This is a genomic window from Guyparkeria hydrothermalis (assembly GCF_023555375.1).
Lineage (GTDB): Bacteria > Pseudomonadota > Gammaproteobacteria > Halothiobacillales > Halothiobacillaceae > Guyparkeria > Guyparkeria hydrothermalis.
Genome location: NZ_JAJSEE010000006.1, coordinates 57672 through 173014, shown reverse-complemented (window position 1 = coordinate 173014; position 115343 = coordinate 57672). Strand labels below are relative to the sequence as shown.

Annotated in this window: 82 protein-coding genes and 2 tRNA genes (2 of these 84 cut by a window edge); 43 read left to right on the top strand and 41 right to left on the bottom strand. The window is 65.5% G+C overall.

The features are described from left to right. Together LV475_RS09380 and LV475_RS09375 are read left to right on the top strand one after the other, a co-directional pair. Positions 1-174, top strand: the 3' end of a protein-coding gene (locus LV475_RS09380) for a cation efflux transmembrane domain-containing protein (protein WP_250106187.1). It extends 723 nt beyond the left edge of the window; only the last 174 of its 897 coding nucleotides appear in the window; its start codon lies off the left edge, out of view; the stop codon is at positions 172-174. Between the two features lie 285 nt (positions 175-459). Next, positions 460-1320 (top strand): cation diffusion facilitator family transporter, encoded by an 861-nt coding sequence (locus LV475_RS09375; protein WP_250106186.1) that lies wholly within the window; start codon positions 460-462, stop codon positions 1318-1320. Between the two features lie 172 nt (positions 1321-1492). Here LV475_RS09375 and LV475_RS09370 read toward each other — a convergent pair whose 3' ends face one another. The 7 genes from LV475_RS09370 to LV475_RS09340 all read right to left on the bottom strand — a co-directional run bounded on the left by LV475_RS09370 (position 1493) and on the right by LV475_RS09340 (position 13471). Continuing rightward, complete coding sequence (locus LV475_RS09370) at positions 1493-2455, bottom strand: arsenic resistance protein (RefSeq protein ID WP_250106185.1); 963 nt, start codon at positions 2453-2455, stop codon at positions 1493-1495. A gap of 483 nt (positions 2456-2938) precedes the next feature. Continuing rightward, positions 2939-5425 carry a TniQ family protein gene (locus tag LV475_RS09365; RefSeq protein ID WP_284047288.1) on the bottom strand — a complete coding sequence of 829 codons (2487 nt, stop codon included), beginning with the start codon at positions 5423-5425 and terminating at the stop codon, positions 2939-2941. Between the two features lie 19 nt (positions 5426-5444). Continuing rightward, positions 5445-6461, bottom strand: coding sequence for a TniB family NTP-binding protein (locus LV475_RS09360; protein ID WP_204742156.1), 1017 nt, complete (start codon positions 6459-6461; stop codon positions 5445-5447). After that, positions 6454-8523, bottom strand: a complete 2070-nt coding sequence (locus LV475_RS09355; RefSeq protein ID WP_125198995.1) for a Mu transposase C-terminal domain-containing protein — start codon at positions 8521-8523, stop codon at positions 6454-6456. The genes LV475_RS09360 and LV475_RS09355 overlap by 8 nt, the downstream gene beginning before the upstream one ends. Continuing rightward, positions 8520-9101: a TnsA endonuclease N-terminal domain-containing protein gene (locus LV475_RS09350; RefSeq protein WP_204742155.1), complete on the bottom strand. Its 582-nt coding sequence runs from the start codon at positions 9099-9101 to the stop codon at positions 8520-8522. The genes LV475_RS09355 and LV475_RS09350 overlap by 4 nt, the downstream gene beginning before the upstream one ends. A 217-nt stretch (positions 9102-9318) precedes the next feature. Then, positions 9319-10503: a ribonucleotide-diphosphate reductase subunit beta gene (locus LV475_RS09345; RefSeq protein ID WP_136867207.1), complete on the bottom strand. Its 1185-nt coding sequence runs from the start codon at positions 10501-10503 to the stop codon at positions 9319-9321. Between the two features lie 91 nt (positions 10504-10594). Further along, on the bottom strand, positions 10595-13471 hold the full coding sequence (locus LV475_RS09340) for a ribonucleoside-diphosphate reductase subunit alpha (protein WP_136867208.1): 2877 nt from the start codon (positions 13469-13471) through the stop codon (positions 10595-10597). Between the two features lie 675 nt (positions 13472-14146). Between LV475_RS09340 and LV475_RS09335 the strand changes: the two genes are divergently transcribed. The 3 genes from LV475_RS09335 to LV475_RS09325 all read left to right on the top strand — a co-directional run bounded on the left by LV475_RS09335 (position 14147) and on the right by LV475_RS09325 (position 17829). Further along, on the top strand, positions 14147-15154 hold the full coding sequence (locus tag LV475_RS09335; RefSeq protein WP_250106183.1) for an NAD-dependent epimerase: 1008 nt from the start codon (positions 14147-14149) through the stop codon (positions 15152-15154). Between the two features lie 67 nt (positions 15155-15221). Further along, positions 15222-17108 (top strand): DUF294 nucleotidyltransferase-like domain-containing protein, encoded by a 1887-nt coding sequence (locus LV475_RS09330; protein ID WP_136867210.1) that lies wholly within the window; start codon positions 15222-15224, stop codon positions 17106-17108. Between the two features lies 1 nt (position 17109). Continuing rightward, the gene (locus tag LV475_RS09325; RefSeq protein ID WP_169303627.1) at positions 17110-17829 is read left to right on the top strand and encodes a 3'-5' exonuclease; all 720 of its coding nucleotides are present in this window, start codon (positions 17110-17112) and stop codon (positions 17827-17829) included. Positions 17830-17915: 86 nt separating this feature from the next. Here LV475_RS09325 and LV475_RS09320 read toward each other — a convergent pair whose 3' ends face one another. The 9 genes from LV475_RS09320 to glgB form a co-directional block, all read right to left on the bottom strand. After that, the gene (locus LV475_RS09320) at positions 17916-21053 is read right to left on the bottom strand and encodes an efflux RND transporter permease subunit (protein ID WP_247709514.1); all 3138 of its coding nucleotides are present in this window, start codon (positions 21051-21053) and stop codon (positions 17916-17918) included. After that, positions 21050-22393 carry an efflux RND transporter periplasmic adaptor subunit gene (locus LV475_RS09315; RefSeq protein WP_136867213.1) on the bottom strand — a complete coding sequence of 448 codons (1344 nt, stop codon included), beginning with the start codon at positions 22391-22393 and terminating at the stop codon, positions 21050-21052. Before LV475_RS09315 ends, LV475_RS09320 begins: the two co-directional genes overlap by 4 nt. Before the next feature lie 136 nt (positions 22394-22529). Then, entirely contained in the window at positions 22530-24551 is a 2022-nt protein-coding gene (locus tag LV475_RS09310; protein ID WP_136867214.1) for a UvrD-helicase domain-containing protein, read from the bottom strand. Further along, positions 24539-25459 (bottom strand): DMT family transporter, encoded by a 921-nt coding sequence (locus LV475_RS09305; protein ID WP_250106182.1) that lies wholly within the window; start codon positions 25457-25459, stop codon positions 24539-24541. Before LV475_RS09305 ends, LV475_RS09310 begins: the two co-directional genes overlap by 13 nt. Before the next feature lie 48 nt (positions 25460-25507). After that, positions 25508-29437 carry a phosphoribosylformylglycinamidine synthase gene (gene purL / locus LV475_RS09300; RefSeq protein WP_250106181.1) on the bottom strand — a complete coding sequence of 1310 codons (3930 nt, stop codon included), beginning with the start codon at positions 29435-29437 and terminating at the stop codon, positions 25508-25510. A gap of 231 nt (positions 29438-29668) precedes the next feature. Continuing rightward, complete coding sequence (locus LV475_RS09295; RefSeq protein WP_136867217.1) at positions 29669-30064, bottom strand: PilZ domain-containing protein; 396 nt, start codon at positions 30062-30064, stop codon at positions 29669-29671. Continuing rightward, the gene (locus tag LV475_RS09290) at positions 30054-32267 is read right to left on the bottom strand and encodes a DUF1631 family protein (protein WP_136867218.1); all 2214 of its coding nucleotides are present in this window, start codon (positions 32265-32267) and stop codon (positions 30054-30056) included. Before LV475_RS09290 ends, LV475_RS09295 begins: the two co-directional genes overlap by 11 nt. After that, positions 32264-33712, bottom strand: a complete 1449-nt coding sequence (gene glgA / locus LV475_RS09285; protein ID WP_136867231.1) for a glycogen synthase GlgA — start codon at positions 33710-33712, stop codon at positions 32264-32266. The genes LV475_RS09290 and glgA overlap by 4 nt, the downstream gene beginning before the upstream one ends. Positions 33713-33891: 179 nt before the next feature. Then, entirely contained in the window at positions 33892-36063 is a 2172-nt protein-coding gene (gene glgB, locus LV475_RS09280) for a 1,4-alpha-glucan branching protein GlgB (RefSeq protein WP_136867219.1), read from the bottom strand. Between the two features lie 283 nt (positions 36064-36346). On the opposite strand from glgB, the gene glgC reads away from it, so the two are divergent. The 3 genes from glgC (at position 36347) to malQ (ending at position 41043) form a co-directional block, all read left to right on the top strand. Then, the gene (glgC, locus tag LV475_RS09275; protein ID WP_284047287.1) at positions 36347-37618 is read left to right on the top strand and encodes a glucose-1-phosphate adenylyltransferase; all 1272 of its coding nucleotides are present in this window, start codon (positions 36347-36349) and stop codon (positions 37616-37618) included. Positions 37619-37864: 246 nt separating this feature from the next. After that, positions 37865-39583, top strand: a complete 1719-nt coding sequence (locus LV475_RS09270; protein WP_250106180.1) for a glycoside hydrolase family 57 protein — start codon at positions 37865-37867, stop codon at positions 39581-39583. Positions 39584-39594: 11 nt separating this feature from the next. Beyond that, positions 39595-41043, top strand: coding sequence for a 4-alpha-glucanotransferase (malQ, locus tag LV475_RS09265; RefSeq protein ID WP_136867221.1), 1449 nt, complete (start codon positions 39595-39597; stop codon positions 41041-41043). A 91-nt stretch (positions 41044-41134) separates the two neighbouring features. Here malQ and ppc read toward each other — a convergent pair whose 3' ends face one another. Further along, positions 41135-43954 carry a phosphoenolpyruvate carboxylase gene (gene ppc, locus LV475_RS09260; RefSeq protein ID WP_136867222.1) on the bottom strand — a complete coding sequence of 940 codons (2820 nt, stop codon included), beginning with the start codon at positions 43952-43954 and terminating at the stop codon, positions 41135-41137. A 435-nt stretch (positions 43955-44389) separates the two neighbouring features. On the opposite strand from ppc, the gene gnd reads away from it, so the two are divergent. The 4 genes from gnd to tsaB all read left to right on the top strand — a co-directional run bounded on the left by gnd (position 44390) and on the right by tsaB (position 49547). Beyond that, positions 44390-45475 carry a phosphogluconate dehydrogenase (NAD(+)-dependent, decarboxylating) gene (gene gnd / locus LV475_RS09255; protein ID WP_331281107.1) on the top strand — a complete coding sequence of 362 codons (1086 nt, stop codon included), beginning with the start codon at positions 44390-44392 and terminating at the stop codon, positions 45473-45475. Between the two features lie 42 nt (positions 45476-45517). After that, positions 45518-47035, top strand: coding sequence for a glucose-6-phosphate dehydrogenase (zwf, locus tag LV475_RS09250; protein WP_136867224.1), 1518 nt, complete (start codon positions 45518-45520; stop codon positions 47033-47035). After that, positions 47035-48717: a glucose-6-phosphate isomerase gene (gene pgi, locus LV475_RS09245; RefSeq protein ID WP_247709515.1), complete on the top strand. Its 1683-nt coding sequence runs from the start codon at positions 47035-47037 to the stop codon at positions 48715-48717. Before zwf ends, pgi begins: the two co-directional genes overlap by 1 nt. A gap of 149 nt (positions 48718-48866) precedes the next feature. Next, entirely contained in the window at positions 48867-49547 is a 681-nt protein-coding gene (gene tsaB / locus LV475_RS09240; RefSeq protein WP_169303629.1) for a tRNA (adenosine(37)-N6)-threonylcarbamoyltransferase complex dimerization subunit type 1 TsaB, read from the top strand. Between the two features lie 84 nt (positions 49548-49631). Here the strand turns inward: tsaB and LV475_RS09235 are convergent, their stop codons facing one another. Beyond that, positions 49632-50057 (bottom strand): hypothetical protein, encoded by a 426-nt coding sequence (locus tag LV475_RS09235; protein ID WP_136867226.1) that lies wholly within the window; start codon positions 50055-50057, stop codon positions 49632-49634. A gap of 318 nt (positions 50058-50375) precedes the next feature. Between LV475_RS09235 and crcB the strand changes: the two genes are divergently transcribed. After that, positions 50376-50756, top strand: coding sequence for a fluoride efflux transporter CrcB (gene crcB, locus LV475_RS09230; RefSeq protein ID WP_250106179.1), 381 nt, complete (start codon positions 50376-50378; stop codon positions 50754-50756). Continuing rightward, on the top strand, positions 50756-51823 hold the full coding sequence (gene queG / locus LV475_RS09225) for a tRNA epoxyqueuosine(34) reductase QueG (RefSeq protein ID WP_250106189.1): 1068 nt from the start codon (positions 50756-50758) through the stop codon (positions 51821-51823). The genes crcB and queG overlap by 1 nt, the downstream gene beginning before the upstream one ends. 18 nt (positions 51824-51841) lie before the next feature. Here queG and LV475_RS09220 read toward each other — a convergent pair whose 3' ends face one another. From LV475_RS09220 to rdgC, 3 genes are all read right to left on the bottom strand, one after another. Then, positions 51842-53251 carry an HDOD domain-containing protein gene (locus LV475_RS09220; RefSeq protein WP_250106178.1) on the bottom strand — a complete coding sequence of 470 codons (1410 nt, stop codon included), beginning with the start codon at positions 53249-53251 and terminating at the stop codon, positions 51842-51844. A 162-nt stretch (positions 53252-53413) separates the two neighbouring features. Next, positions 53414-54799: an adenylosuccinate lyase gene (gene purB / locus LV475_RS09215; RefSeq protein ID WP_136867229.1), complete on the bottom strand. Its 1386-nt coding sequence runs from the start codon at positions 54797-54799 to the stop codon at positions 53414-53416. 470 nt (positions 54800-55269) lie between these two features. Beyond that, positions 55270-56160, bottom strand: a complete 891-nt coding sequence (gene rdgC, locus LV475_RS09210; protein ID WP_250106177.1) for a recombination-associated protein RdgC — start codon at positions 56158-56160, stop codon at positions 55270-55272. Positions 56161-56362: 202 nt separating this feature from the next. Here rdgC and pepN point away from each other — a divergent pair, with 202 nt between their 5' ends. The 4 genes from pepN to LV475_RS11155 are packed head-to-tail and all read left to right on the top strand — an operon-like array spanning position 56363 to position 61770. Beyond that, positions 56363-59020: an aminopeptidase N gene (gene pepN / locus LV475_RS09205; RefSeq protein ID WP_250106176.1), complete on the top strand. Its 2658-nt coding sequence runs from the start codon at positions 56363-56365 to the stop codon at positions 59018-59020. A 41-nt stretch (positions 59021-59061) separates the two neighbouring features. Next, on the top strand, positions 59062-59916 hold the full coding sequence (motA, locus tag LV475_RS09200; RefSeq protein ID WP_136866166.1) for a flagellar motor stator protein MotA: 855 nt from the start codon (positions 59062-59064) through the stop codon (positions 59914-59916). A gap of 27 nt (positions 59917-59943) precedes the next feature. After that, on the top strand, positions 59944-60966 hold the full coding sequence (motB, locus tag LV475_RS09195; RefSeq protein ID WP_136866165.1) for a flagellar motor protein MotB: 1023 nt from the start codon (positions 59944-59946) through the stop codon (positions 60964-60966). 18 nt (positions 60967-60984) lie between these two features. Beyond that, positions 60985-61770: a class I SAM-dependent methyltransferase gene (locus tag LV475_RS11155; RefSeq protein WP_136866164.1), complete on the top strand. Its 786-nt coding sequence runs from the start codon at positions 60985-60987 to the stop codon at positions 61768-61770. A gap of 84 nt (positions 61771-61854) precedes the next feature. Here LV475_RS11155 and rbp read toward each other — a convergent pair whose 3' ends face one another. Then, positions 61855-62136, bottom strand: coding sequence for an RNA-binding regulator (gene rbp / locus LV475_RS09185; RefSeq protein WP_197039285.1), 282 nt, complete (start codon positions 62134-62136; stop codon positions 61855-61857). Between the two features lie 298 nt (positions 62137-62434). On the opposite strand from rbp, the gene LV475_RS09180 reads away from it, so the two are divergent. The 5 genes from LV475_RS09180 to LV475_RS09160 all read left to right on the top strand — a co-directional run bounded on the left by LV475_RS09180 (position 62435) and on the right by LV475_RS09160 (position 67789). Beyond that, complete coding sequence (locus tag LV475_RS09180; RefSeq protein WP_156574014.1) at positions 62435-62611, top strand: hypothetical protein; 177 nt, start codon at positions 62435-62437, stop codon at positions 62609-62611. A 59-nt stretch (positions 62612-62670) separates the two neighbouring features. After that, a complete protein-coding gene (locus LV475_RS09175; RefSeq protein WP_250106175.1) occupies positions 62671-63591 on the top strand; it encodes a ChaN family lipoprotein in 921 nt (306 codons plus the stop codon). 143 nt (positions 63592-63734) lie between these two features. Next, a complete protein-coding gene (locus tag LV475_RS09170) occupies positions 63735-65039 on the top strand; it encodes a carbohydrate porin (protein ID WP_211238770.1) in 1305 nt (434 codons plus the stop codon). Between the two features lie 129 nt (positions 65040-65168). Next, complete coding sequence (locus tag LV475_RS09165) at positions 65169-67067, top strand: DUF294 nucleotidyltransferase-like domain-containing protein (RefSeq protein WP_136866161.1); 1899 nt, start codon at positions 65169-65171, stop codon at positions 67065-67067. Then, positions 67064-67789 (top strand): 3'-5' exonuclease, encoded by a 726-nt coding sequence (locus LV475_RS09160; RefSeq protein ID WP_136866160.1) that lies wholly within the window; start codon positions 67064-67066, stop codon positions 67787-67789. Before LV475_RS09165 ends, LV475_RS09160 begins: the two co-directional genes overlap by 4 nt. A 120-nt stretch (positions 67790-67909) precedes the next feature. On the opposite strand, the gene LV475_RS09155 is transcribed toward LV475_RS09160, so the two are convergent. The 5 genes from LV475_RS09155 to prlC all read right to left on the bottom strand — a co-directional run bounded on the left by LV475_RS09155 (position 67910) and on the right by prlC (position 74254). After that, on the bottom strand, positions 67910-69574 hold the full coding sequence (locus LV475_RS09155; protein ID WP_250106174.1) for a BCCT family transporter: 1665 nt from the start codon (positions 69572-69574) through the stop codon (positions 67910-67912). Between the two features lie 57 nt (positions 69575-69631). Next, positions 69632-70048 (bottom strand): universal stress protein, encoded by a 417-nt coding sequence (locus tag LV475_RS09150; protein WP_136866158.1) that lies wholly within the window; start codon positions 70046-70048, stop codon positions 69632-69634. A gap of 363 nt (positions 70049-70411) precedes the next feature. Further along, complete coding sequence (trmB, locus tag LV475_RS09145) at positions 70412-71128, bottom strand: tRNA (guanine(46)-N(7))-methyltransferase TrmB (protein WP_250106173.1); 717 nt, start codon at positions 71126-71128, stop codon at positions 70412-70414. Next, a complete protein-coding gene (locus LV475_RS09140) occupies positions 71121-72197 on the bottom strand; it encodes an AI-2E family transporter (protein ID WP_250106172.1) in 1077 nt (358 codons plus the stop codon). The genes trmB and LV475_RS09140 overlap by 8 nt, the downstream gene beginning before the upstream one ends. After that, positions 72194-74254 carry an oligopeptidase A gene (gene prlC, locus LV475_RS09135; RefSeq protein ID WP_250106171.1) on the bottom strand — a complete coding sequence of 687 codons (2061 nt, stop codon included), beginning with the start codon at positions 74252-74254 and terminating at the stop codon, positions 72194-72196. The genes LV475_RS09140 and prlC overlap by 4 nt, the downstream gene beginning before the upstream one ends. Positions 74255-74417: 163 nt before the next feature. Between prlC and LV475_RS09130 the strand changes: the two genes are divergently transcribed. Continuing rightward, positions 74418-75539, top strand: a complete 1122-nt coding sequence (locus tag LV475_RS09130; protein WP_136866155.1) for an efflux RND transporter periplasmic adaptor subunit — start codon at positions 74418-74420, stop codon at positions 75537-75539. After that, positions 75539-78682, top strand: a complete 3144-nt coding sequence (locus LV475_RS09125) for an efflux RND transporter permease subunit (RefSeq protein WP_250106170.1) — start codon at positions 75539-75541, stop codon at positions 78680-78682. The genes LV475_RS09130 and LV475_RS09125 overlap by 1 nt, the downstream gene beginning before the upstream one ends. 52 nt (positions 78683-78734) lie before the next feature. Here the strand turns inward: LV475_RS09125 and LV475_RS09120 are convergent. The 3 genes from LV475_RS09120 to metG form a co-directional block, all read right to left on the bottom strand. Next, positions 78735-78811 (bottom strand) — tRNA-Met (locus LV475_RS09120). Between the two features lie 394 nt (positions 78812-79205). Beyond that, a tRNA-Met gene (locus LV475_RS09115) sits at positions 79206-79282 on the bottom strand. Positions 79283-79340: 58 nt separating this feature from the next. After that, positions 79341-81392 carry a methionine--tRNA ligase gene (gene metG / locus LV475_RS09110; protein WP_250106169.1) on the bottom strand — a complete coding sequence of 684 codons (2052 nt, stop codon included), beginning with the start codon at positions 81390-81392 and terminating at the stop codon, positions 79341-79343. 252 nt (positions 81393-81644) lie between these two features. Between metG and LV475_RS09105 the strand changes: the two genes are divergently transcribed. The 3 genes from LV475_RS09105 (at position 81645) to LV475_RS09095 (ending at position 84539) form a co-directional block, all read left to right on the top strand. Then, positions 81645-82658, top strand: a complete 1014-nt coding sequence (locus tag LV475_RS09105; RefSeq protein WP_250106168.1) for a glycosyltransferase family 9 protein — start codon at positions 81645-81647, stop codon at positions 82656-82658. 59 nt (positions 82659-82717) lie between these two features. Then, entirely contained in the window at positions 82718-83746 is a 1029-nt protein-coding gene (gene murB / locus LV475_RS09100) for a UDP-N-acetylmuramate dehydrogenase (RefSeq protein ID WP_250106167.1), read from the top strand. A gap of 130 nt (positions 83747-83876) precedes the next feature. After that, entirely contained in the window at positions 83877-84539 is a 663-nt protein-coding gene (locus LV475_RS09095) for a peroxiredoxin (protein ID WP_250106166.1), read from the top strand. 105 nt (positions 84540-84644) lie between these two features. Here LV475_RS09095 and LV475_RS09090 read toward each other — a convergent pair whose 3' ends face one another. Together LV475_RS09090 and LV475_RS09085 are read right to left on the bottom strand one after the other, a co-directional pair. Continuing rightward, positions 84645-86120, bottom strand: a complete 1476-nt coding sequence (locus LV475_RS09090; protein ID WP_250106165.1) for a prolipoprotein diacylglyceryl transferase — start codon at positions 86118-86120, stop codon at positions 84645-84647. 46 nt (positions 86121-86166) lie between these two features. Then, entirely contained in the window at positions 86167-87894 is a 1728-nt protein-coding gene (locus LV475_RS09085) for a VWA domain-containing protein (protein WP_250106164.1), read from the bottom strand. A gap of 280 nt (positions 87895-88174) precedes the next feature. Here LV475_RS09085 and ettA point away from each other — a divergent pair, with 280 nt between their 5' ends. The 3 genes from ettA to LV475_RS09070 all read left to right on the top strand — a co-directional run bounded on the left by ettA (position 88175) and on the right by LV475_RS09070 (position 91864). Beyond that, positions 88175-89842, top strand: coding sequence for an energy-dependent translational throttle protein EttA (ettA, locus tag LV475_RS09080; RefSeq protein WP_136866148.1), 1668 nt, complete (start codon positions 88175-88177; stop codon positions 89840-89842). Between the two features lie 55 nt (positions 89843-89897). Beyond that, complete coding sequence (locus tag LV475_RS09075) at positions 89898-90707, top strand: HDOD domain-containing protein (protein WP_136866147.1); 810 nt, start codon at positions 89898-89900, stop codon at positions 90705-90707. Positions 90708-91072: 365 nt separating this feature from the next. Continuing rightward, entirely contained in the window at positions 91073-91864 is a 792-nt protein-coding gene (locus LV475_RS09070) for a M48 family metallopeptidase (RefSeq protein WP_136866146.1), read from the top strand. 8 nt (positions 91865-91872) lie between these two features. On the opposite strand, the gene LV475_RS09065 is transcribed toward LV475_RS09070, so the two are convergent. Together LV475_RS09065 and lexA are read right to left on the bottom strand one after the other, a co-directional pair. Continuing rightward, a complete protein-coding gene (locus tag LV475_RS09065; RefSeq protein WP_136866145.1) occupies positions 91873-92673 on the bottom strand; it encodes a hypothetical protein in 801 nt (266 codons plus the stop codon). Positions 92674-92723: 50 nt separating this feature from the next. Beyond that, entirely contained in the window at positions 92724-93347 is a 624-nt protein-coding gene (gene lexA, locus LV475_RS09060) for a transcriptional repressor LexA (protein WP_136866144.1), read from the bottom strand. 304 nt (positions 93348-93651) lie between these two features. On the opposite strand from lexA, the gene LV475_RS09055 reads away from it, so the two are divergent. Then, positions 93652-95202 carry a Y-family DNA polymerase gene (locus LV475_RS09055; RefSeq protein ID WP_250106163.1) on the top strand — a complete coding sequence of 517 codons (1551 nt, stop codon included), beginning with the start codon at positions 93652-93654 and terminating at the stop codon, positions 95200-95202. A gap of 8 nt (positions 95203-95210) precedes the next feature. Here LV475_RS09055 and LV475_RS09050 read toward each other — a convergent pair whose 3' ends face one another. Further along, on the bottom strand, positions 95211-96476 hold the full coding sequence (locus LV475_RS09050; protein ID WP_250106162.1) for an MFS transporter: 1266 nt from the start codon (positions 96474-96476) through the stop codon (positions 95211-95213). A gap of 152 nt (positions 96477-96628) precedes the next feature. Between LV475_RS09050 and LV475_RS09045 the strand changes: the two genes are divergently transcribed. From LV475_RS09045 to LV475_RS09020, 6 genes are all read left to right on the top strand, one after another. Continuing rightward, complete coding sequence (locus LV475_RS09045) at positions 96629-97387, top strand: Nif3-like dinuclear metal center hexameric protein (RefSeq protein ID WP_156573976.1); 759 nt, start codon at positions 96629-96631, stop codon at positions 97385-97387. A 283-nt stretch (positions 97388-97670) separates the two neighbouring features. Then, positions 97671-98276 carry a ubiquinol-cytochrome c reductase iron-sulfur subunit gene (gene petA / locus LV475_RS09040; protein WP_156573974.1) on the top strand — a complete coding sequence of 202 codons (606 nt, stop codon included), beginning with the start codon at positions 97671-97673 and terminating at the stop codon, positions 98274-98276. After that, complete coding sequence (locus LV475_RS09035; protein WP_250106161.1) at positions 98273-99484, top strand: cytochrome b; 1212 nt, start codon at positions 98273-98275, stop codon at positions 99482-99484. The genes petA and LV475_RS09035 overlap by 4 nt, the downstream gene beginning before the upstream one ends. Continuing rightward, positions 99481-100230 (top strand): cytochrome c1, encoded by a 750-nt coding sequence (locus LV475_RS09030; protein WP_136866138.1) that lies wholly within the window; start codon positions 99481-99483, stop codon positions 100228-100230. The genes LV475_RS09035 and LV475_RS09030 overlap by 4 nt, the downstream gene beginning before the upstream one ends. A gap of 110 nt (positions 100231-100340) precedes the next feature. After that, positions 100341-100967 carry a glutathione S-transferase N-terminal domain-containing protein gene (locus LV475_RS09025; RefSeq protein ID WP_136866137.1) on the top strand — a complete coding sequence of 209 codons (627 nt, stop codon included), beginning with the start codon at positions 100341-100343 and terminating at the stop codon, positions 100965-100967. A gap of 2 nt (positions 100968-100969) precedes the next feature. After that, positions 100970-101515, top strand: a complete 546-nt coding sequence (locus LV475_RS09020; protein WP_156573968.1) for a stringent starvation protein B — start codon at positions 100970-100972, stop codon at positions 101513-101515. Here the strand turns inward: LV475_RS09020 and msrB are convergent. Beyond that, on the bottom strand, positions 101508-101909 hold the full coding sequence (gene msrB, locus LV475_RS09015) for a peptide-methionine (R)-S-oxide reductase MsrB (protein WP_197039043.1): 402 nt from the start codon (positions 101907-101909) through the stop codon (positions 101508-101510). The two genes, LV475_RS09020 and msrB, sit on opposite strands and share 8 nt — an antisense overlap. Before the next feature lie 238 nt (positions 101910-102147). On the opposite strand from msrB, the gene LV475_RS09010 reads away from it, so the two are divergent. From LV475_RS09010 to LV475_RS09000, 3 genes are all read left to right on the top strand, one after another. Next, positions 102148-104484 (top strand): DNA translocase FtsK, encoded by a 2337-nt coding sequence (locus tag LV475_RS09010; protein WP_136866134.1) that lies wholly within the window; start codon positions 102148-102150, stop codon positions 104482-104484. Positions 104485-104571: 87 nt separating this feature from the next. Further along, on the top strand, positions 104572-105240 hold the full coding sequence (lolA, locus tag LV475_RS09005; protein WP_488592953.1) for an outer membrane lipoprotein periplasmic chaperone LolA: 669 nt from the start codon (positions 104572-104574) through the stop codon (positions 105238-105240). A 28-nt stretch (positions 105241-105268) separates the two neighbouring features. Further along, positions 105269-106714: a replication-associated recombination protein A gene (locus LV475_RS09000; protein WP_250106159.1), complete on the top strand. Its 1446-nt coding sequence runs from the start codon at positions 105269-105271 to the stop codon at positions 106712-106714. Positions 106715-106730: 16 nt separating this feature from the next. Here the strand turns inward: LV475_RS09000 and LV475_RS08995 are convergent, their stop codons facing one another. From LV475_RS08995 to LV475_RS08985, 3 genes are all read right to left on the bottom strand, one after another. Then, positions 106731-107249, bottom strand: coding sequence for a methylated-DNA--[protein]-cysteine S-methyltransferase (locus tag LV475_RS08995; protein ID WP_250106158.1), 519 nt, complete (start codon positions 107247-107249; stop codon positions 106731-106733). Positions 107250-107265: 16 nt separating this feature from the next. Beyond that, the gene (locus LV475_RS08990; RefSeq protein ID WP_136866132.1) at positions 107266-110397 is read right to left on the bottom strand and encodes an efflux RND transporter permease subunit; all 3132 of its coding nucleotides are present in this window, start codon (positions 110395-110397) and stop codon (positions 107266-107268) included. A gap of 74 nt (positions 110398-110471) precedes the next feature. Continuing rightward, the gene (locus LV475_RS08985) at positions 110472-111578 is read right to left on the bottom strand and encodes an efflux RND transporter periplasmic adaptor subunit (protein ID WP_250106157.1); all 1107 of its coding nucleotides are present in this window, start codon (positions 111576-111578) and stop codon (positions 110472-110474) included. Positions 111579-111913: 335 nt separating this feature from the next. On the opposite strand from LV475_RS08985, the gene LV475_RS08980 reads away from it, so the two are divergent. After that, the gene (locus LV475_RS08980) at positions 111914-112258 is read left to right on the top strand and encodes a histidine triad nucleotide-binding protein (RefSeq protein ID WP_136866130.1); all 345 of its coding nucleotides are present in this window, start codon (positions 111914-111916) and stop codon (positions 112256-112258) included. 28 nt (positions 112259-112286) lie between these two features. On the opposite strand, the gene rsgA is transcribed toward LV475_RS08980, so the two are convergent. Both rsgA and mgtE read right to left on the bottom strand, forming a co-directional pair. Further along, complete coding sequence (gene rsgA / locus LV475_RS08975; RefSeq protein WP_136866129.1) at positions 112287-113264, bottom strand: ribosome small subunit-dependent GTPase A; 978 nt, start codon at positions 113262-113264, stop codon at positions 112287-112289. Between the two features lie 10 nt (positions 113265-113274). Beyond that, positions 113275-114708 carry a magnesium transporter gene (gene mgtE, locus LV475_RS08970; RefSeq protein WP_250106156.1) on the bottom strand — a complete coding sequence of 478 codons (1434 nt, stop codon included), beginning with the start codon at positions 114706-114708 and terminating at the stop codon, positions 113275-113277. Positions 114709-114990: 282 nt separating this feature from the next. Here mgtE and orn point away from each other — a divergent pair, with 282 nt between their 5' ends. Then, positions 114991-115343: the 5' portion of an oligoribonuclease gene (gene orn, locus LV475_RS08965; protein WP_136866127.1), read on the top strand. The gene runs 193 nt beyond the window's last position; only the first 353 of its 546 coding nucleotides appear in the window; its start codon is at positions 114991-114993; its stop codon lies beyond the right edge, outside the window.

Here is a 115343-nt window from a genome sequence, read left to right as displayed (position 1 = left end):
ATGAAGGCGAGCTGGATATTTTCGGCGAATGACGTAGTGATCAACGTGGGCGTCATTACCGCCGGAGCCCTGGTCGCTTGGACTGGGTCGAATTATCCGGACCTGATTATCGGCACCATTGCGGGGATAGTTGTGCTTAACGGTGCAAGACGTATTCTGGCGCTCAAGGCTTGACTACGGTGCTTTGCATCTATTGCGTTTGGCGGGGACTTTCTCGTTCCTCAACCTCCCCACGTTCAACGAGTCTTCAATGCCCTCCAGTCATTGGGGTGCGATTCAAAGATGGCGGCCATCCACAATGGCGGCGAGGTGAGTGCAAGGGGGCGCATGCGCCGACAGACCGGGTTTTCTGATTCAACGGGGTCAATAGTGTTGGGTCATTAGATGAGAGCAAAAGGAGGACACATGGGACATCATCACGATCATCCCCACCTTGACCCCAGTTCTGGCGATCGTCGAGTGAGCATCGCCATCTGGGCCAACGGCATACTCACCGTTGCCCAGATAGTCGGGGGCATTCTCGCGGGGAGCCTCGCGCTGATCGCGGATGCTCTGCATAATTTCTCCGACATGGCAGCGCTTGTCATTGCCTACGCTGCCCGCAAGATCGCGCGACGCCCGCCAGACGCGACGATGACGTTTGGCTACGCCCGAATCGAGATCGTCGCCGCCCTGATCAACTACACCACCCTGATTCTGGTTGGCGCCTATCTGATTTACGAAGGCACGATGCGTCTGATCGACCCGCCCGAGATTCAGGGCTGGATCATCGTGATCATCGGCATGGTCGCTCTTCTCGTCGATGCGCTAACGGCCTTGCTCACCTGGTCGATGCAGAAACATAGCGTCAACATTCGCGCGCTTTTCCTGCATAACCTCTCCGATGCGCTTGCATCCATTGCCGTGATCGTCGGCGGGGCACTGATCCTGCTGTACGACATGCGCTGGGTAGACCCCGCGATCACGATCGGTATCGCGCTCTATATTCTTTATCTCGCCTTCAGCGAGATCGGGGGACCGATCCGGACGCTGATGCTGGGTTCGCCGCCCGATATCGACGGTCAGTCAGTCATTGAAACCCTGCGTGGCGTCGACGGTGTCCATGATGTCCACCACGTTCACTTGTGGCAGATGCAGGAAAACGCCGCCGCGCTCGACTGCCATGTGGTTGTCAAGGAAGCCGATTGGTCGCGACTCGAGGCAATCAAGGCGGATATCAAGGATCGGTTGAAGACACGCTTCGACATCGGCCATTCCAGCCTGGAATTCGAGCACATCGATCACGCCCACCAGGGTGCCAACCTTTATGGGCATGAGTGACCGGCCCATGAGCGCTCGAGTCGCCGGAATCGTCCCGGGGGCTCATCCATTCCGGGGGCGGATGGGCCCGGGGTAATGCGCTGTCGTTACCCCGAATTCCGCAGGAAATCGTGTTCGAAACGGTCGACCGGGCGGCCGGGCAAGGTTCGGTGGTGAGCCGTCTTGCTTTCTATTAATCGGTTGCGTCGGGGATCAGGCGGTTGGGAATCCAGTGCAGGTAGGCGGCCATGCCGAACAGCTCGATAAGCGACTGGAAAACGATCACCACGATCGCTGCTTGCCAGGCCTCGGGCAAGGCCAGGGCGATCGGCAGCATGACGAACGAGTTTCGTGTGCCGAAGCTGAAGGCCAACGTCCGGGTGGACCGGTCGCGAAGACCGAAGAGCCGGCCGAGGCCTTTGCCCAGAAAGGCGGCGGCGACCAGGTAGACGATGAAAATGAGGGCCACCTGGAAAAGCACCCCGGTGAGATCAGAGACCGTCGCGACCTGTGAGGCGGCAATGACGAAGACGACCATTGCCAGCAGCGGCACGGGCAGCAGGCCCAGCCCATCGACCAACGTCTTGGCCCTGGGGCGACGCTCGGCCAATTGCTCGGTGATCCAGGCGAGAACCAGGGGGGTAAGTATCAACCCGGCGAACGCGGTCAGCAGGTGGGTGCTGAGTGCCGCCTCGACCAGGTCGCTGCCGAGAAACAGCCACAGGTAGATCGGAAGCGCCAGCAACTGCATCAGCAGCAAGACCGGCGTGGAGGCGATCGCCCGGGCGGTGTCACCCCGACCGAGGTGGGTGAAGCTGATGAACCAGTCGGTGCAGGGAACGAGGAGTACCAGCATCACGCCGAGCTGGACGGCCGGCGACAGCGGCAAGGTAGACACCAATCCGCCGACCAGCAACGGGATTACCACGAAATTGCCGACCAGCAGGGCTCCCAGAAAGCGCAAGTCGGCCAGCCCCTGACCGACGTGAACCAGAGGCACTTGCGTGAACGTGGCATACAAGAGGGCGCCGAGTAGCGGCCAGAGCAGCGGGTCGAGCCGGGCGGCGGTCTCGGGTTGGCCAAGGCCCAGCCCCAGGCCCGCCGAGATGGCGATGAGGTAGACCCATACCTGGTGGCGTTCCATCCAGTCGCGCATTGCAATCGATCGTCCAAATAGCGGCATGATATCCCTGTGAAAGACATCGAGGCCGGTGTTTTCGTATGGGGCGCCGGTTACCCGTCGTTCGGGTGGTGTCGGCCACGGCAAACCGTAATATCCTCCGGGCATGAGTGATGCCGATCTTCCCCTGGTGATTGCCGGCCCAATGCTGCGCCGGCTTGGCCGGCGACAGTTGATCCTGACACTGGTGATCTCCGTCCTTGCAAACTTCCGGGGATGCGGTGTTCTGTCCAGAGCGATGCTCCTGGCTGATTGTCCCAGTAGTTCGGCTGATGCTTCCTGCGAGTGCCAGTCTGTTGGTACGGTCGCTCGTGCGGAGGTATTGGTAATGCCTACCTGTCGACTCATTCAGACAGGCGTGGGCGGCCTGTTTTGCACTGACAGGTTGAGTGAGTATGGCAAGTTTGGGAGTTGGCGTCTGGATCCTTAATTCCACAGATTTTGGAAATAACGAGTAGCCTAGTCATTTTGTGGAAGGATCGCCTGAACTCCAATCTCGTGGTCGAACATGTAATTGCTGAATTCATCCACCCCCGGGCCGGAAATTGGAGAAAGCTTGCCAAGACGTATGGCGTTGCCGATATCTTGCCGCGTCTTCCCAGTCAGGTTTGCTAATTCCTGTGTGCTGACTGCAAAACCCCGTAACGCTTTGATGCGTTCCAGATCTCCTCGCTTGGCATAGCGACCACCGAGACCATCGTCAACAAGTACAAGGCGTTTGGGCTTGAGCCAGTCGATTTCAAGGCGACGCTTGGCAATCCCTAGCCACTTCGTCACATGCTCTAGTCCGACGAGTTCTTTGTTATCCTGGTACGCTTCTAGATAGGCTGTTACTGTTTCTCGAGAGAAGAAACGCTTATTGCCGAGCGCGCCGCCATGCTCCAACGGTTTTAGGAATCCGCCCTTCACAAGGCGGGCGACTTTCTGGACGCTTATATTGCCCAACAACTTAGCCACATCTTCGGAATCCATATAACGGGTCTCAGCTTCAGCACGAAGACTTCGCTCACCTTTTTTTGGCCGGCCTGCGCGAGTTCTATATATCGTATTGCGCTTGATTTCGGACATGTCTAGTTGGTCAACCTGGCGCCGGGGGAATACATAGATTAGGCCACTGTCTATTCCAGGGCCAGATACTGGCGTCGCACCCGCATTCATGAGGCGTTCAGCTAAGTTTGTGACATTAAATCCATGTTTTGTGGCAATCTCCCGGGCCAAAACATACTGCTTTCGGAAGTGAATTAATTCCAATTTTGTGATGTAGCGCTGGGGGGTTCGATGATTGATCTTACGCCTCTGGAATTGGATCAATCCGTTCGCCATGAGTTGGTAAACAGCACTCTTGTAGAGGTTGAGTTTTCTGGTTAAGTCATCCACCGTGAGCAAATTATCCCGATCAGGATCATTTATCCCGATAAAACGTAGTAGGGAGGCCTTGTCGAGATATATCCCTAAGAGACCTAGCTCCTTGTCGAATCCGACAACATTTATAATTCCGTCTAATGTTGCTTGAATTATTTGTGAAAATTTCTTGGTGGACGAGTTCTTGTGCGTTTTAAGGTACTCAGAAACTGCTACACTGCCTCGACGATCCTCGTTGCTTAATAGGACGTTTCGTTCGTCAATCTTGGCCAACATCTGGTTGAGGGTCATAGCATCGATTAGAATGTCTCGGTAGCCGTCGATCTGAGGTCCGCGAAAAGCTTTGATGACTTCGGCACTAAGCAGGAGTTTGGCATTATGAGGCGAAATGCCAAGGATGTGCGCGGCTTCCTTTAGGGTAACGAGTTGATCTAAAGTGTTCTTTAAACCTATGACGTCTTTGAAAAAGTAACAACCATCCTCTTGGGGGTCTGGCAAATGGTGCTTAGCAAGTGATGCAAAACTCGGAGCTGTTACATCGAGTAGCCCGATTGTTGATTTCGACCCTATCAGACCGAGAGTTTCAGGTTTTCTAGGTGGGTCGAGGGGGGAGATTGCTCGGGCCTCATCCGAGGCAATAAAATCGTGGAACTTGTCCATTATTGTGTTATAGACCGCCGGTTGCTCATCTTTATAGGGGAAGCGGTCTAGGGTCATGCTCACACGGTGCATGAGTGCAGAAGTGCTAAAAAAAGGGAATTTGGCGCGCTCAACTTTAATGACGTCTCTCAAGAATATTTCGAAGCTTAGAGGCCATTGAGAGAAGGGCGCGAAGGCTGTAGCCACATCGTTACGGCGCTCCTCGACCGGACAGTCCCTAATGCCAAGCGTGGCGCCTGACCAAGGCCGTTTCTTGGTGAGCATGTAACCTATATGGAGTAGCGCTCCAAGTGAGGCCATGTCTCTGACAAGGGGGTGATCAGTTATCGTCCCCGTTTCAATGCACTCGGCCACCATGCGCGATACGAGGAGCTTCTCCTCATCTGCACTGACGGGCTTGACAGCCGTGAGATCCGCGTTGCACCGGCACTTGGACACACTTGGTCTCGCCCAGTTGATATACTCTCCGCATGCCGTGCATAAACTGGTCAGCTCAATCCCATGCGCGTGACAGGCGGTATAGGGTGCGAGGTCCCATAGTTGCCGGTGATATTCACTCTCTGTAAGGCACTTAACGCAAACAGCGGGTTTTCGGAATGAGAGCAGGTTGCTTGGGACCTGGGCTAGGCCGACTCTCAGCCGAAGTTCGGAGTCTGTTGAAACTGGTTGATAGCTCAGTCCCTCAAGGCTTTCACTCGTCTTGTCGACGATCGCGGCCAAGGGTTTGAGGTTAGCCTGGCCTTTGGCGATGGGTGGGATGCGTGAAAGCCAGCTATTGCTATTAGCCAAACCGGTCAGCCCAAGGATCACACTGGGCGAGTCATACGCATTGGCTTCAGTTAGGCGTACTAGGTAACCCGGCAGACTTTCGTCCGACATCGGGGCTGGTCGGATTAGCAGTTTTCGTCTGGCCGTCTGCGTCATTGTGTATACCCCATGGCAATCAACTGCGATTTAGCACCTCGGAGGCAGTCAGTTTTTTCTGTTTGGGGCGAATCCTGTTGCTGGTACCAAGCGGATTTTCGAACTCTTTCTGTACCATCGGCCACGTTTTGATGGCTTCCAGGTCCACTTGAAACGGGTTCTGAGGGAACTCGTCGCCTTGGATGCTTCTCCGCTCGTACGCCCGGGCAAAATGACCAGCATCCCATTTGTGATCACCATCCTGAATGGCGAATCGGGCCGCCTGCTTGATCAAGGTCATGACATTGGCCGCTGTGCCATGACTGGCGATGTAGAGAGGAAACGCGAGATCTATTTCAGCCAAGTGAGATGCAGCTTGCAAAGGAAGCTTCTTTTCGACCTCGGCTAGGAATTTTCGGAATTCAACCTGTCCCTGATCTGTTTTCCATGAAAACGGGGCGAGGCGTCTTCGCACCATGAAACGGCGTTTAAGTTGAGGACTCGTTTCAAGGATAGCCTCTGACTCTGGCATCCCGATCAATATCATCGGCACCTTCGTGCTATTGATCAATGACTTAATCCAGTCAGAAACGTCCTGAACAACACGTTGGGTCTTGTTGTCGATCAAGTGCTGGAACTCGTCCAGCAGAATGAGTTCAACGCCGCAATGTTCGATCAGATGGGCTAGGCGCTGACCTTGGGTGACAGTGGTTCCGCGATCAGGAGCTGGGTCACCAAGAGAGTCCAGTAGGGCCGTGGCGACACCCTTGATAGTTGCTTTGGCAGGGATCTCTGCGTGAAATACAGGTACATGGGTTCGATCCGTCTCATCGATGGGCGGGTACTGTTCCAGGTATTGCTGTATCAAACTGGTCTTTCCGACACCAGAACTACCGGTTAGGAACATACATTGGGGTTCTGCCGTGATTTTCGAGGCCTCGTGGCACTCCCCAATGAGTTCTACCAGTTCCCTGATGCGCGGGTACATGACATAAATCTGTTCGATCCAGCGAATGCGATCGAGCTCATCGTTCGCAAGCTCTCCAAATTTACTCACCCCTCTCCTCCTCTCCTTTGCGTTTCAGCGTATATCCTGCCTCCCAGCCATCGGTGTCTTCGTACAACGACGCAAGGAGTTCATCCTCGCTGGGCTTGGCGCTTTGTGGTGTCGCATCAGCAACAGTTTCTTCCTGATTAGTTTCATTCTCTTGAATGAGGTCATCTCTTGAGATGCTTTCCTCTGAAATCGGTCCCGTGCGCGAATCTTTGGTCTTCTGGGAAACATTGTTGAATCGTGCCAGCTTCTGGGTTCCCTTGCGTTTTTTAATTAGGCCGCGGTCGTTTTCGATGACCTTCTGGATTCGCTCTTGGGCTTCGAATAAGGCCGCCATATTGACGGTGGACTGGGCGTGTTCGCGTGCGTTGTTTTTAATGACTTGGTGTTGGAACAGCGTCTTGCCTGCGGTGTACTCCTGATTCACGGCCGGAATCCGGATGTATTCCTGTTTGATCGGGTCCAGAACATAGATATGCGAGATATCCGAGGGATCGATTTTGATGTCGACCACAGGTTTGTCCACCAAGCGGCGACGTAGGTGAGCGAGGCTGGGTGAGTTATAGCGCAGTCCTTCGAACTGGACGCCAGTGGGTTGAATCTTTCGCGTCTCTTGCAAGCCGAGCACTACTTCAAGTTCGCTCTTGCTTCTGGGGAGGATCGGGGGGAATTTTTCAACCGCCTTGCGCCATTTGGCAGACGGGGTGTCTTCGATGCGTTCATTGAACGTCTGCTGATAAATATCGACAACCCACATATGCATGATCTCCACCAAAGACGAGAACATGATGACCGCGTCCTTGGCTGGATTGTACTCAGCCAACTGAACCAGCTCCTTCATGCTTTTGCCGGGATTGCTGTCGATCAACTTCCTGTTTACGGTACCGAAGTAGCGTTCGATCGATGATTTGTACCAAGGTTGCCGGGGCGGTGAATACTGGATGTTTATACCTAGTTGAAGGCAAGCCTCCTCAAATGCTGTGCTGTAAAATTCCTTGCCATTGTCGACTACAAGTGTCTCGAATACGCCGTAAACATCCCAAGTATTCCTTATCTTGGGGTAACTCGCGTGTAGCGCCACCTTCGGCAAAATGGCATGTTTCAAGCATTCCATGACGCTAATCGCACTGGGCGGCGTGAAGCTGATGTAAAAGCCTACGACCGATCGCGTGAAGTGATCCAAGGCAACGGTCAGATAAGGCCGCCCTAGGGGCAGGTGGCTCTCATCATCAATTACGAACATGTCTAGTTGGGTGTGGTCTATCTCCACACGCTCCAAGGGGCGCGTTGTGACCACGCCTTGGCCATAGGCACGAAACTCGCGTTCGGCCGCACGCTTGCCCCTACGCTTTTCCGTGATCAGCATAGGGTCAAGCTTGCGCACCTGTCTGAGCACTGTTCGATAGGAAGGAGCTACCAAGGCATCATCTGGGTTGCGCATCCGATTCTCTTTGTGAATACGCAACAGAATGTCCTCGTAGACCGACGCAACACTCGGAGCGCTCAGACGGAAGAAAACCGAGTCAATCGACTGCTTAATGATTGACGTCACTCCTTGACTAAGACGGTTGCGACGATTGCCTTTGCTCGCATTGTCGTCCAAGAGGGCTCGGATATCTGATCCAGCCTGCTTGTGGGCACGGATCCATCGATACAATGAAATCCAAGAGGGCGGTTTGGGATCGCCAATCTCTTTAGCCACATTGGCAATGACGGGCGTCAAGGTTTTTTCCGTGAAGGATTCCAAATTAAGTTCATTGACCGCTTGAACGTATTTAAGGCGTCGCAATCCTTTTTTCTTTTGCTCTGCAGGTTTGGAGGCAAAGTCTGCCAAGACCCAATGGCTCACATTCGGAGTGGTTGTCGTTGCCTCTTCGTAGCTGACAAATTCGATTGCCTCTCGAACCAACAGTTCAACAGCTTCCTTCATGGGCATAGAGATGACTTGGCCATCACTTAGCCTGCGAAGCCTCAATACTTGAGTATTAGGGTCTGAGCTGTCGATGTGCCAGATGCCGCCGCGGTAGGCGATGTGGTGGCCAGGAGTAAACTGGTAACGGCTCATGATGATTCCTCCTGAGCAGACCAGGCCGCTTTGACCGACATGTCAGGCCGAATCGGCTTGTCCAGGTCAAACACTATTTGACCTTGGTACATCAGGGCGTAGCAGACCGACCGGTCGGCACCATAGTCGGCACACTGGGCAATCAACTCTTCCATGGAAAGCTCGGAATGTGTGGGCACGTTGTGGTGCAGTCCAGCCACCACCAAAGGGTCGAGTGGTGTTTGTGCATAACGGTAGAGCAGCTTGATGTTGTTGAGTCGGTGTCCTTCCCGAATCTGGCTACCGGTGCGGAGGAGGTATTCGCACCCCCGCGCGTGGAAGAAGGCGCTGCGAGCCTGATGCAGGCGAATGAACTCGTCCTTCATAGCCTTCTCGTCCGGCTTGATCTCGACGTACTGCGGAAGGTCCAATCCTCGGCGTATGATCTCGAAGTCCGGGGTATGTTTGAGGATCTTGTCCTCGAAGCTGTATGAAATCGTGATTGGCTGGGATCGGTAGGCGATGACATCCTGGTCATGCTCCAAAATGTAACAGTAGTCCCTTTCCAGTTGGGATTCCCACCAGACTGCTTTCTTCATCTTTACGCTCATGAACTGGCCAATGACGCGATCGCGTCGGCCTCGGTTCGTGATCTTGCGTGCTCCATGCTTTGCCACTGAAAACCTCATAAAAAAAGGGCGCCCTACGGACACCCCTTTAGGTCAAGCTCTTTCCGTTTTCAAGTTATTCGTCACTTTATTTCACTTTATGTGTCTCAGTTTTCACCTTATTCGTCACTTCACAGTTTGTTCTGGCTTACCAGGTGAGGGCGCCCCCAGTCTGATAGTCGGTAACCCGAGTCTCGAAAAAGTTCTTCTCCTTCTTCAGGTCGACCACCTCACTCATCCACGGGAACGGGTTGGTCGCGCCCGGGTACAGCTCGGCCAGGCCGATCTGGCTGCAGCGGCGGTTGGTGATGAAGTGCATGTACTCCTCGCACATCTCGGCGTTCAGGCCGAGCAGGCCGTTGGGGATGGTGTCGCGGGCGTAGTCGATCTCGAGTTCGCAGGCCTCGCGCAGCATCTCGTGCACTTCGTGCTGGAAGGCTTCGCCCCACAGTTCCGGGTTCTCGATCTTGATCTGGTTGATCAGGTCGATGCCGAAGTTCAGGTGGATGGACTCGTCGCGCATGATGTACTGGTACTGCTCGGCGATGCCGGTCATCTTGTTGCGACGGCCCAGTGACAGGATCTGCGCGAAGCCGGTGTAGAACCACATGCCCTCGAACACCACGTAGAAGGCGACCAGGTCACGCAGGAAGTTCTGGGCGCCGTCCTGCGTGGAGGTGTTGAAGGTGCCGTCGGAGAGGTTCTGGGTGTACTTCAGGGCCCAGGAGTCCTTGGCGGTGATCGACGGGACTTCGCGGTACATGTTGAACAGCTCGCCCTCGGCCAGGCCCAGGCTGTCGACGATGTACTGGAAGGTGTGGGTGTGGACCGCTTCCTCGAAGGCCTGGCGCAGCAGGTACTGGCGGCACTCGGGGTTGGTGACCTGCTCGTAGACGGCAAGCACGATGTTGTTGGCGACCAGGCTCTCGGCGGTGGCGAAGAAGCCGAGGTTGCGCATCACCATGTTGCGCTCGTCCTGGGTCAGGCCGTCCTTGGACTTCCACAGGGCCAGATCCGCCTGCATGGAGACCTCGGTGGGCATCCAGTGGTTGTTGCAGCCGGCGAGGTACTTTTCCCAGGCCCACTGGTACTTGAGCGGCAGCAGCTGGTTGACGTCGGCCTTGGCGTTGATGATGCGCTTTTCGGAGACGTCGACGCGCCCGGCGTTGGCCTCGATACCACCCAGACCGGTCTGGTCGGCGCCTTCGGCGGCGGTCGGGTCGAAGTGATGCTCTTGGCCATCGTCGTAGGAGGCCGGCATCACGCTGGCCGCGTTCGGGGCGTGGGCGGGTTCGTCGTTGCCTTTCTTCAGCGGGTCATTCCAATCGAGCATGGTTCTCTCCTTTTTCTTCCGGTTCTCACCGGGCCGGGCAGGGCGGCTGCCCGGCGGTATTCACGTCAATTCGGTAGTGCCTTCGCGGGCCTTACTGGCAGGCCTCGCACTCGGGATCGTCGATGGAGCAGGCCTTCGGGCCGGCGGCGGCCGCCGGATCGGCGGAGACGCCGCGTAGCTTGCCGTCCAGCTTGTTCATCGTGGTCTTCTCGATACGCGTCTTGGAGGCGGCGCGCAGGTAGTAGGTGGTCTTGAGGCCACGCACCCACGCGAGCTTGTACATGTTGTCGATCTTCGGACCCGACGGCTCGGCCATGTAGAGGTTGAGCGACTGGGCCTGGTCGATCCACTTCTGGCGGCGCGAACCGGCCTCGATCAGCCAGCGCGGGTCGATCTCGAAGGCGGTGGCGTACAGCGCCTTGAGCTCGTCCGGCACGCGGTCGATCGCCTGTACGGAACCGTCGAAGTACTTGAGATCGTTGACCATGACCTCGTCCCACAGGCCGCGGTCCTTGAGATCGCGGACCAGGTACGGGTTGACCACGGTGAACTCGCCCGAGAGGTTGGACTTCACGAACAGGTTCTCGAAGGTCGGCTCGATCGACTGCGAGACGCCGCAGATGTTCGAGATGGTCGCCGTCGGCGCGATCGCCATGGTGTTGGAGTTGCGCATGCCCTGTTTCTTGATCTTCTTGCGCAGGGCGTTCCAGTCCAGGGTCTGGTCGCGGTTCATGTCGAGATACTCGCCACGCGACTCGGCCAGGAGCTCGATCGAGTCGATCGGCAGGATGCCGCGGCTCCACAGCGAGCCCTCGTAGCTCGCGTAGCGACCGCGCTCGGCGGCCAGATCACTGGAGGCGGAGATGGCGTGGTAGCTGACCGTCTCCATGGAGCGGTCGGCGAACTCGACCGCCGCATCCGAGCCGTACGGGATCTTCTGCTTGTAGAGCGCATCCTGGAAACCCATGATCCCCAGGCCCACCGGGCGGTGGCGCAGGTTGGAATTGCGCGCCTGCGGCACCGAGTAGTAGTTGTACTCGATCACGTTGTCGAGCATGCGCATCGCGGTCCTGATGGTGCGCTCGACCTTCTCCTCGTCGATGCCGTTCTCGGTGGTGTGCTGCGCGAGGTTGACCGAGCCGAGGTTGCACACGGCGATCTCGGAGTCGTTGGTGTGCAGGGTGATCTCGGTGCAGAGGTTCGAGCTGTGGACCACGCCGGCGTGCTGGTTGGTGTAGCGCAGGTTGCAGGGGTCCTTGAAGGTCACCCACGGGTGGCCGGTCTCGAACAGCATCGAGAGCATGCGGCGCCACAGGTTGACCGCCGGAATCTTGCGGAAGTTCTTGATCTCGCCGCGCTCGGCCTTGGCCTCGTACTCGACGTAGGCCTTCTCGAAGGCCGTGCCGGAGAGGTCGTGCAGGTCCGGGCACTCGGCCGGCGAGAACAGCGTCCACTCGGCTTCCTCGGCGACGCGCTTCATGAAGAGATCCGGCACCCAGTTGGCGGTGTTCATGTCGTGGGTGCGGCGGCGGTCGTCACCGGTGTTCTTGCGCAGGTCCAGGAATTCCTCGATGTCCAGGTGCCAGGTCTCGAGGTACGCACAGACCGCGCCCTTGCGCTTGCCGCCCTGGTTGACCGCCACGGCGGTGTCGTTGGCCACCTTGAGGAACGGCACGACGCCCTGGCTCTTGCCGTTGGTGCCCTTGATGTGGCTGCCCAGCGCCCGGACGCGGGTCCAGTCGTTGCCCAGGCCCCCGGCGAACTTGGACAGCAGCGCGTTGTCGCGGATCGAGCCGTAGATGCCGTCGAGGTGGTCCGGCACGGTGGTGAGATAGCAGCTCGACAGCTGCGGGCGCAGGGTGCCGGAGTTGAACAGCGTCGGGGTCGAGGACATGAAGTCGAACGACGACAGCAGGCGGTAGAACTCGATCGCACGCTCCTCGCGGTCGATCTCGTTGATCGCCAGACCCATCGCCACGCGCATGAAGAACGCCTGCGGCAGCTCGAAGCGCACGTCGTCCTGGTGCAGGAAGTAGCGGTCGTAGAGGGTCTGCAGACCGAGGTAGGTGAACTGCAGGTCACGCTCGTGATCCAGTGCCTGGCCCAGTCGCTCGAGGTCGTACTGCTGCAGGGTCGGGTCGAGCAGCTCGTGCTCGACGCCCACCTTGATGTATTCCTTGAAGTAGTCCGGGTAGATGGTCGCCATCTCCGCCTGGGTGCAGGCGGTCACCGGGTTGTGCACGAAGCGCAGCGCCTCGGTGCGCATGGAGTCGAGCAGCAGGCGGGCGGCGACCTGGGAGTAGGCCGGGTCGATCTCGATCAGGGTGCGCGCGCTCATCACCAACGCGGTGCTGACCTCGTGCTCGGCGACGCCGTCGTAGAGGTTGCGGATGGTCTCGTCGACGATGCGCTGGTTGTCGACGCTTTCGAGATCGGCACAAGCCTCGTCGACCAGGCGCGACAGACGCACGGTGTCCAGCGGCTCGGTGGTGCCGTCGTAGCGGGTGACGCGGATCGCCGGCTTCTCGCTGGTGGTCTCGCTCTCTTCCTCCATCTCCGCGGCGCGCTTCTGGGCCTGCTGCTCGCGGTAGAGGACGTAGGCGCGGGCGACCTTGTGGTGGCCCTCGCGCATCAGGGCCAGCTCGACCTGGTCCTGGATGTCCTCGATGTGGACGGTGCCGCCGCCGGGCAGGCGACGCTTCAAGGCCTGGTCGATCAGCGAGACCAGGGCCTCGACCGACTCGTGGACGCGGGCGGAGGCCGCCGCGCCACCGCCCTCGACGGCCAGGAAGGCCTTGGTCATGGCGACCTTGATCTTGGACGGATCGTAGGCGGTCAGCTTGCCGTTACGGCGGATGACGCGTACCTGGCCCGGGGTGGCCGCGGCGTTCTCGATGCCGCTGGCCGCGTTGCCGGTCTGCTCGTGGTACGCCTGGGTCGGGGTTTCTACTGTCTGACTGGTGCTCATGCCGCTGATCCGTCCTCTGTGGTCTGGTTCGAAGGCCCGCTCGCGCGGGACGCCGATTCCCTGTTCGTGAATTGTCCTTGCCACGCCCCGCATGCCGGGGCGTGGATGGGCCGCGTCTGGCGTCGCCAGCGCGACGGCCCGAGTCTGGTCGCACGGCCGGTCCCGGTGTCGCCGCCTGGGGGATCACCGGGCGACTCGCCGTGCGATGTCGGGGCTGACGATCGAGTCGATCGCGGCCCCCTCGAGAGCCTTGATTGTGGTCGCTGGCCAAGCAAAGTCAACTGGGGAAATCGCAAATACTGTGCTCTGATGGAGTCAATACCACTATATGCTGTGTATTAATCGGTGCGGGACTTGTTGGAAGCATCTGGGCAAGCCGTGCACAGCCTGTGGATAAACGCGGTGGAAAAACCGCTAACCCCGCGTCCTGACACGGCTGTCCGTCGACCGGCCGTTGCCGCCATCAATAAAACCCGCGGGCAGGAAAAAAATTTTTGTCTTCCAGCCTTGGGGGTGGGGTCGGACGCGGGGTGGGAACCGGGTGGTCCGCCCGGGATGGCTGGCCCATCCCGACCCGCGTCGTGGGCCCGGTTGGAGGGGGGTGTCGCGGCAGGCATAATCAAGGCCACACGGCCCCGCCACCTGGGGCGCACCACCATTGTCACGGGAGCAGGCATGCGGATTCTGGTCACCGGCGCCGCCGGTTTCATTGGCTCGACGTTATCGGCGCGGTTGCTCGACCGCGGCGACACGGTCATCGGGCTGGACAACCTCAACGACTACTACGACGTGAGCCTCAAGGAGGCCCGCCTGGCCCGGCTGACCGACCGCGAGGGCTTTTCCTTCGAGAAACTCGACGTCGCCGATCGCGCCGGCATGGCCGGCCTGTTCGAGCGCGTCAAACCCGAGCGCGTGGTGCATCTGGCCGCCCAGGCGGGGGTGCGCTATTCGCTGGAGAATCCGCACGCCTACATCGACGCCAACCTGGTGGGCTTTACCAATATCCTCGAGGGCTGCCGCCACAACGACGTGGGTCACCTGGTCTACGCCTCGTCGAGCTCGGTCTACGGCGCGAACACCGAGATGCCGTTCTCGGTGCACCACAACGTCGACCATCCGCTGTCGCTGTACGCCGCGACCAAGAAGGCCAACGAGCTGATGGCGCATACCTACGCCTCGCTCTACGACCTGCCCACCACCGGCCTGCGGTTCTTCACTGTCTACGGCCCTTGGGGGCGCCCGGACATGGCGCTGTTCAAGTTCACCAAGAACATCCTCGCGGGCAAGCCGATCGACGTGTTCAACCACGGCCATCACCGCCGCGACTTCACCTACATCGACGACATCGTCGAAGGGGTGATCCGCACGCTCGATCACGTCGCCACCGCGAATCCCGACTGGAGCGCGGCGACCCCCGACTCCGGCACCTCGTTCGCCCCCTGGCGCGTCTACAACATCGGCAGCCACCGACCGGTGGAACTGCTGCGCTACATCGAGCTGATCGAGGAGGCCACCGGCAAGAAGGCCGAACTGAATCTCCTGCCGATGCAGCCGGGCGACGTGCCGGACACCTACGCTGACGTCGAGGACCTCAAGAACGACGTCGGCTACGCGCCCAGCACGCCGGTCGAGGAGGGCGTGGCCCGCTTCGTCGAGTGGTATCGCGGCTACTATGGGGTCTGAGGGCCGATCCGCTGATTGAATCGCCACGCCGGGCCCGTCGGCCTGGCCCGACCGGCAAGGAGCCAAGATGGCCGCGGAACTCTGGGAAATACGCGATTTCATCGCCGAGGTGCCGGCCTTCGCCGAGCTGCCGGGCAAGGTGCTGGACGCCCTGCCACGGCGGTTGACGGTGCGCTACCTGCGCCGCGGTCGCCCGTTCCCGCCACCCGATGCCGAGCCCGGCCTGTGGATCGTGCGCAGCGGCGCGCTGGCCGTGCGCGAGCCCGACGGGCGCCTGCGCGAGAAACTCGGCGAGACCGATCTCTACCTCGACGCCCCCCAGCCGACCGAGCCGGAGGCCCGGGGGGAGGACACTGCCGAGACGCCCGCCGTGGCGGTGGTCGAGGACAGCCTGCTCTACCAGTTGCCGCTGCCGGCGTTCGAGGATCTGCTCGAGGCGCATCCGGTGTTTGCCTGGCGCTTCGAGCGCAGCCGTCGCGAGCGGCTCGAGCGCGCCCTGAGCGAGCTGGGCCAGGGCGGTCGCCCGGAGGCACTGATGGCGGCAACGGTCGAGGCGTTGCGGCGACGCGAGCCGATCACCGCCTCGCCGGACATCCCCATCCGCCAGGGCGCCGAGATCATGACCGAGGCACAGGTCTCGGCGCTGTTGCTGGTCGAGGACGAACGATTAGTGGGACTGGTCACCGATCGAGACCTGCGCCGGCGCTGCCTGGCCGCGGGCGTGTCGGTCGATTCGCCGTTGCGCGAGATCATGACCGAGTCCTTGATCACGGTCGCCCCGACGAGTTCGGCATTCGAGGCCTCGCTTCTGTTCTCGCGGCACAATATCCACCACCTGCCGGTGGTCGCCGAGGACGGCGCGCTGGTGGGTATCCTGTCGACCTCCGACCTGTTGCGCCACCAGGGCACCCATTCGATTCACCTGGTCCGCGATGCGATGGCCGCCCCGGACCTCGAGGCGATCGCCCGGGTCGGGTCGCGCCTGCCGGATCTCGAGGCGCAACTGGTCGCGATCGGCGCGGAGGCCGAGCCGCTGGGTGAGGCGATGGTTACGGTCACCGACGCCATGACCCGCCGGCTGACCGAACTGGCCGAGCAGGCGCTTGGCCCGGCGCCGGTCGACTGGGCCTGGGCGGCGCTGGGTAGCCAGGGTCGACGCGAGCAGACCGCGTTCACCGACCAGGACAACGCCCTGATCCTCGATGAGGCCTTCGACCCGGCGCAGCACGGAGAGTGGTTCGAGCGCTTCGCCCAGTTTGTCACCGAGGGCCTCGCCGCGGCGGGCTTGGAGCCGTGCCCGGGCGAGACCATGGCGACTACCCCGGACTGGCGCCAGTCGGTGGCCGGCTGGGCCCGCATCTTCCGCGACTGGATCGAGCAGCCCGAGCCGCACTCGATCATGCTGGCGACCAACTTCTTCGACATGCGCGTGGTCGCCGGAAACGACTCGCTGCTCGATGCCCTCTGGGACACGGTGCGCCCGCTGGCGGTATCGAACACCATCTTCCAGCGCCGCCTGGCCAACAACGCGCTGGCCATCCGCATGCCGCTGGGCTTTTTCCGCCGGCTGGTGGTGGTCGACGACGAGCAACACGACGATCGGCTCGATCTCAAGCGCTACGGCTTGATGCCGATTGCCGACCTTGCTCGCCTGCACGCGGTCAGCCTGGGGCTGCCGGAGCTGCACACCGTGCGTCGCCTGCAGGCCGCGTCGGCGGCCGGTGGCCTCTCGGCCTCGGCCGCGGCCGGGCTGGTCGATGCCTGGCGCCTGTTCTACGTGCTGCGCGCCCGCCACCAGGCCGCCCAGGCCCGGCGGGGCGAACCGCTGGATAACCGGCTCGACCCGGACCGGCTCTCGGGCCTGGAGCGTGATCACCTGCGCGATGCCTTCCGGGTGGTCGATGACCACCAGCGCTGGGTGCGTGCCCACTTCGACGTCAGCGGCACCCGCTGAGATGGCCCGCCTGCGCCTGTCCTGGTTTCCGCATGCCAGCTGGCTCGCGTTGCGCCGGCGCTATCACCGCCGCCGGGCCAAGCCCGACTCGGCATTGGTCCACTTTCTCGATACGCCCGTGGCCGACATCGATGCCGACTGGCGCCAGGGCGAGTACCTGGTGCTCGATTTCGAGACCACCGGGCTCGACCCGCGCCAGGATCGCCTGCTGAGCGTGGGCTGGGTGGTGATGCGCGGCCCGACCATCGATCTGGGTACCGCGCACCACGAGGTGATCAACCCGCGGATCGGCATCCCCGAGCAGAGCGCGGTGATCCACTGCATCACCGACGATGCCGCCGCCGAGGGCCTGCCCGAGCGCGTCGCCCTGGAGCAGGTGCTCGAGGCGCTGACCGGCCGCGTGCTGGTCGCGCACAACGCGCGCTTCGAGATCGCCTTTCTCAATGCCGCCTGCCGGCGGCACTTCGGCGCGGGGCTAGCCATTCCGGTGATCGACACCCTGCTACTGGCTCGACAGGGCTTCGAGCGCCGCCACCTGCACCACGGCCCGGGCGAGCTGCGCCTGGATGCCCTGCGCGGGCGCTACCACCTGCCGCGCTACCACGCCCACCACGCCCTGATCGACGCCCTGGCCACCGCCGAGCTGCACTCGGCCCTGTGCCAGGATCGCGTCTCGCCCACCGGGCGCTTGGCGGTGCGGAACCTGTTGTCGGTGTTGTGAAGCGTGGGTCGGGGCATCGCGGCTAAAGCCGCCCCTACGCTCGAATCGATCTCGTAGGAGCGCCTTCAGGCGCGATGCCCGATCGCCTACGCCGCCTCGGCATTTGCCGGCATCACCCGCTGGCTGATGCTCTCGCGCAGGGAGAGCAGGGCGGGGATGACGAACAGCACCAGCAGGGTGGAGTAGCCCAGGCCGAAGGCGATCGAGGTGGCCATCGGGATCAGGAACTGCGCCTGCAGCGAGGTCTCGAACAGCAGCGGGGTCAGGCCGCCGATGGTGGTCAGCGAGGTCAGCATCACCGCGCGCAGGCGCTGGACGGCGGCCTGCTCGAGGGCCTCGTCGACCGACAGCCCGGCGGCGAGCTGATCGCGGTAGAAGGCGACCAGGATGATGGCGTTGTTGACCACGATCCCGGACAGGCCGAACAGGCCGAACAGCGACAGGATGGTCAGCTCGATGCCCATCGCCCAGTGGCCGAAGATCGCCCCGACCAGCCCCAGCGGGATGACCGTGAGCACGATCAGGGGCAGGGTCCAGGCCGAGAACACCCAGACCAGCACGATGTACATCAGGGCCAGGCCCAGGTAGAGGCCGAACTTCATGTCGGCCATGGTCTCGCGCTGGTCGGCCTGTCGACCCTCGAAGCTGTAGCCGATGCCGTGGCGGCTGGCCAGTTCCGGCAGGGTGTCGCGCTCGAGGGCGGCACGCAGGTTCTCGGCGTTGGCCAGCTCGCGGTTGATCTCCGCGGATACCTCGACGGCGCGCACGCCCTCGGCGTGGCGGATGGCCTCGAAACCGCGCTGCGAGCCGAGGTCCACCACCTGGCGTACCGGCACGAAGCTGCCGTCGTCGGTGCGGATGCTGATGTCGTCGAGCGAGGCGATCTGCCGGCGTTCGGCGCGCGGCAACAGCACCCGGACCTCGACCTCGTCGGGACCGGACTGGTAGATCTGGCTCAACGCGCCATCGTAGGCCGCGCGCAGCTGGTTGCCCACGTCGATGGTGGTCAGCCCGAGTGCCCGGCCCTGGGCATTGACCGAGAACGTGATCTGCTGGCGCCCGTAGGGTAGGTCGTCGCTGACGTCGACCACGCCCGGCACGCCCTTGAGGGTCTCGGCGAGCGAGACGGCCGCGTTTTTCAGATCGTCGGTGGTGCCGCCCTTGAGGCGCACGGTCAGGTCGGCGCCCGGCGGTCCGCCCTGGCGCGAGCTGATCGAGAAGTTTTCCATGCCCGGCGGCACGCGGGTGTTCTCCCGCCAGGTACGGATGAACTCGGCGTTGCGGGTGCTGCGGGCGTCCGGTTCGACCAGCTCGATCAGCATCGACCCGAGTTGGTCGCCCTGGGTGCCGCTTTCCGCCCCGATGGTCCCGCCCAACCGGACGATGGCGGTCTGCACCAGTGGCTCGCCCAGCTCGTCCTCGGTCTGCTCGAGGCTGCGCTCGAGCTCGTCCATGAACGCGCTCATGCGCTCGCGGTCGGTGCCGGCAACGAAGGTGGCGTTGGCGTAGACGATCTGCGACTCGGGGGTGGGGAAGAAGGTAAAGCCCAAACGCCCGCCCGCGAGCAGGCCGACGGCGAGGATGACCGTGGCGACCGCCGTGGCCAGCGTCACGCCGCGATGGCCGATGGCGAACCGCACCGCCGGCCGGAAATGCTGCTGACGAAAGTGATCGAAGCGGCGATCGAAACCCGCCCGGAGGCGCGCCAGTCGGCCGGGTTGGCGTTGGCCGAGCCGGTCATCGCGATGTCGGCCACTGAAGGCCCCGCGCAGGTGGCCAGGCAGCACCAGGAAGGCCTCCACCAGCGAGGCGGCGATCACGCAGATCATCACCACCGGGATGTCGCGCAGGATCTGGCCGATGGTGCCGCCGACCACCAGCAGCGGCATGAAGGCGGCGATGGTGGTCAGCGACGAGGCCATCACCGGCCAGAACATCCGCCGCGCCGCCCCCTGCGAGGCGAGCAGGGGCGCCTCGCCGTGACGGAAGTGGGCATCGGCGTCCTCGCCGACCACGATGGCGTCGTCGACGATCACCCCGAGCGCCATGATCAGGGCGAACAGCGAGATCATGTTGATCGACCCCCCGATCAGCCAGAGGATCGCCAGCGCGGCGAGGAAGGCGGCCGGGATACCGGCGGCGACCCAGAAGGCCACCCGACCGGGCAGGAACAGGTAGAGCAGCACCAGGACCAGGATCAGGCCGCCGGCGCCGTTGGTGACTAGCAGGTTGATGCGGTCGCGGATCAGCTGCCAGGACTGGTCGTAGGCCTTGACGTGCATGCCGGGCGGCAGGGTCGGGGCCGTCTCGTCGACCCATCGCTGCAGCGCCCGCGCCGACTCCAGGCTGTCGCCGTGCTCGGCGCGTTGGAGCACCAGTTCGGCCGCCGGCATGCCCTCATGGCGCAGCAGCAGCGAATCGCGCCGCGGCTCCTGGATGATGCGTGCGATCTGGTCGAGGTCGAGGCGCGCCTGCGGGCTGCTGATGACCGAAAGGTTGGCGAATTCCAGGGGGCGGCGGCGCTGTTCGACCGCGCGCAGCTCCCGGCCGCCGTCGGCGCTGCCGAACTCGCCGGCCGGCACGTCGCGCGAGAGGGCATCGACCGTCTCCGACAGTTGCGGCAACGACTGGCCGAGTGCGGCCAACGAGGCGGAAGGCACCTCGATCGCGATCTGCTGTTCGGGCACCCCGTTGACGGTGACCCGGTCGATGCCCCGGTCGATCAGCTCGCGCTCGAAGCGATCGACCCACTGGCGCAGCGCGCCGCGCTCGACGTCGCCGTAGACCAGCAGGCGGGCGACCGGGTCGAACTTGGGCGCCCGGCTGATTTGCGGGTTTTCGGCATCGGCGGGGAAGTTGCGGAAGGTGTCGACCTGCTCGCGCACGTCGTTGAGCGCGAGCACCGGATCGGTGCCCTGCAGGAACTCCAGCGTGATGGTGGAGATGCCCTGGGCCGAGGTGGAGGTCATGGTGTCCACGTCGGGCACGGCCCGCAGGCGTTCCTCGAGCGGGTTGGTGATGCCGCGTTCGACGTCCTCGGCCGAGGCGCCGGTCCAGACCACCGAGACCGTGACGATGTCCACGGCGAAATTGGGGAAGAACTGGATGTTCATCCGCGAGAGGGCGAACAGCCCGCCGAGGACCATCAGCAGCATCACCAGGTGCGGGGCGACCCGGTGACGGGCAAAACGCTCCAGCACGCCGCGCGGCTGCCCGTCGGTCATTCGTCGGCCCCGGCCGTGGAGGGACTGCCTGGGCTGGCCGCCTTGTCCTCCCAGCGCACCTTCAGGCCGTCGACGGCGTTGGGCAGCTGGGTGGTCGCCAGGCGATCGCCGGCCGCGAGGGTCGGCGCGCGCACCAGGAGGGCGCCTTGCTCGCCGGTCGCGTCATCGCCGCGGTATTCGCCCAGCCGCTCGACCCGGGCGCGTTCCAGTCGTCCGTCGCGGATACGGTAGACGTGATCGTTGCCGTACAGCGCGCTGTGCGGGATGGCGACGGCATTATCGACCGCCGGCATCTTAAGCTCGATCGTCACGACCTGGCCGGCGCGCAGCGACGGGTCGGGCTCGACATAACGGAACCGTCCGGTTGCGCCCTGACCGCTGGCCTCGGCGGCGATGCGTTCGAGTTCGAGTGCTGCGCCGGACTCCCGCGTGCGGGCCCGGGGCGGATCGCCGGCCCGTAACGCCTCGAGCATCGAGGCAACCCGTTTCGAGGGAATCAGGGCCCGTGCCTCGAAGCCGTCCCAGGGGTAGAAGGTCAGCAGGGTGGCATTGGCGGCGACCTGGTCGCCCGCCGTGACCTCGACGTTGCCGACCAGGCCGTCGGCCGGGGCTTCGGCGCGGGCACGCTCGAGATCGCGTTCGGCGGCCAGCACGTCGGCCTTGGCGGCCTCGCGGCGGGCCTCGAGCCCGGCGAGCCGGGCATCGAACGTGGCCAGGCGTTCGCGGCGGGTATTGAGGGCCAGTCGCGCCTGACTCAGGGCATCCCGGGCGTTGTCGACGTCGGCCTGCGAGGCGAGGTTGCGACCCCGCAGGTCACGACTGCGCGACAGGGCCGTCTCGGCGTTCTGCACGATTTCCTGTTCCAGGGCCAGTGCCTGGCGATCGGATTCGTGCTGCGCCCGCGCCTCGCGGATCTGTGCCTCGAGATCGGCAAGGTTGGCCCTGGCGCGCGTCAGGGCGGGCTGGAAGTCGCGGGAATCGAGTTCGATCAGGCGCTCCCCTCGGGTCACGGACTGGCCATCCTCGACCGGGACGGCGGCGACCCGCGCGGACAGCGGGGCGTTGATCGAGAGTCGGTCGGGGTTGGCGACTTCGCCGTAGAGCGTCAGTACCGGGTGGCGCGTGGCCGGTTCGACGATCATGGTCTCGACCAGCCAGGCACGCTCCTCGGGCTGAGCCTGGGGAGCGTCGGGCTTACTTGCCTTCAGAGCGAGGAAGGCGACGATCGCCACGCCGAGGATCAGCAGGGGAAGCAGGAACCGAAACAGCCAGCGTCGCGGTCGGGACGGGGGTGCCGAGTCATCGGACCGGGTATCGGACGGGGTATCGGATGGCTGCATGGTGTTCCGCGGGTCCTTCGTGCAGGCAACTGGACGGGCGATCACGGGATCGGGCGTGGAGCATAGCAAATCGGCACGGGCATTGCGCCGACAAACTAATGCATCATTAGTACAAATGATTACCAGTGAGTTCGAGTCACGATTTCCCCAGCATGGCACGGATTGCGCTCATTGCCTCGGCGGCGGTCGCGCGGTTCTCCTCTTCGCTCTTCTGCACACCGATGCCCTCCCAGCGCAGCAGGTCGGCCTCGACCTCCTCGAGGAAACGGCTGGGCCGGACGTCTCGCCACTGGCCGTAGCGCCGGCGCCGGCGGGTCAGGGTGAACGTCAGGCTGCGCTGGGCACGGGTGATGCCGACGAAGCACAGGCGTCGCTCCTCGGCCAGCCGATCGTCTTCCTGGCAGTCCTGGTGGGGCAGGAGATCCTCTTCCATGCCCGAGAGGTAGACGTGCGGGAATTCCAGGCCCTTGGCGGCGTGCAGGGTCAACAGGCGCACGGCGTTGTCGTCCTGGTCGCGGGTCTTCTGCTCGAGGATGCCGAGCAGGCTCATCTTCTGCACCAGTTCGGTCAGCGAGAGCGACTCGCCGGAGTCGTTGTCCACCGCGATCCGCTCGGTCCATTCCAGCCAGTCCTGCAGGTTGGTCCAGCGCCGCTCGGCGGCCTTGGCGCTGTTCTCCTGCTCGCGCAGGTAGCCGAAATAGTCGACTTCCTCGAGCAGGCCGCGCATCGCCTCGGCGGCGGGTTGTTCGTCCATGCGCGACCGGGTGGCATCCAGCCAGTCGAGGAACTGGGTCAACTGGTGATGCACGCGACTGTCGAGTCGTTGCGCGGCGGTCACCGACCGGGCGGCGGCCGCCAGGTGGACGTGACGCTCGCGGGCGATCTGGCCCAGTCGTTCGAGCGTGGTCGGCCCGATGCCGCGCCGCGGGGTATTGATGATGCGCAGCAGCGCGGCGTCGTCGGACGGGTTGGCCATCAGGCGCAGGTAGGCCATGGCGTCCTTGACCTCGGCCCGCTCGAAGAACGACTGGCCGCCGGTGAGGATGTAGGGGATCGAGAGCTTGCGCAGCTGCTGCTCGATCAGGCGCGCCTGGTGGTTGCCGCGGAACAGGATCGCGAAGTTGCGATAGGGCGAGTCGTCCTTGAAGTGCCGGTGCAGGATGTCGGTGGCGATGCGCTCGGCCTCGTCCTCGGCGGTGTCGCAGACCAGCACGCGGTGCGCCTCGCCCGGACCGACCGCGCTCCAGAGGGTCTTGGGCTGGGTGGTCGGGTCGTTGGCGATCAACTGGTTGGCCGCGGTGAGCACGGTATTCACCGAGCGGTAGTTCTGTTCGAGCTTGACGGTGGTGAGGTTGGGAAAGTCCCGCGCCAGGTGCGAGAGGTTTTCCGGACGTGCCCCGCGCCAGGCGTAGATCGACTGGTGGTCGTCACCCACGGCGGTGAGCCGGCCGAGCTTGCCGACCAGCAGGCGCACCAGTTCGTACTGGCTGGCGTTGGTGTCCTGGTATTCGTCGACCAGCAGGTAGCGCACGCGGTTCTGCCAGCGCTCGCGTGCCTCGGCATCGTCGCGCAGCAGCTCGACCGGGCGCTTGATCAGGTCGTCGAAGTCCAGCGCGTTGCAGGCGGTCAGTTGCCGGGCGTAGTCGTCGTAGAGCGAGGCGCAGGCGGCCTCGACCTCGTCGGCACTGGTTTGCATGGCCTGGCTCGGGGTGAGCAGGTCGTTCTTCCACTGCGAGATCTGCCACTGGGCCTCCTTGGGCTCGATCATCCCCGCCGCCGACTCGTTCTGCTGCAGCAGCGACTTGATCAGGTTGAGGCTGTCCTCGGCGTCGAGCACGGTGAAGCCCGGGCGCAGGCCGAGGGTGCGGATCTCGCGGCGGATGAGGTTGAGCCCGAGGGTGTGGAAGGTCGAGATATTGAGCCCGCGCCGGCGCTCGGCGGGCAGGCGCTGGCCGATGCGCTCGGCCATCTCGCGCGCGGCCTTGTTGGTGAAGGTCACCGCCCAGATGCCGCGCGCGGGCGTGCCCTTGGACTCGATCAGGTGGACGATCTTCTCGACGATCACGCGCGTCTTGCCCGATCCCGCGCCAGCGAGCACCAGCAGCGGGGTGTCGATGTGCCGCACGGCGGCCTGCTGTTGCGGGTTCAGCCCTTGCATGGCGCAACCGGGGGGCGGTGGTGACGGGCGGTGGCCGCCTCGAGCAGGGCGGCGGCGAGGATCAGCGCGCCGCCGGTCCAGATGTGCGCGCCGTGGATGCGATCGCCCAGCCAGGTCGCCGAGGCAACGGCGACCAGCAACTCGAGGGTCATCAGGATGGCGGTGCGCGAGGCGGGCAGGCGCTCGACGGCGTATTGCGTCGCGAGCACGGCCGCCAGCAGCATGGTCGCCCCGTAGAGCGCGCTGCTCCCGACCGCGGCGAGCGTCGGCGTCACGCCGAACTCGCCGGAGACCGCCCAGGCGATCAGGCCGAGCACCACGGTCGATCCCTGCATCAGCGAGAGCTTGATCGGGATGGGCTGCTCGTGGAGAAAGCGGAACAGGGCGTTGGCACCGGCGAGCGAGAAGCCGGCGATCAGCGCGAACCAGTCGGCCGGATGCAGGCCGTCGCCAAAATCGGGACCCAGGATCAGGAAGGCGCCCGCCAGTGCGCTGACCACCGCGAGGATGCGCGCCGGACTCAGCGGTTCCTTGAGAAAGAACCGGCCGAACAGCACGCCCCAGGCGGGGATCAGGAAGAACAGCATCATCGCCCGGACGACGTCGCCGTAGACCATCGCCATGGTAAAGCCCACCCCCGAGACGCCCGCGGCGAAGGCCAGCAGGGCCAGCCACTCCCAGTTCAGCCGCGTGATCGGCGGTCGGGTCGGCTCGTGCCACGCGCGCCAGGCAAACGGCAGGATGATCAGCCATTGCGCGGCGTAGGCGATGACGGTCAGCAGGATCGGGCCGATGCCGAGCGAATGGGCGTACTTGAGCCAGATCCAGGTCAGGCCCCACAAGGTGGAGCCCGACATCAGGATCAGCGTGGGCGGCACGCGCTCGCCCGCTGTGATCGCGGGCGTCACGTCAGGCGCGCCGTGTCGACCGGCAGGTCGGGGAAAACAGGCCCTCGATCACGAGCCGTCGACCCAGACCCGCGCGTTCTCGAACAGGCGCAGCCACGGGCCGCGGTCGGTGGCCGGGTCCTGCTGGTCGGCCGACCAGCGGTCCGGGCGCCAGGAGAGCTGGCTCGCGCGCCAGACCCGCTCGGGGTGCGGCATCATGATGGTGAAGCGCCCGTCCTCGGTGGTGAAACCGGTCTCGCCGCCGGCCGAGCCGTTGGGGTTGGCCGGGTAGTTTTCGGTGGCGATGCCGTGGCCGTCGACGTAGCGCAGGGCGGTGAAGGCCTGCTCGGCGTCCTCGGGGCGGCGGTAGGCGACGCGGCCCTCGCCGTGGGCGACGGTGATCGGCAGGCGCGAACCGGCCATGCCCGCGAGCAGGACCGACGGCGACTGCGGGATCTCCACCAGCGAGAGCCGCGCCTCGAACTGCTCGGAGCGATTGCGCAGGAAACGCGGCCAGTGACCGGCCCCCGGGATCAGGTCGGCCAGCTGCGAGAACATCTGGCAGCCGTTGCACACGCCCAGGCCGAAGGTGTCCTCGCGCTCGAAGAACGCCTGCATGGCGTCGCTGGCCCGGGCGTTGTAGCGGATGGCGTGCGCCCAGCCCGACCCGGCGCCGAGCACGTCGCCGAAGGAGAAGCCGCCACAGGCGACCAGCCCCTTCATGTCGGTCAGGTCGTGGTGGCCGGCGATCAGGTCGGCCATGTGCACGTCCACGGCCTCGAAGCCGGCGGCGGTGAAGGCCGCGGCCATCTCCACCTCGCCATTGACGCCCTGTTCGCGCAGCACCGCGATCCGCGGACGGCTGCCGCTGGCAATCATGGGCGCGGCGACCGACTCGCTGACATCGAAGCTGGCCTGACTGCCGGCCAGCTGCGGATCGTCGAAGTCGGTGGCGGCGGCATAGGCCTGCTCGGCGGTGGCCGGGTTGTCACGCAGGGCGCTCATGTGGAAGGAGGTCGCCGACCAGATCGCCTTGAGCTCGGTGAGCGGGCGATCGATCACGGTCTTGCCGCGCCAGTCGACCTGCACCTGGCGTTCGGTGGTGGCCCGGCCCAGCTCGATCAGGGCCTCGCCCAGACCGGCGGCCTCGAACTGTTCGCGCACGAAGGCGGCATCGCCGGCCTTGACCTGGAAGGCCGCGCCAACTTCCTCGGCGAACAGCCCGGCCATGGGGTCGCCACCCAGGTCGTCAATCGACAGATCCAGCCCGCAGCGCCCGGCGAAGGCCATTTCGAGCAAGGTGGTGATCGCCCCGCCGTCACTACGGTCGTGGTAGGCGGTCAGATAGCCCAGGCGGTTTAGCTCCTGGACCAGGTCGAAGAAGGCCTTGAGGGGGGCGGCGGCGATGTCCGGCGTGGTCGAGCCGGTGGCGTTGTAGACCTGGGCCAGTGCCGAGCCGCCCAGGCGGTTCTGACCGAGGCCCAGGTCGACCAGGAACAGGCGGTTGTCGACGTCCGAGACCAGCTCCGGGGTCAGGGTGCGGCGCACGTCGCTGACCGGGGCGAAGCCCGTGACTACCAGCGAGACCGGCGAGGTGACGGTCTTTTCGGACGTGCCGTCCTGCCAGCGGGTCTTCATCGACAGCGAGTCCTTGCCCACCGGGATGCTGATCCCCAGCGCCGGGCAGAATTCCATGCCGACGGTGCGCACGGTGTCGAACAGGCGGGCGTCCTCGCCCTCGTGGCCGCAGGCGGCCATCCAGTTCGCCGAGAGCTTGATGCGGTCGGTGCCCTCGATGGCGGTGCCGGCGAGATTGGTGACCACCTCGGCCACCGCCAGGCGTGCGGAGGCCGGCGCGTCGAGCAGCGCGACCGGGGCCCGTTCGCCCATGGCCATCGCCTCGCCGTGATGGTGATAGAAATCTGTGGCGGTCACCGCGCTGTCGGCCACCGGCACCTGGGCCGGACCGACCATCTGGTCGCGGGCGACCAGGCCACCGACCGAGCGGTCGCCGATGGTGATCAAAAAGCTCTTGTCACCGACGCCGGGCAGGGCGAGCACGCGATCGAGCGCGTCGTTGAGCTCGATGCCGTCCAGGTCCAGGTCACGCCCGACGCTGGGGGTGTGCTTCACGTTCCGGTGCATCTTCGGCGGGTGACCGAACAGGGTCTGCATCGGCAGGTCGACCGGGTTGTCGCCAAAGTGCGGGTCGGCGACGCGCAGGTGCTGCTCGGCCGTGGCGGTGCCGACCACGGCGAACGGGGCGCGCTCCCGCTCGCACAGGGCGGCGAAGCGTTCGAGGTCACCCGGCTGGATCGCGAGCACGTAGCGCTCCTGCGATTCGTTGCACCAGATGGCCAGCGGCGACATGCCCGGCTCGTCGTTGGGAATCTGGCGGAGATCGAAGCTGCCGCCCATGCCGGCGTCGTTGATCAGCTCGGGCAGGGCGTTGGACAGGCCGCCGGCGCCAACGTCGTGGATCGAGACGATCGGGTTGGTGTCCCCGAGCGAGATGCAGCGGTCGATTACCTCCTGGACGCGGCGTTCCATCTCCGGGTTGGCGCGCTGGACCGAGGCGAAATCGAGCTCGGCGTGGCCGGCGCCGGAATCCTGCGAGGAGGCCGCGCCCCCGCCCAGACCGATCTGCATGGCCGGGCCGCCCAGCACGATCAGCAGGTGGCCCGGGGCGATCGGTTCCTTTTCGATCAGGTTGGGGCGGATCACGCCGACGCCGCCGGCAATCATGATCGGCTTGTGGTAGCCCCAGGCGTGGCGCTGGTGCGCGCCCTCGTCGTCGCCGGTGTTCATCTCGAGCGTGCGGAAATAGCCGCCCAGGGCGGGACGGCCGAACTCGTTGTTGAAGGCCGCCGCGCCGATCGGGCCGTCGAGCATGATCTCCAGCGGGCTGACGATACGGTCCGGGCGACCGATGTCCGCGGTGGCCGCCTCCCAGGGCTGGGGCAGCTCGGGGATGCGCAGGTTGGAGACCGAAAAGCCGGTCAGGCCCGCCTTGGGCTTGCCGCCCCGGCCGGTCGCACCCTCGTCACGAATCTCGCCGCCGGCGCCGGTGGCCGCCCCCGGGTCGGGCGAGATCGCGGTGGGGTGGTTATGGGTCTCGACTTTGGCGAGGAAGTCGATGCGTTCGTCGACCATCTCGTAGGTGCCGGTGACGGGATTGACGGCAAAGCGGGTGCCGTCCTGGCCCTGGAGGACCGCGGCGTTGTCCTTGTAGGCCGACAGCGTGCCCTCGGGATGGCGCTGGTGGGTGTTGCGGATCATCGCGAACAGCGACAGGTCGCGCTCCTCGCCGTCGATGGTCCAGTCGGCGTTGAAGATCTTGTGACGGCAGTGCTCGGAGTTCGCCTGGGCGAACATCATCAGCTCGACGTCGGTCGGGTCGCGGCCCAGGTCCTGGTAGGCGCCGGCGAGGTACTCGACCTCGTCGGTGCTCAGTGCCAGGCCCATGCGCTGGTTCGCCGCGGCGATTGCACCAACGGCATCGTCGCCCAGCGTGACGCGGGAGAGCGGCGTGGGCTGGGCGTGGGTAAACAAGGCCTCGAGCGCGGCGGGGTCCTCATAGACCGCCTCGGTCATGCGGTCGTGCAGCGCCTCGAGCAGGGCCGGTCGCCAGTCGAAATCATCGGCGTTGATCGTGCGCCCGGCGACCGCGAACTCGATGCCCCGCTCGATACGCTCCACCCCGGCAAGGCCGCAGATGCGGGCGATGTCCGTGGCCTTCGAGGACCAGGGCGAGATGGTCCCGGCACGCGGGGCCACCACGACCCGGGGCCAGACCGGCGACCAGTCTTCGGTGCGCTCGCCGTAATCGAGCAATTCGTTCAGGCGGGCGTCGTCGACCTCGCCACCGTCGCCGATATCGACCAGGTGAACGAACCGGGCATGCACGGCCTCGATCCCGGGATGGATGGCGGCCAGCCGCTTTTGCAGCTTGGCGAGTCGAAACGGGGATCGGGCGGCGTTACCGGTGATGATGCGCATAGGTCGGTCGGGCGTTTCGGTGTGTGTCGGGTGGCGAGCACGGGCCGGCTGTCACCGCCGTTGGCGGGGGCGCGTCGTGGCTCGGATCGAGGGCGGGAATTGTACAACAGGCAGGCCGGAACCTTGGCAGGTCTGCGGGCGGGTCAGTCAAATGCCACCCGCAACGACGCGCTCGGCCTCGGGTCGCCCATCCCGATTCGAATGGCACGGACGACCCGGACGACCCGGGGATCAGGCGAGGAACAGCGCGCGCCAGTCGCGATTGTCGTTGTGCGGCAGCTCGGGCGTCGCGCCGGGCAGCGGCAGCTCGATACCGATCTGGCACTCGCCGCTGTCGAGGCGACGGAACCAGATCACCTCGCCGAGCAGGTAGAACGGCTCGGCACTCTCCTCGAGGCGGGCGACCACCTCGACGCCGCTACCCGGGCGCACGCGCTCGGCCCAGTCGGCGGCACAGCAGAGATTGAGCCCGTTGGCGCTGATGTCGACGATTCGTCCGCTGCCCACCGGGTGGGATTCATCCCGCAGGCGCAGCAGGCCGGTGCCGGTCTTGTCGAGTCGCATGAAGTCGCGACGGTCGCGATATTGCTCCTCACCGTTGGCGCGGGTCGCGTGTTCAGTGTTCATCGCGAGGCTCCTCCAGTTGGGCGCGCAGCGTGGCGAGCGAGCGGGCGAACCGGGGATTGCCGAAGACCAGCCGGGTGCGCTCGGCGAACAGATCGTCGAGCACCTGGGCGACCGGCAGGCTGAGCTTGGCCTGACCGGTGCGGTTGGCAAAGTTGACCACGCCGTTGTCGGGATCGAGGTCACGGATCTTCAGGCGGCGCAGCGCCCGCCCGGGACCGGTATACACCTCGAACCATTCCTCGCTGCGGCTCTGCTGGTCGAAGAAATCCTTCACGGTCGGCAGCGAGGCGAGCAGCAGGCCATCGGTGGGAATGGCGGGTTCGGACGGGGGCTGATCGGCCTCGGGCTCGTCGATGGCCGACTCGGTTTCGTCGGACGCGCCGCGACTCGACGGGGTCTTCTGGGCAGGCGAGTCGCTGTGGTTCGGGGCGAGTTCGACCGGTGAGGGAATGGTCAGCGAGTCGGAGGCGACGGTCTCGGTTTCGGTCGGCGCGGTCTCGCCGGCAACGTCGGCGGCCGGTGCCTTCTCCTCGGCCGCTGACGGCGTGGCCACCCGCGGGGCGTCGCTCGCCGAATCGGGGCGTGAGGTCGCCGTCGATTCGGCGAATTGGAGGCCCTCTCGGCTCTGCGAGTCGAGATAGGCGAGGAAGGCGTCGAGCGCCTGCTGCTCGTCGGCGAGCAGGCCGTCGCTGGTCTTGTCGTTGAAGACCTGGGAGGCGTTCCGACCGAAGGCCTTGACGTCATCGGGGCCCAGCGTGGGGTCGATCTGCAAGGTCAGGGCATCCTGCAGCAGGCCGATGATGCCGGCCCAGGGAGCGCTTTGACGGCCCTGGTTGATCATGGTGCGGACCATGAAGGGTTGGAAGACGTCGTCGAGCAGGGCGCGCGTCGGCTCGCGCAACGGCATGTCGTTGACGTGCCCGGCGAGGATCTTGCCCACGCGGATGCGACAGCGCTCCTCGATCTGGGCGAGGCGTTCGTGGGCCGGGGTGACCGCCGGTTCCGGGGCCTCGACCGGCTTGCCGCGCGAGATGTCACGCAACCGCTCGGAAAGGGGATCGAGTTCGGCCGGGTTTTCCAGCACGGCTTGCTGGATCGGGACCAGCATCGCGGCGGTCGATTCGATATCGGGCTTCAGGTCGGGGTCGGAGCCGATCAGGGCGAGCAGGTTGAGGATGCGACGCATCGGGTGGTCGGCATCCGAGAGGAAATGCCGGTCACGGGCGGCGAGCAGCAGCACGGCCAGTTGCAGGGTGGCAATCTGACGGCGATGGCGCGGATCGATCAGCCCGTCGTTGAGCACGTCGCTCAGGGTCATGCCCACCAGGCGGATGATTTCCCGGCTGCGGGTCGGCCAGTTGGCGATCGGCAGCGTCGGCTCGAGCCGGTCCATGATGAAGCCGGCGAAATCTTCGGTGCGCCAATCGTGGTCACGCTCGAAACGGAACAGGTACTGGTCGTCGCCGCCGATCGTCGCGCGCACCAGGGGCACCAGGCGCTCGGCGAGCCCGTCGGGGGACGGACCGGCGTGCTGCGGCACGTCCGGAATGGCCGGCTGGGCGGTGGCCGGCGTGACGGCGGGCGCGGCGTCGGCCAGCGGGTCGCGCAGACGCTTGATGCCGGGCAGGACGCCCACCTGGATCAGGTAATCGTTGAGCACCGAGTAGATCGGGGTAAGCCGGAACAGCACCTGCTCGCCCCAGTGAGCGATCAGGCGGCGGCGTACGGTCTCCGGCAGGTCGCGGGTCTGGGCGAGGAAGGCCCGACTGATCGATTCCAGGGTGAACAGCCCGGCGGGGACATGGTCCGGATCGTCCTCGTGCAGTTGGCCGACACGGGCCTCGAACTGGGTGTGCTCGATGCCGCAGCGCTGGCCGGCCTCGGCGAGCTCGTCCTCGAACCGCAGGGCACGGGTACGGTCACCGATCAGCTCATGCCACTCGGCCGTCTGCCATGGCGCGGTGGGCCTCTGCAGTTCGCCGGCGAAGGCGCGGAAGAAGCCGTCCTGTTCGCTGCGACACAGGGCAATCGCCTCGAAGGCCTCGGCGCGTCGATCGCTGTCGGTCTCCGACGAGGCCAGGTCGAACAGTTGCCGCTCGGCCTGGGCGAACAACCGCTTCATGCCTTCGTGCAACGCCGCGCCCATCAGGCGGGCCAGTTCGTCGCGGACCTGGGCGGGGCTGGTCTGGAATCGATTCATCATTGCGGTTCAGCGTTCGATATCGCGTGATAGAGCTCCAGGTAGGAGCGCGCACTGGCCCCCCAGTCGTACTGCTGGGCCATCGCCTGCCGGCGCACCTGTGACAGATCGTCGGGACGATTGAACAGGGCGGTGAACTCGTCGATCGACCAGAGGATCGAGTTGACGTCGACGTGGTTCATGACGATGCCCGTCGCGCTGCCGTCACGCAGGGTGGCCGGCGTGACCGGCGTGACGGTGTCGGCCAGGCCGCCGACGCTGTGCACGATCGGTACGGTGCCGTAGCGCAGGCTGTAGAGCTGGTTGAGCCCGCAGGGCTCGAAACGACTCGGCATGATGAACGCATCGCCCCCTCCCTCAAGACGGTGGGCCAGCCCCTCGTCGTAGCCGATGCGCACCGCGATGCGCTCGGGGTCGGCCTCGGCGCGTGCCCGCAGGGCCTGCTCGAAGCGGCGTTCGCCGCTGCCCAGGCAGGCGAACTGCACGTCGCGCTGGCCCAGCATCGACAGGGCCTGGATGACCAGGTCGATGCCCTTCTGCTCGACCAGTCGGCCGACGTGCACGATCAGGGGCACGTCGTCTCGTATCGGCAGGCCGAGCTCTTTCTGAAGGGCTGCCTTGTTGGCGGCCTTGCCGTCGAGCGTCTCGCGTGAATAGGGCGCGACCAGGGCCGGGTCGGTTTCCGGGTTCCAGTCCGAGCCGATGCCGTTGAGGATGCCGACCAGCGAGTCGCGCCGGTGGCGCAGCAACCCGTCGAGCCCGTAGCCGAATTCGGGTGTCTGGATCTCGCGTGCGTAGTTGGGACTGACCGTGGTGATGCGATCGGCGAACACGATGCCGCCCTTGATGAACGACATGTTGCCCCAGAACTCGAGTCCGTCCGGACGCCACAGGCTCCACGGCAGTCCGAGGCGTTCGAAGGTGGAGCGGTCGAACACGCCCTGGTAGGCGAGGTTGTGCAGGGTGAAGACCGTCTGCGGCTTTTCCGCCTCGTGGAGCAGGGCCGGGATCAGGCCGGTCTGCCAGTCGTTGGCGTGCACGACGTCCGGACGCCAATCGGGATCGACCTCGCCGGTGGCGACCGCGACGGCCGCGCGCGCGAACAGGGCGAAGCGGTCGGGGTTGTCGTGCCAGGAATTGCCGTCCGGACCCATGTACGGGTTGCCCTGGCGTGCCGAGAAGGTGGGGTGGTCCACCAGATAGACGCGCACGCCGCTGTCGGGCATGACGGTATGCAGGATGTCGACCGGCTGGCCCAGCACGTCGAGACGCGCGAGGTGTTCGGTGGTCTGGTCCTCGCGCAGGGCGAGATCGCCGTAGCGCGGCAGGACCAGGCGCACGTCGACTCCCAGTTCGGTGAGCGCGGCGGGGAGCGCGCCGGAGACGTCGGCGAGCCCCCCGGTCTTGATCAGGGGATAGGCTTCACTCGTCGCAAACAGCACAGACAGCGACACGTCGGTATCTCCTTGATAACGGTTGGGGCGGCCGGATCAGGCGGCGCCGAAAGGGCGTCACGCCCCTGGGGTGATGCCTTGGGTCACGCCTTGGGGACACGTTGAACGCGTTCCCCAAACCGCCAAGTATCGCATGTTATCCGACCGTGGTGGGTTCGGCACAGCGGGAGTCGTCAGTCGCCGCCGTGCTTTAGCACCACCGCCGACAGGCCGGGCAGATCAAGCGTCAGGCTTGCTGGCTGGTCGTGCCAGGGCGTGGCCTCGGCCGCGCCGGGGGACGGGTTTTGGCCCGATCCGCCGAACCCCTCGCTGTCGGTGTTCAGCAGCACCTGGTAGCGCCCGGGCTCGGGCACGCCGATACGGTAGCCGGGTCGCTCGACCGGGGTGAAGTTGATGACCACCACCACCGTCTCGAAGTGGCCGTCGCGTCGGAAGCTGATCACCGACTGATTGCGGTCGTTGCAGTCGATCCAGGTAAAGCCGCCGGGCTCGAAATCGCGCTCGTGCAGTGCCGGCTCGTGCCGGTAGCGGAAGTTGAGCTGGTCGACCAGGGCCTGGATGCCCTGATGCGGCGGGTACTCGAGCATCCACCAGTCCAGTTCGTGCGCGTGCGACCATTCGTTGCCCTGGCCGAACTCGTCGCCCATGAACAGGAGCTTCTTCCCCGGGAAGGTGTACTGCCAGGCGAGCAGCAGGCGCAGGTTCGCGAATCGCTGCCACTCGTCGCCGGGCATCTTGGCGGGCAGGGCGCGCTTGCCGTGGACCACCTCGTCGTGTGACAGCGGCAACACGAAGTTCTCGGAAAACGCGTACAGCAGGCCGAAGGTCAGGCGGTTGTGGTGATGCGGCCGGTGAAGCGGGTCTTCGGCGAGGTAGGCGAGCGAGTCGTTCATCCAGCCCATGTTCCACTTCATGGAAAACCCGAGACCGCCGTGTTCGGGCGGCCGGGAGACCATCGGCCAGGCGGTGGATTCCTCGGCGATCATCAGCGTGCCGGGGTTGCGCGACAGGATGGTGTGGTTGAGTCGCTGCAGGAACTCGATCGCCTCGAGGTTTTCCCGACCCCCGTGGCGGTTGGGCAGCCAGTCGTCGCCCTGGCGGGAGTAGTCGAGGTAGAGCATCGAGGCGACCGCATCGACGCGCAGGCCGTCGAGGTGGAGTTGCTCGATCCAGTACTGCGCCGAGGCGATCAGGAAGTTCTGCACCTCGCGGCGGCCGTAGTTGAAGATCAGGGTGCCCCAGTCGCGGTGCTCGCCACGACGGGGATCCTCGTGCTCGTAGAGCGCGCTGCCGTCGAAGCGCGCCAGGGCGAACTCGTCACGCGGGAAATGCGCGGGCACCCAGTCGAGGATGACACCGATGCCCGCGGCATGGGCCCGGTCGACGAAGCGGCAGAAGGCGGTCGGGCTGCCGAAGCGGCTGGTCGGGGCGAAATAGCCGGTGGTCTGGTAACCCCACGAGGCATCGAAGGGATGCTCGGTGACCGGCAGCAGCTCGATGTGGGTAAAGCCACGCTCCTGGACGTAGGGGATCAGTTGGTCGGCGAGTTCGTCGTAGGTCGGAAAGCGACCGTCGGGTTGGCGCCAGGAGCCCAGGTGGACCTCGTAGGTCGCCATCGGCGCCTGGTCCCATTGCCAGTGCTCCCGGCGGGCGATCCAGTCATCGTCCTGCCATTCGTAGGGCTGAAAATCGGGGACGATCGCGGCGGTGTCGGGGCGCAGCTCGAAGGCCCGGCCGAGAGGATCGGTGCGCAGCCGCGTCTCGCCGGTGAGCCGGCTGGTGATCTCGAACTTGTACAGGTCGCCGACCGTAATGCCCGGGACGAACAGCTCCCAGACGCCACTGTCGCCCAACACGCGCATGGGGTGGCGGCGGCCGTCCCAGTCGTTGAACGTGCCGACCAGGCTGACGCGTTCGGCGTTGGGGGCCCAGACCGAAAACCGGGTGCCGACCACCTCGTCGACCGAGAGCACCTGGGCGCCCAGCATCTGCCAGAGCTGCAGGTGGCGCCCCTCGGCAAACAGGTGCAGGTCGAGTTCGCCGACCGTGGGCAAAAAGCTGTAGGGATCGACGATGTCGTAGCGGTGCCCGTCGGGCAGGGTGACCGTGTAACTCGGGTGCTTGGGCACCCAGGAGCGGGGCAGGGTCACCTCGAACAGGCCCGGGCAATCCGGGTGCGGGTTCAAGGCCATGGGCTCGCCGTCGCGGTCGACGGTCTCGACTGCCTCGGCGTGCGGCTGATAGGTGCGCAGCTGGAGGTTCTCGTCGTCGACGGCGTGCACGCCCAGGACCCGGTGCGGGTCGTGGTGGCGCGAATCGACGAGGGCTTGAAGGTCGTTTTCCATGCGAAATTGATCCCGGTTGTTTGGCGCGCGGGTGGGGATTCCCTGACGGAGCCCGAGGTTACCTGGCGGCGATCAGACAGCGCCGGACTCGACCGTGCCGAACCATGGTCCCACGATGGCCCGACTATGGCATAGCGGCCGGTCGGCGGCGAGCCAGGGTGAGTCGGTCGGTTTGGCGCAAAATTGTTATACCCGGGAAACGGGGATGCGCTAGGCTCATGGCTGGCAGGCATCAGGCAACGAGGGCCTGCCTCGAATCAAGGAGCGCGAGAGGAATTTCGGGATGATTGTCGACAGCCCCAAGCGACTGGTCAGTCGAATCACCAGGGACACGTTGGCGTTGGTGCTGGCGGGTGGACGCGGCTCGCGACTGCGCCAGTTGACCGACTGGCGGGCCAAACCGGCCGTGCCGTTCGGCGGCAAGTTCCGCATCATCGACTTCCCGCTCTCCAATTGCGTCAACTCCGGCATTCGCCGCATGGGCGTGCTCACGCAGTACAAGGCCCATTCGTTGATCAAGCACGTGCAGCTCGGCTGGGGCGGCAACCACGTCGCCCGCGGCGAGTTCGTCGAACTGCTGCCCGCCCAGCAGCGCATGAACGACCAGTCCTGGTACAGCGGCACGGCGGATGCGGTCTACCAGAACATCGACATCCTGCGCGCGCACGAGTCGGAATACACCCTGATCCTCGCCGGCGACCACGTCTACAAGATGGACTACGGCCCGATGATTGCCTACCACGTGGAAAAGGGCGCGGACCTGACCATCGGCTGCATCGAGGTGCCGGTCGACCAGGCCCGCGCCTTCGGCGTGATGGGCATCGACCGGGAAGGGCGCATCGAGAGCTTCGTGGAAAAGCCCGACGACCCGCCGCGCATGCCGAGCTCGCCCGACTCGTCGCTCGCCTCGATGGGCATCTACGTCTTCCGCACGGAATTCCTGTTCGAGCAGCTGATCCTCGACGCCGACGATCCCGATTCCGAGCACGATTTCGGCAAGAACGTCATCCCGCGCCTGATCGAGGAGCACCAGGTCTACGCCTACCCGTTCCGCGAACCGGGCCTGACCGACCAGCCGTACTGGCGCGACGTGGGCACCATCGATGCGTACTGGTCGGCCAACCTCGAGCTAATCGGGGTGCAGCCGGACCTCAATCTCTACGACACCGACTGGCCCATCTGGACCTACCAGGAGCAGTTGCCGCCGGCGAAGTTCGTCTTCGACGAGGATGGGCGGCGCGGCATGGCGATCGACTCGATGGTGAGCGGTGGCTGCATCATCTCGGGGGCCGTGGTGCGCCATTCCCTGTTGTTCTCCAACGTGATGGTGCGCGAACAGGCCTACGTCGAGGACGCGGTCATCCTGCCCAACGTCCAGGTGGGCGAGGGGGCCGAGGTGCGCCGGGCGGTGATCGACAAGGGCTGCCTGATCCCGCCCGGCATGAAGATCGGGGTGGACCCGGAATCGGACAAGGAACGGTTCGAGGTCAGCCCGACGGGCGTGGTGCTGGTAACCCCGCAAATGCTGGGTCAAAAGCTCCACATGGTGCGCTGAACCCGGTTCGGGGCAGCGACCTTCAGGGAGGTCTGCACGAATGCCAACCGCTCTGCGTGCCTTGAGCGGGGCAGACGCAAGGCGCTCGTCCGCCGCGGCAGGGTGATCCCCTTTCCAAGGACGACAACGCCGCCGTTGCCCGGCTCAAGGCGCACCCTGCGGGGGCTGCCAGAGTGACATGGCATTTGTGCCGATCTTCCTTCACGACCAACCGGGCGCCGGTGGCGCCCATCGGGTGATTTCGTCATGGCTACCCATCGCCCCGCGAGGACCGTGTCGGTGGTCTTTCTCTGGCACATGCACCAGCCGGAATATCGCGACCCGCGCGACGGCGTGTACCAGCAGCCCTGGACCTACCTGCACGCGATCAAGGACTACGCCGACATGGCCGCCCATCTCGAACGCTGGCCCGAGGCGCGCGTGGTGGTCAATTTCGTGCCGATCCTCCTCGAGCAGCTGGCCGATTACGCCAGCCAGATCGAGCGTTACCGCCAGACCGGCGATATCACGCAATTGCGCGACCCGATGCTCGTCGCGCTGGTCGAGCCCGCCGCGGTGACCGGCGAGCGGCGCCTGGCGGTGCTGCACGGCCTGTTGCGAGCCCATCGGGAACGCATGATCGAACGGTTTGAGCCGTTCTCGCGACTGGTCGCCGCCGTCGAAGGGTTGCTGGATACCGCCGACCCGGCGGGCTATGCCAGCGATGCCCTCATCGGTGACCTCTCGGCGTGGTATCACCTGGCCTGGGCGGGCGAGACCTTGCGCCAGGGCGATTCCCGCCTTCGCGAGTTGTTGGCGAACGATGGCGGGTTCAATGCGACGGCGCGACAATCCCTGCTCCACGTGATTGGCGAGACGATCGGTGACCTGTTCGACCGCTATGGTCGGCTGGCCGACCGTGGTCAGATCGAGCTGTCCATGACGCCCTACGCCCACCCGATCCTGCCCCTGCTCCAGGATCTGCGTGCCGGGCACGAAGCCGAGCCGGATGCCCCGTCACCCCGGGCCGAGGTGTACCCCGACGGCGAGGAGCGCGCCCGCTGGCATATCGATCACGGTCGCGAGGTGTTTCGCCGCCTGTTGGGCCGCGATCCCACCGGTTGTTGGCCCTCGGAGGGCGCGATCTCCGAGCCGACCGTGCGGCTGCTCGACGAGGCCGGCTTTTCCTGGGCGGCGAGCGGCCAGCAGGTGCTGCGCAACAGCCTGAACCACGCCCACCAGGCGCTGCACTGCGAGCACCGCGTGTTCGCGCGGCCCGGCCAATCGCTGCGCCTGTTCTTCCGCGACGACGGCCTGTCGGACCGAATCGGGTTCGACTATCAGAACTGGCATGCCGACGACGCGGTCGAGGATCTCACCCATCACCTGGTCTCGATCGCCGACACCTGTGACCACCTGGGGGTCGAGGCACCCGTGGTGCCGATCATCCTGGATGGCGAGAATGCCTGGGAGCACTACCCCGACAACGGTTTCTGGCTGCTCGACGGGCTGTACAAGCGCCTGTCCGCCCATCCGCGTATCGAGATGACGACGTTCTCCGCCGTGCTTGACCGCGCGCCCGAGCACGTGGAATTGAAGGCACTGGTCGCGGGCAGCTGGGTGTACGGCAACCTCGCCACCTGGATCGGCGAGCCGGCCAAGAACCGCGCCTGGGACCGTCTGGTCGAGGCGCGACGCGCCTACATCGAGGCCGAGGCGCGAGGTCGCTGGAACCAGGAAACCCGTGCGCGCAACGCCCAGCAGCTGGCCGTCTGCGAGGGATCGGACTGGTTCTGGTGGTTCGGTGACGACAACCCGGCCGAGGCCACACGCGATTTCGACCGGTTGTTCCGGCTGCAGCTGGCCCGTCTCTACGAACTGCTCGAGCGCCCCGTCCCGGCCAACCTGGACGAGCCGATCAGCGTGCCGACCAGCAAGCCGGGACAGGTGACCGGTGGCGGCACGATGCGTCGGGGCCAGGCGTGAGCGGAGCCCCGATGACCGCCACGCCGTTTGAGCCGCCGGCCACGCGCCGACGCGCGGGGCTGCTCCTGCCGATCGGCAGCCTGGCGACTCCCGGATTCGGGGACGATGCCCGCGAGGTACTCCGGTTTCTCGCCGAGTCCGGCCTGTCGGTATGGCAGGTGCTGCCCCTGGGGCCCACCCATCCCGACAACAGTCCCTACCAGTGCCTTTCCTCGTTCGCCCTGGAACCGGCCTATCTGGACGAAGCCGATCTCGCCACGGATCCCGGTTTCGCTCCCGGGGTATCGGTGGAGGCACGACGGCGGGGTGAGGGCGCCGGCGAGGCCCTGCGCTCGGGATTCGAACGGTTTCGTGAACGCGAATCGCATTGGCTCGAGGATTACGCGCATTTCATGGTGATCCGCGGCGAGCAGGACGGTCGTTGCTGGCTGGAGTGGCCGGACGGACTCAGGGACCGCGAACCCGAGGCCATGCGGGTCATCGAGCAGGCCCATGGCGATCGCATCGAGGCGGTCGCCTTCGAGCAGTTCCTGCTCGAACGGCAATGGCAGGCGTTGCGCAAGCAAGCCCGAGAGCGTGCGCTGTGTCTGTTCGGCGATCTGCCGATCTTCGTGGCCGGCGACTCGGCCGATGTCTGGGCCAATCGGTCGTTGTTCCAGCTCGATGCCAGTGGCCGGCCCAGCGTGGTGGCCGGGGTGCCGCCCGACTACTTTTCCGCCACCGGGCAGCGCTGGGGCAACCCGTTGTTCGACTACTCGCGCATGGCGGCGGACGGGTTCTCGTGGTGGAAGCAACGGCTCGCCCGACACCTGGCCTTGTATGACTGGGTACGGATCGATCACTTTAGGGGGATTGCCGGTTACTGGGCGATCCCCGTCGAGGCCCCGGATGCCACGCAGGGGCGATGGGTAACCGGTCCGGGGGCGTCGCTGCTCGAAGCGCTCGAATCGGTGGCAGGCGACCGCTTGCCCCTGGTGGCCGAGGACCTGGGCGTGATCACCGACGAGGTGATCGAGTTGCGCGATCGCTTCGGGCTGCCGGGCATGGTGGTCCTGCAATTCGCCTTCGACGGCAACGAGGGAAACCCCCATCTGCCGGTGCATCATCGGGAGCGGAGTGTCGTCTACACCGGGACGCACGACAACGACACCTCGCTCGGCTGGTGGTTGTCGCTCGACGAGGCGAGCCGTGCCCGTGTGCGTCGCTGGCTCGAGTCGATGCAGGGGATCGACCCGGGACTGCCGATGCCCGAGGCCTTGATCGAGTCCGCACTCGGATCGCCGGCGAACCTCGCGATGCTGCCGGTCGGTGACGTGCTGGGGCTCGGCTCCGAGGCGCGCATCAACGTCCCGGGAACCCGCGAGGGCAACTGGTGCTGGCGGGTGCCGACCGGAGCGCTGGATGATCGCCTCGCCCAGCGGCTTCGCGAACGGCTGGCCCGCCACGACCGACTTCCCTGAGCCCGCGCCGGTTGTCCGGTGTGTCATGAAAAAGGCCGCCGCTCGACGGATCGAGCGACGGCCTTTGCGTTTGATCGGCTCGGGCTGGTGGTCAGCCGGTGTTGCGCATCCCGGCGGCGATCGCGTTGATGCTACGCAGCAGCGGCGGCAACCACTTTTCCCGTTCGGCCTCCGGCACGCTTTCGTCGCGATGACGTGAGAGCAGGGTGATCTGGATGTGGTTGAGCACGTCCAGGTACGGGTTGCGACGCATCATCGAGGTGCCGATGTACTCGTCGATCTCCACCAGCGAGTCGGCGTGCGCGACTTTCAGCAGTTGCTCGACGGCGCACTCGTATTCCGTGCGGATCTTCTCGTAGACCGCCTGGGCCTGCTCCTGGTCGGAGACCAGACCGGCGTACTCCCGCGCGATGGTCATCTCGCCCTTGGTCAGGGAGAGCTGGGTGTTGCGCAGCATGCTGTGGAAGAACGGCCACTGCTCGAACAGGTCGTGCAGCAGTTCCTCGCGTCCCGGGTTTTCCTCGCGCCAACGCTTGAGCGCCGAGCCCATGCCGTACCACGCCGGCAGGGTGTGGCGCGATTGCGACCAGCCGAACACCCACGGGATCGCGCGCACCGAGGCCTTGGAGAGATCGCCCTTCTTGCGCGAGGTCGGGCGGGAGCCGATGTTCAACAGGCCGAGCTCACGGACCGGGGTGGCCTCGTGGAAGTAGCGGAAGAAGAATGGCGTGTGGTCGGTCAGGTCGCGGTAGGCCTCCTCGCCGTAGCGGGCCAGATCGCCCACCACGTGCTCGAACTCCTCCGGCACCGGGTTCTCGTCGACCACCTGGTGCTGCGAGGCCTTCATCAGGCCGGTCGCCCCCATGGTGAGCTCGTAGATGGCCGTCTCGTTGTTGCTGTACTTCGAGGACAGCACCTCGCCCTGTTCGGTGAACTTGATCTGCCCCTCGACGGTGCCCTGCGGCAGCGAGAGGATCGACTCGTGGGTCGGGCCGCCGCCGCGCGCGACCGTGCCGCCACGCCCGTGGAACAGACGGCACTGGATGCCGTGGCTGCGGGTCAGACGGATGACGCGTTTCTGCGCGTTGTACAGGCTCCAGACCGAGGCGAGCGAGCCGCCGTCCTTGCAGGAGTCGGAGTAACCCAGCATCACTTCCTGCAGCTCGCCGGAGGCGCGTACCAGGCCACGGTAGGTGGGGTTGTCGAACAGCGTGCCGAGCACGTGCTCGATGTGCTTGAGGTCCTCGATGGTCTCGAACAGCGGCGAGACCTGGATGTCGGAGAACCAGTCGCCGGATTCGGTCTTGCCCACCAGGCCGGTCAGCGAGGCGAGATACATCACCTCCATCACGTGGCTGGCCGAGTGGGTCATCGAGATCACGTAGGTGCCGAAGCACTCGCGGCTGATGTGATCGATCAGCTGGCGCTTGACCTCGAGGACCTTGATCACCTCGCGGGACTTCTCGCTCAAGTCCGTGCCCAGGGCATCGACCCGGTGCGAGCCGGCCTCGATCAGCTCGCCCAGCACGCGGGTGCGGTCGTCCTCGGCCAGGTTGGCGTAGTCGATTTCGGGGGCGAGCTGCTTTAAGACCTCGGTGACGGTTTCGGTGTGCTCGGTGGATTCCTGGCGAATGTCCAGGCGCACCAGGTGCCAGCCGAAGGTCTCGGCCAGGCGGATCAGGTCCTTGAGGTCGCCTTCGGCCAGCAGCCGGTCGCCGATGCCGATCAGGGAATCGCGCAGGCGGTACAGGTCGTCGAGGAAGGCGTCCTTGCTCTGGTAGGCGCGCGGGTCGAGCGCGGTCGGCTTGCCGTCAAGCTCGCTGTGGATGTAGGCGAGGTTGTAGCGCAGGCGCTGGCGGATGGCGCGCAGCTTCAGGCGGTAGGGCTCCTCGGGGAAGAACTCGCCGTCCTGCTGGTTGGCCTCCAGCATGCCCAGCGCCTCGGCATCGGTCTTGAGCTGCAGCTGCTGGCAGTCGATCTCCGGCACCAGCTGCAGGGAATGGGTCAGGATGCGCTTGAGCGTCTCGAGCCGGTCGAGGTATTCCTTGAGGATGGTCTCGGAGGCGAGGCAGACGGCCTTGATGGTCACGTCGTGAGTGACGTAGGGGTTGCCGTCGCGGTCGCCGCCGATCCACGAGCCGAACTTGAACAGGCTCGGCACGGTGACCGGCTTGTCGGGGTGGGCGTCGTTGTAGTTCAGGTTCACCGCGCGCTCGAGGTAGCGGTAGGCCTTGGGCACCGCCGCGAAGATCGAGGTGCGGAAGTAGTACATGCCCAGGCGGATCTCGTCGGACACCTCGGGGCGCGTCGTGCGCACCTCGTTGGTGCGCAGCAGCGCCAGGATGATCGATTTGACTTCATCGAGCAGACGTTCGCGCTCGACCCCGGTGGACTCCGGACGGTCGAGTTCGCCACACAACAGGAAGATGCGGCGCTGCAGGTCCATGACCGTGCGGCGCTTGGCCTCGGTCGGGTGGGCGGTGAATACCGGCATGTACACCAACTGGTCGAGCAGGCCCTGGAGCTGTTCCGGGGTCATGCCCTCGCGGGCAAAGCCGCGGATGGTGTCGTAGAACGAGCCGCGCCACAGGCGCAGGCCGCGCCGGATCTGGCGGCGACGATGCTGGTGGGAGTAGTCTTCCTCGGCGATGTTGACGAGGTTGAAGTACAGGCCGTAGGCACGCACGACCAGGTTGAGGCTGTCGGCATCCAGCGCCTCGATCTCGTCCATCAGCTCGCGGTAGAGCGCCGGATCGTAGCTCTTGCGCAGGCGGATGAAGCCGCGGCGCAGGCTCTCGACGGTGTCGAAGACCGCCTCGCCGGCCTGTTCGCGGAGCACCTCGCCGAGCAGGTTGCCGAATAGGCGCACTCGGGCGCGCAGGGCCTTGTCCTTGTCTTTGCTTGTCGTCATCGCGTATGAGTTCTCGCGGATTGATGGTTGCGGCTCCGGGCCGCTGGTTATCTCGGCCGGAGTGGCCCGTCCGACCGCGGGGACCCTGGGGTTGGCCCGTGGGAAGGGGGTCGGGATCGTCGGGCAAAATCGCGGGCATTATAGCGATTTCTGGCCTCTCTTGCCGGTTTGCGGCCCCAGGCCGGTGCCGGGTTTCGCTCGAGCCCCCGCCACGGCGGGATCCCTGTCGTGTCGTTTCTCGCCGCTGGGCCTCCGGTTTTTGCGAGGCCGTCATGGAAAACCAACAGGCGTTGGCTAGGCTTGAAACAGGCTGTCTCGAGATGACGCACGCCGACATGGCGCAAAGCTTGCTCACTGTTCTAGACGCGTGTTCCTGCTCGATCCCCCTCGGTGATGACGGGGCGAGCGGGCACGGCGTTGATCGGTCGTTGACCGTTGCCCGATCCGGGCGCATGGTCGGGGAGCCAGACGATTCCCGGGCTGGCAAGACCCGGCAGGCGCGGTATCGGCCGGTCCGGACCTTGCGTTGTTTTGCCGTTCGCCGTTTTTCAACCGTTGGACGGTTACCCGTTGCACGATTATCAGGAGTGTAAGCCGATGAAACTCGCCATTTTCGGTCTGGGGCGCATGGGCGCCAATATGGCGCGGCGCCTGTCGCGCGGTGGCATCACGGTGGTGGCGCACAATCGCAGCCGGGCGCCCATCGACGAGTTGCTGCACGAGGAAGACCACATCGTGCCCGCCTACGAGGAGGCCGACGTCTTCCGCGAACTCGACGGCCCACGCGTGATCTGGTTGATGCTGCCGGCGGGCGCGATCACCAGTCAGGCGATCGAGCGATTGTTGCCGCAGATGAGCCCGGGTGACGTGCTGGTCGACGGGGGCAACTCGCGGTACAGCGAGACCATGGCGCACGCCGAACGGGTCGAGGCGGCCGGGGTGCATTTCCTGGATTGCGGCACCTCCGGCGGTGTCTGGGGCCTGAAGAACGGCTACAGCCTGATGGTGGGCGGCACAAAGGCCGGGTTTGCCCACATCGAGCCCGCGATCCGCGTGCTCGCCCCCAGCCCTGACTCGGGCTGGGGGCATGTCGGGCCGGCCGGCGCCGGGCACTTCACCAAGATGATCCACAACGGCATCGAATACGGGATGATGCAGGCGATGGCCGAGGGGCTGGCCGTGCTGCGCAAGAAATCCGAGTTCGACCTGGACCTCGCGCAGGTAACCGAGTTGTGGCGCGAGGGGTCGGTGGTACAGAGCTGGCTGCTGGATCTCACCGCCGAGGCACTCAAGCAGGAAGGGCAGGGTCTCGAGGCGATCCGCCCGCACGTGGCCGACTCCGGCGAGGGCCGTTGGACGGCCATCGAGGCGATCGATCTGGGCGTGGCCGCGCCGGTCATGACGCTGGCCCTGCAGATGCGTTTTGCCAGCCAAGACGACGAGGGCTACGGCAACCGGGTGCTCGCGATGATGCGCAACGCCTTTGGTGGTCACGTGGTGCAACGCCGGGACGAGTCATGAGCTCGCGGCCGGTGAGTGTGCGAGAACGCGGGAGTGCGGCCCATGCGTAAGGCGATCCGTCGTGAACCGCCGCGTCCGGTCACCATCGTCATCTTCGGTGCGACCGGCAGCCTGTCGCGCAAGAAGCTGTTGCCGGCCTTGTACCAGCTTGAACGGGCCGACCGGCTGGCCGAGGGCAGCCGCATCATCGGCTTCGGTCGGCGTGACTGGGACGATGCCACCTGGCGTGAGGAGGTACGGCGCCTGTGCCTGGCAGGCGAACCGGGCGAGGACGACTGCCCCTCGGACGATTCCATCGAGCGACTGCTCAGCAAGCTGCATTTTCACAACGGCGACTTAAACGACACCGGTTGCTTCGAGGATCTCGCGGACCGGCTGACCCATGCCGAATTTCCCGATTGCGTGGTCTTCTACTTCGCCGTGTCGCCGTCGGCCTTTGGCGCGATCTGCCGCAACCTCGGCGCCTGCGGGCTCACCGACGAGACCCTGGGTTGTCGGCGGGTGGTGATCGAAAAGCCGTTCGGCCACGACATCGACAGCGCCCATGCCCTCGACGGCCTGCTCCATCAGTACTTCGACGAGCACCAGATCTTCCGCATCGACCACTACCTCGGCAAAGGCACGGTACAGAACATCATGGTGATGCGGTTCGCCAACCTGCTGCTCGAGCCGCTGTGGAATCGCAACTACATCGATCACGTCCAGATCTCGCACGCTGAGCAACAGGGTATCGAGGGCCGCGGGGCGTACTACGATTCGGCCGGGGCCCTGCGCGACATGGTCCAGAGCCACCTGATGCAGATGCTGGCGCTGACGGCGATGGAGCCGCCGGCCTCGATGGATGCCGAGGCGGTGCGCGACGAGAAGGTCAAGGTGCTGCGCTGCATCCGCCCGATCTCTCACCGCGGCGTGCATGCGCAGGCCTTCCGGGCGCAGTACTCGCGCGGGATGGTCGACGGGGTCAACGAGCCGGGTTACCTCGACGAACCCGGTGTGGCGGACGATTCGGTAACCGAGACATTCGCCGCGCTCAAGCTCTACATCGACAACTGGCGCTGGCGCGACGTGCCGTTCTACCTGCGCACCGGCAAGCGCATGGCCAAGAGCCATTCCCAGATCTCGATTCGCTTCCGGGAGCCGCCACAGCAGTTGTTCCGCGAAACGCAGGTGGCGAACACCGCGCCCAACTGGCTGTTGATCGGCATCCAGCCCGAGGAGAACTTCCGCTTCGAGATGCAGATCAAGACCGAGGGGCTGGAAATGCGCACCCGCACGGTCCAGATGGACGCCACCTACACCGGGGAGGAACCGGCGAACCTGGACGCCTACGCGACCCTGTTACTCGACGTGATCAACGGCGATCAGACGCTCTTCCTTCGGTATGATGAGGTCTCCTGGGCCTGGCGGGTGGTCGATCCGATCCTGCGCAACTGGGCGGTCGAGCGTGACTACATCCCGACGTACCCCGCGGGCAGCTGGGGGCCGCCGGAGGCCGATCGCCTGTTCGATGCCGACTCGCACCGCTGGCGAAACAACCTCAAGATCCCTGGAGAGGATTGATGCGAAAGGAACGGTATGTCGGCCGGATGAGCCCCATCTGGCAGTTGCTCGAGGTCAAGGCGACCGAACACATGCGCCGCCACCCGAACGACTGGTTCCAGACGGATGGCAACCGGGCGAACCGGCTGTCGGGGCACGCGGCGGGGCTGTCGATCGACTACTCCAAGCAGCGCGTCACCGACGACGTGATCGACGGGCTGCTCGCGCTGGCCGAGGAGCGCGGTGTGCTTGAGCTGCGCGACGACATGTTCAACGGCGTGCACATCAACGGCAGCGAGGACCGCGCCGTGCTGCACGTCGCCCTGCGCAACCGGTCCAATCGACCGATCGTGCTCGACGGTCAGGATGTCATGCCCGAGGTCAACGCTGTCCTCGACCACATGGAAACCTTCGTCGAGTCGGTCCAGTCGGGCCAGTGGAAGGGGTATGCCGGCGACCCGATCACCGACGTGGTGAACATCGGCGTGGGCGGCTCGGACCTGGGTACGCGCATGGTCTGTCGCGCGCTGGGCTCCTATGCCGACCGGGGCATCCGGGTGCATTTCGTCTCCAATATCGCGCCCAGTGATCTGGCCTCCAAGCTCTCGATTCTCGACCCCAAGACCACGCTGTTCGTGGTGGCCTCCAAAAGCTTCGGCACCCAGGAAACGCTCGCCAACGCCCGCTCGGCCCGTCGCTGGTTCCTCGAGAGCGCGCCGGACGAAGAATCCATCAAGAAGCACTTCGTCGCCGTTTCCACCCACACCGAGCGGGTGCGCGAGTTCGGCATCGACCCGGACAACATGTTCCCGATCTGGGACTGGGTCGGGGGGCGCTACTCGCTATGGTCGGCCATCGGCCTGCCGATTGCGCTGTATCTCGGCATGGATCGCTTCAAGCGCCTGCTGGACGGGGCCCATGCCCTGGATGAGCATTTCCGGCTCAACACCGGCCGGGACAATCTGCCGTTGATCCTGGGGCTGATCGACGTCTGGAACGCCGATTTCCTGGGCTCGGATTCGCTGGCGGTCTTCCCGTACGGCACGCGGCTGGGCTTTCTGCCCGCGCACCTGCAACAGGTGATGATGGAATCCAACGGCAAGCGGGTGCGCATCGACGGCCAGCCGGTCGACTCGCACACCAGCGCGGTGCTCTGGGGCGGGCTCGGCACCAACGGGCAGCACGCCTTCTACCAGTTGCTGCATCAGGGCACGCGCCTGATCCCGTCGGACTTCATCAGCGCCATCCGGACCCACTCGCCGATCGGCACGCAACAACGCCAGTTGCTCGCGAACCTGGTCGCGCAGAGCCGGGCGTTGATGCTCGGCCGCACGCAGGAGGAAGTCGAGGCGCAGATGCGTGCCGAGGGTGCCGACGAGGCGACCATCGAACGGATCGCGCCGCACCGCGTCTGCCCGGGTGGCCAGCCGTCGAACACGATCCTCTTCCCGCAGATGACCCCCGAGGCGGTCGGTGCCTTGCTTGCCCTCTACGAACACCGGGTATTCGTCGCCGGCGCGGTCTGGCAGATCGACTCCTTCGACCAGTGGGGCGTGGAGCTCGGCAAGCAGATGGCCAACGAGCTCGAACCCTTCATCGGCAGCCACCAGGAAGACGGGGCGTTCGATGGCTCCACGCGTTGGCTGCTCGACGAGATACGCCAGCACTGGACGCCCGCCCAGAACGGCGAGGACGCCTCCTGATCGAGGTGCCGCACCTCGTGTCCCGGACCGACCGGGGCGCTTGCCCGTCCGGTGTCGCTCGCTTCCGGTAGAATCCGCTCGCAAGTTCGACGCCATCCGACCGGTCCGGTCCGGCGTCGATCGATCGTTTGTATCGAGCTGGGGTAAGCGTGAACATTCTGTATTTCGACTCCTCCACCGAGGCATGCACGGCCGGCGTGCTGGCCGGCGACCGCCTGGTCACGGATTTCGAGGTGGCCCCAAGGGGGCACGCCGAAAAGCTGCTGCCGATGGCCGAGGCCCTGCTGGCGCAAGCCGGGATCGGTTTCGACGACCTGGAGCTGATCGGTTTCGGCCGCGGACCGGGGTCGTTCACGGGGGTGCGTATCGCCACGGCGATGGCGCAGGGCGTGGCGATATCCCGCGACCTGCCCATGGCGGGTGTCTCCTCGCTCGCCTGCCTTGCCGCCGGGGCGTTTCGTCGCCTGAAGGCGGCGGGAGAGGCTGTGGACGACGTGGAAGCCCGGGTCGCCATCGATGCCCGCATGGGTGAGATCTACCGAGCGGCCTACCGGCTGGATGCCGAGGGGCGTCTGATCACCGTGCTCGAGGAGGGTGTGACCGAGCCGGTGTTTCCGCAAGGCGCAGCCGGGCGCATTGTCGCCAGCGGCAGTGGATTCGGTCGGTATCCGTCACTCGGCGAGGGCCGCGAGGTTCTGCGCGTCGAACCGGAGGCGCTACCGCATGCCGAGGACGCAATCGAACTGATCCGGCGCTTGTCCGAGGCGGATTACCTGTCCCCCGACCGCGCCGTGCCGCAATACCTGAGAGACAACGTCGCCGGGCGGTAAATCGGAAAAACGCAGGCAACAAAAAGAAACGCCCCGACCTGACAGGCCGGGGCGTCGTGGTTTGGCAACGGTTACGGGGACGGCTTACTGGATGTTGCCGCAGGCCACGATGGTGCTGCCGTCGTGGATGGCAACCGAATGCGCATCACCCATGAGTGCCTCGGTGGTCAACTCGATGGTGGAAGACGATTCGGTGCCATCGATTGCACTGAGCTCGAACAGCGGGTCTTCGTCGAAGGCCAGCATTTCCGGCGCGCCGTCGCTGTCTTCCGCGTAACGGCACAGGCCGGCGTGAATGCCAGCGGACATGCCGTCGGCGTTCTCGATGGTCAGCTTGACCATCATCTCGCCGTTTTCCGGGATGAACACGGCATTGCCGGAGACGCCCGAACCACCACGCTCGTAGACCGCGGCCTGGTATTGCTCGAAGTCGTTCTCGGCGGCCATGGCCGGCGCGGTCAGGCCCGCCGAGAGTCCAGCGATCGCACTGGCGAGTAGCAATTTCTTCATGCGTTCTCCTTCACTGTGCTTTGGTTGAGAAGATCAACGACGACCGGGAAGACCCCATTGCTCGCGGGGAAGCCCGCCGCGGCCGTGCTCTGATCCGAGCTTAGGACACTTGTTCGCCGTTGCAAGGAAGCGGTCACGCGTGGCCGACGGCTCGTGCGGCCAACCTGTGACCATCGGTCATCCGGTCTATCCCGAGCAGACACCCGGGGAGATCCTCGCTTACCGCCACCGCCGGGGCCCCATGGGGCGTGATAACCTCGCGGCGGACTCGGGGTGGCCCGCGCCGTTCACGTCAGGCATTGGGAGACAGTCGATCGAATGAAGCTCTACCTGTTGATTGGATTGGCCGGGGGCCTGGGTGCCATGGCGCGGTACGGCATGACCGCGGCGATCATGCAGTTCGGCGGGCGCGCGTTCCCCTGGGGCACGCTGAGCGTGAACGTGATCGGTTCGGGGCTGATGGGATTTCTCGGCGTCTGGCTGCTCACCCGGTGGCAGATGCCGATGGAATACCGTCTGGCCATCCTCACCGGCTTTCTCGGTGCGTTTACCACCATGTCCGCCTTCTCCATCGATACCCTGGCCCTTATGCAACGACAGGCCTGGTTGTGGGCGGGAATGTACGTGGTGTCCACCGTCGTCCTGTGCCTGCTGGCGGCACGGGGTGGCATGTTGGTCGCCGAGCGCCTGGGGAGCTGATCGTGGAGCCGTCCGAGCTCAAGCGGCGCATCCAGGCATGGGCGGATGAGCTGGGCTTTACCGATGCCCGGGTCACCGACACGGACCTGTCGGCCTACGAGGCAGGATTCGAACGCTGGCTGGCCGAGGGCCATGCCGGCACGATGGGGTTCTTCGAGCGCCACGGATTGATGCGGTTTCACCCCGAGGAGCTGGTGCCCGGAACGCGCCGGGTGCTGATGGTCACCCGCGACTACTTGCCGCCCGAGTCCCTGGGGCCGTCACGTGTGCTGGGCGATCCGTCGCTGGGTTACGTCAGTCGCTACGCGCTGGGACGCGACTACCACAAGCTGGTCAGAAAGCGCCTGGCGCAACTGGCCAAGCGGATCAGCGACACGGTGGGCCCGTTCACCTACCGGGCCTTCTGCGATTCGGCACCGGTCTACGAGACCGGACTGGCCGAACGCGCCGGCATCGGCTGGAAGGGCAAGCATTCGCTGGTGCTAAATCGATCCGGCGGCTCGTGGTTCTTTCTCGGCGCGCTGTTTCTGGACATCGACCTGCCGGTTGACGAGCCGGTCGATCCCCACTGTGGCTCCTGCACGGCCTGCCTGGACGTGTGTCCGACCGGCGCGATCGTCGCCGACGGGGTGGTGGATGCGCGTCGCTGCATTTCCTACCTGACCATCGAGTCCGACGAGGACATCCCCGAGGAACTGCGTCCGCTGATGGGCAACCGGATCTATGGCTGCGACGACTGCCAGCTGGTCTGTCCCTGGAACCGCTTCGCACGGCAGACCAACGACGTCGACTTCCACGCCCGCCAGGGGTTGGACGCCCCCGATCTGGTCGACCTGTTCAGCTGGGACGAAGCCACGTTCCTGTCACGCACCGAGGGGTCGGCCATCCGACGCATTGGCTGGCGCCGCTGGCGTCGCAACCTCGCCGTGGCACTGGGCAACCTGCCGACCGAGCATGACCGCATCCCGGCGGCGATTGCGGCCCTGCGCGCCGGCAAGGGCGAGGCGGGGGAGCAGGTCGATCGTCACATTCAATGGGCGTTGGCACGTCTGGGTGCCTCAGGCTGACCGACGCCAAAAACCGGTTCAGGCCCGATCGAGGGAGGAGATGATGTCTCGCTGCTGCTCGCCCTGCGGACCGCGAACGAACAGCGTCGAGATCAATGTCCCGTTCACCGCCAACGGTGCGATCACCAGGCCAGCGCGCGTGGCCGCCTTCAGCGCGGTATCCAGGTGCGGTGCCAGGCGTTCGCGGTTCTGCTCGTCGATGCCGAGCGTTTCCAGGCGGGATTGCAGCCGGGAAAGCAGTGGCGATTTGCCCAGTCCAATCGTCTCGGGAAGGTCGGCCTGCCCGGAGCGGCTCCAGTGGAAGCGCCGTTGCGAAACCGACGCATCGACGTTTTCGTACAAGGCGATCTCCTCGACCTGATCGAACCGGGTGAGCTGGCGGATCGTGTCGCCCAGCTGCCGCCCGGGGGTGGTCGAGCGCGTGGGATTGCCGCTCGCGTGGCAACCGTTCTCGTCCGCGTCGAGTCCGTAATCCGCCGGCAACGGCCACAGCAGGTCGCGGCCGTCATCGTGTTGCACCAGGAGGCGACCGGGATGGTAGAGCGGGATGTTGGCGAATTCGCGGGCATCGACGAGTGACTTCTTCACCGTCACGCGCCAGGCGGCCGTTGGCGATAGATGCAGTTGGTCGGCGATGGCGATCGTCAATCGGAGAATGACGGCGTGGTGCCACCCGAACTCGCTGGCGAAGGCGAGTCGCCGTGCCAGCACCAGGATGGCCTCGTGATGGGCGCCGAGCGTGGGGATGGTTGCCTCCTCGGCGAGCAGCATGACCGGCAGGTAATAGCGCTCGGTGAGCGCGGTCTCGAGTTCGAGCAGGTCGATGCCGGCCTCGCCGAGGACCGTCGCGAAGGCATGCCCGACGGAAAAACAGCGGTCGAGACTGGCGTCCTCGGCGTCGTTCCGGGTGAAATCGATCAGGCTCTTCCGCGCGATCGCGAGTGCCTGGCGGGCCAGTTCGGGGGCGTCGCGCCACAGGGCCAGTTCGACCAGGTTGTGGAGCAGGGCGGCGACCGAGACCATCTCGTAGTTGGTCTCGCGGCGTTCGATCAACCAGGCCTCGGTCAGCCGAGCGGCGCGCATGGCGCGTGACGAGGCCGCGAGATAGCCGGCCCGCTGGTCCTCGTCGTCGATGGTGTTTTCGAGGATCGGCAGTGTGGGCAGCTGGTTTCGTGCCCAGTTGCTGCCCAACAGGGACAGGGCGTGCTCGAGATTGTGCGGGGCACTGCGTTCGCGCTGGCGCTGGCCGCTGGCCGCCGCACCGAGGACGAAGCTGGCAGCGGCCGGATCGCGGCGCAGCCAGCCGACCAGACGCGGGAAATCCGGCGACTCGCTCAAGAGCTCGCGGCACATGCCCTGATGAATCGCCCGCCGCACGGGCAGCGGGTGTTCGAGCAGGTACTCGCTCCAGTTCTCGGGCAGGGTCATGCCGGCATCCCCCAATGGTTCCCTCGGCGTCGGCGATTGGACGTCATGCCGTGGCCGTCAACGTCAGATTGCGGGCTTTTCGCTTCCGGTGCAACGACGAGCGTCGGCCAGGTTCCGGGGCGGGCCGTTATCCGTCCGATTCGCCAGGTCGTGCCGTCCGGCTCAGATGCGCTCGGCCATCTCCTTGGCGTTGCCGATGTAGTCGCCCGGCGCCATCGCGGCGAGCCGTTCGCGGGCCTCGAGCGGCAGCTCGTTGATGCCCTGGATGAATGCCCGCATGGCGGGACCGTCCACCCGCTGGCCGCGAGTGAGTGCCTTGAGCTTCTCGTACGGCTTCTCCACGCCGTGGCGTCGCATGACGGTCTGCACCGCTTCACCGAGCACTTCCCAGTTGCCGTCGAGCTCGGCAGCCAGTTGATCGGCGTTGATCTCTAGCTTCGACAGCCCCTTGGCCAGCGAGCGGTAGGCGATCAACGAGTGACCAATGCCCACCCCGAGGGTGCGCAGCACGGTGGAGTCGGTGAGATCCCGCTGCCAGCGGCTGATCGGCAGCTTGCGCGCCAGATGCCCCATGACCGCGTTGCCCACGCCGAGGTTGCCTTCGGCGTTCTCGAAGTCGATCGGGTTGACCTTGTGGGGCATGGTCGAGGAACCGACCTCGCCCTCCACCAGGCGCTGCTTGAAGTGCCCCAGGGCGATCTGGCCCCAGATGTCGCGGGCGAAATCGATCAGGATGGTGTTGGCGCGCTCGATCGCGTCGAACAGCTCGGCGATGTAGTCGTGCGGCTCGATCTGGATGGTGTAGGCGTTGTGGGTCAGCCCCAGCCCCTCGACAAAGCGCTTGGAGAAGCCCGGCCAGTCGATTTCGGGGTAGGCGGCGAGGTGGGCGTTGAAATTGCCCACCGCGCCGTTGATCTTGCCCATCAGCTTGACGTCGGCGATCTGGGCGCGCTGGCGTTCGAGGCGCGCGACCACGTTGGCGATCTCCTTGCCGATGGTTGACGGCGAGGCCGGCTGGCCGTGGGTGCGCGAGAGCAGGGAGACGGCCGCCCACTCGTGGGCCATTTTGCGCAGCGTGTCGGCAAGCCCGTCGATCTCCGGCAGGACGACGTCCTCGCGCGCCTTGGCGAGCATCAGGCCGTAGGCGAGGTTGTTGATGTCCTCGGAGGTGCAGGCGAAGTGGAAGAACTCGCTGATCGAGGCCAGGCGCGGATGATCGGCGACCTGCTCCTTGAGGAAATACTCGACCGCCTTGACGTCGTGGTTGGTGGTGGCCTCGAATTCCTTGACCCGCATGGCCGACTCGACGCTGAATTCGGAGGCGATCGCGTCGAGCGAGGCACGGTCCTCGTCGTTCAGCGCCGGCACCTCGGCGATCTTCGGTTCGTCGGCCAGTGCCTTGAACCACTCGACTTCCACCAGCACGCGGTACTTGATCAGCGCGTACTCGCTGAAGCACTCGGTCAGCGCTCGGGTGTGGCGGGCGTAACGGCCGTCGAGCGGGGAGACGGCGGTCAGGGCGAAGGCGGCTTGGGCGGAGTCGGTCATGCGCGTTCCTGTAACAGTCGGTCGGTCGAGCCGGGAAGCGGCCCGAATTCAACAGTGATTATGCGATTGGCGGCCGGTGGCGCCAAATGGGCGCCTTGCGCTAGGGAAACTCTGCATGATGCGATGGCATCTCTGGCTCGCGGGTTTGCCCGCAATCAAGGCGCCGGTCCGAAGGCGGGCCCAGGGCGATCACTCGGGCCCGTCGAGGGACGGCAACGACGAGTGCGGGCAAACCCGCGAGCCCCGTCCGGGCGGGCCTCCAAGGGCCCATCTGCGGCGTCGCGGGGTTCGTCCGTGAACCCCGCCCTTCGGGCCGGCTCGCGCCGGCCGGATCGGCGTCGAGCCGATCCGGTCCAGCCCTTGTAAAGGGCGACGGCCCTTCACGGCGGACTGCGCCTTGCATCTGGACCCTTGGAGGTCCCGCAGAGACGTCATCGAATCGTGCAGAGTTTCCCCTAGCCGGCCCGGATTCAGCCGGCGGCGTCGGGGCGGGCCAATGCCTCGTGCAGCACGCGGGTCAGTTCGCGCAATACGTCGAGGGTCAGGCGTTGCTCGGCCTCCAGGCGGGTGGCCGGATCGTCCAGGCCGTCGTCGTCGAACTCGTCGTCGAGCGTGTCGAGCGCCTTGACCTTGGTCAGCGCCCCGTCCGCCCGAATGGTAAATCGCAGGCGGTCGCGCCAGACGAGTTCCAGCTGCTCGACGGTCATGCCGTCGCGCAGGTGCGCCAGGACGTTTTCGTCGGGCAGGCCCAGGCGCGTGACCGTGATGCTGCCGCCGTCACGCGGTTCGAGCAGCTTGGCCGAGTCGCCCAGCTCGAAGCCCGCCGGCGGGCCCTCGAGCAGCCAGCGCGACAGTCGGCTGCCGTGCTCCTCGGAGCCGAAGGCCGGGGTCACGCGCCACTGGCCGAGCGTTTCGCGCAGCAGGGAATTGATCTGGCTGTTGCGCTTTTCGCCGGCGTTGGCCAGCCACGCCTGCTTGTTGCGTGCATCGATGATCACCCGGGTCTCGGCCTGCCGGGGAAACGCCTGCGGCAGCAGTTCCAGCAGGGCGTTCTCGCGGGCCTGGCGCAACTCGTTGCGGGAGGGTTCGCGCTCGCCGGCCTCTTCGGCCAGTTTCTTGGCGGCGTGATCCTGGACCACCCGCGGTGGCACGGCCCGTTCCTCGCGGCGGAACAGCAGGCCGAACGCGCCGTCGGTCTCCAGGGCCAGCATCTGGTCGACCACCGGTGCCCAGCCCATCGACTCGACCTGCTGGGAGAGGGTCGGGGCAAAGCGCTTCTCGGCCAGCTGTTCGGAGAGGGTTTCCAGTGACGGTTCCGACCAGTCGGCCAGGTCGAAGGCGGCAATCTGGGAAAAGAGCATGGCGTCGGCGACTCCGGGAAATCGGTTGGCGAATGACAACCCGCGGCAGGTCCACCGGGGTGAGATGGGGGCGCATTATGCCTGATGCCCTAGGTCATTGCTTGGCGTGTTGGTCACCGGCCGCGGGCACGGAATCGATACGGTTGCTGATATGCTCATGGGACTCGACTACTCAATTAACGCTGTCATCTCCAAGGCCACCATGACCGATCGCCAAGCGCAGACCGTCCGCCTCGCCGACTACCGCCCGCCGAACTACCTGATTGACCACGTCGACCTGACCTTCGAGCTCGCCGCTCGCGGTACCCGGGTCGAGTCGTCGTTGACCGTGCGGCGCAACGGGTCTCATGACGAGTCGCTGTGGCTGGATGGCGACGAGCTGACGCTCGAGTCGATCGAGCTGGACGGCAAGCCGCTGGCCGCCGAACAGGTCGAGGAACGCGACAACGGTCTGTCGATCAGCGGATTGCCCGATCGCTGCACGCTGACGATGGTCTGCCGCGTCGACCCGGTCGACAACACCAAGCTCGACGGGCTCTACCAGTCGTCGGGCAACTTCTGCACCCAGTGCGAGCCGGAAGGCTTTCGTCGCATCACCTTCTTCCCGGATCGCCCCGACGTCCTCAGTCGCTACCGGGTGACCTTGATCGCCGACAAGGCGAGTTGCCCGGTGCTGCTTTCCAACGGCAATCCGGTCGAGTCGCGTGACCTGGAAGACGGCCGGCACCTGGCGGTCTGGGACGACCCGCATCCCAAGCCGTCCTACCTGTTCGCGCTGGTGGCCGGCGATCTCAAGTCGATCCACGACCAGTTCACCACCGCGTCGGGTCGGACGATCGATCTCGGCATCTACGTCGAGCCGCACAACATCGACCGTTGCGATCACGCCATGCGCTCGCTGATCAAGTCGATGGCCTGGGACGAGGAAACCTACGGTCGCGAGTACGACCTCGACGTGTTCAATATCGTCGCGGTCGACGACTTCAACATGGGCGCGATGGAAAACAAGGGGCTGAACATCTTCAACTCCAAGTTCATCCTGGCGCGCTCGGAGACGGCCACTGACCACGACTACGAGGGCATCGAGTCGGTCGTGGCCCACGAGTACTTCCACAACTGGTCGGGTAACCGCGTGACCTGTCGGGACTGGTTCCAGCTGTCGCTCAAGGAGGGCTTCACGGTCTTCCGCGACCAGGAGTTCTCGGCGGACATGGGCTCGCGGGCCGTCAAGCGCATCGAGGAGGTGAACCTCCTGCGCCAGGTGCAGTTCCCGGAGGATGCCGGCCCGCAGGCCCACCCGGTGCAGCCCAAGGAATACGAGCAGATCAACAATTTCTACACCGCCACCGTCTACAACAAGGGCGCGGAAGTGGTGCGGATGTGGCACAACCTGCTCGGTTGGGAGACATTCCGTCGCGGCACCGACCGCTACTTCGAGCGTTTTGACGGCCAGGCCGTGACCATCGAGGACTTTATCGACACCATGGCCGAGCAGGCCGATTTCGACACCGCCCAGTTCCGTCGCTGGTACGACCGGGCGGGCACGCCGATCGTGCACGTGAAAAAGCGGATCGAGGGTAACGACCTGGTGGTGGACTTCCGGCAGGAGATCCCGGCGGTTGCCGGTCAGGAGGACGACGCCCCCTTCCTGATCCCGCTTGGGATCGCGGCCTTCGACCGGGACGGGAAACCGGTCTCGCTGAGTGGCCCGGACGGAAATGGCGAGCCGCAAACGACCCTGGTGCTTTCCAAGACCGAGGAGAGCCGCCGGTTCACGCTGCCGGCCGGGGCCGGTCTGCCGGTGCTCTCGCTCAACCGCGGCTTTACCGCCCCGGTGAAGGTCGAACACGACTACGATGCCACGGATCTCGCCTTGCTGGCCGGCAGCGACACCGACGAATTCAATCGCTGGGATGCCTATCAGCGACTGGTGTTGCTGACGTTGGTCGAACGCATCCGCCAGGCCGAGGAGCAGGGCGACTGGGCCGAAACCGGGTTGCCCGAGGGCCTGAGTGCCGCCTTCGGCCGGTTGCTGCACTCGGCGGTGAGCACGCAGGGCGGGGCCGATCCGCGCTTTGTCGCCGAATGCCTGACCCTGCCCAGCGAAAACTACATCGCCGAGCAATTCCACCAGGACGTGCCGGTGGATGCCATTCACCGGGCGCGCGTGGAACTGCGCGAGCAACTGGCCAACGAGTGGTCGCAGACCCTGGTGCTCGCCTTCGAGAAACTGGCGGTTGACGGCGAGTATCGATTCGATGGGGTCGATGTGGGGCGCCGGGCATTGCGCGCCCAGGTGCTGGGTTACCTCAACGCGCTGGACCACCCGGCCTGGCGACGTCTTGCCGTCGAGCAGCTCGAGGAGGCCGACAACATGACCGAGCGCTTCAACGCGCTGACGGCGTTGTCGCTGCGGGCCAGTGACGAGCGAGACCAGGCCCTGGAGGCCTTCGCCGAGGAATGGAAGGACGATCCGCTGGTCATGGACAAGTGGCTTGCCCTGCGGGCGCGGATGGTCGAGCCGGACGACGCCGAGACACTCGCGGCGCTCGAGGCCCATCCGGCGTTCTCGATTCGCAACCCGAACCGCGTTCGCGCGCTGGTGGGCACGTTTTCGCGTGGCAACCCGGTCGCCTTTCATGCATCGACGGGTTCAGGATATCGCTGGGTTGCCGACAAGATCATCGAGATCGACGGTTTCAACCCGCAGATCGCGGCACGGATGGCGACGGTGTTCAGCCGGTGGCGTCGCTATGATGGCGGTCGGGCCGACCGGATGCGTGGTGAGCTCGAGCGCATGCTGGATCGTCGCGACTGTTCTACCGACTTGGCGGAAATCGCCGGCAAGGCGCTGAAATAAAACAACAACGATCAAATAGATAACCTGGGGACGATTACACCATGATGGTTGCAGTTGGCTGGCTGGTGGTGCTGGCAAGCGTGATCGGCGGGTTCATGCTCGCCGGCGGGCACCTGATCATTCTGTTCCAGCCGATCGAGTACCTGATCATTTTCGGGGCGGCCGGTGCTGCCCTGGTGGCGGGCAACTCGCCCAAGACACTCAAGGCGACGATGGGCGGTTTTGGCACGGCCTTCAAGGGGTCTCGTCATGGCAAGAAGCTCAACATGGAGACCCTCGCGCTGCTCTACGCGATCTTCACCCGGGCGCGCAAGGAGGGGTTGATGGCCATCGAGGAGGACATCGACGACCCGGAAAACAGCGAGTTGTTCAATAGTGCGCCCACCGTGATGAAGGACCACCACACGGTCGAGTTCATCACCGACTACCTGCGTCTGATGGTCTCGAGCACACTCGACGTGCACCAGATCGACAACTTGATGGATCTCGATATCGACACGCATCACGAGGAGGCGGATCTCCCGCGCTCGGCCATCGCGAAGATGGGCGAGGCCTTGCCCGCGTTCGGTATCGTCGCGGCGGTGCTCGGCGTCGTGCACACCCTCGAATCGGTCCACCTGCCGCCATCCGAACTGGGCAAGCTGATTGCCGCGGCGCTGGTGGGGACCTTCCTGGGTATCCTCGCCGCCTATGCCTTCGTCAATCCGGTCGCGAACAACCTCGAGCACAAGATCAACGATTCGACCAAGTATCAGCAAAGCATCAAGGCGGCGCTGATCGCCTTCATGAACGGCTATCCCCCGCAGGTGGCCGTGGAGTTTGGCCGCAAGGTGCTTTACTCGTCGGATCGACCGAGCTTCACCGAGCTCGAGACCTTCCTCAAGGAAAACAAGTGAACCGGTTGAGCACGGGGTAGAGACACGGTGGCCGAACAACCGGATCAAAATCAGCAGATCGTCATCAAGAAGGTCAAGAAGGGCCATGGCGGTCACCATGGTGGTGCCTGGAAGATCGCCTACGCCGATTTCGTGACCGCGATGATGGCCTTCTTCCTGCTCATGTGGCTGCTGGGCTCGATGGGCGAGGAGGAGCTCAAGGGCATCTCGGAGTATTTCGCCAACCCCACGAAGGTGACCCTGGAAGGGGGCAGCAACGCCGGCATGAGCGAGAGCCTGATCGACGGCGGCGGGGACGACCTGACCCGCCAGGAAGGACAGGTGAATGCCGGCGAGAAGCCCACGCCGGAAAAGCGTGATACGCAGTCCGAGGAGAAGACCGCCGATCCGGCGGACATGACCGAAGAACAGATCCAGGAACGCATCGAGGCCATGGAGCGTGAGCAGATCGAGGAGCTCAAGGAGCGCCTCGAGTCGCTGATCGAGGTCGACCCCGCGCTCAAGGCCTACAAGGACCAGATCAAGCTCGATATCACCCGGGACGGACTGCGCATCCAGATCATCGACAAGGAGAACCGGCCCATGTTCGAGCTGGGGTCGGATGACCTGCAGGGATATGCCGACGAAATCCTGCATTCGCTCGCGCCGGTGCTCAACGAGATGCCCAACCGCCTGTCGATCGAGGGCCACACCGACGCCCGGCCGTTCGGTCGCGAGGGGCGCAGCAACTGGGAGTTGTCGGCCGACCGGGCGAATTCGGCCCGCCGCTCGCTGGCCGAATACGGCTACCAGGAGGACAAGTTCCTCCAGGTCATCGGGATGGCGGATGCCTTGCCTTTCATCGATGACGATCCGCTCGACCCGCAGAACCGCCGCATATCCATGACGGTGATGAAGGAGTCGGCCACGCGCCGAATCCTCGAACCGTCACGCGACGGGGCGATGAGCGTGGACGACCTGCTGGGGGTTCAGGGCGAATCGGAGTCGCCGGCCCCCGACACGGAGGGCGCCACCCCGAGCCCGCCCACGGAAACCCAAGCGACGCCTTAGGCGACGCCCTAATCACCAGTGCGGCGTCATTTATCCCTGCTGATCGGCTTTGCGGTGCTGGCACTCGCCATCCTGGCGAGCCTGCTGCTGGCCCGTGCCTGGGCCGACTGGCAGGGGGCAAGACCTGCGCCCTGGCTGATCGCCGGAGTGGCCGGTGTGCTCGCCATGACGATGGGGTGGCGGCTGTTGCCGTCCTGGTGGCGTGGTGTGCTGCTCCTCGCCCCGCTGGTCATGTGGGGCGGGCTTCAGATTCATCCCGGCTGGTTTCTGGCCGCGGCCGTGGTGCTGCTGCTGGTCCAGTTCAATGCCATTCGCCATCGGGTGCCGCTGTATCGATCCGGCACGGCGGTGATCGATGCGCTGGAACGGGAGATCCGAGAGCGTGACATCCATCACCTGGCCGACATGGGCTGCGGCGACGGGCATCTGATCGCCGCGTTGGCGAGGCGCTTGCCCGAGGTGCGTTTCACCGGGTACGAGACGGCGCCCGTGCTGTACCTGGCCGCTCGTTGGCGCTGTCGGGGGCAGGCGAATTGTCGGGTGGAGTTCCGCGACTTCTGGCGGGATGCCTGGAGCGATTTCGACGCCGTGTTCACCTTTCTCTCGCCGGAACCGATGTTGCGCATCTGGCGCAAGTGCCAGCGCGAGTTGGCCGAGGGTGGCGCGTTGTACTCCCTTGCCTTCGAAGTGCCGGGTGTCGAGGCCGAGGCCTTGCTCGGCGCCGGCCGCTTCGATCTGCACCGCTATCCCCGCTTGCCCCGCCAGGCACCGCTTGCGGCCTCCGCTGAATCGGTCACGCCGTGACCCGGTGGGTTGGCTGCCGGCCCGGGGCCCAGAAACAGAAAAGCCGGCGCAAGGCCGGCTTTTCGACGTCACTCTCAGGGGCGCTTAGAAACGCGAGCGGAAACCGCCACGATCGTTGTTGCGCTCACGCGGACGGGCCTCGTTGACGCGGATGTTGCGGCCATCCATGTCCGAGTCGTTCAACGCTTCGATGGCCTGCATGCCGGCGTCCTTGTCGGACATCTCGACAAAACCGAAGCCCTTGGAGCGACCGGTAGCCATGTCCTTGATCACCTTGGCGGATTTGACTTCGCCGAAGGCCTCGAAGGCGGCCTGGAGGCCCTGGTCATCCTGGGAGTAGGGCAGGTTGCCCACGTAAATATTGATCATCTCGAAAACAAACTCTAAAAGCCGTGCTGATCTGGCGACCGGCCGGGGTGTTCAGCACGCATCCATCCCGGTCGGATGAAGGCCACGAGCCGCCGGCGACAGGAACCCTGTGCAGCGTTCGGACGCTCCATTCGGCTGACATTAAAGCATTCGGCCGCGAACGCAAGCGGTGTTTTTGCGCTGATTTACCACCTGTGGTTTTCGTGCATCAACACGCTTGACCAGGGTTCGGGTCACGACCGTCCCTTCCCCTCAGTCGAGCGATCTCGTGCCGTCCCGTGAGCATCGGTGCGCGATGGCATGGTCGCGTTTGGTCTCCGCCGGTCGTGTTGGGGATGAGGCCGACATCGCCAATGGCGGGCAAATCGCTGTCGTTTTACTAAGCTTCGGTTCATTCCGTTTTGGCCGACCCAAACGTGAGATTGGCCGCCCTAAAGCCAGCGCCTATTTACAAGCGATGTTCGACGAATGAATGCAGCCGTGACACGTCATCCGAGCAAGTGGTGGTTAAGCGGGGGAGTGGCGCCCGTCGTGACCCTGTTGGTGGCGCTGTCCGGCGCACGGGCGGAGACCCCGGTGATCGAGGTGGGCGGATGGTGGAACGGGCAGGGAGAACGTGTCGTCGACGATCAGGTCATGGCCGGACTGGAACGGGCGGATGTGATCCTGCTGGGTGAGGTGCACGACTCGGCTGCGATCCACCGCCGACAGGTCGAACTGCTTGACACCCTGAGGAGCGCCGGCCGTCCGGTCGTGCTTGCCATGGAACAGCTCGATCGCCGCGACGACGATGACGTTGACCGGATGAACGTCGATTCCCTTGCCGGCGGACGAGAGCGCGCCGAGGCCGGCGGGTTCGATTTCGATGGATGGGGATGGGATCAGTATGGCCGCCTGTTCGACTGGGCGGCACAGCATCGGGCGCCGTTATGGCCACTGAACCTGTCGCGCGAAATGGCCATGGCGGTCGCGATGGCCGACGGCGATGAATGGCGCGACCAAATGGATGGTGGGACGCTCGCTTGGATCGATGATCTGGCCCCGTCGCTGTCCTTGCCGGATGAGCAGCAAGACGAGTTGATCGATGTGCTGGAACGCTCCCACTGCCAGGAGATTCCGTCCTCCATGTCGAGTCGCATGCTCCGAGCGCAGGTCGCGCGCGACCTGGTGATGGCCGAGGCGATCATGGCCGCCCGGGACGCTCATCCCGACCATCGGGTGGTGGCGGTGATGGGCAATCAGCACGCGCGTCTCGATCGCGGCGTCGGGTATTGGCTTTCACGCCTGGCCGAAGATGAGCGTCCCAGCATCATGTCGGTGGGCATGGTGCCGACAAATCATCTTGACGGAGCCCCGGAGGCAGAGGATGCCTTCGATCTGATGTGGGTCGCCCCCGAAGTGATGCGCGACGACCCGTGTGCCGCGGTGGGTGAGGATGGAGACGAGGAGTGACATCGATGGGGTCGGCGCGGTGAGCGGCCGCCCGATTACGCGCTTAGGGGGTTGAACCCCGTGTTACCGTGGCCTCGGGCCACAAAATAATCACAAACCCAATCAAGCAGAGCCGTTGATAAACAACGAATAAAGAGGGATCGATGATGAAGAAGCAGTTGTTGGCAATCTCCATCGGTGTGGCGCTCGGCACCTCGCCGCTTGCGGGCATCGCGGCGACGGGCGACGCCAGTGCCGAGAAGATCATGCAGGAACTCGAAGCGCTCAAGCAACGCGTCGAAACCCTGCAGGGCGAGCTCGAAAAGGAGCGCGCGCGCAACGATCAGATCGAACAGAAGCAAGCCGAACAGGCCGAGAAGGTGGCCAAGGCCGAAGAAAAGGCGGAGGCATCCGAGCCGGATATCAATGTCGGTGGGGCGGTTCGCTTCAACTACACCTACAACGACGCCAATGATGGCAATGACCGTGGTGGTGACCTGAACTTCGACACGTTCCGTCTGAATTTCGACGGCGAGATCGGTGACGTCATCCTGTCAGCAGAGTGGCGCTGGTACGAATACTTCACGGCCATTCATCATGCGTGGGTCGGTTACGAGTTCACCGATGCGCTGATGGCGAAGGCCGGTGTCTTTCAGGTGCCGTTTGGCGTCTTGCCGTATAACTCACATAACTTCTACTTCTCCTCGCTGTACTACGTTGGTCTCGAGGATAACTACGACTTCGGTGTCGGCACTACCTACGAACCGGGTGATTGGCGATTTGACCTCGCATTCATGAAGAATGACGAGCGAAATTTTGGTCCTGAGTTCGATGGTTCCGGTGATACGGACAGCTATTCGGCAAATGCCGTGGGTTACAACGGCAATCAGGGTGCGACCGAATCGGTCAACACACTCGTGGCTCGCGCCGAGTATGATTACAAAGTCACCGACAAGTTGACGCTCAAGCCGGGTGCATCCATCAAGTATGGACAGATGGATGGTGGAACGAATCCGGGTGGCGATGGTGATTTCCGCGCGGCAGCCGCCCACCTGGTCGCCGATTACGATCGCTGGAATCTGCAGCTGCAGTACACGGATTGGGAATACGATCTTGACGATGCCGACGCCCAATTCATGAATTACGGCTATTACGCGGGTCTGTACACGGGGCCGCTGTCTGCCAAGGCGATTACGGCGAACCTGGCCTATACGCTGCCGGTCGAGTGGGGCCCGGTTTCCTCATTGACGTTCTACAACGATTACAGCCTGATCTACGATAAAAACAACGATTATGATGACACGTACATGAACGTCACCGGCATGGCAGTATCGGCAGGTGGTGTCTATGCCTACTTCGACATCATCAATGGTGAAAATCAGCCGTTCGTGACCGGCGCCATGGCGGGTCCGGGTCAAAGCGGCGAAGACAACACCATCTTCAACATCAACGTCGGTTACTACTTCTGACGATCCAGCGGTGAAGATGATGGACAAGGCGGGCGAAAGCCCGCCTTTTTTATGCCAACCTCTCTCTGGGCGGCACCACGTAGGCGTGGCCGCCTGAGCACGGCCAACCACCATCGGCAGGGGCAGTAGATGGAAGCGGAAGTCCAGGAAATACGCGAGCACTTGCGGCATTACCCGCCGTTCGATCGGCTTGATCCCCAGTGGCTGGATCAGATCGCCGCGCGCACGGATGTCGCCTACTACCGCGAGGGTTCGACCATCCAGGAATACGGTGAGCCGATCGACAACCTGCGTTACGTTCGCAGCGGCGCGGTCGAGGTCTACCGGCACAACGGCGAGCTCTACAACCGGATCGGGGAGGGCGATATTTTCGGCCACACGGGACTGCTGCACAATCGCCGCGTCCGGTTCCCGGTGCGCGCCATCGAGGACACGTTGCTCTACCTGATCCCGGCCGACGTCTTCGATCAGCTCTGCGAAGAAGATGACCAGTTTGCGGATTTCGTCGAACTGTCGGGGCCACGCCTAAAGGCCACCGTCGAACAGAACGAGCGCGAGAATGACCTGATGGTCAGCCGGGTGCGGCGGTTGTTGACGCGCAGCCCGGTCAACATCGAGGAAAACGCCCCGGTGCACGAGGCCGCGCGCCTGATGACTGAGCACCATGTCTCGTCGATCCTGTTGTTCTCGAAATCCGACCCGGATGACGAACGGGCGTTTGCCGGCGAGGAACATGGCCATTGGCGCCTGACGGGCATCCTGACCGACCAGGACCTGCGCGCTCGCGTGCTGGCCGCGGGCCGGCCGGGTGACACGCCACTCGCCGAAATCAAGCATGACCGGCTCATCACCATCCAGTCGGACGAATCGGTGTACGAGGCGATGCTGGCCATGCTGCGCAACAACGTGCACCACCTGCCGGTCCTGCATCGGCGCCGGCCGGTGGGCGTGGTGCATCTCTCCGATATCGTGCGCTACGAGACGCACAGCAGCCTGTACCTGGTCAGCAACATCTTCAACCAGGGGTCGGTCAAGGGGCTGTCCCGCTTGATGCCGGACGTGCGCGCGGCGTTCGTGCGTCTGGTCGACGACGGTGCGACCTCGCAGATGATCGGTCAGGCCATGTCCAGCATCGGACGCAGCCTGATCCGTCGCCTGATCGAGCTTGCCGAGGAAGAACTGGGTCCGCCGCCGGTGCCGTATTGCTTCATGGTCAACGGGTCGATGGCGAGAAACGATCAGACCATCACCACGGACCAGGACAATGCCCTGATCCTCGACGATTCGTTCGATCCCGCCGAACACGATGCCTGGTTCGCCGCACTCGCCCAGCGCGTGAGCGATGGTCTGCATGCCTGCGGTTATCCGTACTGCAGCGGCGGGATCATGGCCACGAACGACAAGTGGCGCCAGCCACTGTCGGTCTGGCGGCGGTATTTCACCGAATGGATCGATGAACCGGACCCGGAAAAGCTTCTTCACAGCTCGATCTTCTTCGATCTCGAGGCCGTGCACGGCGAAGAACGATTCGTCGAGCAACTGCAGGACCTGGTCGCCGAGCGGGCGAGCCACAGCCCGCTGTTTCTCGCCGCGCTGGCTCGTAACGCGCTCAATCGAACCCCGCCGCTTGGCTTTTTCCGGACCTTCGTCATGGAAAAGGACGGGCAGCACAACAACTCCATCAACCTGAAGCGGCGCGGTACGGCCCCGCTCGTGGACGTGATACGCGTGCATGCCCTGGCCGTGGGGTCACGTTCCCAGAACTCGTTCGAGCGGCTGGACGACATCGTCAAGGCCAACACCCTGCCGGCAGGGCAGGCGGACAAGCTGCGCTACGCGCTCGAGTTCATTTCCATGGTGCGTATCCGCCACCAAGCGTATGACCTCAAGCATCACCATGCCCCGGACAACAACATCGAGCCGGAGAACGTCTCGGATGGCGAACGCCACAACCTCAAGGACGCGTTCCAGGTGCTGAGCAACGCCCAGAAATTCCTGCGGTTTCGTTACCCAATGCCGACTCGATGAGCCCGGCCGCCGCGCATCAACAACGGAGCGAATCGACCTGGGCGGCGTTCTTTGCCGACCAGGCCGATCGCTGCCGGGACCCCGCCTTGCGTGCGTTCTACGCCGCCGGATTGCCGGCCCCGGATACGCCCTTGCAGGACGTGCCGCTGATGGCGCTCGATTTCGAGACGACCGGCCTGGACGTCCACCGTCATGCCATCGTCTCGATCGGGGTGGTGCCGTTCGATTTGAAACGTATCCGCCCGTCGGCGGGCCGGTACTGGGTCGTCCGACCACCGCGGCCCCTGGACGAAGCCTCGATTCGGTTTCACCGCATCACCCACGCGGAGGTCGCCCGGGCGCCGGACCTGGACGAGGTGCTCGACGAGGTATTGGCGGCCTTGGCCGGGCACGTGGTGGTGGTTCATTACCGCGGCATCGAGAGGCCGTTCCTGGACGCCGCCGTGCTGGCCCGGCGTGGTGAGCGTTGCCTGTTCCCGGTGATCGACACCATGAGAATCGAGGCACGCCAGGTACGTGCCGGCTGGTGGAATCGCCTCAAGGGCCTGTTCTCGGCGCGACGCACGTCGATCCGACTGGCCGACAGCCGCACCCGCTATGGCCTGCCGGGCTACTCAGCGCACCACGCCAAGCTCGATGCATTGGCGACGGCCGAACTGTTGCAGGCGCAGATCGCGCGCCATTACCGCCCGGAGACGCCCGTGGGCGAACTCTGGGAATGACCCCGGCAAAGGATTGTCGATTGGATAGACACGAAAAAAGGCGGCCGAACGGCCGCCTTTCGCGTTGGTCGAACCCGGACCGATCGCGGCGGGAGTCCGCCGTGACCGGCACGGGGCGCGTCACTTGCCGCGCGGTTCGCTCATCAGTCCCTTGACGATGGCATAACAGCCCACCAGCAGGACCACCGTGAACGGCAGGCCCGCGGCGACGGCCGCGGACTGCAGTGCCGCGAGGCCGCCACCCACCAACAGGGCGATCGCGATCGCGCCCTCGATTACGCCCCAGAAGACACGCTGGGGCTTGGGTGCGTCGATCTTGCCGCCGGCGGTGATGGTGTCGATGACCAGCGAGCCGGAGTCCGACGAGGTCACGAAGAAGACGATCACCAGGAAGATGGCGATGAACGAGGTGATCTCGGCCATCGGCATCTGGCCCAGCGTCTCGAACAGCTGGACGGGCAGGTCGGAGTTCTTCGCGCCTTCAAAGCCGTTCTGCAGCTGGTTGATGGCGGTGGTGCCGAAGGCGGTCATCCAGAACACCGAGACGGTGGACGGCACCAGCAGGACCGCGACCAGGAACTCGCGCACGGAACGGCCACGCGAGACCCGGGCGATGAACATACCGACGAACGGCGACCAGCTGATCCACCAGGCCCAGTAGAACGTGGTCCAGCCCTGGCTGAAGTTGGCGTCCTCGCGGCCGAACGGGTTGGAGAGGAACGGCAGCTCGGTGATGTACGAGCCGAGGTTCTTCACGAACCCGGTCGCGATCATCAGGGTCGGGCCGACGAACACGACGAACATCAGCAGGATGAAGGCCAGCACCAGGTTGATCTCGGACAGGCGCTTCACGCCCTTGTCGACGCCGGCGACGATCGAGATCACCGCAACGGCCGTGATGGCCGAAATCAGGAGCACCAGCGTGGTGTTGCCTTCGGGCACGCCGAACAGGTGCGACAGGCCGGCGGAGGCCTGCTGCGCGCCGATCCCGAGCGAGGTGGCGAGGCCAAACAGCGTGGCGAAGACGGCCAGGATGTCGATCAGGTGGCCCGGCCAGCCCCAGATGCGCTCACCCAGCAGGGGGTAGAACATGGAGCGGACGGTCAGCGGCAGGCCCTTGTTGTAGGAGAAGATCGCCAGCGACAGTGCCACGATCGCGTAGATCGCCCAGGGGTGCAGACCCCAGTGGAAGATGGTCGCGGCCATGCCCAGGCTCATCGCGCCGGCCGGGTCGCCTTCGGCGCCACCCAGCGGGGCCCAGTCGGTGCGTGCGCCGTCTTCGCCCATGCTGACGCCACCCAGTGAGGTGCCGTAGTGGGACAGCGGCTCGGACACGCCATAGAACATCAGGCCGACGCCCATGCCCGCGGCGAAGAGCATCGCAAACCATGACAGGTAGCTGAAGTCGGGCGCGGCCTTGGCCCCGCCGATCCGCACCCGGCCCAGGGGCGAGAAGATCAGCACCAGGCACAGGATCACGAAGATGTTTGCCGCGCCGATCAGGAACCAGCTCATGTTGGTGTTGATCCAGTTCTTGGCGCCATCGAACCAAGCGGTCGACTGGTCGGGCAGGGCGAGCGTCAGCACGACGAACGCCAGGATCACCAGGGAGGAAAAGGTGAACACCGCGCCATGGATGTCGATATTCACGCCAATCGGCGCGGCCTGGTAGTTGTCCTGCCCGATCTTGTAATCGGTATCGATCAGGTTGGCCGCCCCTTCGGGGGCCGGGACGCCGACCGATTCGCTATGCGTGTCCGGTGCGTTATCGGGTTTGTTGTCCACGTGTGTCTCTCCGTCGGTTTCTGGTTGACCAGGTCAGTTCGTTTGATCGTTGGGCATTCAGGGTCGAACGAGGAAGACCGAGACGTTCGAGTGCGCGGCGACCTTGCTGCCGTTGGCCGGCATGATCGCGTCGATGTGGTGGGGGAGGTGCGTGCCCATCACCACCAGATCGGCGCCGACGTCGTCGATAGCCTTGAGCAGGATGTCGTCCAGGTCGGTCACCGGGTCGTGACTGTTGTAGACCCGAGCCGTCGGGGCATGGCCGTTGTCCGGCGCGTGCTCCCGGGCGAAGGCCTTGAGCTTCTGCTCGTATTCCTCGGGGGTTCTGGCTACCGAGCTGGGCTGGGAGGTGGTGACACCCACGTAGCAGAGTTGGGCGTTGTAGTGACGTGCCATGTCGGCTGCCACCGTCAACGGTTTCTCCAGCGCATCGAGGTGCGCGAGATCCACCGGGACCATTATCGTTTGATACATGCGTTCGGCTCCTCCTGGAATGGCATGAAAGCGGTTTGTCTCCCGATTCATGAACGACACGGTTTGGGCGCCGGATGCCGGTTAATGCGTTGGATTTTCGCCCCGACGCCCGAAAGACTCGCCCGAGTATAGGCACAGCCGATTTGCTGTGCGAATCCCGGCGATTGACGCGGGGATTGGCTCGGCTTGTGAATCCGCGGTCTCAGGACAGGGTAGCTGCCTTGTCAACTCCAATGGCGAACTCGGTTGTCGTGCCTTTATTATTAATCGGCTAATAAATGGTAGGGCTCGGGAAAAACACCGCGGATTAATCGGGATTGGATGGCCCATTTATCCAACGTGCCGCTGTCAAAACCGAGGCGATTACCCGTCGCTGATCAATCGCCACAGTGGCTGTCCACTCGCTTGGTATTTGCGCTCGAACGGCGTCATGGGCGGCTCGTTATCCTTGACCGGTTCGACTCGGGCGGTGCGGCCATGAAATTCCAGGGCCAGCGCGAGCTCCTCGAGGTACACCCGCCAGTTGCTGCGTGACTCGAGTCGGCCGCCCAGGGCCACCACGCTGGGAAACACCGGATGGGCATGGAAACGCCGCTTCAAATGGCGCGGTTTGGGTTCCGGGTTGGGATAGAGCAGGTAGTGGCGTGCCGGTGTCCAGCCGGCTTGCCGGGCCAGTCGCCAGAAGTCGACCAGGTCGGCACGCACCAGCAGGCAGTTGGGCGGTGTGTCGGGTCGCTGGCGCGACAGGCGATCGGCCGAGCGGTCGACGCCGATCACCCAGTGGTCGGGGTAGCGGCGGGCGAGCAGGCGGCTGCTGTCGCCGGTGCCGCAGCCCGAGTCGAGGATCAGCGGACGATCGACGGCGGCCATCCGCGCGGTCACCTGGTCGAAGGCGTTGCGGTTGTAGTCGGCGATCGGCTTGGCGAAGAGGCGCTGCGCGTGGCGCCGCAGCTGGCGTTCGAGGTCGTCGTGCGGACCGGTCTGGCTCGAGGTGACCGAGCGAGACACCCCACCGGTCGGGGTGTCATCCGTCCCGCCACCCGTCACCTCTGGACGCCGGGGACGATCGGCGTCACTCATCGGCCGTCGACGTCGTGACCGGTTGGCGGCGTACCCGATCGCTTAGCAGGATGCCGGCCCAGCGCGTTTGCGGGCTCGAATCCAGGGCGAGCTTCGCGATCATGGTCAGCGGCACGGCGAGCAGCATGCCGATCGGTCCGAACACCCAGCCCCAGACCAGCAGCGAGATCAGCACGATCACCGGCGAGAGGCCCAGTGTCCGGCCCAGCAGGCGCGGTTCCAGGATGCTGCCGATGCTGATGTTGACCACCAGGTACAGCGCACCGACCAGCAGCAGGTCCAGCGGGGAGCCGCTGACCACGGTGACCAGCAAGGCCGGTACCGCGGCGATGAACGAGCCGATGGTGGGGATGAAGTTGAGCAGGCCCGCGAGGATGCCCCAGAGGATGGCGAAATCGATCCCCAGCCAGGAGAGACCCACGCCCACCAGCACGCCGGTGACCACGCTCGCCCCGGTCTTGATCAGCAGATAACGGTAGACGGAACGCAGAAAGCGCCGGGTCCGTACCCGCGCCCGGCGACGACCGGGGAAGGCGGCGGCGAGCTTGTCGGCAAGCGTGCGCTCCTCGAGCAACAGGAACATGAACGCCAGCAGCACGAGCAGGGTGCTCGCGGTGAACTGGCCCAATCCGGTCGCGATGCCGGTGGCCGTGCCCGTGATCGTGCTCGTGGCCGGCAACGGGATCTGTGCCGGCAGCAGTTCCGGGGGCGCGCCACGTTCGGCAAGCATGGTGCGGATCTGCTCCAGCCACCCGGCAAGCTTCGCCTGGTAGGCCGGGGCCTGCGTCGCCAGGCTTTCGGCGGCGCCCTGCAGGGCGAGAAAGAGCAGGAAGAAGGCCAGGCCCACGAGCGAGAACAGGAACAGGATCGAGATTAGGCCGGGCACGCCGCGACGCTGCATCCAGGCCATCGGCGGGGCGCTGATGATGGCGAGAAAGGCGGCCAGCAGGAACGGCGTGACGATATGGCTGACCGTCTTCAATCCCGCGAGCAGGATGAACACCGCCGCGGCGCCCAACAGCCAGGTGAGCGCGCCCGGTCGATGCGAGGGCGGGGTGTCGACGATCATGCCGAGGTCTCCTCGCCCGTCGCGATGCCGTGCTGTCGCAACAGCGGCTCGATGCTGGGCTCACGCCCGCGGAATGCCTTGAACAGGGCCAGCGGGTCCTCGCTGCCACCGCGCTCGAGTATGTGGACCAGGAAGTCGGAACCGGCACGCTCGTTGAACACGCCGTCCTCCTCGAAACGCGACCAGGCATCCGCCGAGAGGACCTCGGCCCACTTGTAGCTGTAGTAGCCCGCGGCATAGCCACCGGCAAAAATGTGCGCGAAGCCATGCTGGAAACGGTTGTAGGCCGGTGGCTGGATCACCGCGACCGAGTCGCGTACCTCGTCCAGCGTTTCCTGGATGCGCGCGCCGGTGGCCGGGTCGAAGTCCTGATGCAGGAGCAGGTCGAACAGCGAGAACTCGAGTTGCCGGACCATCTGCATGCCGGCCTGGAACTGGCGCGCGGCGCGCATCCGCTCGAACAGATCGGCCGGCAGCGGCTCGTTCGTGTCGACGTGACGAGCGAACAGGTCGAGCGCCTCGCGCTCCCAGCACCAGTTCTCCAGGAACTGGCTGGGCAGTTCCACGGCATCCCAGGCGACCCCGCTGATCCCGGCCACCCCGGCGGCATCCACCTGGGTGAGCAGGTGATGCAGGCCGTGCCCGAACTCGTGAAACAGCGTGGTGACCTCGTCGTGGGTGAGCAGGGAAGGCTTGCCGCCCACCGGCGGGGTGAAATTGCAGGTGAGAAAGGCGGCCGGTTGCTGGATGCTGCCGTCGGGCAGTCGTCGGCGCTGGATGGCACCGGCCATCCACGCCCCGCCACGCTTGTTGGCCCGCGCGTACAGATCCAGGTAGAAGCGGCCACGCGGGTTGCCGTCGCGGTCCTCGACCTCGAAAAACCGCACGTCCTCATGCCAGGTGGGGACGTCCTCGCGTTCGCGCACGCGGATGCCGAACAGGCGACCCACCACCGTGAACAGGCCCTCGACTACCCGGTCGGCCGGGAAGTAGGGCTTGAGCTGCTTCTGGGAAATCGCGAACCGCGCCTCGCGGAGCTTCTCGCCGTAGAAGGCGATATCCCAGGGCTGCAGGGTCTGCGGGCCGCCGGAATCGCGGGCGAAGGCCTGCAAGTCGGCCAACTCGCGCCGGGCCTTGGGCACGGCCTGGTCGGCAAGCTCGCGCAGGAAGGCGAGCACCTCGGCCGGGTCGCTCGCCATCTTGGTGGCCAGCGAGCGCTGGGCGTAGTTATCGAATCCGAGCAGTTGCGCCAGTTCGTGACGGATCTCGAGGATGCGGTCCATGATCGGCCCGTTATCCCACTCCCCGGCATGTGGGCCCACCTCGGAGGCGCGCGTGACGAACGCCTCGTAGAGCGTCTCGCGTAAGGCGCGATCCTCGGCGTGGGTCATCACGGCGTTGAAGCTGGGCATTTTCAGAGTGATGCGCCAGCCCGGACGGTCGGCGTTTTCGGCCGCCTGACGGAACAGGGCGCGTGCCGAATCCGGCAGGCCGGCCAGGCGGGATTCGTCCTCGATGTCCAGCGACCAGGCATTGGTGGCATCCAGCAGGTTGTTGGCGAACCGTGTCGTCAATTGCGACAACTCGCTCTTCAATGCCTTGAACCGCGCCTTGTCACCGGCCTCCAGGTGGACCCCGGCCAGGCGAAAGTCACGGATGGCGTTTTCCACCACGCGGCGCTGTTCCACCGAAAGGGCTTCGAAGTCGTCACGCTCGCTGACGGCGCGGTAGGCCGCGAACAGGGCCTCGTTCTGGCCAAGATCGGTCGAGTAGTCGGAGAGTTTGGGCAGGCAGGCCTCGTAGGCGGACCGCAGTTCCGGCGTGTTGACCACGGCGTTCAGGTGGCTCACCGGCGACCAGGCGCGGTCCAGCCGGTCCTCCAGCGCCTCCATGGGGGCGACGAAGTTATCCCAGGTGAACGGCGCACCCTCGGCGAGGCGCGCGTCGATGGCGGCCCGGTTTTCGCTGAGGATCTGCTCGATGGCCGGCTCGACATGGTCCGGGGCAATACGGTCGAAGGCCGGCAGGTCGGGGGTATCCAGCAAGGGGTTGGACATGTGTATCTCTCGACGTGATAAGGCAACGGATGACCGCGCAGATTAGCATTTTTGCCTCGATCCCCGATTAGCGTGTGGCAGCGGGGCGGTCGTGGAACTACGCTGAATACGTTTGCGTGAATCCCCACGCCCCGATGGCGTGGCGGCGCCAACGATCAGGCCCATGACCGGTATCCCAATGAATCCCAGCCAACGCGTTTCGCTCGTCCCCCGAACCCTCCTCGCGGCCGTCTTCCTGTCGCTGCCACTGGTGGTCACCGCGGTCGACGCCGCCGAACCGCCGCGCGTGGTGACCGAGTCGGCCGCGCCCACCGAAATCATCGAGGTGGTCGAGCTCGACGGGACGGTGCGCAGCCTGCGTACCGCGGCGCTGTCGGTGGAGATCGCCGGCCTCGTCGCGGCCGTGCTGGTGGAGACCGGTGATCGCGTGACCGCCGGTACGCCGTTGTTCGAACTGGACAGCGAGCTTGAGCGACTGGCCGTGGCAAGCCTGGAGGCCGAGCGACGCCAGGCACTCGCCGCGCGCCGCGAGGCGGTGCGTCGGCTGGACGAGGCCCGTTCGGTGGGCGCCGGGCGCAATATCGCCGAGACCGAGGTGCAGGCACGCGCGAGTGCCGTCGAGCAAGCCGAGGCACGTCTGGCGGCCGTCTCGGCAACCCTCGAACGAGGCCAGGCCCGTCTCGATCGACATCGGCTAGTCGCGCCGTTCGATGGCGTGGTCACCGAACGGCTTGCCGAACGCGGCGAGTGGGTGGTGCCCGGCGAGGCGCTGATCCACCTGGTCGACCGCGACACCCTGCGCCTGGATTTCCCGGTGCCGCAACGCTACTTCCCGCTGGTGGGCGAGCAGGCGGAGCTTCGCTTCCGCCTCGACGGTACCGGGATGGACTGGCAGGCCGCCGGCATCGCCACGGTGGTGCCGGTGGCCGATGCCACGTCCCGCACCTTCCTGGTTCGTGGCGAGCCCAGTGGCGATGTCTCGGTATTACCCGGCATGGCGGTCGAGGGACGGTTGCGCCTGGCCACCGGTCGCGACGGCCTGACCGTTGCGCGCGATGCCGTGCAGCGCTATCCGGATGGCCGGACCACGGTGTGGGTGCTCGACGAGGGCGAGGGCCAGACCGTGACCGAGCGCCAGATCGAGCTTGCCGACGGGTTCGATGATCGCGTGGTAATCACCGCCGGGATCGAGGCGGGCGACCGGGTGATTGTGCGTGGCAACGAGGCGCTGGAACGCGGGATGGAAGTCCGAGTCGGCCCGCTTGAGAACGAGGAGTCGCGTTGATGTTTGCCGCGGTGGTCCGGCACGGCACGCTGGTTACGGTCATCACCCTGATCATCGCGATACTGGGTGCCGTGGCGGCACTGCGTATCCCGGTGCAGATGATCCCGGATCTGGATGTGCGCACCATCACGGTCGAGACGCGCTGGCCGGGAGCGACGCCGCAGGACATCGAGAAAGACATCCTGATCGAGCAGGAACGGTACCTGCGCAATATCCCCGGCCTGGCCGAACTCAACGCCACGGCCACCAGCGACTCGGCCGAGATCGAGCTGGAGTTCCCGTTCGGCACCGACATCACCGAGGCGCTGATCGAGGTCAACAACGCACTGAGCCAGGTGCCGGACTACCCGCGCAACGTCGACGAGCCGAGGATCGCGGCCACGTCGTTCTCGTCGAACGCCTTCATGTATTTCCGGGTGGCGACCTCGCCCGACAACCCGCACGGGCTCGACATCGACCTGATGCGCGATTTCATCGATGACGAGGTGCGCCCGCGCATGGAGAGCGTGCCCGGGGTCTCGGAGGTCACCATGCGCGGCGGGGCGGAACGGCAGATGCAGATCCACGTCGACGAGCGTCAGCTCGCCCGGCGGGGACTGACCCTGCTCGATTTGCGCGATGCCATCCGGGCCCGCAACCAGGACATCTCCGGCGGGGAGGTGGATGCCGGTAAGCGACGCTACCTGTTGCGTACGGTCGGGCGTTTCGCCAGCGCCGAGGAACTCGAGCGCCTGGTGATCGCCCGGCGTGGCGATGCCGTGATCCGCCTGGGTGATGTGGCCGAGGTCGAGCAGGGCGGTTCGCGCCAGCGGGCACTGGCGTTCACCAACGGCCAGAAGGTAATCGGGCTGCAGGTGCGGCGCGAGAGCGGCTCGAACGTCATCGACATCAAGTACGCGATGATCGATGAAGTCGAGCGCATCAACGACGAGGTGCTCGAGCCGGCCGGCATGGTGCTCGAGCTCAACACCGACGATGCGCGCTACGTGCAGGCCTCGATCAGGAACGTCTGGACCAACCTCGGCCTGGGCGCGGCCTTCGCCACCCTGGTGATGTTCCTGTTCCTGCGTTCGCCTCGCGCCACCCTGGTCGGCGTGATCGGGATTCCGCTGTGCGCGATCGCGGCGTTCCTGGGGCTCCTGGTCACGGGACGAACCATCAATGTCATCTCGCTTGCCGGTGTCGCATTTGCCATCGGCATGACCGTCGACAACAGCATCGTGGTGCTGGAGAACATCGAACGTCTGCGGCGGCGTGGCATGGCGCGGCTGGAATCGGCGGTCGAGGGTGTGCGCGAGGTCTGGCCGGCGGTGCTGGCCTCGACGGCCACCACGGTGCTGGTGTTCCTGCCGATCCTGTTTATCCAGGAAGAGGCGGGCCAGTTGTATTCGGATGTCGCCATCGCGATCGCCTCGGCCATCGTCGCCTCCATGCTGGTGGCGGTGATGGTGATTCCCACCCTGAGCGCGCACCTCGATTTCGGGCGCTCGGGGCGGGAGGGCGCCCGGACGCCTGGTTGGGCGCGCGCGGTCGAGGCCGGCGTGAAGGCAATGATCGGCTCAAGGGCACGTCGCGGCTTGACCATGGCCGTGGTGTTGGCGGGTAGCGCGTCGATCGTGGTGTTTCTGACGCCCCCGGCGGAATACCTGCCGGAAGGGGAAGAACCCAAGACCTTCGCGGTGATGAACGCGCCGCCGGGCTACAACCTCGAGGAGATGGCCCGCATCGCCGGGGAGGTCGAGGCGCACCTGCTCCCGGCGGTGGACGCCGACCCGGGCGCGTTCGAGCGCGGCGACACGCCGGTGCCGCCGATTCGCAACCTCGTGATGCAAGTGCAACCGACCCAGATCCGGGTGATCTCGGAGACGATCGATCCCGATCATATCGAGCCGTTGATGGACGAGATCACCCGATTCTACGAGCAGTACCCGGGCATGCGGGCATTTGCCGCCAAGGGGTCGATCATCTCGAGCAACGATGGCGGCACGCGCAGTATCTCGCTGGATATCGCCGGCTCGGATCTCGCCGATATCTACGCGGTGGCCAATCGCGCCTACGAGCGTGCCGAGATCATCTTCGACGATCCGCGCATCCAGACTCGCCCCTCGACACTGGAGCTTGCCCAGCCGTTGGTCGAGATCCGCCCGGACTGGGACCGGGCCGCCGAACTGGGATTGAGCATGGAGGCGATCGGCTTTTCCGTCTCGGCACTCACCGAAGGGGCCTACGTCGACGATTTCTTCCTCGACGACGACAAGATTGACATCTATCTCTACGGCTCGGGGGGCAGCGACCCGCGCCTGGCACGACTGGACGAGATCCTGCTGAAAAGCTCGCAGGGCGCGAGCCTGCCGCTCTCCTCGGTCGCGCGCATCGATACGCGCGTCGACACCAGCATCGTTCGTCGCGTCGATGGCAAGCGGATGGTGACGCTCGACATCATCCCGCCGGAATCCGTCGCACTCGAGGCCGGTGTCGAGCGGGTGCGCGAGCAACTGGTCGGCGAGATGCGTGCCTCGGGCGAGATCCCGGCCGGGGTGAGCCTGTCGATTTCCGGCGCGTCGGACCAGCTAAACGCCACCCGCGAGGCGCTCTCCGGCAACTTCGTCATTGCCCTGGCGATTATCTACCTGCTGCTGGTGGCGATCTTCACCCACTGGCGCTACCCGCTGCTGATCATGACCGCCATCCCATTGGGCATCGCCGGGGGCATCGCGGGGCTCGCGCTGATGAACCTGGTGGGCGGTCTGCTGCCGCTGGTCGGCTTGAAGGCCATCAGTCAGCCGTTCGACATGATCACCATGCTCGGCTTCCTGATCCTGATGGGGACGGTGGTCAACAACCCCATCCTCCTGGTCGAGCAGGCGCGGCGGAGCTTCGCCGAGGGACGTGACGCGGTCGAGGCGGTCATGGAGGCGGTGGCGGTGCGCCTGCGCCCGATCGTGATGACCACGCTCACCACCATCAGCGGCCTCTCCCCGCTGGTGCTGATCCCGGGCGAGGGCACCGAGCTCTATCGCGGGGTCGGCGCGATCGTGATGTTCGGCCTGCTGGGCGCGACCATCGTGACCCTGACCTTCCTGCCCGCCCTGACGGCCAGCGTGCTCGGGATCGCCCAGCGGCGGCGTGCACGGATGGCGTGAACGACGGCACAAACAAAAAGCCCCGAGGCGAGGCCCCGGGGCTTTTCTGATCTGGTTGCGGGAGCAGGATTCGAACCTGCGACCTTCGGGTTATGAGCCCGACGAGCTACCGGACTGCTCCATCCCGCGTCTGGTATGGCGCGCATTGTACGCGGACCCGCGATGCTGTCAAGGGAAGGTCTGCACGAATGTCATACCACTCTGGCTTGGCGAGTCGTTCGTGATCCAGGCGCGGTGTCACCGGCGTGCCGGTGGCCACGTCAAGACAGCGCAACGCGGAGCACGGGCGACTCGCCAAGCCCCGCTGGGGGCACCTTGCGCCGGATATCTGCTGCGTTGTCGTCCTTGGATGCGGGAATCACCCTTCCGCGGCGGACGAGCGCCTTGCATCTGCCCGACTCAAGGCGTGCAGAGCGGTATGCCATTCATGCAGACCTTCCCAAGGGAAACCCCGCACGAATCTGAGGTAATACACCGAGCATGAAAAAAGCCCCGAGGGGAGGCCCCGGGGCTTTCTTGAAACTGGTTGCGGGAGCAGGATTCGAACCTGCGACCTTCGGGTTATGAGCCCGACGAGCTACCGGACTGCTCCATCCCGCGAGACGCATTATACACAAGTCGGGGCCGACGTCACCAGTCCGTTACCCCGACACGCCCATCACTTCACCCGCGTGCCCGGCGTGGCCCCCTCGTCGGGCGACAGGATGTGCAGGTCCGAGCCGCCCGAGCCAGCGGCCAGCACCATGCCCTCCGAGAGACCGAACTTCATCTTGCGCGGGGCGAGGTTGGCGACCATCACGGTGTGACGGCCGACCAGGGTGGCCGGGTCGTAGGCGGCCTTGATGCCGGCGAATACCTGCCGAGGCTTTTCCTCGCCGATATCGAGCGACAGGCGCAGCAGCTTGTCCGCCCCCTCGACGTGGTCGGCCTCGAGGATCTTCGCGATGCGCAGGTCGACCGCGCCGAACTGCTGGATGTCGATGGTCGCCGCGATCGGCTCGATCTCGCGTTTCTCGGTCGTCTTCGGCGCGTTGTCGCCGGCCTTGGTCTTGGCCTCGTCGGCGGCGTCCTGCTTGGCCGCCTCGAGCAGGGCCTCGAGCGAGGATTCCTCGATCCGCTGCATCATCGGCTTGAACTTGTTGACCGGGTGGTCGAGCAACGGCTGGTTGAGCCCCTGCCAGGTCAGTGCCTCCACATTGAGGAACTCGGCGGCCTTGGCGGCCAGCTTGGGCAGCACTGGCGAGAGGTAGGTCATCAGCACGGCGAAGGCGTTGATCCCGTCCGTGCAGATGGCCTGCACCTCGGCGCGGGTGGCCTCGTCCTTGGCCAGCACCCAGGGCTTGCGCTCGTCGATGTACTGGTTGGCGCGGTCGGCCAGCGCCATGATCTCGCGCATGGCGGCCGAGTACTCGCGGCGTTCGTAGCGCTGGGCGATGCCGGCGGCCGCATCGGTCATTTCGCGATGCAGTTCCGGGCGCTCGAGCTCGGCGGCGAGTTTGCCGTCGAAATGCTTCTTGATGAACCCCGCGCAACGGCTGGCGATGTTGACCACCTTGCCGACCAGGTCCGCGTTGACGCGGTAGCGGAAGTCCTCGAGGTTGAGGTCGATGTCGTCGATACCCGAGCCGAGCTTGGCGGCGAAGTAGTAACGCAGGGCCTCGGGGTCGAGGTGCTCGAGGTAGGTCTTGGCCTTGATGAAGGTGCCGCGCGACTTGCTCATCTTCTCGCCGTTCAGGGTGAGAAAGCCGTGGGCGTGGATCGCGTCCGGGGTGCGCATGCCCGCGCCCATCAGGGTCGCCGGCCAGAACAGGGTGTGGAAGTAGGCGATGTCCTTGCCGATGAAGTGCACCAGCTCGGTGTCGGCATCCTTGCCCCAGAACGCGTCGAAGTCGAGCCCCTCGCGACGTGCCAGCTCGATGAACGACCCGATGTAGCCGATCGGCGCGTCCAGCCAGACGTAGAAGAACTTGCCCGGGGCGCCCGGGATCTCGAAGCCGAAGTAGGGCGCGTCCCGGGAGATGTCCCACGACTGCAGCCCCGACTCGAACCATTCGTTGAGCTTGGCCTTGATCGAGGGCTGCACCTGGGCGTTGTCGAGCCAGTCCTTGAGCCGATCGCCGATCTTGGGCAGGTCGAAGAAGTAGTGCTCGGAGTCGCGCTCGACCGGCGTGGTGCCGGAAATCACCGACTTGGGGTCCTTGAGCTCGGTCGGCGAGTAGGTCGCCCCGCAGGCCTCGCAGTTGTCGCCGTACTGGTCGTCCGCGCCGCACTTCGGGCAAGTGCCCTTGATGAAGCGATCCGGCAGGAACATCTGCTCGGTCTCGTCGAAGGCCTGCTTGATCGTCTTGCGACTGATCAGCCCGGCGGCATCCAGCTTGCCGAAGATCTCCTCGGCCATCTTGCGGTTGTCGTCGGTGTGCGTGCTGCCGAAGTTGTCGAACCCGATGCCGAACCCCTGGAAGTCCGCCTCGTGGAGCCGATGCATCTTCGCGATCAGTTCCTCCGGGGTGATGCCTTCCTGCTTGGCGCGCAGCATGATGGGGGTGCCGTGGGTATCGTCGGCGCAGACGTACCGGCAGTCGTTGCCGACGAGCTTCTGGGCGCGCACCCAAATATCGGTCTGGATCGTCTCGATCACGTGGCCGAGGTGCAGCGGGCCGTTGGCGTAAGGCAGGGCGGAGGTAACGAGAATCCGGCGTTGGTTGTCCATGCGGGTCCGAGTGTCGTGAACGTGGTGACTGGCCGGGCGGTCGGCGCCGCGAACGGCGCCACGTCCCGGGGGCGACTTTGCTGATGATTGGTTATTCAGGGCGCGGCAGTTTAGCATGCAGGCTCGCCCTGGATTCCGCTCTCTCCGGCAATCGCCTGCCACCGCCGCGGGTGGGTCGGGCAAGACCCGGGTCGCCCCGGTCGAGCCAGAGCGGCAGGCAACGGCATTGATTTTCTCAGGACGTCCGACCGCATGCGTATCGCGATAGTCGCCCCCGACCTCCCGGACGAGGTCATCCCCACCTTTCCCGCCCTGACCGACGCGGCCCGCGCCCGGCCGGGGCTGAAATTCAGCGTGATCACCGGCCCCGCCGCCGCGCCCTGGTACCGGCGTCACCCGGATGTCGACGAGGTGATGGTCTTCGATGGCCCCTCCCTGTTGGCCTCGCGCTGGACGCCGGCAGGTTGGCGCGCCGGCCGGGCCTGGAAGGACGCGCTGAAGGACCATCCGCAACTCGACGCGCTCGAGTACGTGATCGACCCCTTCGGTCGCCCCGAGACACTCGCCATGGCCAAACGCCTCCCGGGCACCGCCGTGGGTATTGCCCGGCCGACCAAAGGGCGGTTGCCGCGCCGCCAGCCCTACGATTCGCAATACCCGGTTCCCGACGACCTGCACCGGGTCCAGGCCGTGCGGGTGCTGCTCGCGGCGGTGCTCGAATACTCCCTGCACGACCTGAACCCCGACTACGGCCTCTCGATCGAGGCCGAACCCGTGGTCACCGACTTGCTGATCGACCCGAGTGGCCTGCCGTTCGACGAGCATGGCCTCACCACGATCCGTCGCCGACTGGCGGAAACCGGTGTGAGTCTCGATGACGTGTCCGCCAACCCGCCGGCGGATCTGGATGAGTGGCAGCGTCGCCTGACGCAAAGCCGTTACGTGCTGGTCGGCAATAACCGTTGCGGTTGGCTCGCCGCCGCGTTCGGTATCCCGGGGGTGTGCGTCTGCCGGGACGGCGAGGCCAAGCACGATGGGGTTATCACCACGCGACGGTCGCGGCAGAAATTGATCAACGTCGACCGCGCCCCGATGAACCAGGCCGAGATCGTGGTGGAATCGATCATCCAGGTGATCACCCACGGCGAGGCGCCGATCGAGCTGCCCGACGATCCCTCGGCCGAACCTCCGGGCGCCGCGCCGCCCGACTCCGATGGCGAGGCGCGCGATGGTCGTCAGGGCATCGAGGCCGCGTCCGAGAAGTGACGAGTCCGGCTCCTTCGGGAAACGGCCGGCCTGCCTTTGAGTGGGTCGAGTCCTATCCCTTGACCAATACCCTCCGGCTGCCGGCGTCGGCCGAGCGCCTGCTGCGGCTTAACGATCTCTCCGAGGCCACGCTGGCAACGCCGGTCGTGGCCGACTGGTTGGCCGATGCGGCCACGCGGGTCGTCGCCGGCGGATCGAATGTGGTCTTCGCCACCCCCATTATTGCCCAGGCCGTGAGTGTTGCCGCCGACGACTGGACGGCGAGTGCCGCAGGCGATGGCCGGATTGATCTGTCGGTCGAGGCCGGGAAGGGGGTGGACGCGTTGGTGCGCGAGACCACCGCGCGCGGCTGGTTCGGCATCGAGGCGCTGGCCGAGATCCCGGGCACCGTGGGTGCCGCCCCGATGCAGAACGTCGGGGCGTACGGCACCGAAATCAGTGACGTCACGCGTTGGGTGGAGGCCTGGGATCGACGCGAACGCCGAATACGGCGGTTCGATCCCGACGCCTGCGACTTTTCCTATCGCAGCAGCCGATTCAAGCGTGAAGCCGGGCGTTGGTTGATCCTGCGCGTGGGTCTGCGCCTCTCGACCCAGGCGCCCGCCGACTGGCCGCCGGTGGACTACCCGGGTGTCGAGGAGGCGGTCGATCGGTGGTCCCGGAGGACCGGGCGCGAGCGCGAGGCGATCTCACCGGCCGAGTATGCCGAGGTCATTACCGCGATCCGCCGCGCCAAGCTGCCGGACTGGCGTGAAGGCTGGCCGGGCAGTGCCGGCAGTTTCTTTCACAATCCCATCGTGAGCGAACACGTCGCCGAGCGGCTTGCCCTCCGCTGGCCCGGGATGCCACGTTTTCCGGTCGTCGGCGGGGTGAAGATCCCGGCGGGGTGGTTGATCGAGACGGTTGGGATGAAGGGATATCGAGACGGCCCGATGGCGGTATCGGCCCGTCATGCCCTGGTACTCGAGCACCACGGCGGGGCGACGGGGCCCGAATTTCTCCAGTTTGCCGAATCGGTGCGTCACCGGGTGGCCGAGGTCACGGGTATCGAGTTGGCGATCGAGCCCGAGTGCGTGACCCGGCGATAGAGAACATCAATGGAAACAAAACGAATTAATCATTAGAAAAATAAATAGCGCATAAGTAACGTTGCTCGTGTCGGTCGGGACGTCCCGGCCGGTGCATCCCCACAGTCTTCAACGATGGAGGAAATTCCCCATGACTGATGCACAACACGTCGAGCAACACCCCGTACTCGCCATGCCGCGTCTCAACGAGCGTGCGCCGGAGTTCAAGGCGAACACCACCCACGGCGTCAAGCAGCTGTCCGACTACGAGGGTCGCTGGCTGGTGCTGTTCTCGCACCCGGCCGATTTCACGCCGGTCTGCACCACCGAGTTCACCGCGTTCGCCCGCGCCTTCGATGCCTTCCAGCAGCGCGATTGCGACCTGTTGGGCCTGTCGATCGACAGCATCCACTCGCACCTCGCCTGGGTGCAGAACATCAAGGAGAAGTTCGGGCAGACGATCCCGTTCCCGATCATCGAGGACATCTCGATGAAGGTGTCCAACGCCTACGGCATGGTCCACCCGGGCGTGTCCGACACCTCCGCGGTGCGGGCGACCTTCATCATCGACCCGAAGGGCAACCTGCGAGCGATGCTGTATTACCCCAAGACCAACGGCCGTTCGATCGACGAGATCCTGCGCCTGGTCGATTCGCTCCAGACCTCCAGCGAGCACGGGGTAGCCACACCCGAAGGCTGGAAGCCCGGTGACAAGGTGATTGTGCCGCCGCCGAGCACCGTTGAGGAAGCGGAAAAGCGCTTGAGCGAAGGGTACGAGTGCACCGACTGGTACTTCTGCGAGAAGTCGCTGTAAGTCGGTTTTCCAGCCCGCGAGGGCACCGTGAATGAACGAAACCCCGAGGTATGACCTCGGGGTTTTATCGTTTCAGACGCAATGTCACGGTCGGGTTGCCGGGGGCTAGCTGTCCTTGCCGTGCTTGCGCGCGATCTCGGCGTCGAGCAGGGCATCGATGTCGTCCAGATCGAACTCCTGCTCCTTGTCGTCGTCCTTGCCTTTTTCCTCTTCCTTGGGGATCTCGACGTCGTCGAGATCGATCACGCCGTTCTCGTTCTCTTCCGGCTCCGCGGCGGGTGTCTCGACCTCGTCGAGATCGCGTTCGTCGGCTTGCTCGGCCGATTCCGACTGCTCCTGCGAGTCGTCGGCGACGGCACTCGTGTCCTGGTCGTTGCTCGCCTCGTCCGGCGCGCCTGTCGATTCGGGTTGTGCGTCATCCGCCGTTGGGGCCGTGCCGGCGGATTTCGGCTCGGCGGCGTCCTCGGATGGTGTCGGTTGCTGCCCGCCGGCCTCGATGGCGTCGTTCTCGGACTTGGCCTGCGCCGCCGATTCAATCAGTTGGTCGATGTCATCGGTGTCGTCGGCAGCGGTCGTCGCGTTCTCCGCCTCGCTGTCACTTGTCGGTGCTTGCGACGTCGTTTCGTCGGTCGCCTCGCCGACTGCCGCCTCGGCCGCGGGTGTCGCTTCGGTTTGCGCCTCGTCGGCGGACGTCGGTTCCCCTGCTGCCTGCGGCGCTGGCTCTTGCGCGGTGGCGTCCGTGGCGTCGTCCGGTTGCTGGCCGGCGGCCTCGGCCTCCATCGCGGCGGCCATTTCCTCTTCCGGCGACAGGGCCGGGGATTGCGCCTCGTCTTCGGGTGTCGAGGCGTCGGCATCCGACGCGGGTGCCGGTGCCGGGTCGTTCTCGGCCTCGGCGGGGGCGCTACTCGTGGCGACGAGGTCCTCGCTGAAGACGTCGTCGGCACGGCGCTTGGCGGTCTCGCAATCGGCGCCGGCCTCCATTTCCTGGACCATGACGATGGCCTTGAGCACCGTGGCGACGTGCGGCTCCTCGTTGTAGTCGAACTTGCGGCCGTACTCCCGCACCATCACGTTGACCGTTTCCAGCGACTCGTTGAGCTGTTTGGCCTGGCGGTCCCGTTGTTCGCGCAACTCCTTGATATCGCCCTCGAGTTCGGCAATCCGCGCGTCGTCCGCGTCGCTTTGCTCGGCCTGAGCGCGCGCGAGGGTGAGCAGCTGTTCGAGGTCGGCCTGTCGGACCTGGAGGAAGCGGCGGGCCACCGCGGCCAGCTCGTAGCGCTTGGGCTCGAGCCACGGCACGACCATGGCCTCGATGGCATCGAGGCTGCGTTCGGCGTAGGTCTCGCGTTGCTCGTCGTCGAGTTTGAGTTCCGGCCAGACGCGTTGGATCTGCCGGTCGACCATCTCCTCGGAGGCCCGCATGATCGGGTCGCGATCGTCGAGCAGGCGCTCGGCTGCCCCCGTGTGGCGACGTTGTCCGCGCCAGACGAGGATGGCGAGGATCAGGGAGATCACGATGAAGCCGGCCAGCAACTCGGTGGCGATGATGGCCCAGTCTGAACTCAGGAAATAATCGAGCATGGGGTCGTGTTCCGTGATGGTGCGAGAGTGCGTGTCGGTCGTCGGGTCAGTTCCGCGCGGCCTCGATCAGTTGCCGACGGCGGCGTCGGGCAAGCGCACGCCAGGTAAAGCCGAGCAGTGCCAGGAGGGCCAGCCCGCCCAGGCCGAGCAGTGCGGCCATCAGCGGGTTGCCGTCTGAGTCGTTCCGGGGCGCCTCGTTGTCGGACGCTTCCTCGGCCGGGGCATTGGCCGGCTCCGACGCCGGTGACACGGGCGCGGGGATCGACTCGTCGAGCGGCAGGCTCACCTCGCGTCCGTCCTCGGTGGTGCCCGTGATTTCCCCCACGACCCGGCAATCGCTCGCTTCCGTTGACGGCAGTTCGACGCGGTTGCTGGCGCCGTCCAGCGGGGCCTCGATGCCGGTCGGCTCGCCGGTGGCGCATTCGATTCGTGCGACGAGCCGAGAGGCACGGGGGTCGAGCAGGGCGACGTCCTGTTCGATGATCAGTTGGGCGGCCGGCTCGCGCGAGGCCTCGGCGGCATCGCCGTCCCGCGCGGCGAGGTGCGGGCGCACCACGCGCGCTTCGAACGGCAACAGGCGGGCCAGGGCGATCTTCTTTCGGATCACGCGTTCGAAGGTGGGGCCGCTTGCCCGGCCCTCGAGGGTGTAGATACCCGTGTCGCCGTCCAGGCGCAGGCGGAAATCGTAGCGGCTGTCGCCGCCCATCACGTCCGGGTCGGCGCCGATGTCGTTGAGCTCGAGTGTCTCGATCACCGCATCTTGCGGGTCGTGCGCGGTCACTTGCGCCTCGATGTCGTTGGTCAGGCGCGGTTCGACGATCGGCTCGCCGCGGTTGGTCAGAACGAGGCTGCCATCGACTGCCTCGCCCGGGAACACGCGGCTGGGCAGCCCCGGCATGGCGAGCTTGAGATCGGTGATGACCAGTGCGCGGTTGTCGGGGTCCTCGGCCGCGAGGATGCGCCAGCTGCCCGCCGGCGGGTTGCGCACGGTAATCAGGTCGCGCCCGGCGCTGTCGTCCCAACGCCAGTCGGCCAGGGCGCCGGCGGTCTCGAAATCGATCTCTCCGCCGTCGGGGATCTGGATGCGGGTGGGATCGGCGTCGTCGGCCCGAAACACGACCAGGGTGAGTTCGCTGATGCTGTCATCGACCCGGAAGCGGTTTTCCACCAGCGGGACGCCGGTGCGGGGGGCGGTTGCCTCGAACAGGGCGAGGAATACGCGCTGCAGATCCTCGTTGCTGCGTGCGCTGAGCGCCAATCCGCCGGTGCGTTCGGCAATCTCGGTGAGGATCGCCTGGTCGGCGGCCTCGGAGAGGGCCACGGTATGCACCTGGACGTCGGCATCGATCAGCGCCGGGATCACTTCTTCCTGCAGGCGCGTCGTGGCCCGGTCGTTGACCGCCTCGTCGGGCGAGATGTCGACCTTACCGTCGGAGAGCAGGATGACGTTGCGCGTCGTCTTCTCGCCCCAGTCACCGTTCGCGGCGTCCAGGGCGGCCGGGATGTCGGTGAACGGCTCGTCGGAACGGACGCGGGCGGCGGCCTGTCGCATCGCCCGCTTGGTCTCGGGCGTGGCCTCGGAGGCCGGTAGCACCGAGGTGATCCGGTTGCCGAACAGGTCGAGGCGTACCCGGCTCTCCTCGGGGACCAGGTCGCCGAGCAGGCGCAGGGCCGGTTCCCTCAGGTTCTCCGGGTCGGTTTTCTTCATGCTGCCGGAAACATCGATCAGCACGTGCAGCTCGGGTTCGCCGGCGGCATGGGCCGACAGTGGCACGGTGCTCAGCAGGAAAACCGCGCCAACGAGTGAGAGGAGCCGGGCCGCCAGACGCCCGCTTGCGCAAGATACCTCTGTGAACCACGTCGGCCGCGAGCGAATCGGAATGTGAGGCGGTGTCGGGCGAGGGGCATCAAGTCGCGGCACAGTGCTGGTATCCTTGTGATCAAACGCGGTCGCTATCCTGGGCAATCTGCTAGAGGGAAATCTGCTGGCAGGATTTGCCCAGCGAGATAGTGCCGCTTCATTTCGTTTGCAACAACACAAAGTCTCGGACCCTATGGCTCAGTACATCTTTACCATGAACGGCGTGGGCAAGGTCGTCCCGCCGAAAAAGCACATCCTCAAGGACATCAATCTCAACTTCTTCCCCGGGGCAAAGATCGGCGTGCTCGGCTACAACGGCGCCGGCAAGTCGACCCTGTTGCGCATCATGGCCGGCGTCGACACCGACATCATCGGCGAGGCGCGCCCGCAGCCGGGCATCAAGATCGGTTACCTCAAGCAGGAGCCGGACCTCGATCCCGACAAGGACGTGCGTGGCAACGTCATGGATGGTGTCGGCGAGATGGCCGAATTACTTGAGCGCTTCAACAAGGTTTCCGAGCAGTTTGCCGACCCGGACGCCGATTTCGAGGCGCTGATGGAAGAGCAGGGCAAGCTGCAGGACCAGATCGAGGCCGGCGGCGGCTGGGATCTCGACCGCAAGCTCGAGGTGGCCGCCGACGCGCTGCGCCTGCCGCCCTGGGATGCCGACGTCACCAAGCTCTCCGGCGGTGAGCGCCGCCGGGTGGCCCTGTGCCGCCTGCTGCTGTCGAACCCCGACATGCTGATCCTCGACGAGCCGACCAACCACCTCGACGCCGAATCCGTCGCCTGGCTGGAGCGGTTCCTGCAGGAATTCTCCGGCACGGTGGTCGCGGTCACCCACGATCGCTACTTCCTCGACAACGTCGCCGGCTGGATCCTCGAGCTCGACCGCGGCCAGGGTATCCCGTTCGAGGGCAACTACTCGCAGTGGCTGGAGGCCAAGGAGAAGCGCCTGGAGCAGGAGGAGAAGGCCGAGTCCGCCCACCAGAAGGCCATGAAGCAGGAGCTCGAGTGGGTACGCCAGAACCCCAAGGGTCGCCAGGCCAAGTCCAAGGCGCGCATGAAGCGCTTCGAGGAGCTCCAGTCCGAGGAATACCAGAAGCGTTCGGAGACCAACGAGATCTACATCCCGCCCGGTCCGCGCCTGGGCGACAAGGTCATCGAGGCGGAGAATCTCACCAAGGCCTTCGGCGACCGCGAGCTCTACCAGGGGCTGTCGTTTTCGGTGCCCAAGGGCGGGATCGTTGGCATCATCGGCCCGAACGGCGTGGGCAAGTCGACCCTGTTCCGCATGCTGATCGGCGAGGAGAAGCCGGACGGCGGCTCGATCGAGATCGGCGAGAGCGTCGAGATGGCCTACGTCGCCCAGTCCCGCGAGGACATGGAAGACACCAAGACCGTCTGGGAGGAGATCTCGGACGGCTACGATCACATCACGGTCGGCAAGTTCGAGATGCCGTCGCGCGCCTACCTGGGCCGGTTTAACTTCAAGGGCCAGGACCAGCAGAAGTTCATGAAGGATCTCTCGGGCGGTGAGCGCAACCGGGTGCATCTCGCCAAGCTGCTGAAGTCCGGCGGCAACGTGCTGCTGCTCGACGAGCCGACCAACGACCTGGACGTCGAGACCCTGCGTGCACTGGAAACGGCGCTGCTGGACTTCCCGGGCTCGGCGCTGGTGATCTCGCACGATCGCTGGTTCCTCGACCGGATCGCCACGCACATCCTCGCGTTCGAGGACGACGGCTCGGTGATGTTCTTCGAGGGCAACTTCCAGGAATATGAGGCCGACCGTCGCAAGCGTCTCGGTGACGCCGCCGACCAGCCCAAGCGCGTGAAGTACACTCGCCTGGCAGACTGAGCGTGAAAGGCCGGTCCCCGAGGGGGTGACCGGCGCTATTCAGGGAGAAGAAAACGTGGCCAATCCGGCACTTGAACAGGCGATCATCAACAAGATCCGCGACAAGGGCATCTCCTTGCCCGTGCTGCCCGATGTAGCGATGCGCGCCCGGCGGATCATCGATGACCCCAACAGCTCGGCGAGCGATCTGGTCGAGGTGATCTCGCAGGATCCGGCGATCGCCGCCCGCCTGATCCAGGTAGCGAACAGCCCGCTGTATCGCGGCGCTCAGCACATCGACAACCTCAACCAGATCGTCTCGCGGTTGGGGATGCGAACGGTCAGCCAGCTGATCGTCTCGCTGTCGGCCAAGCAGCTGTTCCATGCCGACACGCCCACCATCAAGCGCATCATGCGCGACCACTGGGCGTTTTCCACCCAGGTGGCGGCATTGGCGAACCACATCGCCCGCCGGCACACCAAGCTCGATCCCGACCAGGCCCTGCTCGCGGGTCTGCTGCACAGCGTGGGCGGCATCCCGGTAATCGTGGTCGCCGAGGACATCCCCAAGCTGCAGGACGCGCCGGCGGTGCTCAACGAGCTGGTCGAAAGCCTGCAATCGCGCCTGGGCGGTAATATCGTCAAGGCCTGGGACTTCCCCGACATGTTCGCCGAGGTGATCGAGCACTGTGGCGATCTCGGCTACCAGCATGACGGCGATCCCAACTACAGTGACGTGGTGATCTGCGCGATTGCCCAGGCGCGAGGTATCAGCCGCACGCCGGACGATCGCCCGATCATGGCCGCGGAAAAGCTCGGGGTGGATCTCGAGTCGAGCATGATCGACGACGAGCTCGACGAGGCGATTCGCGCCCTGGGTGGCTAAGGAAGGTCTGCACGAATCCGATGCCACTCTGGCTTGGCGAGTCGTTCGTGATCAAGGCGCGATGTCGCGGGCGTGCCGGTGGCCACGTCAAGGCATCGCAACGCCGAGCACGGGCGACTCGCCAATCCCCGCCGGGCGCGCCTTGAGCCGGGCATCTGCTGCGTTGTCGTCCTTGGAAAGGGAATCACCCTTCCACGGCGGACGAGCGCCTTGCATCTGCCCGGCTCAAGGTGCGCAGAGTGGTATCGGATTCGTGCAGACCTTCCGCAAGAATCGCCGACGGGTGAGGAACCGATACCAACAACCCCGGTCTTCGTGAGATCGGGGTTTTTTTATGCGTTTGCCGGTTTGAAGAGGACAGTCTGATGCGTGTGCCACGTTTGCCGATGGCCGTCACCCTGGCGGGGGCCCTGCTGGTGACGGCCGGTTGCGCGACCCACCCGGTCACGGGGCGCAGCCAGTTGATGATCATGCCGGAGGGCCAGGCCAACCAGATGGCCTACCAGGCCTATTCCCAGATGACGGAGCAGAAGCCGACCCTGCCGGCCTCCCATCCCGCCAGCCAACGGGTGCAGCGCATCACGCAGCGCATCGTGCCGCAGGCGATCCGGGTCTACCCGCAGGCGGGCGGATGGCAGTGGGAAAGTCGCGTGTTCCGCGATGACAGCGTCAACGCCTTCGCGATGGCCGGCGGCAAGGTGGGCATCAACACCGGCATGCTCGACAAGATCCAGCCCAGCGACGACGAGCTGGCGCAGGTGATCGCCCACGAGGTGGCCCACGCCCTGTCGGGGCACACGCGCGAGAAGATGTCGATGGCGATGACCCAGCAGATGGGCCTGTCGGTGGCCTCGGCGCTCGGTGGACTGGATGGCCGCACCGCGGCGATGGCGCAGCAGGTGGCCACCGTGGCAGTCGACCTGCCGTTTAGTCGGCGCATGGAGCTCGAGGCCGACGAGGTGGGGCTGCTGCTGGCCGCGCGGGCGGGTTACGACCCGCATGCGGCCGTCAGCCTGTGGCAGAAGATGCAGGCACGAGGCGGTGGCGGCGGGCCGGAATGGCTCAGCACCCACCCGAACAGCAGCAATCGCATCCAGGCGCTGGAGCGCGCCATCCCCTCCGTGATGCCCGAGTATCGCCGCGCCACGGGGCGATAGCCTCTACCTCAGCGCGTGTCGACGAGCGCCAATGGCGGCCCCGCTGTGTCGCGGACCGGCGTCGTGTCGGCGGGATCGCCATCCAGTTCGAGTCGGACCTGGCGCGGGTGGAAGGGCTTGAGTCGTTGCACGCTCAGGGCTCGGTCCGCCCCCTCGGTCTGGCGTTGCACGCTCAACTGGACCCAGGCCGGGCTGGAGGGGGCATGCGTGCCGCCTCCAACCGCCATGTCCCGACCAAACGGGTAGGGCGTGGCCAGGCAGCTGCGCCCGGTTTCGGCGGCCAGCTTGAGCCGCCGGCGCAAGGCGAACCCCAACGGGGGCAGCCAGGCAATCACCAGCGCGCAGGCGCCGGACTGGAGCACCTCCTCGGTCGCCCAACCCAGCTCGCGCAGGTTGCGTGGCTGGATGACCAGCAGCTCGTCGAGCGTCACCCCCTCCCGTTGCCAGCGCTCGGCGCAGGGAACGGCCGGGGGGTTGATCAGCGCAACGCTGCCCGCCCGGGTTCGTTGGCGCAACCAGGGCATCAGCAGGGCGGTGAGGCCATGGCCCAGGGATGCCTGGAACCAGTCCCGCTGCGACGAGAGCGGTGTCGTGTCGAGTCGATCGAAGGGTCGGCGCCAGGGTCCGTTGGGCGCGCGACCGGCATAGAGCTCCACCAGCCCTTCGCCGGGCCAGCCGCCGCCGAGCAGCTCGTCGAGTGTCGACCAGCCGCTGGGGCAGGGGGCGGCAACCGACTCGGGCGGGCGCGTCTGCCGGCCACGCCAGATATCGTGCCGGGTCAGCAGCTCGGCGACGTCGTTTCCCGCCATGGCTCGTTCTCCCATGATGTGGCGCTCTTGCCGGTCCCCGGGGAGGGCCGTCAGTCGAAGGTGCGCAACACGCCGACCACGCGACCCTCGACGATCAGCTCGTCGCGACGCAGGTCGACCTCGATTGCGGTCATCTCGCTGTTCTCGGGAATCAGCCAGACCTTCGCCCCGCGTCGCCGGTAACGCTTGACCGTCACCTCGTCGGCCAGCCGGGCGACCACGATCTGGCCGTTACGGACCTCTTCGGTGCGATGCACGGCGAGCAGGTCGCCGTCCATGATCCCGGCATCGCGCATGCTCATGCCGCGTACCCGCAGCAGGTAGTCAGCGCGGGGACGGAACAGGGCCGGGTTGACCGGCACCTGGGCCTCGACGTGCTCGGCCGCCAGCACCGGGCTGCCGGCGGCAATCCGGCCGATCACGGCCAGCTCCTCGCGGTGGCTGTCGTCGGGCAGGCGAATGCCCCGGGAGCGGCCACCCACCAGCTCGATGGCGCCCTTTTTCGCCAGTGCCTTGAGATGGCTTTCGGCGGCATTGGGCGAGCGAAAGCCGAGCGCGGTGTTGATCTCCGCTCGGGTCGGCGGCATGCCGGTCTCGCGGATGGTGTCGCGGATGAACGCCAGGATCTCGGCCTGGCGGGGCGTGAGGGGGCGGCCTGTGTTCGTTTCGGTCATGGTCATCGGTCTTGGCGGAAGTAAGGAAACGCTGCACGAATCCGATATCGCTCTGCGCGCCTTGAGTCGGGCATCTGCTGCGTCGCGAGGTCCGTCCTTGGACCTCGCCCTTCGGGCCGGCTCACGCCGGCCGGATCGGCGTCCTGCCGATCCGGTTTCGTCCTTGGAAAGGGAATCACCCTTCCGCGGCGGACGAGCGCCTTGCACCTGCCCGACTCAAGACGCGCAGAGCGATATCGGATTCGTGCAGCGTTTCCTTTAAGTATACTGTAAAAAAGAACAGTATCCATGCCCGGAGTTCGCCATGACCACCCACTCGACCGAGCGACACGAGAGCTATTGGCTGGCGCTGCGCTTCCCGGAGGCCTGGTTCGAGTGCCGTTGCCCCGAGGCGGAACGTCGGCAACCGCCTCCCGCGGTGCTGCTGGACGGTGGGGGCCGTGCCGGCCGGGTCGTGGCGGTCAATCGCGCGGCAAGGGAACGGGGGATCGAGGCCGGCCAGAGCCTGGCGGGCGCCCGTTCCCGCCATCGGGCGCACGACCCGGCGGACCCGGTGCCGCTGCGCTGTCTGACCATCGACCAGCGAGCCGTGGAGACGTGGCTGGCCGAGTGGGGCGAGTGGGCGCTGACCTACACCTCGCGGGTCAGTCGGCCACCGCCGGTCGGTCGCGACGTGGAGAACGGCCCCGGACTGTTGCTGGAAATCGGCGGCAGCGCGGCCCTGTTCGGCGGGCTCGAGGCACTGGTTTCACGCCTGCTCGAGGCATTGCAGCCGTGGGGCCTGGTGGTGCGGGCCGCGGGGGCGGGGCATCCGCGGATCGCGTGGGCACTGGCCGCGGTGCTGGATGACGAGGCATCCTGGCTCTGCCCGGCACGGGAACAACTGGCGGCGGTCAGCCGGTTGCCCCTGGCCTTGCTCGATTGGCCGGTGACCTGGATCGATCGATTCGCCGAGCTGGGCCTGCGTCGACTGGGCGAGGTGCGCCGCTTGCCGCGCGAGGGAGTGGGCATGCGCAGCGACCCGGCCTTGCTAGTCGACCTGGACCGCCTGTTCGCCGAACGGGACTGGCCGTTGGCCGACCTGGTGCCGCCTGCCCGCTACGCCCGCGAGGTCAGCCTCTGGGATCCGGCCAATCAGATCGACCGCCTGCTGTTGCTTGCTCGTGGGCCGTTGGTGGGGCTGGGGGATTTCCTGCGTCGCCGGCAGCTCGCGGTGGCCGATTTCGTGGTGTGGCTGGATCACGAGGCGCGCCCGTCAACGAGGCTGGAGCTGGCCACCGCCGAGCCCGGGCGGGATGTGGGTCTCTGGCAGGAGCAATTGCGCCTGCGCCTGGAATCGGTCGGGGAACGGGCGCCGGTGACCTGCCTGCGGGTGGAGGCCGAGCGCTTTGTCACGCCCCGCCCGGGGCAGGGCAGCCTGTTCGCCGATGCCGACGAGCGCGTGCGCGACCGACAGGCCCTCTTGCAGCGCTTGCAGGCCCGGTTGGGGAGCGAGGCCGTCAATCGACTGCAGGATGCGCCGGGCCTGGTGCCGATGCGGCGTTCCCGCCTGCAGCCCGTGTCGGCGTATCGGGGCAGGTCACGGCGCAGCGGGCCGACCGAAACCTCGTCGGCGCAACTCGGCGATGCCGCGCCGCCGGGGGCATTTCGGCCGCTGTGGTGGCTCGAGATGCCTCGCCGCCCCGATGCCCCGGTGCGCTACCGCGGGGAAACCGAGCGGGTCGAGACCGGGTGGTGGCTGGCCGCCGAGGAGGCGGCCGACTACTGTGCCGGCGAGTTGGCCGGCGGGCGGGCGGTCTGCCTGCGCCGGGAGCGTGAGGGCGGCGAGTGGCAGATTATCGGCCTTGAGGACTGAATTTCCGCTCAGCGACGGGGTGCGGCCGGCATCAGTCCGCGCCAGTGTCGCCAGACCGCGATGGCCACCAGCAGCCCCGTGCCACCGAAGAGGAGGAAGAAGGTCGGCAGCCCGATCCCGACCACCGCGAACAGGGCGATGGCCAACAGACTGCTGACTACCATGGCCAGGGCGTTCTGCACGTTGAGCGCGGCGATGAGCCGGGCGCGTTGCGATGGCCGCGAGGCCCGCTGCAAATGGCTGTAGAGCGGGACGACCAGCGTGCCCGCCAACAGGCCGGTCAACGCGATATCCACCCCGATGCGCCACAGGGACGGGCTTGGTGCCGAGGCGACGACATACCAGTCGATCGCCACCAGAGCCACGCCGAGCGCGGCGAACGGCGCCACGGCCCGCGGCGGTCGTCGACCACCCAGGTAACCCACCAGCAAGCCCCCCGCACCGATGCTCAGCGCGAACAGGGCCAGCAACCCCGTCGCCCCGTCGGCCGGCAGTCCGAGCACCTCCTCGGCAAAGCGGGGAAACTGGGTGAGATATCCGGCGCCGACGAACCAGAACCAGCTGATCAGCCCCATCGACAGACGCAGGCTGGCCGGCTGTTGGAGCAACAGACGCCAGGTGGAGGCCCAGCTTTCCAGTGGCCCGGCGTGATCCGGCAACCGCCCCGGAGCTGGCGCGGCCGGGATGAAACGCGCGGCGGCGACGCCGGCGAGCGCCACCCCGATGACAAGCAGACTCGCGATCAGGGTGGCGCGGTCGCCGGTGGCCGCGAGCAGCCCGCCGGTGAGGGTGCCCAGCAGGATCGCGGTGAAGGTGCTGGCGGTGACCCAGCCGTTCGCCCGCATCAGCATGCTCGCCGGGAGGTGTCGGGGGACGATGGCGTACTTGAGCGGACCGAACCAGGCCGATTGCGTGCCCATCAGGAACACCAGCAGCATCAACAGCCAGACGCTCTGCCACCAGAAGGCCAGCGCGGCGATGAGCATCAGTCCCAGTTCGGTCCACTTGAGTACGCGTGCCAATGCGGCCTGGTCGAGACGATCGGCCCAGTGACCGGCCATGGGCGAGAACAGCAGACCGGGCAGGATGAACAACCCGGCGGCCAGGTTCATCAGCACGTCGATGTTGCCGTCCTGCGCGGTACCGATCTCGTAGGTGATCAGGAACATCACCGAGAAGCGGAACGCGTTGTCGTTGAACGCCCCGAGTGCCTGGGTAAAGAAATACGGCAGGAACCGTCGGGAAAGCAGGGAGGCCGTCGGACGGCTGGGCATGGCCAAAAAGCTCCTTGGCGGGTATCCGGGCATTGGAACACGTGCCCGAGGGGTGACCAAGTCGCCGACGATGGGGCGAAGGGCAGCTGTGCCCGGGGCAATCGTGCTAGGGTTTCGTCCGTTTCGATGCACACCGTTGAAGGGGAGCGCCCATGCCCGAGTCGGTCGATATCCGCGAGTTGCTCAGCTACTGCGAGGGGCTGCTGGAGCCCGAAACCTATCGCGACTATGCGCCGAATGGCCTGCAGGTCGAAGGGCGAGCCGAGATCCGTCGGCTGGTGACCGGGGTAACCGCCTGCCAGGCGCTGCTCGATGCCGCCGTCGAGGCGCAGGCGGACGCCGTGCTGGTCCATCACGGCTATTTCTGGAAAAACGAACCGGCAACGATCACCGGCATGAAGCGTCGCCGGATCGCGACCCTGTTGACCCATGACATCAACCTGATCGGTTACCACCTGCCACTGGACGGTCACGACGAGATCGGCAACAACGCCTGGCTCGCCCGGACCCTGGGTATGAACGTCACCGGCCGCTTCGGCCACCAGCAACTGGCCGTCTCCGGTCGGCTCGAGCAGCCCGCGACCGGCAGCGAACTGGCCGCCCGGATTGCCGAGTGCCTGGGGCGCGCCCCCCTGGTCGTCGGACCGACCGATCGACCCATTCACCGCATCGGCCTGTGCACCGGCGGGGCGCAGGACATGCTGGGCGAGGCGATTGATCTCGGCCTGGATGCCTTCATTTCCGGGGAGATCTCGGAACGTACCACCCATCTCGCTCGCGAGGCCGGGGTGACCTATTTCGCCGCCGGGCACCACGCCACCGAGACGGGCGGGGTGCGCCTGCTGGGCGAGCGTATCGCCGACGAATTCGATATCGAGCATCGCTTTATCGATATCCCCAACCCGGTCTGACCTCGCCAAACGGCGCGAAAGCGGTTTCCCAAGCTAATAAAAGTCTATGCCGAGGTATTAGCCTCGCTTGTTTGACGGTCGGGTCGAGATGCTTAAACTACCCGGGCCCTGAAAATGGCAGATGCTGTGCATCGGTGATGCCCGAGGCGACCCGGCTCCGTCCGGGTGTTTTTTCGCCGGGTGCAGGGAGGCCGACGAGGCTCGCCAGCAACACGAGCGGCACGGAATCGCTTTTCCGGCCGTGATCGATTGACGGACAACCATCCAGGAGTACGACGTAACAATGGCTGATTCTCCCTCCAACCCGGCAAGGCGCCGGTTTCTGACCGGCGCGGCGACGGCGGTTGGCGCGGTGGGCGTCGGCTTTGCCGCCGTGCCGTTCTTGAGTTCCTTCCAGCCCAGCGCCAAGGCCCAGGCCGCCGGCGCCCCGGTCGACGTGAACATCGGCAAGCTTTCCCCCGGCCAGATGACGACCGTCGCCTGGCGCGGCAAGCCGGTCTACGTGGTGCATCGCACCGACCGCATGCTCGAATCCCTGCCCGAGATGGACGATCGCCTGCGCGATCCGAACTCCGAGGTGGCCACCCAGCAGCCCGAGTTCGCGGCCAACCCGTATCGGGCCCGCGAGGAAAACGAACGTTTCCTGGTCATCGTCGGCCTGTGCACGCACCTGGGCTGCGCGCCGACCTACCGCCCCGAAGTCGCCCCGGATGACTTGGGCGACGACTGGCAGGGCGGCTTCTTCTGCCCCTGCCACGGCTCGAAGTTCGATATCTCGGGTCGTGTCTACAAGGGCGTACCGGCACCGACCAACCTGGAGGTCCCGCAGTACGTGTACGTCACCGAAGAAATCATCCGCGTCGGCGGGACCGAGGAGGACGTCGCATGATCAAGGGCCTGGGAAAATGGGTGGATGACCGCCTGCCGGTGTCGCATTTCTGGAATGCCCACCTGGCGAAGTACTACGTCCCCCACAACTTCAACTTCTGGTACTACTTTGGCTCGCTGCTGCTGGTCGTGTTCGTCCTGCAGATCGTCACCGGCATCTGGCTGACGATGAGCTACAAGCCGTCGGCCGAGAACGCCTTCGCCTCGGTCGAGTACATCATGCGCGACGTCGAGTGGGGCTGGCTGATCCGCTACCTGCACTCGACCGGCGCCTCGTTCTTCTTCATTGCCGTCTACCTGCACATCTTCCGCGGGATGATGTACGGCAGTTACAAGAAGCCGCGCGAGTTGATCTGGATCTTCGGGGTCCTGATCCTGCTGGTGCTGATGGCCGAGGCCTTCATGGGTTACCTGCTGCCGTGGGGGCAGATGTCCTACTGGGGCGCGCAGGTGATCATCTCGCTGTTCTCCTCGGTGCCGGTGATCGGCCCGGACCTGGCGCTGTGGATCCGGGGTGACTACGTCGTCTCCGACGCCACCCTGAACCGTTTCTTCGCCCTGCACGTGATCGCGCTGCCGCTGGTGCTGCTGTTCCTGATCGGCGGCCACATCATGGCCCTGCACGAGGTCGGTTCGAACAACCCCGACGGCGTGGACATCAAGGAAAACAAGGACGATTCGGGCAAGCCGGTCGACGGCATCCCGTTCCATCCGTACTACACCGTCAAGGACCTGTTCGGCCTGGGCGTGTTCATGTTCATCTTCGCCGCGGTGCTGTTCTACTGGCCCGACGGTGGTGGCCTGTTCCTGGAGCACCCGAACTTCACGCCGGCCGATCCGCTCAAGACGCCGGAGCACATCGCCCCGGTCTGGTACTTCGCGCCGCACTACGCGATCCTCCGCGCCGTGCCGGACAAGTTCCTGGGCGTGGTCGCGATGACGGTCGCGATCCTGATCCTGTTCGTGCTGCCGTGGATCGATCGCAACCGTACCCGCTCGATCCGCTACCGCTCGACGGCGTTCAAGGTGAACCTGTTCGCGTTCGCCGCGGCGTTCATCGGCCTGGGCTACCTCGGCACCCAGCCGCCGACCACGCTCGGCACGCTGGCCTCCCAGCTGCTGTCGGCCGTGTACTTCGGCTTCTTCATCGCGCTGTATTTCATCAGCCGTCGTGAACGTACCCAGCCCGTGCCGGAGCGCCTGCAATGATCCGTATTACGTTTTTTCTTTGTCTGATCGGCTTGCTGGTCGCGCCCAACGCCAAGGCGGCCAGCAGCAACTATCCCCTCGAGGACGCCGAGGTCGACCTTAGCGACAAGGCCTCCCTGTACCGCGGCGCGCAGACGTTCATGGACAGCTGCGCGAGCTGCCACGGCGCCAAGATGATGCGCTTCGGCCGCATCGGTGACGACCTGGGGCTCACCGACGAGCAACTGGCCGTGCTGATGCCGGACGAGTCCACCAAGCCGGGCGACGTGATCGAGACCAACATGCCGGCCGAGTACGCCCAGGAGACCTTCGGCATCGTGCCGCCGGATCTCACGCTCACCGCGCGGGTAAATGGGGGTGACTGGCTCTACACCTACCTGACCACCTTCTACGCCGATCCGGACACGGCCTGGGGCGTGAACAACGCGGTCTTCCCGGGCGTGGGCATGCCGCACGTGCTGGCCGCCGAGCAGGGGCTCCTGCAGCCGGTCTACGAGACCGAAGGCGAGGGCGAGAACGCCAAGCGGCGCCTGGTGGGTCTGGAGTCACCCGAGCGTCCCGGTACGCTCAGCGAGGAGGAGTTCGAGCAGAAGATGCGCGACCTGACCGCCTTCATGGTCTACATGGCCGAGCCGGCGGCGCTGCTGCGCGCGCACTACGGTCCGTACGTGCTCGCCTTCCTGTTCATCTTCACGCTGGTGATGTACCTGCTGAAGAAGGAATACTGGCGCGACATCAAGCACTGATCGGAGCCGTCCGAGCGGCCGTCCGGTCGCCCGAAACCCCGATGAACCCGGCCTCGAGGCCGGGTTTTTGTTATGATGACGTTTTAACCATTGCACCACGGGAGGCGCCAATGGCGACCGTCAATCGTCGTTCGGTCATGACCTTGTTCACCAGCCCGGATTCGCCGGACTGCCACCGCACGCGCATCGTTCTCGCGGAAAAGGAACTGACCGCCGAGATCATCGACCTGTCCGAACAGGAGCCGCCGGAGGACTTTCACGACCTGTCGCCGGAAGGCACGGTGCCGGTGCTCGCCGATCGTGACCTGGTCCTGACCAACGCGCGGGTGATCATGGAGTACCTCGACGAGCGCTTCCCGCACCCGCCGCTGATGCCGGTCGACCCGGTCAGCCGCGCGAAGGTGCGCACCGCGCTCTACCGGATCGAGAAGGACTGGTACGGCCTGCTCCCCGAGTTCGAACGCGGCGAGAAGACGGTGGCGCGCGCCCGCAAGCAGCTGAAGGAGGAACTGCTGTCGGCTGCGCCGATCTTCTCGGCCATGCCGTTCTTCATGAGCGAAGAGTTCTCCCTGGCCGACGTAACCCTGGCGGCACTGCTCTGGTACCTGCCGAAGTACGGCATCGAGCTCTCCGGTCCGGGCGCCAAGCCGATCCTCGATTACATGGATCGGGTGTTCAGTCGCCCGACGTTCCAGGCGAGCCTCACCGAAGTCGAACGCGAGATGCGCGAAGGCTGATCATGCTCTCCAAGCGTCCCTATCTTGTTCCCGCCTTCTATGACTGGATCCTCGACCAGGGGCACGTGCCGCACCTGGTCGTGAACGCCGACGCGCCCGAGGTGATGGTGCCGACCCAGTTCGTCGAGGACGGTCACATCCAGCTCAACATCAGCCCGTCGGCCGTGCGCGACTTCCACATGGACCGCGTGGGCATCTCGTTCGAGGCGCGCTTTGGCGGTCAGCCGGAGCGGGTATTCGTGCCGATGCACGCGGTCCGGGCGATCGTCGATCGCGATTCGGGGCAGGGGGCGACGTTCCCGGACGAGCCGGAGGAAACCTTCCCGCAGTCGGCCGACGACCGCGAAGGGGCGCCGGCACCCAAGACCGAGGGGAAGGGGCGGCCGCAATTGCGCGCCGTGCCCGGTGGCGAGGACGGCGAGTCCGACAAGTCGACCTCGGGCTCCTCGACGCGCGGCTCGAGCGATGAGGGGCCAGATGACGATCCGCCTCCCACCTCGCCCTCCGGGGGAGGCAAGGGCGGTCCCAGCCTGCGGGTGGTCAAGTAGCGGATTCGCCCTCGCTCGGTACGAAATCCAGGCAGACGCTGTTGATGCAGTAACGCAGGCCGGTCGGGCGCGGTCCATCCTCGAACACGTGCCCCAGGTGGGCGTTGCAGTTGGCACAGAGCACTTCGGTGCGGATCATGCCGTGGCTGGTATCACGACGCTCTACGATTGCCTCCATGCCGGCCGGCTGGAAAAAGCTTGGCCAACCGGAGCCGGAATCGAACTTGGCATCACTGACGAACAGCGTTGACCCACAGCAGACGCAGTCGAAGCGCCCCGGGCGCTTTTCGTCGTTCAGGGCCCCGGACCAGGGCGCTTCGGTGCCGCCGAGCCGGCAGACGCGGTATTGTTCCTCGCTGAGCTTGTCGCGCCAGAGATCGGGTTCGTTATTCATGCTGCGGTCCATTCGGTTTGGGTGGTGCGATGCGGTTCAGGCCTCTCCCATCTTAGCGGACGTGTTTCGTTGTCTCAGGGCGGATTCACGGGCCATCGCCCCCCTTAGGGTGTGCTGCTCGCTGGCTCCAATCGGGCGGTTGGCAGGGGGAATGTCGGCTTGGTATGATCGCGACTCGATCCAATACTATAAGAACCGCAAGTAAGCCATTGACTGAATTAAAGATAGGCCCATTCAGATGCCCGGAATGACCAAGCCCGCGATCTTCCGCCCCCAGCTCGCCCTGCTCGAGCTGGCCCTGCTGGTCGTGGCGCTCTTGCTGGGCGTCTATCTGCTGGCCTTGCTCAGCTACCACCCGGGCGATCCCGGATTCAGCGTCACCGGAAGCGGCGAGATACACAACGCCGCCGGGCTCGTTGGGGCCTGGGTGGCCGACGGCGCGCGTTACCTGGTGGGATTCGGCGCCTACATGCTGGTGCCGGCGCTGTTGCCGCTGTTGTGGCGTACCTTTCGACGCGCCCGCCAGGCTCAGCCTTGGGCCGACCTGCCGTTTGCCATCCAGTGGCTGGGGGTCTTGCTCCTGGTGCTGTGCGTGAGCGTGCTGGCCTCGATCAATCACGAGCCACTCGCCGCGCCCAGCGGCCTGTCCGCGGGGGGGGTGCTCGGGCTGGTGCTCGCCGAGGGCATGGTGCGCATGCTTGGGGCACTTGGCAGCACGCTGGTGCTACTCGGTCTCACCATGCTCGGGGTATCGGCCACGACGGGCCTGTCGTGGTTTGCCCTGTTCGACCTGATCGGGGGAACGCTGTTGCGCCTTGCCAATGGCCTGCGCGCGATCGGCGCGTGGATCGTGGCGCGCCTGCCGCTGTCACGCCGTCCGGGTCCGGCGCCGATCCCGGAGGTCGGGGCCAGCTACGAAGAGGTCGAGCAGCGGCGCAAGAAGGCCGCCCCGCCGGAAAACCGGCCGAAACCCAAGGCGAAGACGCCTCCTGCCCCCAAGCCGGCGCCAACCCCGTCGGTCACCTCGACCAAGAAGAAGTCGTCGACGCCACCCCAGCCGGAACTTGGCACCGCCGATGGCAAGCCGATACTGGAGCTGCTCGATCGGCCGGTGCAGCAGAGCAGTGGCTTCGACAAGGACGACCTGCAGCGCATGTCCGAGGTGATCGAGGCGCGCCTGTCCGAATTCGGCGTGTCGGTGGAGGTGGTCGCGGCACACCCCGGCCCGGTCATTACCCGCTTCGAGCTCCAGCCCGCGCCCGGGGTCAAGGTCAGCCAGATCTCGAACCTCGCCAAGGACCTGGCGCGCGCGCTGTCGATCGTCTCGGTGCGCGTGGTCGAGGTGATCCCCGGCAAATCGACCGTGGGTCTCGAGATTCCCAATACCTCGCGCGAGATCATCGCCTTGCGCGAGCTGCTGGAATCCCGCCGGTACCGCGAGGCCCGCTCGCCGTTGACCGTGGCGCTCGGCAAGGACATCGGTGGCGAGCCGATCATGGCCGATCTCGCCCGCATGCCGCACCTCTTGGTGGCGGGCACCACCGGCTCGGGCAAATCGGTCGGGGTCAACGCCATGATCCTGAGCCTGCTCTACAAGGCGACGGCCGAGGAAGTGCGGTTGATCCTGATCGACCCGAAGATGCTCGAGCTGTCGGTCTACGAGGGCATCGGTCACTTGCTCGCACCGGTGGTCACCGACATGAAGGAGGCGTCCAACGCACTGCGGTGGGCGGTGGGCGAGATGGAGCGTCGCTACCGGCTGATGGCCAAGCTCGGTGTGCGCAATATCGCCGGGGCGAACGAGAAGATCCGCGAGGCGATCGCCCGCGGTGAACCCATCAAGGACCCGTTCTACGACCACGCCCAGGCCTTCGACCCGGACCTGCCGCCGCCGACCCTCGAGCCGATGCCGTACCTGGTCATCGTGGTCGACGAGTTTGCCGACATGATGATGGTGGTCGGCAAGAAGGTGGAGGAGCTGATCGCTCGCCTGGCCCAGAAGGCGCGCGCCGCCGGCATCCACCTGATCCTTGCCACCCAGCGTCCGTCGGTGGACGTGATCACGGGGTTGATCAAGGCAAACATCCCCACTCGCATCGCCTTCCAGGTCTCGTCCAAGGTCGATTCGCGCACCATCCTCGACCAGATGGGGGCCGAGCACCTGCTCGGGCACGGCGACATGCTCTACCTGCCGCCGGGTAGCGGCATGCCCATGCGCGTGCATGGGGCGTTCGTCGGCGACGACGAGGTCCACCGGGTGGTCGAGGCACTCAAGACACTTGGCGAACCGGAGTACGTCGACGAGGTGCTGTCCGAGACCACCGCGGCGAACGTTACCCTGCCGGGCGAAAAGCCAGTCCGGGCGGATGGCGAGGAGATCGACGAGCTCTACGATCAGGCCGTCGCCATCGTCACCGAATCGCGCAAGGCGTCGATCTCCTACGTCCAGCGTCGCCTGAAGATCGGTTACAACCGGTCGGCGCGCCTGGTCGAGCAGATGGAGGCCGATGGCGTGGTCGGCGAACTGGGCGCCAACGGCAGTCGGGAAGTCCTGGCCCCGCCACCACCCAAATAGCCACGGCACACCTCCGTGTTGCCAACCGGGCCGGAACCGACGCCCACGGGATTCGTCGAACCGGTCCCATCCACGAACTGGTGATCCATGAACAGAGTCATTCCCCGCCAAAGCGGCGTCCTTGCCACGATGGCGTTTGTCGGCAGCTTGCTCGTGACCACATTGGCTCCCGCCGCGCCGGCCGAGTCGGTTGACGCACTGGTCGAGCAGCTCAGTGGTATCGAGACACTGGCCGCCGACTTCCGACAGGAACGTCGTGACGCCCAGGGGCAGGTGCGCCGTGAATCCGCCGGCCGTTTCGTGCTGCGGCGTCCGGGGCAATTCTTCTGGCGTTACGAAACCCCCTACGTGCAGGAACTGATCGCGAACGACGGCACGCTCTGGGTCTACGAGCCGGATCTGCGTCAGGCCAGCCGCTCGCCACTCGCCGCCACGGAAGGCGCCCCCATCGCGATCCTGACCGGCGAACGGCCCGTCGATGAGGTGTTTCGGATTCGCCACCTGGAAAGCGAGGGCGGTTTGAGCTGGTTTGCGCTGCGTCCGCGCGCCGAGGAGGGGGATTTTCGGGAAGTGCTGCTTGGGGTGGACGACCGCGGCATCCGCGAGATGCGTTTCATCGATCAGCTCGATCAGACCACTCGCGTGACCTTCGAGTCGCGACGTTTCAACCAGCCGGTCGACGAGTCACGCTTTCGCTTCGAGGCCCCGGAGGGGGTCGACGTGGTCGAGGCGCGCGAGCCGCCCGCGATCCAGTGATGCCGTCCCTTCACGGCACGGACAAGCGGTGAGCGAAGTGACCCCGCAGGACGACCTGTTCTCGAGCGGCGAGTCGCCGTCGGTGGACGGCTCGGGTGGCGCGGATCGTCACGCGTCATCGGTCTACCGCCCGCTGGCCGACCGGTTGCGGCCACGCCGGATCGAGGAGTTCGCCGGTCAGGTGCGCGTGGTCGGTGACTCCGCGCCGTTGCGGGTGGCCATGGAAAAGGGCCAGGCGCATTCCTGCCTGCTCTGGGGGCCGCCCGGCGTGGGCAAGACCACGTTGGCCGGGCTGTATGCCGAACGCCTGAAAGCCGAGATCGTCTACATGTCGGCGGTCGAGGCGGGGGTGAAGGAGCTTCGTGCGGTGATCCAGTCGGCCCGCGACCGCCGCCAATCGGCGGGGCGGCTGACGGTCCTGTTCCTCGACGAGATCCATCGCTTCAACAAGACCCAGCAGGATCAGTTGCTGCCATCGGTCGAACGGGGCGTCCTGGTTCTGGTCGGCGCGACCACCGAGAATCCGTCCTTCTCGCTGAATAACGCGTTGCTCTCGCGCTTGCGCGTGTACCGGCTGCAGTCGCTTGACGATGCGGCCATGCATGCCTTGCTCGAGCGGGCATTGACCCATCCCGAGGGCGTCAAGGAGACCACCGGTGGCCTGCCGCTGCTGATGCAGCCGGCGATCGCCAACCGGTTGGTGGCCGCGGCCGACGGCGATGCGCGCCGCCTGCTCACCTTGCTGGAACTTGCCGCGCAGCTGGCCGCCGACACCGAGGGCGGCGAGGCCCGGGAGGTGGGCGAGGAGACGCTCGAGGCGTTGCTGACCCAGTCACCGAGGCGTTTCGACCAGGGCGGTGACGAATTCTACGACCAGATTTCCGCCATGCACAAGGCGATTCGTGGCTCGAACCCGGACGCCGGCGCCTACTGGTTGCTGCGCATGCTCGACGGCGGAGCGGACCCGTCCTACCTGGCGCGTCGCCTGGTGCGGATCGCCTCCGAGGACATCGGCAATGCCGACCCCCGCGCCCTGACCATGGCGCTGGATGCCTGGACGGCCTTCGACCGTCTCGGCGTGCCCGAGGGGGAGCTGATGCTGACCCAGGCGGCCATGTACCTGGCCGTGGCGCCCAAGAGCAACGCGGTCTACACCGCGCACAACGCGCTGTTGGCGACCGTCAGGCAACGCGGCACCGACCCGGTGCCGATGCACCTGCGCAACGCCCCGACGGCCCTGATGGAGCGCGAGGGATGGGGCAAGGGCTACCGTTATGCCCACGACGAGCCCGATGCCTACGCCGCCGGCGAGACCTACTTGCCGGACGGGCTGGTCGGACAACGCTTCTACCAGCCAGTTGAGCGTGGCCTCGAACGCAGCATCGCCGAGCGGATGCGCTACTGGGCGGAGCTCGACGAGCAGGCCCCCGACCGTCGCCGGCCGGGCAAGGCCGACACCGCATCGGACGACTAGGGTTCGCCGACGGGCCTCAGCGGTAGTCGATGTCCTCGAGCGAGAGCAAACGCGACTTGATGCGTGTGCCCTGCGCGTAACCGCCGAGGCGTTGCCCGGCGGCCAGGACCCGATGGCAGGGGACAAGCGGAGCCCAGGGGTTGGCGCCCACCGCCTGACCGACTGCCCGCGCCGCGCCCGGACGGCCAACCCGACGCGCCAGTTCACCGTAACCCACCGACTCGCCCCACGGCACCTGACACAGCGCGGCCCATACCGCGCGCTGAAAGGCCGTGCCCGATGGGGGAAAGCCCGGATGAGCGGTCCAGTCGGTGGGCTTGCCGCCTGATGTGCCCCAACCCTTCAATGCCTCCACGACGTCGGCATACGCGGAGGGCAGGGTGTCGTGCGGTTCGACGTTGTCGTCATCCCCGACCCGCATGCCGGTGAGTACGCCATCGGTGATGGTGAGCCGCACCCAAAGTCGACCGCGCGCCGGTGCGCCGCGTCGACCCGAATGAGCGAGCGGGACCCATCTCGATTCCGTGGCGTTCATGACCGTCTACCTCCGATCAGGTCGGTGCGTGTTTGCGCCGGAACAGCTTCTCGCTGCCGGTCTGCAGGAGCTCGAAGAACATCGGGATGAACAGGATCGCGACGTAGGTGGCCAGGATCATGCCGCCGACGATGGGGGTGCCGAGCGAGTTTCGTGCGGCCTCGCCCGCACCGGTGGCCAGGGCCAGTGGCAGCACGCCCAGGATGAACGCCATCGAGGTCATGATGACCGGACGGAAGCGAATGCGCGCCGCCTTCAGCGCGGCGTCCTTGATCGACAGGCCATCCTCGGTGTGCATCTTCGAGGCAAACTCGACCACCAGGATGGCGTTCTTGGCCGACATGGCGATCAGTACCAGCATGCCCACCTGGAAGTAAATGTCGATGTTGAGTCCGCGCATCCAGATCGCGATCAGCGCGCCGAGGACGGCGAATGGCACGGCGGTGATCACGGCGAAGGGCAGCGACCAGCGCTCGTACTGGGCGGCCAGGATCAGGAAGACCATGATCACGCCCAGGAGGAAGGCGATCGCCCCGGCCGAGCCACTGGAAAGCTCCTGGAAGGCTGAGCCCACCCAGCCCAGGGTGTAGTCGCCGCCGCCAAGCGTTTGGTCGACCACCTCCTGCATCGCGGTCAGGGCCTGTCCGGAGGAATAGCCCTCGGCCGGGTTACCCATGATCTTGGCCGCGGGGAAGATGTTGAAACGGTCGATTACGTCCGCGCCGGTGGTGCGAGTCAGGCTCACCACCGAGCTGATCGGTACCAGCTGCTGGTCGCCGCTGCGCACGAACACGTTCTCCAGGTCCTGCGGGTCGGCGCGGAAATCCGCATCGGCGGCCATGTTGACCTGGAAATTGCGCCCGAACAGGGTGAAGTCGTTGATGTAACGCGTCCCGAAGGTGCCCTGCATGGTGCGGAACACCGCCGCCACCGGGACGTCGAGCGCGTAGGCCTGCTCCCGGTCGACGTCCATGCGGAACTGGGGCGTGTTGTCGACGAAGGTAGTGCGCACGCCGGCCAGTTCGGGGCGTTCGTTGGCGGCGGCGACCAGGGCGTTGGCCGCCTCGGCGAGCGCCTTGACGTCCGCCGAGCCGCGTTGCTGCAGGTAAGCCTCGAACCCGCCGGTGGTCGACATGCCCCGGATCGGTGGCGGCACGAAGGCCATGATCATGCCTTCCTCGATCTGAGTGCCCGCGCCCATCGCCTTTTTGACCGTTGCCTGGACGCTCTGGTCCTCGGCCGGACGTTCCGACCAGTCGTTCAGGCGGGTGAAGGCCACGCCCTTGTAGGGGCGCTGGGTGCCGGCGAGCAGATCGAAGCCGGCGAAGGCGACCTGCATCTGCACGTCCGGATTCTCGCGGATCATAGCCGAGTACTCGTCACGCACCTCGCCGGTGCGCTCGAGGCTCGCCGCCGGGTCGAGGTTCAGCGTCGAGATGAAGTAGCCCGGGTCCTCCTCCGGCACCAGGCCCGTCGGCGTGCTGCGGAACATCACCACCGCGGCGATCACCACGCCGGCGAACAGCAACAGCCCGATCGGCCAGGCGACCAGGAAGAAGTGCACCACCTTCATGTAGCCGTCACGGAAGGCATCGAAACCCCGGTTGAAGATCCGGAACGGCAGCACCGGCTCCTTGTCCTGGTGATTCTTGAGGAGAAGGGCGGTCATCGAGGGGGTCAGCGTAAGCGCCACCACCCCCGAGAGCACCACGGAGATCGACAGCGCGACGGCGAACTGGCGATACATCTCGCCGGCCAGCCCCGGGATGAACGCGACCGGCACGAACACGGCCAGCAGGACCAGGGTGGTGGCCACGATCGGTCCCGTCACCTGTTCCATCGCCTTGATCGAGGCCTCGCGGGCCTTCAAGCCCTCCTCGCGCATCAGGCGCTCGACGTTCTCGATCACAATGATCGCGTCATCCACGACGATGCCGATCGCCAGCACGAAGCCGAACAGGGTCAGCAGGTTGATCGACATGCCGCTCAAGTACAAACCGGCGAGTGCGCCGATCAGGGCGACCGGAATGGCGATCAGGGGCACGATGGTCGCACGGGGTTTCTGCAGGAAGACGAAGATGACCAGGGAGACGAGCACCAACGCCTCGACGAACACCTTGAGCACTTCCTCGATCGAGATGCGCACGAAGTCGGTGGTGTCGAGCGGAATCTTGTAGGTCATGTCGCCGGGGAAGCGGTCACGCAGCTCTTCCATTCGTTCGCGCACCTGGGCGACCGTCTCAAGCGCGTTGGCGCCCGGCGCGAGGTAGATCCCCATCGGGACGGTGGGGGCGCCGTTGTAGGTGGCGTTGAAGCCATAACGCTGCGAGCCGAGCTCGACCTCGGCCACGTCGCTCAAGCGCAGTGTGCCGCCGTCCTCCGAGGAGGCGAGGATGATGTTCTGGAATTCCTCGACGTCGGAGAAGCGTCCCTGCGAGGTGATGGTGTAGGTGAACGCCTCGCCTTCCTTGTTGGGCGAGTCGTTGAACTTGCCGGCAGCGAACTGGGCGTTCTGCTCACGGATCGCCTCGGCAATGTCGTCCTGGGTGAGATCGAAGTGCGCCAGTTTCGCCGGATCGAACCAGACACGAATCGAGTAATCCTGCGCACCGAACAGGCGCGCGTCGCCGATGCCGGGCACCCGCTTGAGCGAGTCGAGGATGTTGATCAGGCCGTAGTTGGAGAGGAACTTGGTGTCGAATTCCTCGTTCTCCGAGATCAGGGTGATGACCATCAGCAGCGAACTGCTCTTCTTGTTCACCACCACGCCCTGGTCACGCACCTCCTGCGGCAACTGGGGCAGGGCGCGCTGCACGCGGTTGTTGACGTCGATGGTCGCCTGGTCGGGGTCGGTGCCGGTGGCGAAGGTCACCGAGAGGTTCATCGTGCCGGCATCCGAGCTGCCCGACGTCATGTAGAGCATGTCGTCGACGCCGTTGATCGCCTGCTCGAGCGGCGCGGCCACGGATTCGGCCAGTGTGCTGGCGTCGGCACCGGCGTAGGTCGCCCGCACCTCGACCTCGGGCGGCACGATCTCGGGGTACTGCTCGACCGGCAGGCCCGTGAAGGCGGCCCCGCCGGCGATCATGATCACGATCGCCAGCACGGTGGAGAAGATCGGTCGGTCAATGAAGAACTTGGAAAACATCGATGGTCTCCGGTGCCCTCGTCACGAGGGCGTCACGGTCGGGTAGTTACGACGGGCGGCGGGTAGGCGCCGTTTTAGTTGCCGTTGCCTTGCTGCGGGTCCTGCGGGTCGACCGGTGCACCCGGGCGCACCTTGAGCAGCCCGTCGATGACCAGCCGGTCACCCGGCTCCAGGCCGGAGAGGATGATGCGGCCCTGATCGCTCATCGGGCCAAGCTCCACGCGACGCTGGTCGGCCCGGTTCTCGTCGTCGATAACGTAAACGACCGTGCTGTTGGGCTCCGCGCCCGTGCCGATGGCGGTCTCGGGGATGATGACCGCGTCGCTGACCTCGTCGACCTTGAGGCGAACGCGGACGTAACGGTTGGGGCGCAGGACGTCACCCGGGTTGTCGAACACGCCACGCAGCTCGATCGAGTTGGTGCCGCGCTCGATGCTCGAGGCGCGGTAATCGAGCTCGCCGGTGATCGCCTCGCCCTCGGGACCGGTGACGCCCACGACCTCGGCCGGGGTGGTCCGCTCCGGGGTGGGGTTGAGCGCCGTCGAATCGGCAAACGGGTCGTCCACGGGGTAGGAGAGGGTGACCTGGATCGGGTCGATTTCCTCGATGCTGACCAGTCGGTCGCCGACACCGATCAGGTTGCCCGGGTCGACGGCGCGGCGACTGGCGATGCCCGGGATCGGGGCGGTCACCGAGGTGTAGTCGAGGTCGATCTGCGCGGACTCGAGCTGCGCCTCGGCCACCTTGACGCCGGCCTGGGCGGTCTCCAGCGCTGAACGGGCATCGTCGCGCTGTTTCTCGCTGGCCACGCCACGATCGAACAACGAGCTGATCCGGCGCCAGTCGCGTTGGGCCGCGGCAAGCGTCGCGCGGGCCGAGGCCAGATCCGCTTCCGCCTCGTGGACGGCCGCCTGGAACGGCCGGTCGTCGATCTTGAACAGCGGATCACCGGCCTCGAGCCGGGCCCCTTCCACGTAGTCGCGAGATTCGAGAATGCCGTTCACCTGGGCCCGCACCTCGACGTGACGGTTGGCCTCGGTGCGACCGGTGTACTCCTTGTAGACCGCGGCGCTGCTTGGCTGGATCTCGATGACCGGCACCTTCGGCGGTGGCTGCTGGCCACCCGACTGGGCCTGGGCGGACAGGCTCGCGGCCAGCAGGGCGGCGGGCGCCATGGCCATGACGATGGACCGGGAGCGGAGGAGCGTGAGGGCGCGGATCGGGGACATGGGTGTTGTACCGTGTCGGCGGCAGGGAAGGGCTGCCTTGGGGTTGACGCAACGGAGTCACTCGGCGGGGCAGCGAGCTGCCGCGCCAAAAGAAAGGTAGTGTACTAATGAATTCGTTCGCCAGCAATCGGGGCGGCCGGGACGGGTAGCGTGCCGCGATGCCTCGCCGTTGCTCGACCGAGGAGACAAGAACTTAGGCTAAGCTGGGCAACATTTCATTGCGCTGATTCCTGGCGTTTGCCATGTTTCCGCTTCAACGACCTGTGTCATGACCGGGAGGCTCAACCGTGAGCGAGACCATCTTCAGCAAGATCATCAACCGTGAAATACCGGCCGACATCGTGTTCGAGAACGATCGGATACTGGCCTTTCGCGATATCAACCCGCAGGCGCCGGTGCACCTGTTGATCATCCCGAAAAAGCCCATCCCGACGGTGAACGACATTGCGCCGGAGGACGCGCCGCTGGTGGGTGAGCTGTTCGTTGTCGCCCGGGAGTTGGCCGCGCAGGAGGGCATCGACGAATCGGGCTACCGCACCGTGTTCAATTGCAATCGCGATGGCGGCCAGGAGGTCTACCACCTGCACCTGCACCTGCTCGGGGGGCGGGCGATGCAGTGGCCGCCGGGCTGATTGTCGCGATGCTTCGCGCGTTCCCGGTTCAGCTCCCAGTCTGGCGCATGGCCTGATACTGGGCGAGACGGCGCTCGAGGATGTCGCCCGACGCGACGCCGGCCCGCACGGCGCATCCCGGCTCGTTGACGTGGCGGCAGTCGTTGAAACGGCAGTAGGCCGAGGCGGCGTGAATCTCGGGGAAGGCATCGTCGAGGGCGGATGGTGGGACGTCCTCGACCGGAAAGTCGCGCACTCCGGGGGCATCGATCAGCCCACCCTCGCCATCGGTGAAGCGATACAGCGTGCTGGCGCGGGTGGTGTGCGTCCCCTCGCGATTGAACGCCGAGATCTCGCCGATGGCGGCCTGATCCGCACTCGGCGTGATTTCTCGTGAGAGTGATGTCTTGCCGACGCCGGAGAGGCCGACGGCCAGCGTGATCTGATCGTGCAAGCGCGAGCGCAGGGTCTCGATTCCTTCGCCGGACTTGACCGAGGTGCGGATCACCTCGAAGCCCAGCGACTCCCACAGGGCGACCGTTGACTCGATGCGCTCGCGCTCGGCCGCGCCGATCTCCGCGAGCAGGTCGGTCTTGTTGAGCACGATCACGGGCGTGGCCGGCAGGGCGAACACCGCGACCAGGGTCCGCTCGACCACGTCCGGGTTCATCCACGGCAGCACCGAGGTCACCACCAGCACCTGGTCGATGTTGGCGGCCATCATCTTCTTCTTGCCGTAGGCGTCGGGCCGGATCAGCAGATTGCGGCGATCCTCGCGTTGCTCGATCACCACGTTGTCCTGTTCGTCGCGATGCCAGCGGATGCGGTCGCCCGTGGTCAGGCGCCCCACCGTGCGTCGTGCGCGCCCCCGGTGCAGGTGATGCTCGGCGTCCTCGATCAGCAGGTCGTGGCCGTGATGGGTGACCACGATACCCGGTGTCAGGCGGGTGTCGTCTTGCGTGTCGACGCGCCGTCGGCGATCGATCTGGCGCTGCTGCTGCTTGCTCAGGCGAATCTTGCGGGTCATGGCGGCCGGTTCAGAGCAGGAACAGGGTGGCGAGCCCGAGGAAGATGAAAAACCCGCCCGAATCGGTGATCGCCGTGATCATCACCGCGCTTCCCAATGCCGGGTCGCGGCCCATGCGCGTGCGCACGATCGGGATGGTCACGCCGAAGAAGGCCGCGCTCAGGAAGTTCAGGGTGACGGCGGCGACCATCACCGCGGAGACGCCGGCGTTCTGGTACATCGCGAAGGTGACGATGCCGAGGATGCCGCCCCAGACCACGCCGTTGATCAGCGCAACCTTCAGCTCCTTTCCATAGAGCAGGCGGATATCGCCGCCACCGAGTTTTCTAAAGGCCAACTCGCGCACGATCATGGTGATGGTCTGGTTGCCGACGTTGCCGCCCATGCCCGCGACGATGGGCATCAGTACGGCCAGCGCGACCAGTTGCTGGATCGAGCCCTCGAACAGGCCGATCACCTGGGCGGCGACGATCGCCGTGACGAGGTTCACGGCCAGCCAGGGCGCGCGGTTTCTCACGGACTTTCGTACCGGCGCGAAGATGTCCTCTTCCTCGGACAGACCCACCTGGGAGAGGCGCTCTTCGTCGGACGACTCGCGGATGAAGTCGACCACGGCGTCGATGGTGACCCGGCCGACCAGGCGGTCGACCTCGTCGACCACCGGCGCGCTGACCAGATCGTAGCGCTCGAAGGCATCGGCGCCGTCGCGCGCCTTGTCTTCAGGATGAAAGCGCACCGCGTCGCGCTCCATGACATCGCTGATCAGGGTCTCCGGGTCGTTGATCAGTAGCGTCTTGAGATGGATCACGCCCTCGAACAACCCATCTCGATCGGTGACGAACAGCTTGTCGGTGTGATCGGGCAGCGAGTCCATCCGGCGCAGGTAGCGCAGGGCGACCTCGATGGTCACGTCGCCCCGGACGGTAACGAGGTCGAAGTCCATCAGCGCGCCGATGGTGTCCTCGTCGTAGGACATGACGAACCGCAGCTTTTCGCGGTCGTCGATCGGCAGGGCGGTGAACACGTCCTGCATCATGCCCTCGGGGAGATCGGGAGCCAGGTCGGCGAGTTCGTCGGTATCCAGTGTCGAGGCGGCGTTGAGGATCTCCTCGCGGTCCATTACCTCGATCAGGGTGTCCCGGACCGAGTCGGACACCTCGAGCAGGACCTCGCCGTCGCGATCCGAATGGACCAGCTCCCAGATGACCAGTCGCTCGTCCTGGGGCAGGGACTCGAGCACCTTGGCCACGTCGGCGGCATGCAGGCGCTCGATCTTCTGCGCCAGCTTGGCCAGGTCATGCTTGGTGAGCTCGGAAAGCGGCGTGGCGACGTCACCCGGTTCGCCGCCGCGATCGGCGGCAACCTGCTGGGAGAGCGTGTCGCGGATCTCGTGAATCAGCGAATCGAGCTCTTCCTGGCGATCGGTGTCGGTGAGTTCGGCCATGAACGTCGGATTCCGGGCGGTGTGGACGCAGGCGACTGCCCCGTCGGTGGTTGAAGACTCTGCTCGAATGGCCAAGCCAGAGTGGTTATGGCATTCGAGCAGGGTTTCCTTAGATGAGCCGCGGCCAGTATAGCGGACGGGGCCGGCCCGGGTGCATGGTCCGATCGCGGTCGCGCTCACCGGCGAGCGGGGTTCGACGTGCTAGGCTTCTGTGCGGCTCGAGCGCGCCGTACTGCCTCACTGGCGTCGGTTTCCGCGCCCTCAATCGACAGGAGAGAATCCATGCACGCCCCGGAAGACAATCTGATCTGGATCGATCTCGAGATGACCGGTCTCGACCCGGTGCGGGACACCATAATCGAGATTGCCACCCTTGTGACCGACAAGCACCTCAACGTGCTCGCCGAGGGACCGGTGGTGGCGATCCATCAGCCCGAGGCCATGCTCGCCGGCATGGACGAGTGGAACCAGCGGGTTCATGGGCAGAGTGGTCTGATCGAGCGGGTCCGCCAGAGCGATTGCGATCTGCGCTGCGGCGAAACGCGCACACTGGAGTTTCTCCGCCAGTACGTGCCGGAAGGCAAGTCGCCCATGTGCGGCAACAGCATCTGCCAGGATCGTCGTTTCCTCGCCCG

Bases quoted from the DNA above. Each gene is read 5' to 3' on its own strand.
- LV475_RS09325 (WP_169303627.1), top strand. From the start codon at position 17,110: ATGGCCCGCCTGCGCCTGTCCTGGTTTCCGCATGCCAGCTGGCTCGCG.
- pgi (WP_247709515.1), top strand. From the start codon at position 47,035: ATGCGAAAGGAACGGTATGTCGGCCGGATGAGCCCCATCTGGCAGTTG.
- prlC (WP_250106171.1), bottom strand. From the start codon at position 74,254: ATGTCCAACCCCTTGCTGGATACCCCCGACCTGCCGGCCTTCGACCGT.
- LV475_RS09220 (WP_250106178.1), bottom strand. From the start codon at position 53,251: ATGACCCTGCCCGAGAACTGGAGCGAGTACCTGCTCGAACACCCGCTG.
- LV475_RS09335 (WP_250106183.1), top strand. From the start codon at position 14,147: ATGCGGATTCTGGTCACCGGCGCCGCCGGTTTCATTGGCTCGACGTTA.
- motA (WP_136866166.1), top strand. From the start codon at position 59,062: ATGATGGTTGCAGTTGGCTGGCTGGTGGTGCTGGCAAGCGTGATCGGC.
- LV475_RS09130 (WP_136866155.1), top strand. From the start codon at position 74,418: ATGACCGGTATCCCAATGAATCCCAGCCAACGCGTTTCGCTCGTCCCC.
- rdgC (WP_250106177.1), bottom strand. From the start codon at position 56,160: ATGCTCTTTTCCCAGATTGCCGCCTTCGACCTGGCCGACTGGTCGGAA.
- LV475_RS09125 (WP_250106170.1), top strand. From the start codon at position 75,539: ATGTTTGCCGCGGTGGTCCGGCACGGCACGCTGGTTACGGTCATCACC.
- LV475_RS09050 (WP_250106162.1), bottom strand. From the start codon at position 96,476: ATGCCCAGCCGTCCGACGGCCTCCCTGCTTTCCCGACGGTTCCTGCCG.
- LV475_RS09020 (WP_156573968.1), top strand. From the start codon at position 100,970: ATGCTCTCCAAGCGTCCCTATCTTGTTCCCGCCTTCTATGACTGGATC.
- zwf (WP_136867224.1), top strand. From the start codon at position 45,518: ATGCGTAAGGCGATCCGTCGTGAACCGCCGCGTCCGGTCACCATCGTC.
- LV475_RS09095 (WP_250106166.1), top strand. From the start codon at position 83,877: ATGACTGATGCACAACACGTCGAGCAACACCCCGTACTCGCCATGCCG.
- malQ (WP_136867221.1), top strand. From the start codon at position 39,595: ATGACCGCCACGCCGTTTGAGCCGCCGGCCACGCGCCGACGCGCGGGG.
- LV475_RS09350 (WP_204742155.1), bottom strand. From the start codon at position 9,101: ATGAAGAAAGCAGTCTGGTGGGAATCCCAACTGGAAAGGGACTACTGT.
- lexA (WP_136866144.1), bottom strand. From the start codon at position 93,347: ATGACCGAAACGAACACAGGCCGCCCCCTCACGCCCCGCCAGGCCGAG.
- lolA (WP_488592953.1), top strand. From the start codon at position 104,572: ATGAACAGAGTCATTCCCCGCCAAAGCGGCGTCCTTGCCACGATGGCG.
- LV475_RS09035 (WP_250106161.1), top strand. From the start codon at position 98,273: ATGATCAAGGGCCTGGGAAAATGGGTGGATGACCGCCTGCCGGTGTCG.
- LV475_RS09180 (WP_156574014.1), top strand. From the start codon at position 62,435: ATGGCATGGTCGCGTTTGGTCTCCGCCGGTCGTGTTGGGGATGAGGCC.
- LV475_RS09090 (WP_250106165.1), bottom strand. From the start codon at position 86,120: ATGCTCGATTATTTCCTGAGTTCAGACTGGGCCATCATCGCCACCGAG.
- LV475_RS09295 (WP_136867217.1), bottom strand. From the start codon at position 30,064: ATGAACACTGAACACGCGACCCGCGCCAACGGTGAGGAGCAATATCGC.
- LV475_RS09030 (WP_136866138.1), top strand. From the start codon at position 99,481: ATGATCCGTATTACGTTTTTTCTTTGTCTGATCGGCTTGCTGGTCGCG.
- crcB (WP_250106179.1), top strand. From the start codon at position 50,376: ATGAAGCTCTACCTGTTGATTGGATTGGCCGGGGGCCTGGGTGCCATG.
- LV475_RS09330 (WP_136867210.1), top strand. From the start codon at position 15,222: ATGGCCGCGGAACTCTGGGAAATACGCGATTTCATCGCCGAGGTGCCG.
- LV475_RS08985 (WP_250106157.1), bottom strand. From the start codon at position 111,578: ATGGCCATGGCGCCCGCCGCCCTGCTGGCCGCGAGCCTGTCCGCCCAG.
- LV475_RS09310 (WP_136867214.1), bottom strand. From the start codon at position 24,551: ATGCAAGGGCTGAACCCGCAACAGCAGGCCGCCGTGCGGCACATCGAC.
- LV475_RS09140 (WP_250106172.1), bottom strand. From the start codon at position 72,197: ATGATCGTCGACACCCCGCCCTCGCATCGACCGGGCGCGCTCACCTGG.
- LV475_RS08990 (WP_136866132.1), bottom strand. From the start codon at position 110,397: ATGTTTTCCAAGTTCTTCATTGACCGACCGATCTTCTCCACCGTGCTG.
- LV475_RS09235 (WP_136867226.1), bottom strand. From the start codon at position 50,057: ATGAAGAAATTGCTACTCGCCAGTGCGATCGCTGGACTCTCGGCGGGC.
- LV475_RS09345 (WP_136867207.1), bottom strand. From the start codon at position 10,503: ATGCTCGATTGGAATGACCCGCTGAAGAAAGGCAACGACGAACCCGCC.
- ppc (WP_136867222.1), bottom strand. From the start codon at position 43,954: ATGACGACAAGCAAAGACAAGGACAAGGCCCTGCGCGCCCGAGTGCGC.
- pepN (WP_250106176.1), top strand. From the start codon at position 56,363: ATGACCGATCGCCAAGCGCAGACCGTCCGCCTCGCCGACTACCGCCCG.
- LV475_RS09320 (WP_247709514.1), bottom strand. From the start codon at position 21,053: ATGACCGACGGGCAGCCGCGCGGCGTGCTGGAGCGTTTTGCCCGTCAC.
- glgC (WP_284047287.1), top strand. From the start codon at position 36,347: ATGATTGTCGACAGCCCCAAGCGACTGGTCAGTCGAATCACCAGGGAC.
- LV475_RS09105 (WP_250106168.1), top strand. From the start codon at position 81,645: ATGCGTATCGCGATAGTCGCCCCCGACCTCCCGGACGAGGTCATCCCC.
- LV475_RS09070 (WP_136866146.1), top strand. From the start codon at position 91,073: ATGCGTGTGCCACGTTTGCCGATGGCCGTCACCCTGGCGGGGGCCCTG.
- LV475_RS09010 (WP_136866134.1), top strand. From the start codon at position 102,148: ATGCCCGGAATGACCAAGCCCGCGATCTTCCGCCCCCAGCTCGCCCTG.
- purB (WP_136867229.1), bottom strand. From the start codon at position 54,799: ATGACCGACTCCGCCCAAGCCGCCTTCGCCCTGACCGCCGTCTCCCCG.
- LV475_RS08995 (WP_250106158.1), bottom strand. From the start codon at position 107,249: ATGAACGCCACGGAATCGAGATGGGTCCCGCTCGCTCATTCGGGTCGA.
- purL (WP_250106181.1), bottom strand. From the start codon at position 29,437: ATGCGCATCATCACCGGTAACGCCGCCCGATCCCCGTTTCGACTCGCC.
- petA (WP_156573974.1), top strand. From the start codon at position 97,671: ATGGCTGATTCTCCCTCCAACCCGGCAAGGCGCCGGTTTCTGACCGGC.
- LV475_RS09045 (WP_156573976.1), top strand. From the start codon at position 96,629: ATGCCCGAGTCGGTCGATATCCGCGAGTTGCTCAGCTACTGCGAGGGG.
- LV475_RS09355 (WP_125198995.1), bottom strand. From the start codon at position 8,523: ATGAGCCGTTACCAGTTTACTCCTGGCCACCACATCGCCTACCGCGGC.
- LV475_RS09315 (WP_136867213.1), bottom strand. From the start codon at position 22,393: ATGCAGCCATCCGATACCCCGTCCGATACCCGGTCCGATGACTCGGCA.
- ettA (WP_136866148.1), top strand. From the start codon at position 88,175: ATGGCTCAGTACATCTTTACCATGAACGGCGTGGGCAAGGTCGTCCCG.
- trmB (WP_250106173.1), bottom strand. From the start codon at position 71,128: ATGAGTGACGCCGATCGTCCCCGGCGTCCAGAGGTGACGGGTGGCGGG.
- LV475_RS09160 (WP_136866160.1), top strand. From the start codon at position 67,064: ATGAGCCCGGCCGCCGCGCATCAACAACGGAGCGAATCGACCTGGGCG.
- LV475_RS09290 (WP_136867218.1), bottom strand. From the start codon at position 32,267: ATGATGAATCGATTCCAGACCAGCCCCGCCCAGGTCCGCGACGAACTG.
- mgtE (WP_250106156.1), bottom strand. From the start codon at position 114,708: ATGGCCGAACTCACCGACACCGATCGCCAGGAAGAGCTCGATTCGCTG.
- LV475_RS09025 (WP_136866137.1), top strand. From the start codon at position 100,341: ATGGCGACCGTCAATCGTCGTTCGGTCATGACCTTGTTCACCAGCCCG.
- metG (WP_250106169.1), bottom strand. From the start codon at position 81,392: ATGGACAACCAACGCCGGATTCTCGTTACCTCCGCCCTGCCTTACGCC.
- LV475_RS09170 (WP_211238770.1), top strand. From the start codon at position 63,735: ATGATGAAGAAGCAGTTGTTGGCAATCTCCATCGGTGTGGCGCTCGGC.
- glgB (WP_136867219.1), bottom strand. From the start codon at position 36,063: ATGGAAAACGACCTTCAAGCCCTCGTCGATTCGCGCCACCACGACCCG.
- LV475_RS09370 (WP_250106185.1), bottom strand. From the start codon at position 2,455: ATGCGCGACTGGATGGAACGCCACCAGGTATGGGTCTACCTCATCGCC.
- rsgA (WP_136866129.1), bottom strand. From the start codon at position 113,264: ATGACCCGCAAGATTCGCCTGAGCAAGCAGCAGCAGCGCCAGATCGAT.
- LV475_RS09165 (WP_136866161.1), top strand. From the start codon at position 65,169: ATGGAAGCGGAAGTCCAGGAAATACGCGAGCACTTGCGGCATTACCCG.
- LV475_RS09150 (WP_136866158.1), bottom strand. From the start codon at position 70,048: ATGTATCAAACGATAATGGTCCCGGTGGATCTCGCGCACCTCGATGCG.
- LV475_RS09365 (WP_284047288.1), bottom strand. From the start codon at position 5,425: ATGACGCAGACGGCCAGACGAAAACTGCTAATCCGACCAGCCCCGATG.
- LV475_RS09270 (WP_250106180.1), top strand. From the start codon at position 37,865: ATGGCTACCCATCGCCCCGCGAGGACCGTGTCGGTGGTCTTTCTCTGG.
- LV475_RS09065 (WP_136866145.1), bottom strand. From the start codon at position 92,673: ATGGCGGGAAACGACGTCGCCGAGCTGCTGACCCGGCACGATATCTGG.
- LV475_RS09340 (WP_136867208.1), bottom strand. From the start codon at position 13,471: ATGAGCACCAGTCAGACAGTAGAAACCCCGACCCAGGCGTACCACGAG.
- LV475_RS09055 (WP_250106163.1), top strand. From the start codon at position 93,652: ATGACCACCCACTCGACCGAGCGACACGAGAGCTATTGGCTGGCGCTG.
- msrB (WP_197039043.1), bottom strand. From the start codon at position 101,909: ATGAATAACGAACCCGATCTCTGGCGCGACAAGCTCAGCGAGGAACAA.